The organism is Mycoplana sp. 10N416 (genome assembly GCF_056394765.1).
Genome location: NZ_JBFTIM010000004.1, coordinates 1 through 111,934, shown reverse-complemented (window position 1 = coordinate 111,934; position 111,934 = coordinate 1). Strand labels below are relative to the sequence as shown.

Annotated in this window: 109 protein-coding genes and 1 pseudogene (1 of these 110 cut by a window edge); 62 read left to right on the top strand and 48 right to left on the bottom strand. The window is 63.6% G+C overall.

The annotated features are described in order from the left end of the window. The 4 genes in view from AC1DDS_RS09860 to deoA are tightly spaced (at most 4 nt apart) and all read left to right on the top strand, a layout consistent with a single transcriptional unit that may run on beyond the window. Positions 1-312, top strand: the 3' portion of a protein-coding gene (locus tag AC1DDS_RS09860) for a cytidine deaminase (RefSeq protein ID WP_477478741.1). It extends 81 nt beyond the left edge of the window; only the last 312 of its 393 coding nucleotides appear in the window; its start codon lies off the left edge, out of view; the stop codon is at positions 310-312. Further along, a complete protein-coding gene (locus tag AC1DDS_RS09855) occupies positions 309-1,106 on the top strand; it encodes a purine-nucleoside phosphorylase (RefSeq protein ID WP_477478740.1) in 798 nt (265 codons plus the stop codon). Before AC1DDS_RS09860 ends, AC1DDS_RS09855 begins: the two co-directional genes overlap by 4 nt. Before the next feature lie 4 nt (positions 1,107-1,110). Next, complete coding sequence (gene deoC, locus AC1DDS_RS09850) at positions 1,111-1,884, top strand: deoxyribose-phosphate aldolase (RefSeq protein ID WP_477478739.1); 774 nt, start codon at positions 1,111-1,113, stop codon at positions 1,882-1,884. A 1-nt stretch (position 1,885) separates the two neighbouring features. Beyond that, positions 1,886-3,199: a thymidine phosphorylase gene (gene deoA / locus AC1DDS_RS09845; protein ID WP_477478738.1), complete on the top strand. Its 1,314-nt coding sequence runs from the start codon at positions 1,886-1,888 to the stop codon at positions 3,197-3,199. Here deoA and AC1DDS_RS09840 read toward each other — a convergent pair. From AC1DDS_RS09840 to AC1DDS_RS09810, 7 genes are all read right to left on the bottom strand, one after another. Further along, complete coding sequence (locus tag AC1DDS_RS09840) at positions 3,189-3,713, bottom strand: TIGR02281 family clan AA aspartic protease (protein ID WP_477478737.1); 525 nt, start codon at positions 3,711-3,713, stop codon at positions 3,189-3,191. The genes deoA and AC1DDS_RS09840 overlap by 11 nt on opposite strands. A 123-nt stretch (positions 3,714-3,836) precedes the next feature. Next, a complete protein-coding gene (gene upp / locus AC1DDS_RS09835; protein ID WP_477478736.1) occupies positions 3,837-4,466 on the bottom strand; it encodes a uracil phosphoribosyltransferase in 630 nt (209 codons plus the stop codon). 122 nt (positions 4,467-4,588) lie between these two features. Beyond that, entirely contained in the window at positions 4,589-5,557 is a 969-nt protein-coding gene (locus tag AC1DDS_RS09830; RefSeq protein ID WP_477478735.1) for an adenosine deaminase, read from the bottom strand. Further along, the gene (locus tag AC1DDS_RS09825) at positions 5,554-6,783 is read right to left on the bottom strand and encodes a phosphopentomutase (RefSeq protein ID WP_477478734.1); all 1,230 of its coding nucleotides are present in this window, start codon (positions 6,781-6,783) and stop codon (positions 5,554-5,556) included. The genes AC1DDS_RS09830 and AC1DDS_RS09825 overlap by 4 nt, the downstream gene beginning before the upstream one ends. Positions 6,784-6,883: 100 nt before the next feature. After that, the gene (locus tag AC1DDS_RS09820; RefSeq protein WP_477478733.1) at positions 6,884-7,522 is read right to left on the bottom strand and encodes a TadE/TadG family type IV pilus assembly protein; all 639 of its coding nucleotides are present in this window, start codon (positions 7,520-7,522) and stop codon (positions 6,884-6,886) included. Continuing rightward, on the bottom strand, positions 7,519-8,100 hold the full coding sequence (locus AC1DDS_RS09815; protein WP_477478732.1) for a TadE/TadG family type IV pilus assembly protein: 582 nt from the start codon (positions 8,098-8,100) through the stop codon (positions 7,519-7,521). The genes AC1DDS_RS09820 and AC1DDS_RS09815 overlap by 4 nt, the downstream gene beginning before the upstream one ends. 257 nt (positions 8,101-8,357) lie before the next feature. Next, complete coding sequence (locus AC1DDS_RS09810) at positions 8,358-8,750, bottom strand: pilus assembly protein N-terminal domain-containing protein (protein ID WP_405030148.1); 393 nt, start codon at positions 8,748-8,750, stop codon at positions 8,358-8,360. A 352-nt stretch (positions 8,751-9,102) separates the two neighbouring features. Between AC1DDS_RS09810 and AC1DDS_RS09805 the strand changes: the two genes are divergently transcribed. The 9 genes from AC1DDS_RS09805 (at position 9,103) to AC1DDS_RS09765 (ending at position 18,155) form a co-directional block, all read left to right on the top strand. Then, entirely contained in the window at positions 9,103-9,279 is a 177-nt protein-coding gene (locus AC1DDS_RS09805; protein ID WP_477478731.1) for a Flp family type IVb pilin, read from the top strand. 173 nt (positions 9,280-9,452) lie between these two features. Beyond that, the gene (locus AC1DDS_RS09800; RefSeq protein WP_477478730.1) at positions 9,453-9,965 is read left to right on the top strand and encodes an A24 family peptidase; all 513 of its coding nucleotides are present in this window, start codon (positions 9,453-9,455) and stop codon (positions 9,963-9,965) included. A 246-nt stretch (positions 9,966-10,211) separates the two neighbouring features. Further along, on the top strand, positions 10,212-11,018 hold the full coding sequence (gene cpaB / locus AC1DDS_RS09795; protein ID WP_477478729.1) for a Flp pilus assembly protein CpaB: 807 nt from the start codon (positions 10,212-10,214) through the stop codon (positions 11,016-11,018). Between the two features lie 14 nt (positions 11,019-11,032). After that, entirely contained in the window at positions 11,033-12,583 is a 1,551-nt protein-coding gene (locus AC1DDS_RS09790) for a type II and III secretion system protein family protein (protein ID WP_477478728.1), read from the top strand. 61 nt (positions 12,584-12,644) lie between these two features. Continuing rightward, the gene (locus AC1DDS_RS09785) at positions 12,645-13,295 is read left to right on the top strand and encodes a CpaD family pilus assembly protein (RefSeq protein WP_477479012.1); all 651 of its coding nucleotides are present in this window, start codon (positions 12,645-12,647) and stop codon (positions 13,293-13,295) included. 43 nt (positions 13,296-13,338) lie between these two features. Continuing rightward, complete coding sequence (locus tag AC1DDS_RS09780; RefSeq protein WP_477478727.1) at positions 13,339-14,628, top strand: CpaE/TadZ family protein; 1,290 nt, start codon at positions 13,339-13,341, stop codon at positions 14,626-14,628. Positions 14,629-14,664: 36 nt separating this feature from the next. After that, the gene (locus tag AC1DDS_RS09775; protein WP_477478726.1) at positions 14,665-16,137 is read left to right on the top strand and encodes a CpaF family protein; all 1,473 of its coding nucleotides are present in this window, start codon (positions 14,665-14,667) and stop codon (positions 16,135-16,137) included. Between the two features lie 12 nt (positions 16,138-16,149). Continuing rightward, positions 16,150-17,160, top strand: coding sequence for a type II secretion system F family protein (locus AC1DDS_RS09770; RefSeq protein ID WP_477478725.1), 1,011 nt, complete (start codon positions 16,150-16,152; stop codon positions 17,158-17,160). 14 nt (positions 17,161-17,174) lie between these two features. Further along, positions 17,175-18,155 (top strand): type II secretion system F family protein, encoded by a 981-nt coding sequence (locus tag AC1DDS_RS09765; RefSeq protein ID WP_477478724.1) that lies wholly within the window; start codon positions 17,175-17,177, stop codon positions 18,153-18,155. Between the two features lie 131 nt (positions 18,156-18,286). Here AC1DDS_RS09765 and AC1DDS_RS09760 read toward each other — a convergent pair whose 3' ends face one another. Next, the gene (locus AC1DDS_RS09760; protein ID WP_477478723.1) at positions 18,287-19,108 is read right to left on the bottom strand and encodes a tetratricopeptide repeat protein; all 822 of its coding nucleotides are present in this window, start codon (positions 19,106-19,108) and stop codon (positions 18,287-18,289) included. Positions 19,109-19,238: 130 nt separating this feature from the next. Here AC1DDS_RS09760 and AC1DDS_RS09755 point away from each other — a divergent pair, with 130 nt between their 5' ends. From AC1DDS_RS09755 to AC1DDS_RS09745, 3 genes are all read left to right on the top strand, one after another. Next, on the top strand, positions 19,239-20,630 hold the full coding sequence (locus AC1DDS_RS09755; RefSeq protein WP_477478722.1) for a leucyl aminopeptidase family protein: 1,392 nt from the start codon (positions 19,239-19,241) through the stop codon (positions 20,628-20,630). A gap of 135 nt (positions 20,631-20,765) precedes the next feature. Next, positions 20,766-21,113, top strand: a complete 348-nt coding sequence (locus AC1DDS_RS09750; protein ID WP_477478721.1) for a MarR family transcriptional regulator — start codon at positions 20,766-20,768, stop codon at positions 21,111-21,113. Between the two features lie 7 nt (positions 21,114-21,120). Beyond that, positions 21,121-21,975, top strand: coding sequence for a C40 family peptidase (locus AC1DDS_RS09745; RefSeq protein WP_477478720.1), 855 nt, complete (start codon positions 21,121-21,123; stop codon positions 21,973-21,975). Between the two features lie 12 nt (positions 21,976-21,987). On the opposite strand, the gene AC1DDS_RS09740 is transcribed toward AC1DDS_RS09745, so the two are convergent. The 5 genes from AC1DDS_RS09740 to AC1DDS_RS09720 all read right to left on the bottom strand — a co-directional run bounded on the left by AC1DDS_RS09740 (position 21,988) and on the right by AC1DDS_RS09720 (position 28,855). Next, positions 21,988-22,947 carry a 2-hydroxyacid dehydrogenase gene (locus tag AC1DDS_RS09740; RefSeq protein ID WP_477478719.1) on the bottom strand — a complete coding sequence of 320 codons (960 nt, stop codon included), beginning with the start codon at positions 22,945-22,947 and terminating at the stop codon, positions 21,988-21,990. A gap of 30 nt (positions 22,948-22,977) precedes the next feature. Further along, complete coding sequence (locus AC1DDS_RS09735) at positions 22,978-24,618, bottom strand: ABC transporter ATP-binding protein (RefSeq protein ID WP_477478718.1); 1,641 nt, start codon at positions 24,616-24,618, stop codon at positions 22,978-22,980. A gap of 8 nt (positions 24,619-24,626) precedes the next feature. Then, entirely contained in the window at positions 24,627-25,772 is a 1,146-nt protein-coding gene (locus tag AC1DDS_RS09730; RefSeq protein WP_477478717.1) for an ABC transporter permease, read from the bottom strand. Beyond that, positions 25,772-26,854, bottom strand: a complete 1,083-nt coding sequence (locus tag AC1DDS_RS09725) for a microcin C ABC transporter permease YejB (RefSeq protein WP_310412427.1) — start codon at positions 26,852-26,854, stop codon at positions 25,772-25,774. The genes AC1DDS_RS09730 and AC1DDS_RS09725 overlap by 1 nt, the downstream gene beginning before the upstream one ends. A 150-nt stretch (positions 26,855-27,004) precedes the next feature. Next, positions 27,005-28,855: an extracellular solute-binding protein gene (locus AC1DDS_RS09720; RefSeq protein ID WP_477478716.1), complete on the bottom strand. Its 1,851-nt coding sequence runs from the start codon at positions 28,853-28,855 to the stop codon at positions 27,005-27,007. A gap of 183 nt (positions 28,856-29,038) precedes the next feature. Here AC1DDS_RS09720 and mepA point away from each other — a divergent pair, with 183 nt between their 5' ends. The 5 genes from mepA to AC1DDS_RS09695 all read left to right on the top strand — a co-directional run bounded on the left by mepA (position 29,039) and on the right by AC1DDS_RS09695 (position 34,770). Then, complete coding sequence (mepA, locus tag AC1DDS_RS09715; protein WP_477478715.1) at positions 29,039-30,094, top strand: penicillin-insensitive murein endopeptidase; 1,056 nt, start codon at positions 29,039-29,041, stop codon at positions 30,092-30,094. A gap of 242 nt (positions 30,095-30,336) precedes the next feature. Then, positions 30,337-31,362 (top strand): glucokinase, encoded by a 1,026-nt coding sequence (locus tag AC1DDS_RS09710; RefSeq protein WP_477478714.1) that lies wholly within the window; start codon positions 30,337-30,339, stop codon positions 31,360-31,362. Positions 31,363-31,476: 114 nt separating this feature from the next. Further along, positions 31,477-33,288 (top strand): ABC transporter ATP-binding protein, encoded by a 1,812-nt coding sequence (locus tag AC1DDS_RS09705; RefSeq protein WP_477478713.1) that lies wholly within the window; start codon positions 31,477-31,479, stop codon positions 33,286-33,288. Further along, positions 33,285-34,103: a 4-hydroxy-tetrahydrodipicolinate reductase gene (gene dapB, locus AC1DDS_RS09700; protein ID WP_477478712.1), complete on the top strand. Its 819-nt coding sequence runs from the start codon at positions 33,285-33,287 to the stop codon at positions 34,101-34,103. The genes AC1DDS_RS09705 and dapB overlap by 4 nt, the downstream gene beginning before the upstream one ends. 31 nt (positions 34,104-34,134) lie before the next feature. After that, positions 34,135-34,770, top strand: coding sequence for a 2,3-bisphosphoglycerate-dependent phosphoglycerate mutase (locus AC1DDS_RS09695; protein ID WP_477478711.1), 636 nt, complete (start codon positions 34,135-34,137; stop codon positions 34,768-34,770). 164 nt (positions 34,771-34,934) lie between these two features. On the opposite strand, the gene AC1DDS_RS09690 is transcribed toward AC1DDS_RS09695, so the two are convergent. Further along, positions 34,935-36,122, bottom strand: coding sequence for a glycosyltransferase family 4 protein (locus AC1DDS_RS09690; protein WP_477478710.1), 1,188 nt, complete (start codon positions 36,120-36,122; stop codon positions 34,935-34,937). A 329-nt stretch (positions 36,123-36,451) separates the two neighbouring features. Here AC1DDS_RS09690 and AC1DDS_RS09685 point away from each other — a divergent pair, with 329 nt between their 5' ends. From AC1DDS_RS09685 to AC1DDS_RS09660, 6 genes are read left to right on the top strand one after another with little or no spacing between them, the layout of a single operon-like run. Further along, the gene (locus tag AC1DDS_RS09685; RefSeq protein ID WP_310412453.1) at positions 36,452-36,958 is read left to right on the top strand and encodes an acyltransferase; all 507 of its coding nucleotides are present in this window, start codon (positions 36,452-36,454) and stop codon (positions 36,956-36,958) included. Continuing rightward, complete coding sequence (locus AC1DDS_RS09680) at positions 36,955-37,986, top strand: Gfo/Idh/MocA family protein (RefSeq protein ID WP_477478709.1); 1,032 nt, start codon at positions 36,955-36,957, stop codon at positions 37,984-37,986. The genes AC1DDS_RS09685 and AC1DDS_RS09680 overlap by 4 nt, the downstream gene beginning before the upstream one ends. Further along, positions 37,983-39,089, top strand: a complete 1,107-nt coding sequence (locus AC1DDS_RS09675; protein ID WP_477478708.1) for a DegT/DnrJ/EryC1/StrS family aminotransferase — start codon at positions 37,983-37,985, stop codon at positions 39,087-39,089. The genes AC1DDS_RS09680 and AC1DDS_RS09675 overlap by 4 nt, the downstream gene beginning before the upstream one ends. Then, positions 39,079-39,783 carry an acyltransferase gene (locus AC1DDS_RS09670; protein WP_477478707.1) on the top strand — a complete coding sequence of 235 codons (705 nt, stop codon included), beginning with the start codon at positions 39,079-39,081 and terminating at the stop codon, positions 39,781-39,783. Before AC1DDS_RS09675 ends, AC1DDS_RS09670 begins: the two co-directional genes overlap by 11 nt. 16 nt (positions 39,784-39,799) lie before the next feature. Next, the gene (locus AC1DDS_RS09665) at positions 39,800-40,777 is read left to right on the top strand and encodes an NAD-dependent epimerase/dehydratase family protein (protein ID WP_477478706.1); all 978 of its coding nucleotides are present in this window, start codon (positions 39,800-39,802) and stop codon (positions 40,775-40,777) included. Beyond that, the gene (locus AC1DDS_RS09660) at positions 40,774-41,976 is read left to right on the top strand and encodes a DegT/DnrJ/EryC1/StrS family aminotransferase (protein WP_477478705.1); all 1,203 of its coding nucleotides are present in this window, start codon (positions 40,774-40,776) and stop codon (positions 41,974-41,976) included. Before AC1DDS_RS09665 ends, AC1DDS_RS09660 begins: the two co-directional genes overlap by 4 nt. Positions 41,977-42,091: 115 nt before the next feature. Here AC1DDS_RS09660 and AC1DDS_RS09655 read toward each other — a convergent pair whose 3' ends face one another. The 6 genes from AC1DDS_RS09655 to AC1DDS_RS09630 form a co-directional block, all read right to left on the bottom strand. Next, positions 42,092-43,597, bottom strand: coding sequence for an O-antigen translocase (locus AC1DDS_RS09655; protein WP_477478704.1), 1,506 nt, complete (start codon positions 43,595-43,597; stop codon positions 42,092-42,094). Between the two features lie 19 nt (positions 43,598-43,616). Continuing rightward, positions 43,617-44,522 (bottom strand): dTDP-4-dehydrorhamnose reductase, encoded by a 906-nt coding sequence (gene rfbD / locus AC1DDS_RS09650; protein WP_477478703.1) that lies wholly within the window; start codon positions 44,520-44,522, stop codon positions 43,617-43,619. Next, complete coding sequence (locus AC1DDS_RS09645; RefSeq protein WP_477478702.1) at positions 44,519-44,695, bottom strand: hypothetical protein; 177 nt, start codon at positions 44,693-44,695, stop codon at positions 44,519-44,521. Before AC1DDS_RS09645 ends, rfbD begins: the two co-directional genes overlap by 4 nt. Further along, positions 44,692-45,270 carry a dTDP-4-dehydrorhamnose 3,5-epimerase gene (gene rfbC / locus AC1DDS_RS09640; protein ID WP_477478701.1) on the bottom strand — a complete coding sequence of 193 codons (579 nt, stop codon included), beginning with the start codon at positions 45,268-45,270 and terminating at the stop codon, positions 44,692-44,694. The genes AC1DDS_RS09645 and rfbC overlap by 4 nt, the downstream gene beginning before the upstream one ends. Further along, the gene (gene rfbA, locus AC1DDS_RS09635; RefSeq protein ID WP_310412483.1) at positions 45,267-46,145 is read right to left on the bottom strand and encodes a glucose-1-phosphate thymidylyltransferase RfbA; all 879 of its coding nucleotides are present in this window, start codon (positions 46,143-46,145) and stop codon (positions 45,267-45,269) included. The genes rfbC and rfbA overlap by 4 nt, the downstream gene beginning before the upstream one ends. A gap of 64 nt (positions 46,146-46,209) precedes the next feature. Beyond that, positions 46,210-47,505, bottom strand: coding sequence for a polysaccharide biosynthesis/export family protein (locus tag AC1DDS_RS09630; protein WP_477478700.1), 1,296 nt, complete (start codon positions 47,503-47,505; stop codon positions 46,210-46,212). 475 nt (positions 47,506-47,980) lie between these two features. On the opposite strand from AC1DDS_RS09630, the gene AC1DDS_RS09625 reads away from it, so the two are divergent. Both AC1DDS_RS09625 and ybaK read left to right on the top strand, forming a co-directional pair. Further along, positions 47,981-48,727 carry a response regulator transcription factor gene (locus tag AC1DDS_RS09625; protein WP_477478699.1) on the top strand — a complete coding sequence of 249 codons (747 nt, stop codon included), beginning with the start codon at positions 47,981-47,983 and terminating at the stop codon, positions 48,725-48,727. Between the two features lie 179 nt (positions 48,728-48,906). Continuing rightward, a complete protein-coding gene (ybaK, locus tag AC1DDS_RS09620) occupies positions 48,907-49,380 on the top strand; it encodes a Cys-tRNA(Pro) deacylase (protein ID WP_477478698.1) in 474 nt (157 codons plus the stop codon). Between the two features lie 124 nt (positions 49,381-49,504). Here the strand turns inward: ybaK and AC1DDS_RS09615 are convergent, their stop codons facing one another. Further along, entirely contained in the window at positions 49,505-49,957 is a 453-nt protein-coding gene (locus AC1DDS_RS09615; RefSeq protein ID WP_477478697.1) for a MarR family winged helix-turn-helix transcriptional regulator, read from the bottom strand. A 78-nt stretch (positions 49,958-50,035) separates the two neighbouring features. On the opposite strand from AC1DDS_RS09615, the gene AC1DDS_RS09610 reads away from it, so the two are divergent. The 5 genes from AC1DDS_RS09610 (at position 50,036) to mbfA (ending at position 54,429) form a co-directional block, all read left to right on the top strand. Continuing rightward, positions 50,036-50,473 carry a DoxX family protein gene (locus tag AC1DDS_RS09610; protein ID WP_477478696.1) on the top strand — a complete coding sequence of 146 codons (438 nt, stop codon included), beginning with the start codon at positions 50,036-50,038 and terminating at the stop codon, positions 50,471-50,473. Continuing rightward, positions 50,473-51,180 (top strand): glutathione S-transferase family protein, encoded by a 708-nt coding sequence (locus AC1DDS_RS09605; protein ID WP_477478695.1) that lies wholly within the window; start codon positions 50,473-50,475, stop codon positions 51,178-51,180. The genes AC1DDS_RS09610 and AC1DDS_RS09605 overlap by 1 nt, the downstream gene beginning before the upstream one ends. A 130-nt stretch (positions 51,181-51,310) precedes the next feature. Then, positions 51,311-52,567 (top strand): aminopeptidase, encoded by a 1,257-nt coding sequence (locus AC1DDS_RS09600; RefSeq protein WP_477478694.1) that lies wholly within the window; start codon positions 51,311-51,313, stop codon positions 52,565-52,567. 7 nt (positions 52,568-52,574) lie between these two features. Beyond that, positions 52,575-53,363 (top strand): pyrroline-5-carboxylate reductase family protein, encoded by a 789-nt coding sequence (locus AC1DDS_RS09595; protein ID WP_477478693.1) that lies wholly within the window; start codon positions 52,575-52,577, stop codon positions 53,361-53,363. Between the two features lie 82 nt (positions 53,364-53,445). Continuing rightward, positions 53,446-54,429 (top strand): iron exporter MbfA, encoded by a 984-nt coding sequence (gene mbfA, locus AC1DDS_RS09590; RefSeq protein WP_477478692.1) that lies wholly within the window; start codon positions 53,446-53,448, stop codon positions 54,427-54,429. Between the two features lie 42 nt (positions 54,430-54,471). Here the strand turns inward: mbfA and AC1DDS_RS09585 are convergent, their stop codons facing one another. Continuing rightward, positions 54,472-55,101, bottom strand: coding sequence for a transglutaminase-like cysteine peptidase (locus AC1DDS_RS09585; RefSeq protein WP_477478691.1), 630 nt, complete (start codon positions 55,099-55,101; stop codon positions 54,472-54,474). A 108-nt stretch (positions 55,102-55,209) separates the two neighbouring features. Continuing rightward, on the bottom strand, positions 55,210-56,037 hold the full coding sequence (locus AC1DDS_RS09580; protein WP_477478690.1) for an alpha/beta hydrolase: 828 nt from the start codon (positions 56,035-56,037) through the stop codon (positions 55,210-55,212). Positions 56,038-56,272: 235 nt separating this feature from the next. Here AC1DDS_RS09580 and infC point away from each other — a divergent pair, with 235 nt between their 5' ends. Then, positions 56,273-56,809: a translation initiation factor IF-3 gene (gene infC, locus AC1DDS_RS09575; protein ID WP_310412719.1), complete on the top strand. Its 537-nt coding sequence runs from the start codon at positions 56,273-56,275 to the stop codon at positions 56,807-56,809. A gap of 243 nt (positions 56,810-57,052) precedes the next feature. Here the strand turns inward: infC and AC1DDS_RS09570 are convergent, their stop codons facing one another. Next, entirely contained in the window at positions 57,053-57,583 is a 531-nt protein-coding gene (locus tag AC1DDS_RS09570) for a hypothetical protein (RefSeq protein WP_477478689.1), read from the bottom strand. A gap of 301 nt (positions 57,584-57,884) precedes the next feature. Here AC1DDS_RS09570 and AC1DDS_RS09565 point away from each other — a divergent pair, with 301 nt between their 5' ends. The 7 genes from AC1DDS_RS09565 (at position 57,885) to pheT (ending at position 64,937) form a co-directional block, all read left to right on the top strand. After that, positions 57,885-58,460, top strand: coding sequence for a PepSY domain-containing protein (locus tag AC1DDS_RS09565; protein ID WP_477478688.1), 576 nt, complete (start codon positions 57,885-57,887; stop codon positions 58,458-58,460). Positions 58,461-58,468: 8 nt separating this feature from the next. Further along, positions 58,469-59,134: a response regulator transcription factor gene (locus tag AC1DDS_RS09560; RefSeq protein ID WP_477478687.1), complete on the top strand. Its 666-nt coding sequence runs from the start codon at positions 58,469-58,471 to the stop codon at positions 59,132-59,134. Then, the gene (locus AC1DDS_RS09555) at positions 59,131-60,495 is read left to right on the top strand and encodes a sensor histidine kinase (RefSeq protein ID WP_477478686.1); all 1,365 of its coding nucleotides are present in this window, start codon (positions 59,131-59,133) and stop codon (positions 60,493-60,495) included. The genes AC1DDS_RS09560 and AC1DDS_RS09555 overlap by 4 nt, the downstream gene beginning before the upstream one ends. A gap of 165 nt (positions 60,496-60,660) precedes the next feature. Further along, a complete protein-coding gene (gene rpmI, locus AC1DDS_RS09550; protein WP_108001508.1) occupies positions 60,661-60,864 on the top strand; it encodes a 50S ribosomal protein L35 in 204 nt (67 codons plus the stop codon). 39 nt (positions 60,865-60,903) lie between these two features. Continuing rightward, positions 60,904-61,305, top strand: coding sequence for a 50S ribosomal protein L20 (rplT, locus tag AC1DDS_RS09545; protein ID WP_477478685.1), 402 nt, complete (start codon positions 60,904-60,906; stop codon positions 61,303-61,305). 94 nt (positions 61,306-61,399) lie between these two features. After that, positions 61,400-62,485, top strand: coding sequence for a phenylalanine--tRNA ligase subunit alpha (gene pheS / locus AC1DDS_RS09540; protein WP_477478684.1), 1,086 nt, complete (start codon positions 61,400-61,402; stop codon positions 62,483-62,485). A gap of 25 nt (positions 62,486-62,510) precedes the next feature. Next, complete coding sequence (pheT, locus tag AC1DDS_RS09535; protein WP_477478683.1) at positions 62,511-64,937, top strand: phenylalanine--tRNA ligase subunit beta; 2,427 nt, start codon at positions 62,511-62,513, stop codon at positions 64,935-64,937. 145 nt (positions 64,938-65,082) lie between these two features. Here pheT and AC1DDS_RS09530 read toward each other — a convergent pair whose 3' ends face one another. After that, positions 65,083-66,033 carry an aldo/keto reductase gene (locus AC1DDS_RS09530; RefSeq protein ID WP_477478682.1) on the bottom strand — a complete coding sequence of 317 codons (951 nt, stop codon included), beginning with the start codon at positions 66,031-66,033 and terminating at the stop codon, positions 65,083-65,085. A 156-nt stretch (positions 66,034-66,189) separates the two neighbouring features. Between AC1DDS_RS09530 and AC1DDS_RS09525 the strand changes: the two genes are divergently transcribed. Then, entirely contained in the window at positions 66,190-67,176 is a 987-nt protein-coding gene (locus AC1DDS_RS09525) for a Gfo/Idh/MocA family protein (protein WP_477478681.1), read from the top strand. A gap of 28 nt (positions 67,177-67,204) precedes the next feature. On the opposite strand, the gene AC1DDS_RS09520 is transcribed toward AC1DDS_RS09525, so the two are convergent. The 3 genes from AC1DDS_RS09520 to AC1DDS_RS09510 are packed head-to-tail and all read right to left on the bottom strand — an operon-like array spanning position 67,205 to position 69,313. Beyond that, on the bottom strand, positions 67,205-67,567 hold the full coding sequence (locus tag AC1DDS_RS09520) for a DMT family transporter (protein WP_477478680.1): 363 nt from the start codon (positions 67,565-67,567) through the stop codon (positions 67,205-67,207). Next, positions 67,567-68,286, bottom strand: a complete 720-nt coding sequence (locus AC1DDS_RS09515; RefSeq protein WP_477478679.1) for a class I SAM-dependent methyltransferase — start codon at positions 68,284-68,286, stop codon at positions 67,567-67,569. Before AC1DDS_RS09515 ends, AC1DDS_RS09520 begins: the two co-directional genes overlap by 1 nt. 16 nt (positions 68,287-68,302) lie before the next feature. Next, on the bottom strand, positions 68,303-69,313 hold the full coding sequence (locus tag AC1DDS_RS09510) for a glycosyltransferase (protein WP_477478678.1): 1,011 nt from the start codon (positions 69,311-69,313) through the stop codon (positions 68,303-68,305). A gap of 137 nt (positions 69,314-69,450) precedes the next feature. Here AC1DDS_RS09510 and AC1DDS_RS09505 point away from each other — a divergent pair, with 137 nt between their 5' ends. The 3 genes from AC1DDS_RS09505 to AC1DDS_RS09495 all read left to right on the top strand — a co-directional run bounded on the left by AC1DDS_RS09505 (position 69,451) and on the right by AC1DDS_RS09495 (position 73,568). Further along, on the top strand, positions 69,451-71,292 hold the full coding sequence (locus AC1DDS_RS09505) for a hypothetical protein (protein ID WP_477478677.1): 1,842 nt from the start codon (positions 69,451-69,453) through the stop codon (positions 71,290-71,292). A 69-nt stretch (positions 71,293-71,361) separates the two neighbouring features. Continuing rightward, positions 71,362-72,972, top strand: coding sequence for an exodeoxyribonuclease VII large subunit (gene xseA, locus AC1DDS_RS09500; RefSeq protein ID WP_477478676.1), 1,611 nt, complete (start codon positions 71,362-71,364; stop codon positions 72,970-72,972). After that, complete coding sequence (locus AC1DDS_RS09495; RefSeq protein WP_477478675.1) at positions 72,969-73,568, top strand: NAD(P)H-dependent oxidoreductase; 600 nt, start codon at positions 72,969-72,971, stop codon at positions 73,566-73,568. The genes xseA and AC1DDS_RS09495 overlap by 4 nt, the downstream gene beginning before the upstream one ends. Before the next feature lie 11 nt (positions 73,569-73,579). Here AC1DDS_RS09495 and AC1DDS_RS09490 read toward each other — a convergent pair whose 3' ends face one another. Beyond that, positions 73,580-74,062 carry a MarR family winged helix-turn-helix transcriptional regulator gene (locus AC1DDS_RS09490; protein ID WP_477478674.1) on the bottom strand — a complete coding sequence of 161 codons (483 nt, stop codon included), beginning with the start codon at positions 74,060-74,062 and terminating at the stop codon, positions 73,580-73,582. A gap of 79 nt (positions 74,063-74,141) precedes the next feature. On the opposite strand from AC1DDS_RS09490, the gene AC1DDS_RS09485 reads away from it, so the two are divergent. Together AC1DDS_RS09485 and AC1DDS_RS09480 are read left to right on the top strand one after the other, a co-directional pair. After that, on the top strand, positions 74,142-75,107 hold the full coding sequence (locus AC1DDS_RS09485) for an EamA family transporter (RefSeq protein ID WP_477478673.1): 966 nt from the start codon (positions 74,142-74,144) through the stop codon (positions 75,105-75,107). After that, a complete protein-coding gene (locus tag AC1DDS_RS09480) occupies positions 75,038-75,505 on the top strand; it encodes a group III truncated hemoglobin (RefSeq protein ID WP_477478672.1) in 468 nt (155 codons plus the stop codon). The genes AC1DDS_RS09485 and AC1DDS_RS09480 overlap by 70 nt, the downstream gene beginning before the upstream one ends. A 7-nt stretch (positions 75,506-75,512) precedes the next feature. Here the strand turns inward: AC1DDS_RS09480 and AC1DDS_RS09475 are convergent, their stop codons facing one another. The 3 genes from AC1DDS_RS09475 to AC1DDS_RS09465 form a co-directional block, all read right to left on the bottom strand. Continuing rightward, positions 75,513-76,421: an EamA family transporter gene (locus AC1DDS_RS09475; RefSeq protein WP_477478671.1), complete on the bottom strand. Its 909-nt coding sequence runs from the start codon at positions 76,419-76,421 to the stop codon at positions 75,513-75,515. A gap of 218 nt (positions 76,422-76,639) precedes the next feature. Further along, positions 76,640-77,305: a YiaD family glycine zipper/OmpA-like lipoprotein gene (locus AC1DDS_RS09470; RefSeq protein WP_310412574.1), complete on the bottom strand. Its 666-nt coding sequence runs from the start codon at positions 77,303-77,305 to the stop codon at positions 76,640-76,642. Between the two features lie 137 nt (positions 77,306-77,442). Continuing rightward, on the bottom strand, positions 77,443-78,468 hold the full coding sequence (locus AC1DDS_RS09465) for a histone deacetylase family protein (protein WP_477478670.1): 1,026 nt from the start codon (positions 78,466-78,468) through the stop codon (positions 77,443-77,445). A 533-nt stretch (positions 78,469-79,001) separates the two neighbouring features. On the opposite strand from AC1DDS_RS09465, the gene AC1DDS_RS09460 reads away from it, so the two are divergent. From AC1DDS_RS09460 to AC1DDS_RS09445, 4 genes are read left to right on the top strand one after another with little or no spacing between them, the layout of a single operon-like run. Next, complete coding sequence (locus AC1DDS_RS09460) at positions 79,002-80,600, top strand: peptide ABC transporter substrate-binding protein (RefSeq protein WP_477478669.1); 1,599 nt, start codon at positions 79,002-79,004, stop codon at positions 80,598-80,600. A 57-nt stretch (positions 80,601-80,657) separates the two neighbouring features. Next, positions 80,658-81,581, top strand: a complete 924-nt coding sequence (gene oppB / locus AC1DDS_RS09455; protein WP_477478668.1) for an oligopeptide ABC transporter permease OppB — start codon at positions 80,658-80,660, stop codon at positions 81,579-81,581. Beyond that, complete coding sequence (locus AC1DDS_RS09450) at positions 81,574-82,707, top strand: ABC transporter permease (RefSeq protein WP_477478667.1); 1,134 nt, start codon at positions 81,574-81,576, stop codon at positions 82,705-82,707. The genes oppB and AC1DDS_RS09450 overlap by 8 nt, the downstream gene beginning before the upstream one ends. A gap of 1 nt (position 82,708) precedes the next feature. Next, complete coding sequence (locus AC1DDS_RS09445; RefSeq protein WP_477478666.1) at positions 82,709-84,310, top strand: ABC transporter ATP-binding protein; 1,602 nt, start codon at positions 82,709-82,711, stop codon at positions 84,308-84,310. A 65-nt stretch (positions 84,311-84,375) separates the two neighbouring features. On the opposite strand, the gene AC1DDS_RS09440 is transcribed toward AC1DDS_RS09445, so the two are convergent. Further along, positions 84,376-84,618 (bottom strand): hypothetical protein, encoded by a 243-nt coding sequence (locus AC1DDS_RS09440; protein ID WP_477478665.1) that lies wholly within the window; start codon positions 84,616-84,618, stop codon positions 84,376-84,378. Between the two features lie 206 nt (positions 84,619-84,824). On the opposite strand from AC1DDS_RS09440, the gene AC1DDS_RS09435 reads away from it, so the two are divergent. From AC1DDS_RS09435 to AC1DDS_RS09425, 3 genes are all read left to right on the top strand, one after another. Beyond that, complete coding sequence (locus tag AC1DDS_RS09435; protein ID WP_477478664.1) at positions 84,825-85,505, top strand: HAD-IA family hydrolase; 681 nt, start codon at positions 84,825-84,827, stop codon at positions 85,503-85,505. 22 nt (positions 85,506-85,527) lie between these two features. Further along, positions 85,528-86,337, top strand: coding sequence for an aminoglycoside phosphotransferase family protein (locus AC1DDS_RS09430; RefSeq protein ID WP_477479011.1), 810 nt, complete (start codon positions 85,528-85,530; stop codon positions 86,335-86,337). Between the two features lie 135 nt (positions 86,338-86,472). Then, entirely contained in the window at positions 86,473-87,033 is a 561-nt protein-coding gene (locus AC1DDS_RS09425; protein WP_477478663.1) for an AAA family ATPase, read from the top strand. A gap of 74 nt (positions 87,034-87,107) precedes the next feature. Here the strand turns inward: AC1DDS_RS09425 and dnaJ are convergent, their stop codons facing one another. The 3 genes from dnaJ to AC1DDS_RS09410 form a co-directional block, all read right to left on the bottom strand. Beyond that, positions 87,108-88,250 carry a molecular chaperone DnaJ gene (gene dnaJ, locus AC1DDS_RS09420; RefSeq protein WP_477478662.1) on the bottom strand — a complete coding sequence of 381 codons (1,143 nt, stop codon included), beginning with the start codon at positions 88,248-88,250 and terminating at the stop codon, positions 87,108-87,110. A gap of 242 nt (positions 88,251-88,492) precedes the next feature. Continuing rightward, positions 88,493-90,406, bottom strand: coding sequence for a molecular chaperone DnaK (dnaK, locus tag AC1DDS_RS09415; RefSeq protein ID WP_477478661.1), 1,914 nt, complete (start codon positions 90,404-90,406; stop codon positions 88,493-88,495). Between the two features lie 283 nt (positions 90,407-90,689). Then, a complete protein-coding gene (locus AC1DDS_RS09410) occupies positions 90,690-92,909 on the bottom strand; it encodes a transglycosylase domain-containing protein (RefSeq protein ID WP_477478660.1) in 2,220 nt (739 codons plus the stop codon). Between the two features lie 221 nt (positions 92,910-93,130). Here AC1DDS_RS09410 and AC1DDS_RS09405 point away from each other — a divergent pair, with 221 nt between their 5' ends. Beyond that, on the top strand, positions 93,131-93,346 hold the full coding sequence (locus AC1DDS_RS09405; RefSeq protein WP_477478659.1) for a hypothetical protein: 216 nt from the start codon (positions 93,131-93,133) through the stop codon (positions 93,344-93,346). A 134-nt stretch (positions 93,347-93,480) separates the two neighbouring features. Here the strand turns inward: AC1DDS_RS09405 and AC1DDS_RS09400 are convergent, their stop codons facing one another. Then, positions 93,481-94,254, bottom strand: coding sequence for a helix-turn-helix transcriptional regulator (locus tag AC1DDS_RS09400; protein WP_477478658.1), 774 nt, complete (start codon positions 94,252-94,254; stop codon positions 93,481-93,483). Positions 94,255-94,344: 90 nt separating this feature from the next. Between AC1DDS_RS09400 and AC1DDS_RS09395 the strand changes: the two genes are divergently transcribed. From AC1DDS_RS09395 to AC1DDS_RS09375, 5 genes are all read left to right on the top strand, one after another. Next, a complete protein-coding gene (locus AC1DDS_RS09395) occupies positions 94,345-95,445 on the top strand; it encodes an ABC transporter ATP-binding protein (RefSeq protein WP_477478657.1) in 1,101 nt (366 codons plus the stop codon). A 68-nt stretch (positions 95,446-95,513) separates the two neighbouring features. Further along, a complete protein-coding gene (locus AC1DDS_RS09390; RefSeq protein WP_477478656.1) occupies positions 95,514-96,671 on the top strand; it encodes an ABC transporter substrate-binding protein in 1,158 nt (385 codons plus the stop codon). 9 nt (positions 96,672-96,680) lie between these two features. Continuing rightward, positions 96,681-97,532 (top strand): ABC transporter permease, encoded by an 852-nt coding sequence (locus tag AC1DDS_RS09385; protein ID WP_477478655.1) that lies wholly within the window; start codon positions 96,681-96,683, stop codon positions 97,530-97,532. A 9-nt stretch (positions 97,533-97,541) separates the two neighbouring features. Beyond that, positions 97,542-98,348, top strand: a complete 807-nt coding sequence (locus AC1DDS_RS09380; protein WP_477478654.1) for an ABC transporter permease — start codon at positions 97,542-97,544, stop codon at positions 98,346-98,348. Positions 98,349-98,368: 20 nt separating this feature from the next. Continuing rightward, positions 98,369-99,127 (top strand): SDR family NAD(P)-dependent oxidoreductase, encoded by a 759-nt coding sequence (locus AC1DDS_RS09375; RefSeq protein WP_477478653.1) that lies wholly within the window; start codon positions 98,369-98,371, stop codon positions 99,125-99,127. 215 nt (positions 99,128-99,342) lie between these two features. Here AC1DDS_RS09375 and AC1DDS_RS09370 read toward each other — a convergent pair whose 3' ends face one another. From AC1DDS_RS09370 to AC1DDS_RS09320, 11 genes are all read right to left on the bottom strand, one after another. Further along, complete coding sequence (locus AC1DDS_RS09370; RefSeq protein ID WP_477479010.1) at positions 99,343-99,789, bottom strand: universal stress protein; 447 nt, start codon at positions 99,787-99,789, stop codon at positions 99,343-99,345. A 353-nt stretch (positions 99,790-100,142) separates the two neighbouring features. Beyond that, the gene (locus AC1DDS_RS09365) at positions 100,143-102,137 is read right to left on the bottom strand and encodes an oxidoreductase (protein WP_477478652.1); all 1,995 of its coding nucleotides are present in this window, start codon (positions 102,135-102,137) and stop codon (positions 100,143-100,145) included. 40 nt (positions 102,138-102,177) lie between these two features. Further along, positions 102,178-102,534, bottom strand: a complete 357-nt coding sequence (locus AC1DDS_RS09360) for a cupin domain-containing protein (RefSeq protein ID WP_477478651.1) — start codon at positions 102,532-102,534, stop codon at positions 102,178-102,180. A gap of 28 nt (positions 102,535-102,562) precedes the next feature. After that, the gene (locus AC1DDS_RS09355; protein ID WP_477478650.1) at positions 102,563-103,948 is read right to left on the bottom strand and encodes an NAD(P)/FAD-dependent oxidoreductase; all 1,386 of its coding nucleotides are present in this window, start codon (positions 103,946-103,948) and stop codon (positions 102,563-102,565) included. A 15-nt stretch (positions 103,949-103,963) separates the two neighbouring features. Continuing rightward, on the bottom strand, positions 103,964-105,079 hold the full coding sequence (locus AC1DDS_RS09350) for an ABC transporter ATP-binding protein (protein WP_477478649.1): 1,116 nt from the start codon (positions 105,077-105,079) through the stop codon (positions 103,964-103,966). 2 nt (positions 105,080-105,081) lie between these two features. Further along, positions 105,082-105,867, bottom strand: a complete 786-nt coding sequence (locus AC1DDS_RS09345) for an ABC transporter permease (RefSeq protein ID WP_477478648.1) — start codon at positions 105,865-105,867, stop codon at positions 105,082-105,084. Positions 105,868-105,871: 4 nt separating this feature from the next. Beyond that, a complete protein-coding gene (locus tag AC1DDS_RS09340) occupies positions 105,872-106,774 on the bottom strand; it encodes an ABC transporter permease (protein ID WP_477478647.1) in 903 nt (300 codons plus the stop codon). Between the two features lie 148 nt (positions 106,775-106,922). Further along, a complete protein-coding gene (locus AC1DDS_RS09335) occupies positions 106,923-107,993 on the bottom strand; it encodes an extracellular solute-binding protein (RefSeq protein ID WP_477478646.1) in 1,071 nt (356 codons plus the stop codon). A gap of 47 nt (positions 107,994-108,040) precedes the next feature. Further along, complete coding sequence (locus AC1DDS_RS09330; RefSeq protein ID WP_477478645.1) at positions 108,041-108,658, bottom strand: helix-turn-helix domain-containing protein; 618 nt, start codon at positions 108,656-108,658, stop codon at positions 108,041-108,043. Positions 108,659-108,887: 229 nt separating this feature from the next. Then, complete coding sequence (locus tag AC1DDS_RS09325) at positions 108,888-109,859, bottom strand: NAD-dependent epimerase/dehydratase family protein (protein WP_477479009.1); 972 nt, start codon at positions 109,857-109,859, stop codon at positions 108,888-108,890. Positions 109,860-109,864: 5 nt separating this feature from the next. Further along, positions 109,865-111,217, bottom strand: a complete 1,353-nt coding sequence (locus tag AC1DDS_RS09320; RefSeq protein ID WP_477478644.1) for a nucleotide sugar dehydrogenase — start codon at positions 111,215-111,217, stop codon at positions 109,865-109,867. A 298-nt stretch (positions 111,218-111,515) separates the two neighbouring features. On the opposite strand from AC1DDS_RS09320, the pseudogene AC1DDS_RS09315 reads away from it, so the two are divergent. Next, positions 111,516-111,934: pseudogene (locus AC1DDS_RS09315) on the top strand (hypothetical protein); the annotation flags it as partial.

The window sequence follows — 111,934 nt, the reverse complement described above, 5'->3', positions numbered from 1 at the left end:
GCGATCCGCGCCGAGGACGGCAAGGTCTACACCGGCGCGAACATCGAGAACATCTCGTTTCCGCAGGGCTGGTGCGCCGAGCCGACCGCGATCGGTGCCATGATCATGGCTGGAGCGAAAGCGATCGTGGAAATGGCGGTGATCGCTGAAAAGCTGCCGCTTTGCCCGCCTTGCGGCGGCTGCCGGCAGAAGATCGCCGAGTTCGCGTCGCCCGCGACGCGTATCTATCTGTGCGACGAGACCGGCGTGAAGAAAATGATGACGATGGACGAGCTTCTGCCGCACAGCTTCGCGACGGAGGTGATCGGATGAAAGCTGTCGTCGACCATCTCACCCCGCGGCTCGGCGGCCTTGCGCCGCGCTACGGCATCGTGCTCGGCTCCGGCCTCGGCTCCCTCGTGGAGGCGGTGGAAGGCGCGGTGCGCATCCCCTACTCCGAGCTCCCGAGCTTCCCGGTCAGCTCCGTCTCCGGTCACGCCGGCGAGATGGTGATCGGCCATCTTCGCAGCGTCCCCGTCATCATGCTTTCCGGCCGCGTACACTACTATGAAAAGGGCGACGCGAATGCGATGCGCGGACCGCTCGAAGTGCTGAAGGGTCTCGGCGTCGACTCGCTCATCCTGACGAACTCCGCCGGCTCGCTGCGCGAGGACATGCCGCCCGGCTCGGTGATGCGGATTGCCGACCACATCAATTTTTCCGGCGCCAACCCGCTGATCGGCGTTGAAAGCGACGAGCGCTTCGTCGGCATGACCAACGCCTATGACGCCGGGCTCGCGGCACGGATGGAGGCGGCCGCCAAGAAGACCGGGACGCCGCTGCATCAAGGCGTCTACATGTGGTTCTCGGGACCGAGCTTCGAGACGCCGGCCGAAATCCGCATGGCGCGCACCTTCGGGGCGGACGCGGTGGGCATGTCGACCGTGCCGGAGGTGCTGATCGCCCGCTTCCTCGGCTTGAAGGTCGCAGCGGCCTCCGTCATCACCAACTTCGGGGCGGGCATGACGGGTGCAGAACTGAGCCATCACGAAACCAAGGACATGGCGCCGGTCGGCGGTGGGCGGCTGTCCGCCATCCTTGCGGAGATGATCGCGGATGGAGAGTAGGACAATGACCGAAACAACCCCTCGCCTTGTCGCCGCGAAAGCCCTTTCGCTGCTGGACCTGACCGATCTGACCGACAATTGCGACGCGGCGGCGATCGAGCGCCTGTGCCAGCAGGCGCAAACGCCCTTCGGCAACGCGGCAGCGATCTGCATCTGGCCGCGCTTCGTTCAGCAGGCGCGCGCACTGCTCGGTCAGAACAGCCCGGTCCGGATCGCCACCGTCGTCAATTTCCCCTCCGGTGATCTGCCGGTGAATGAGGTCGTGGCAGAAACGAAGACGGCAATTGCCGATGGCGCCGACGAGATCGATCTGGTCATCCCCTACAGGAAGCTGATCGCGGGCAACGAGCAGGCGGTGCGCGAGATGGTCGCCGCTGTGCGGGCCGTTTGCACGGCCCCCATCCTGCTCAAGGTCATTTTGGAGACCGGCGAGCTCAAGGAGCGCGACCTGATCCGCAACGCCTCGCATCTGGCGATCTCCTCTGGAGCCGACTTCATCAAGACCTCGACCGGCAAGGTCCCGGTCAACGCCACGCTCGAGGCGGCCGACATCATGCTGAACGCCATCCGCGAAAGCGGGCGCAATGTCGGCTTCAAGCCGGCCGGCGGCGTGCGCACCGTCGGCGACGCTGCCCTCTACCTCAACCTCGCCGCGGCGATCCACGGGCCGGACTGGGCGATCCCCTCCACCTTCCGCTTCGGCGCGTCTGGCCTCCTTGGCGACATCCTTGGCACGCTCGAAGGCAGACAGAGCGGCAGCGCGAACGCGACCTACTGAGATGCTCCCGCAGGAGATCATACGCCGCAAGCGCGACGGCGCGGAATTGACGGATGAAGAAATCGCCGGCTTCATCGCCGCGCTGACAGACGACACTGCAAGCGAGGGACAGATCGCAGCCTTCGCCATGGCGGTGTGGTTTCGCGGGATGGACGCACGCGAGACCGTGGCCCTGACCCAGGCTATGCGCGACTCGGGCGACGTCCTCGACTGGCGGGACATCGACCGGCCTGTCGCCGACAAGCATTCGACCGGTGGCGTCGGCGACAATGTCTCGCTGATGCTGGCGCCGATCGCGGCCGCCTGCGGGCTGGCCGTGCCGATGATCTCCGGTCGCGGTCTCGGCCATACGGGTGGCACGCTCGACAAGCTGGAATCGATCCCCGGCTACATGATCAATCCCCCCGACAGCCTGTTTCGCCGAGCGGTGCGGGAGGTCGGTTGCGCCATCATCGGCCAGAGCGCCGATCTGGCGCCCGCGGACCGGCGCCTCTATGCCATTCGCGACGTTACGGCCACGGTCGATTCCGTGCCGTTGATCACCGCCTCGATCCTGTCGAAGAAGCTTGCCGCAGGGCTCCAGTCACTGGTGCTGGACGTCAAACTCGGCAACGGCGCGTTCATGACGGACCGGCCCGACGCCGAGAGGCTTGCCCGGGCGCTGGTGGACGTGGCCAACGGCGCGGGCCTGCGCAGCACTGCCCTCATCACGGACATGAACCAGCCACTCGCCGATGCCGTCGGCAATGTTGTCGAAATCGAGAACTGCCTTGCCTTTCTCAAGGGAGAAAAACCCGGGACGCGGCTCGAAGCCGTGGTTCTGTCCCTTGCGGCCGAGATGCTGGTTGCCGCCGGAATCGACCCGGACGGCACGGCGGCCCATGCAAGAGCGCAGCGCGTGCTGTCGGACGGCAGCGCCGCCGAAGCCTTTTCCCGCATGGTCGACCTCCTTGGTGGCCCGGCCAGCCTGCTCAACGGCGCCAGCTCGATCCTCGCCAAGGCGCCGATCATCCTGCCGGTCACCGTTGACGAGACCGGCTACCTGACGGCGTGCGACACGCGCGGTCTCGGGATCGCGTTGATTGAACTCGGCGGTGGCCGCACGAGACCGGACCAGGAAATCGATCCTCGCGTGGGTTTCGACCGGCTGCGCCCGCTCGGGACATGGATCGACAAGGGCGACGAGATCGGGCGCGTGCATGCCCGCACACTGGATGAGGCGGCTGCCGGCGCCGCGCGTCTGCGCCGCCTCTATACGGTTGGCGAGGTGGCGCCGGGACCGGATTATCCGATCGTCAGCCGGATCAGCGGATGAGCCGCATCTGCGCGCCATCGACCTGGTAGGACGACAACCCCTTCAGGAAGGTCATGCCGACCAGCATCCCCGAGAGCGCCTTGTCCTCCAGCACCATCGCGCCGACATTCGGCACGCTGATGGAACCGATCGCCACACTGTCCAGCCGGACATAGGCTGCGCGCGCCTTGCCGTTCGCCGTGTCGACGGCATAGCGGAAGTCGAGGTTCTTGCGGGGAATGCCGAGTCGTTCGGCGGTCGAGAGATTGATCGCCACCATGCTGGCGCCGGTGTCGACCATGCCCTTTTCTTTGCGGCCGTTGATCGTGAACACACCGGAAAAATGGCCGGTGGCGTCTGCTTCGAGCGTCACGCCGCGACTGCCGGTGTAGCGCGCGGTCGACACCGGCTGGGCCTTTGGTGCATCCACCGCCTTCGTTTCCGGCTTGGCCGGCAGATAGGTGCCGGCAAGGCCGGGCACATAGACGGCGGCAACGGCAATGGCGGCAACCACGAACAGACTGCGGGTGAGCATTGGCATCTCCTTTGGGAAACATCCCGACTAGAGCATGCCCGGGTTGATGGAACGGAAAAACCGTCCTCGCAGTCCCGTTTTGCCACAACGAACCGGCGCCATGGCTAACGGCGGATTAACGCCCTACTTCGTGCCGTACATCCGATCGCCGGCATCACCGAGGCCGGGCATGATGTAGCCCTTTTCGTTCAGGTGACTGTCGATCGAAGCGGTATAGATCTTCACGTCCGGATGCGCCGCCCGGAAGTTCCGGATACCCTCAGGTGCCGCCAGCAGGCAGAGGAAGCGGATGTTGGTGGCGCCGCGCTCCTTCAATTTCTCGATCGCCGCGATCGCCGAGTTGCCGGTCGCCAGCATCGGATCGACGACGATGACCAGGCGCTCGCCCAGGAGATCCGGCGCCTTGAAGAAGTACTCGACGGCCTCGAGCGTCTCATGGTCGCGGTAGACACCGATATGCGAGACGCGGGCCGAGGGAACGAGTTCGAGCATACCCTCGAGCAGGCCGTTGCCGGCACGAAGGATCGAGGCGAACACGAGTTTCTTTCCCTCAAGGATCGGCGCGTCGATGGCCTGCAGCGGGGTCTCGATGCGTTCGGTCGTCAGTTCCAGATCGCGCGTCACCTCGTAGCAGAGCAGCGTCGAAATCTCACGGAGGAGCCGGCGGAAGCTGCCGGTCGAGGTCTCCTTCTTGCGCATGATGGTCAGCTTGTGCTGCACGAGCGGGTGATCGATGACTGTGACGCCGTCCATGGACAAACCTTCCCTGGTTCTGTGTTGATCGCCCCTTTTTCCACGATAACGCCCTCGCCCGCAAGGGACGGGCGCAGTCTACGACGGCTCATCCCCGATCGAGAGAAACGCCGTCGGCGGCGTCAGAGGCGCTCAAGGAGCGCTGCCCGCGTCGCCTCGTCGACGAAGGCGGCGTCGATGGCGGTCCGGGTCATTTCATCAATCTCCGCCCCGGTGAATCGCATGGCCTCGCTGGCAACGGCGTATTCGCGCTGGAGCGAGGTCTGGAAGAATGGCGGGTCGTCCGAGTTGAGCGTGACTTTGACGCCGGCGACATGAAGCCGGCGAAGCGGATGGGTGGCAAAATCCGGGAACACGCCGAGCGCGACGTTTGACCCCGGGCAGACTTCGAGCACGACACCTTCGTCCGCCAGCCGATCCACGAGTGCCGGATCCTCGATGGCCCGCACACCATGGCCGATGCGGCTGGGACGGACATGGTCGAGAGCGTCGCGCACGCTAAAAGCGCCGCACAGCTCGCCGGCGTGTATGGTGATTCCGAGACCGGCATCTCGCGCGATGTCGAAGGCGCGGGCGTAGTCGACAACTCGCCCGACGCGCTCCTCACCCGCCATGTTGAAACCGGTGACGAGCGGATCGCGGCAATTCGCGGCATAGCGCGCCGCCCATTCGACCTGCTCCGGCCCCTTGTGCCTGAGGCCGATGACGACCATTCGGCACTCGATCCCGGTGCGAATCTTCGCTGCCTCGATGCCTCGGCTGATGCCGGCAATGTATCCGTCAGCGCCCAGCCCGACCGCCTCGCCATGGTCGGGAGAGACGAAGATCTCGCTGTAGACGGTGCCCGCCGCAGCGAGTGAGCCGAGATAGGTCTCGGTCAGCAATGCGTAGTCCGACTCGGTGCGAAACAGGCTTGCGACCGCATCATAGGCGGCAAGAAAGCTCGTGAAGTCATGCCAGACATAGGCGCCGTCGCGCAGAAAATCGCGGGTGTCGACCCCGTACTTGCTGGCCTGTGCCTGCGCCAGCAACGGTGGCGCGGCCCCTTCGAGATGACAGTGCAGTTCTACCTTCTTCAGGTGCCCGATCACAAAAAGCTCTTTCCGTAAGGGCCGGGTGTGAGACCCAGGTGCTTTGCAATGGTTTGTCCGATGTCGGCAAAGGTCGTGCGGGTTTCCATCAGGCGGGACCGGATGCCCGGACCGAAGGTCAGGATCGGCACCCGCTCGCGCGTGTGATCGGTGCCGCGCCAGGTCGGATCACAGCCGTGATCGGCGGTGAGAACGAGGAGGTCGCCGGGACGCATCTTGCGATCGACCTCCGGCAGGAGCCGGTCGAACGCCTCAAGCGCCGCAGCATACCCGGCCACGTCGCGGCGATGGCCGTAGAGCATGTCGAAGTCGACGAAATTGGCGAAGACGAGGTCGCCGTCCTTTGCCTCGTCCATGGCCCGCAGCGTCGCCTCGAAAAGCGCCCGGTTGCCGTCCGCCTTCGACAGTCGGCCGATCCCCTTATGCGCGAAGATGTCGCCGATCTTGCCGATGGCGTGAACGGTGCGCCCTGCCTCGGTCAGGCGATCCAGCAGCGTCGGTTCCGGCGGCGGCACCGAATAATCGCGCCGGTTGCCGGTCCGCGTGAAAGTCGCCGGCGTCTCGCCGACAAAGGGACGCGCGATCACCCGGCCGATCCTGCCGCCGGGCCATTCGTCGAGAATGATCCGCACGGTCTGGCAGAAGGACAGGAGCCGGTCTAGGCCGAAATGGGCCTCGTGTGCTGCCACCTGGAAGACGGAATCGGTGGAAGTGTAGCAGATGGGCTTGCCGGTTCGGATGTGCTCTTCGCCGCACCGGGCGATGATCTCGGTTCCGGATGCATGGCAGTTGCCCAGAATGCCCGGAACCTTGCCGAGTTCGCAGATGGCGGTGACCAGCTCGGGGGAAAAGGCGTCGCCTTCGGAGGGAAAGTAGCCCCAATCGAACATGACCGGGGTCCCGGCTATCTCCCAGTGGCCCGACGGCGTGTCCTTGCCGCGCGAGACCTCGGTCGCGGCCCCGTGGTGACCGAACACGCGCTCGGGTACGTCCATGCCGGCCGGAAAGCGCCCGGTCGCGGCACGCGCGACGTGCAGCAGGCCGAGAGTCGACATATTCGGAAGCTTCAGCGGACCGTGCCGCAGGCCGGCCCGATCGGCAGCGCCGGCGGCGCAGAACTCGGCGATATGTCCGAGTGTATCGGCGCCGTCATCACCGAAGGCGGCGGCGTCCGGCGCCCCGCCGATGCCGAAGGAATCGAGTACGAATAGAAACGCTCTGGCCATCCGCCACCTGCCGAAATCGGAACAGTGCACCCGCCACCCCGGGCCGGAGCAGCGAACAGCCGTCGAAATGACACAGAAGACGCCGTTCGCTCAAGAAAAATCAGTTCTTCACGCAACCGGGCCACTGTTTGACGGCATTCGCGGCCATCGTACAGGAAATCGTGTCGCCTTTGCGAACGCGGCTGAGGCTGGTGCGGCGGAATGTCGGGGGTTCCAGACGCCAGGCGATCTCGCGGAGAAAGAGCAGGTATTTGTATTTCATCGACACTTGGGTCTGGACGTAAAACGACCTGCTCATTCTCATGTCTGCCGCCAGCGCAAACGGATCGCCCTTGGCGGGTGTGCTCCCGGTGGCGGCATTCTGCCAATACCAGGCGACCGTGGCGGTGCCAGCGTCGTCCACCTGAACCCCGGTGACCTTGATCTCGAAATTCTCGCTTGTGAAGGGGGCAATCACGTTGAGGGCTATGTCCGTCGCCGCTCCCTGCATGTCCTTCTCCACCGAAACGGTTTCGCCCTGGGTCAGAAAGTCGGAAATCGTTGCCGAGGCCCGGCCGACCTTGTTCAGGAACGACATGGCAACGGAGGTTTCATAGGCGCCGATATAGGCGACGAGCAGCAGGGGGACGAGGATCGCGAACTCGACCGCGCCCACTCCCTCACGCGCCGACTTGAGCCGTCGCAACGTTGCGATCATGTCGGCAAGGAAATGCGTCCGCCCGTTGCCACGTACCGTCATTTGTAGTCCTCGTTCCTGAACACAGCCGTTGCGACCAATAGTTGCTGGTTGATCGAAGACCGCTGCGCTTCCGGCCTGTGAAAGGTTACCAGCCGCAGGTAATCAACAATGACGGGCCAGGTGTAATAGGAACGCACGATGTTGATCGATGACTTCCCACCAGGTGTGAAGTTGTTAGGGAGAGAGCTTGGAATGGTCGTCGGCTCATTGAACGAAGTGACGCTGCGCACGTCGATGTGCAGGCGTGACGCTATCATTGCCTCCTCGGGCGTGCAGGAAAGGAGGACGACCAGTTCGTCGCAAAACAGCGCGCGAAACTGCTCCTTCGTCTTGTCTGTCGGGCGTCCCGTGTTGAAGGTGATCTCGCCCATGCGGATTTTGCGCGCCATCGCGTCGTTGGCGTTGAGCAGGACCTGCTCGGCAACATAGGCGACACAGGTTTCGATGATCGCAAACACCACGCCAAGGAATATGGGCGCCAGAATCGCGAACTCCAATGCAGTGGCACCCCGGCGATCGCCGAGGAAGCGCCTGAAGGACCCGGATTTCCTGCTTGCCCGCTTGCCGATTGTCAGCATGGTTGCGACACACCCTACGCCCGCATCGCCGGTCCATCATCGATGGACACCGGGATGCTTCGATCCACGCATCGCCGTGCCGTCGACCTCATGGCGCCACGGCAGAACAGCTTCGGCAATTTAAGTCATCGATTGTTTATTTTTCGTAAGCGAAGCCGAGGCCTTTAGCGGGCTCGCTTTCGCGCACGGACGACGCATTGCAGAGAGCCGCAATTTTTCAGCCGTTCGGCGATGCTGGGCTGCCGGCAGGGACCGCGTCAGGGAGACGGACTGGCAATGCGCTGCGCGTGTTGCTCGCAAATCGGAGTACAGGAGAGTACCGAACGCTCCGTCTGGCGGAACACCCGGACCGTGTTGCCCTCATCGATCGAAACGAGGATGCGCTCGTCGACGATCGCGTTGCCGTCGGCATCGAGAAGGACGAGATTGGTTGTCCCAAAATTGCGGCCCGTCAGAACAATCGTCTTGGCATCGGCCACGGTCGCGTCGGCGACATCGGCGTTGCCGACGATGACCTTGCTGACCGGGCGGTCGAGCTTGAGCACGCGCGCGTGGTCCATATAGACCCGTAGCATGTCAGTGTCCTCGGCACGGGCGGCGCCGATGGCAAGACATGCCTGTGAAAGCAAAATGCCGATGACCAGGCGCATGGCCCTGGAGGTGGCAAGTGTCCTGGCGGTTTCCATCCCGAATACCTTATAGCTGTCGCTCGCGTAAGCATCGCCGCGAATGGTGAACGAAGCCTTAACCGCGCAGCATTTCCCACCCGGCAATAGAAGGGCAAATGTGGTGCGCCATCCCATCCCCTGCAGCTGGCTCCGGCGAGCAAGACTCCTTCAGGGCTTTGTTTACCACGATATCTGGCAATCAGCATTAACGCTCCAGTAACCGCCTTCCTTAAGCAGGTGGCAATGCGGCGCCTGTAGGTTGCAGTCATCCGAACAACGGCAAACAGTTGTCGGACGTGCTGAACCCAACACTTGTGGAGTTAGGAGAGTTCCCATGACCAAGATTTTCGCTCGCTTCCTGAAGGACGAATCCGGCGCGACCGCCATCGAATATGGCCTGATCGCAGCCCTCATCTCCGTCGCCCTGATCTTCGGCGCCAACGCTCTCGGTGACGCGCTGAACAATCAGTTCAACTTCCTCGCGACCACGATGACCGAGTCGCAGAGCTAAGCGACGGCGCCCGCCCTGGGGCGGCCCGACGCGACAGTCGCATAATCAAAAAGGACCGCCTTCCTGGGAGGCGGTCCTTTTTCCCTGAGCCAAGAGCGATCAGCACCGATGGCTTACTTTGGAAAACCTTAACGCTCACGCGCTAGAGTTGGCCGCAAAGGGGAGCATGTCATATGACCGAAGCAGCCATCTTTGTCGTCTTTCCGCTGTGCCTGGCGATCGCTGCCTTCTCTGACTTCTTTACCATGACCATCCCGAATCGCGTCTCCGCGATCGTGCTGGCCAGTTTCATCGTCGTGGCACCACTTGCAGGCTTGGCCATGCCGCAGATTGGATTCCATCTGCTCGCCGGCCTGATCGTGTTCGCCTCTTGCTTCGCGCTCTTCGCCATCGGCGTTATGGGCGGCGGCGATGCAAAGCTTCTTACGGCGAGCGCCGTATGGTTCGGCCTGACGCCGTCGCTCGTGGCGTACCTCGTCTATGTTTCGTTTTTCGGTGGTATTCTCACGCTCGCAATCCTGTCACTTCGTGGCCACGCCAGCGCAATCATGGCTTCCGGCCTGCCCCTGCCGAACCATCTCCTGACGGCCAAAAAGGTACCCTACGGCATTGCAATCGGCATTGCGGCCTTTTTCGCCTATCCGTCTTCGCCACTCATGCAAGCCGCACTGGCCAACTTCCATTGAGACGCCGGCGTACCGCGGCACGACAGCAGTTCGTCCAGCCATATCGGCTCAGGTACCTGGCGTCAGTTGCGTGGGCGTAGTCCGGGATTTCCTCCCTCAGAAATTGCATTAGCAATGCGCATTCCCCTAACAGGCGTTTGCCAGAGACGATCTGTTAACCAAACTCCTAAGCAACTCATTAACCATAAATACACCAATTGATGGTCAAGGTGACGTTACGCATCTCCGCACGTCCAGGGGCCAACCATGAAACCGGCGCGAATCATCATACTGGCAGTGGCCGTCCTTTCGGCCGGCGGCGCGGGCTATCTCGCGCTGCAGCTCGCCCGCGGCAAGTCCGTGGTTCAAAGCGAGCCGGTGGTCGAGCGCGAACCAACCGTCAACGTCCTGGTCGCAACCCAAAGCCTTCCGGTCGGCTCGCGGCTGAACGCCGATTCGTTCGGCTGGAGCGCCTGGCCGCAAACCGGCGTCGCCGAGGGCTTCATTACCGACCAGAACCGGCCCGATGCGGTGGAGAAACTCGAGGGCGCGGTCGTGCGCATGCCGATCTTCAAGGGCGAACCGATCCGGCAGGAGAAGGTTGCCGATTCGAGCAGCAAGATCATGTCGTCGCTGCTTCCTGCCGGCAAGCGCGCCGTCTCGACCGAGATCTCCGTTGCAACCGGTGCTGGCGGCTTCATCCTGCCGAACGACCGGGTCGACGTCATCATGGTCCGTCCGGGCGACGCCGAGATGAAGATTACCGAGACCATCCTCAGCAATGTGCGGGTGCTGGCGATCGACCAGCAGATCGAAGAGAAAGACGACGGCTCAAAGACCGTCGTCGGCACGACGGCGACGCTCGAGCTGACGCCCGACCAGGCCAAGGTGATCACGGTCGCCCAGCAGATGGCCGAACGGCTGCAACTGGCGCTGCGAAGCGTCGCCGATGCGCAGGAGCAGGACACCGAGGCCGCTGACTATCTTTTGAGCGGCGGCGACGGCGCGCCGATCATCCAGGTCATCAAATCCGGCGAGATCGTCAAATCGAACTCGCCCGGTGCCAACCAATGAAGCAGGAGCGCAACGTGCGTGGATTCGGAAAGAGATTTCGAGCTTCTGTCGCCGGCGGGATGACCTTCTGCCTCGCCTTCTCCGGCATGCCCGGAGCGGTGGTGACGGGTGGCAGCGCGGTTGATCTGGCGCAGGCGGCTTCGACCTCGCTCGTTCGCATCACCAATGCCGGTCCGGGCGCGCGCAAATCGCTGAAGCTCGGGCTCAACAAGGCAATCGTCGTCGACCTGCCAACCGACGCCCATGACATCCTGGTCGCCGATCCGATGAAGGCCGACGCCGTCACCCGGACCTCTCGCCGCATCTATATCTTCGGCAAGGAGGTCGGCCAGACGAACGTTTTCATCTTCGGCCCGAACGGCGAAGAGATCGTCAGCCTCGAGCTTGCCGTCGAACGCGACATCGCCGGACTGCAGGAGCACCTGCGCCGGTTCATTCCCGACTCCGACATCTCCGTCGAGATCATCTCCGATAACATCGTTCTCACCGGGACCGTGCGCACGCCTCAGGATGCGCTGCAGGCCGCTCGTCTGGCGGACATCTTCCTGACAGGCGGTGAAGCGACGACGCGAACCGTAACCGCACAGGGCAACAACGGCGACGCGGCGATCTTCGGCGAAGACCGGCAACGCTCGCAGGTCGTCAACATGCTCAAGATCGACGGCGAAGACCAAGTCACGCTCAAGATCACGGTCGCCGAAGTCAGCCGCCAGGTCCTGAAGCAATTGGGCTTCAACGGCTCCGTCCTGGGCAATGACGGCGGTATCTCCTTCCGCAACCCCACCAATCTCGGCGGTTCGGTCGACTGGGCCACCAATGCGGCGCTTTCGGGAACGGTCGGTGGGACAGCGATTGCCAGCTATCTCAACGCCATGGAACAGGCGGGCGTCATGCGCACACTCGCAGAACCGAGCCTTACGGCCATTTCCGGCGAGGCGGCGAACTTCTATGTCGGCGGCGAGTTCCGCCTGCTCAGCGAGCAGGGAATCAAGACCAACGAAGAGACCAGGGAGACCGAAGTCAGCCGCGACTACGACACCGTGGAATACGGCATACGGCTGAACTTCAAGCCGGTCGTGCTCTCCGCCGGCCGCATCAGCCTGCGGGTCGATACCGAAGTTTCCGAGCCGACCTTCGAGGGCTCGGCTTCGCTGATCGGCCAGAAGGGCATTCCCGGGGCGACCGCGCTCAGCATCCGCCGCCGCCAGGCTTCCACCAGCGTTGAACTGCCCTCCGGCGGCTCGATCGTGATCGCCGGCCTCGTCAAGGACGACATCCGCCAGGCGATGTCGGGCTTCCCGGGTCTCTCCAAGATTCCGATCTTCGGCACCCTCTTCCGCTCCAAGGACTTCGTCCGCAACGAGACCGAAATGGTGATCATCGCCACCCCCTACCTCGTTCGCCCGGTCGCGCGCAGCGTCCTGAACCGACCGGACGACAACTTCAACCCGACGAACGACGCCGCGAGCTTCTTCCTCGGCCGGGTCAACCAGATCTACGGCCGCAAGGAGGCTGGGGTGCCGGTCGGAAACTATGCCGGCGCCGTCGGCTTCATCTACAAGTGATCGGGGAACGGACATGACCGCACGCATTCGCTTCAAGGGTCCGCTCGAAAGGCTCCGCCCAATGCCGCTCAACCGCGCCGTTCCGGCAGTACTCGTTCTTTCGGCCGCGCTGCTTGCAAGCTGCGCCAACCGCGACGTTACGGCGACCGCTTCGATCCCCGACGACTATCGCACCCGGCACCCGATCGTGCTGACGGAAGCCGAACACACCCTGGATGTTCCCGTCGCATCGGGCGATCGGTCTCTGACACTCTCCATGCGCGACAACGTCCGCGGCTTCGCCCAGAACTATGCGTCGAAGTCGAACGGGACAGTACAGATCATGGTGCCGCAAGGATCGTTGAACGCCGGCGCCGCAGCCGCTCTGCGCAAGGAAATCCGCGCGACCCTCGTCGCGGAGGGCGTACCCAGCAAGCGGATCATCCAGACCAGCTATGGGGCCGCCGGCCAGGGCGACGCCGCCCCGATCCGACTTGCCTTCGTCTCGACCACGGCCAAGACGAACCCCTGCGGCCAATGGCCAGAAGATCTGACGCTGAACACCATGGAAAACCGGCAGTACTACAATTTCGGCTGCGCGACCCAGGCAAATCTCGCCGCACAGATTGCCAATCCGATGGATCTCGTCGGACCGCGCGGCATGACGCCGATCGACGCAGAGCGCCGCGCAACTGCGATCCAGGATTACCGCGAGGACGGCACGAGATTCTAACGGACGCCAGAGCGGACTGACGGTCAAGGATGGGACTTGAGAGATGACGAGTATCGAATACGGCATTGAGGCGCACGAACCCGCCGACGTCTTCCTCGAGGACGGCGGGCACACCGGCCAACTCGATCATCTGCGGCCGCTGCCACGCATTTCGATCCATGCGTTCTGCGAGAGCGAGGGCATGCTGCAGACAATGGAGCGCTGCGCAAGCGACCGCCGCATGGCCAAGGTAAGCCTGCGCATCAACAGCGGCAGTATCCCGGCGGCCGCCAACATGTTCGCCTCCGCCCCGACGCCGAACCTCATTGTCATCGAAACGTCGACCGAACCGTCCGCGCTGATGGCTGAGCTCGCGCCGCTGGCCGAAGTTTGCGATCCGAGCACGAAGGTTGTGATCGTCGGCCATCACAACGATATTGCGCTCTACCGCGAGCTGATCCGCAACGGCGTCTCCGAGTATCTGGTCGCGCCGGTATCCATGGCCGATGTCCTCAACGCCGTCACCTCGATCTTCATCGATCCCGAAGCCGAGCCGCTCGGCCGCACGGTCGCCTTTATCGGCGCCAAGGGCGGGGTCGGCTCCTCGACGATTGCGCACAATTGCGCCTGGGGCATCTCCAGCCTGTTCTCGACGGAGGTGGTGCTGGCCGACCTGGACCTGCCCTTTGGCACGGCCAACATCAATTTCGACCAGGATCCGGCGCAGGGGATGGCCGAGGCCGTCTACACGCCCGAGCGGCTGGACGAGGTCTTCCTCGATCGATTGCTGTCGAAGTGCTCCGAGCACCTGTCCCTGCTTGCGGCACCTTCGATGCTCGACCGCGCCTACGATCTCGAACGCGGTTCGTTCCAGCCGATGATCGAGGTTCTCCAGCGAAGCGCCCCGGTCAACGTGCTGGACGTGCCACATGCATGGTCGGAGTGGACCCGCACGCTTCTGGGCGAGGTCGACGAGGTGATCGTGACCGCCGTGCCAGACCTCGCAAACCTGCGCAACGCCAAGAACATGTTCGATGCTTTGAAGAAGCTGCGGCCGAATGATCGCCCCCCTCACCTGGTTCTCAACCAGGTGGGCTTGCCGAAACGACCTGAGATCGCCCCCAACGAGTTCTGCGATCCGCTCGAGGTCCAGCCGATCGCGATCATCCCCTTCGATGCCCAGCTGTTTGGCACGGCCGCCAACAGTGGCCGCATGATCGCCGAAATGGACAAGAAGTCGCCGGCGGCGGAAACCTTCTCGCAGATTGCGCACATCGTGACGGGTCGGGCGACGGTGAAGAAGCCCAAAAAGGGCGGGCTCGGCAAAGTGCTGGGCATGCTTGGCCGCAAATGACACCCTGCCAGGGCTTTGAGAACTGGATGAAGCAGTATGTTCGGTAGACGCGGAAACGAAGGCTTTGGAAAGAGTGGTGGCCCAAGCGGCCATCCGCCGCAGGCCGCGCCGGCGCCTGCCCCTGTCGAGCGCACGCCCGCTATCGCCGTGGCCGAACCCGTTCGCGAAACGACGCCCCCGCCGGCGCCGCACCAGCCCTCACCGATCGGCCGCAAGCGCTCACCGCGCACGGAAGACTATTACGACACCAAATCGCAGGTCTTCTCCGCCCTGATCGATACGATCGACCTGTCGCAACTCGCCAAGCTCGACACGGAGAGTGCGCGCGAGGAAATTCGCGACATCGTCAACGACATCATCACGATCAAGAACTTTGCGATGTCGATTTCCGAGCAGGAGGAACTGCTCGACGACATCTGCAACGACGTTCTCGGCTACGGCCCGCTGGAGCCGCTGCTGGCGCGCGACGACATCGCCGACATCATGGTCAACGGCGCCGGCAAGACCTACATCGAGGTCGGCGGCAAGGTGGAGGAATCGGAAATCCGCTTCCGCGACAATGCCCAGCTGCTGTCGATCTGCCAGCGCATTGTCAGCCAGGTCGGCCGCCGCGTCGACGAGTCGAGCCCGATCTGCGACGCCCGCCTGCCCGACGGCTCGCGCGTGAACGTCATCGCCCCTCCGCTTGCCATCGACGGCACCGCACTCACCATCCGCAAGTTCAAGAAGGACAAGCTGACACTCGACCAGCTGGTGCGCTTCGGCTCGATCACGCCCGAAGGGTCAACGATCCTGCAGATCATCGGCCGCGTGCGCTGCAATCTCGTCATCTCCGGCGGTACCGGCTCGGGGAAGACGACGCTGCTCAACTGCATGACGCGTTACATCGATACCGACGAGCGTGTCATCACCTGCGAAGACTCCGCCGAACTGCAATTGCAGCAGCCGCACGTGGTTCGCCTCGAAACCCGCCCGCCGAACATCGAGGGCGAGGGCGAGATCACCATGCGCGACCTCATCAAGAACTGCCTGCGCATGCGGCCCGAACGCATCATCGTCGGCGAAGTTCGTGGTCCCGAGGTGTTCGACCTGCTGCAGGCCATGAACACCGGTCACGACGGATCGATGGGCACGATCCACGCCAACTCCCCCCGCGAATGCCTGAGCCGCATGGAATCGATGATCGCCATGGGCGGCTTTACGTTGCCGGCCAAGACCGTCCGCGAGATCATTGCCGGCTCGATCGATGTCATCATCCAGGCGTCACGCCTGCGCGATGGTTCACGTCGCATCACCCACATCACCGAAGTGGTCGGCATGGAAGGCGACGTGATCGTCACCCAGGACCTGATGCGCTTCGAGATCGAGGGAGAGGACGCTAACGGCCGCATCATCGGCCGTCATGTCGGAACCGGTATCGGCAAACCGCATTTCTGGGACCGCGCGCGCTATTTCAACGAGGAACGGCGTCTGGCGGCAACGCTCGACATGATGGAAAAACCGGAATAGCCGAGGCTTGAGATGTTCGGACTGGATATCATCGTCGTCGCGATCATCGCCCTGGCCGCCCTGGCGGCCGGCGCCCTCGGATACGGCGTGCTCTTTTCGCGCATCGAGACCGAAAAGAAATCCGAAAACCGCGTCAACCGGGTGAAGGCGGCCGAAACCGACCAGAACAAGGTCAAGGCCGCGCGCGAGCGCATGCAGGAGATGACGAAGCGCCGCAAATCGGTGCAGGATTCGCTGAAGGAACTCGAAAAGAAGCAGCAGGAACGACACAAGAAGACCTCGCCCAATCTCAAGGCCAAACTTTCTCAGGCGGGGCTCTCCGTGACACCGATGCGGTTCACGGTCATGGGCGTGGCCTTCGGCTTCTTCATGATGGTCGCGTCGATCATTGCCGGGGCGCCGCTCCTCATCGCCGCCGGCGTCTTTGTCATCGCCGGTCTCGGCTTTCCGCGCTGGGCGTTGAGCTTCATGGTGAAGCGACGCATGAACAGGTTCCTCGAGGAGTTTCCCAATTCGCTGGACGTCATGGTGCGTTCTATCAAGTCGGGCTTGCCGCTCACCGATGCCCTGCGCCTGATCGCAGCGGAGGGTCAGGAGCCGGTCAAGTCGGAGTTCCGTCGCGTCATCGAATCACAGCAGATGGGACTGAGCGTGCCGGAAGCCTGCGCACGCATGTTCAATTACATCCCGCTGCAAGAGGTCAACTTTTTCTCCATCGTCATCGCCATCCAGAGCCAGGCTGGCGGCAATCTCTCGGAAGCCCTCAGCAATCTTTCCCGTGTCCTGCGCGAGCGGCGCAAGATGAAAGCCAAGATCAGCGCCATGTCGATGGAGGCGAAGGCGTCCGCCGCAATCATCGGCGCGCTGCCCCTGATCGTCATGCTGCTCGTCTACCTCTCGTCGCCCGACTACATGATAGTCCTCTTCACCGATCCGCGCGGCCACCTCATTCTCGGCGCCTCGGCGGTCTGGATGTCGATCGGTGTCATGGTGATGCGCAACATGATCAACTTCGATATCTGAGAGGGAACGGCGCAATGTCGGAACTGGTCAGCACGCTTACAAACCCCGATATTCTGTTGCCCGCTTTCGTCGCGATCGCAGTGCTGGCGACCTTCTACACGCTCGCAGCCCCCTATTTCGAGGGTGGCGATCTCAATAAGCGGATGAAGACGGTCGCGCTTGAGCGGGACCAGATCCGGGCGCGCGAGCGCGCGCGGCTGAACGCCGAATTGCAGGGAAAGGGCTCGCTGCGGGCCCGGAACAACACTTCCGTGCGCCAGATCGTCGACAAACTGAACCTGCGCGAAGCACTGGTGGACGCCGGCACGATGAACAAGCTGCGTCAGGCGGGCTATCGATCGCAGAACGCGCTCAACATCTTCCTCTTCGCGCGTTTCGTCCTGCCGTTCGTGTTCTTCGCCGTCGGTGCCTTCTACATCTTCTATCTCGGCTATCTTGGCGACAAGCCGATGTCGATCCGCATCCTGGCCTCCATCGGCATCGCCTATCTCGGTTTCTACGCGCCGAACATCTACATTTCGAACCGTGTTTCCAAACGGCAGCTTTCGATCCGGCGCGCCTGGCCCGACGCGCTGGACTTGCTGTTGATCTGCGTCGAGTCGGGAATTTCGATGGAGGTGGCGCTGCGCCGCGTGGCCGATGAAATGGCTGTCGCCTCGGCCGAGCTGGCAGAAGAGCTGGTGCTGACGACGGCGGAGCTTTCCTTCCTGCAGGATCGCCGGGTGGCCTATGAAAACCTGGGTACCCGTACCGGTCTCGACATCGTCAAGGCGGTCATGCAGGCGCTGATCCAGGCCGAGCGCTACGGCACGCCGATCGCCCAGGCGTTGCGGGTGCTGGCGCAGGAAAGCCGGGATACGCGCATGAACGAGGCCGAGAAGAAGGCCGCCGCCCTGCCGCCCAAGCTGACGGTGCCGATGATTCTCTTTTTCCTGCCGGTGCTGATCGCCGTGATCCTCGGCCCCGCCGGCATCCAGGTGGCGGACTCGTTCTGATCTCGCCGCCGTCTACGGCCGACATTTTTCGGTTTATTGGGAAAGCGGTGGTGCGGCGGCGAACTCGCGCAAAGCATCCGCCGCCCTGACAAGCGTCGGCATTCGCAGGGTGTTCGCTCACGGAGCAGACGTCAGTTCGTGTTGCCCTGGTCGTCCTTCGAGAGCTGTTTCCAGGCATTCTGCTGCGAGAGCATGCCCCGCAGATAGGCGACGTTCGCTTCGGCCTGTTCGGCGCTGAGCTCCTGCCGGGCGATCTGTTCCGCCTCGGCAAAGCGGCCCTGCAGGCCGATGGTGAGGGCAAGGTTCTGCCTGACGCTCGATTCGGCGCCCGGCTGCTGCGCAGCCGAACGCAGATAGGTCTCGGCGGTGCGCAGATCGCGCGCGAGTACGTAGGACATGCCGAGATTGGAGAGGACGGACGGCTCGTTCGGCTGCAGGTCAAGTGCCTCGCGGTAGCGGGTACGGGCGTCGGACGAGCGACCCAGCTGATCGAGGATCGCGCCTTCCGCCGATTTCAGCCGCCAGTCCGGACGGTCGGGGGTCTGCGCCCGCTGAATGGTGCCCAGTGCTTGCTCGAGCCGGCCCGCCGCAGCTTGCGACTTCCCGTAGGCGGCAAGGACTTCGCGATCGGTCGGATGGAAGATCGCCACCTGCTGCATCACGGCAAGCGCCTGATCGTTGCGGCCGGTCATGCGAAGCAGGTTTGCGTAATTCAGACCCGCCTGCCGATCCTTCGGGTTTTTCTCGTAGGCCTTTCCGACGCTTTCCGCTGCGCGGCTGAGCTCGGTCGCGTTCATATCGGTGACGGGTTTCGATAGCTTGGGAATGGATCCCGTCTTCAGGTCATCACGCCCGCCGCCGGCGCAGCCTGCAAGCGTCGCCGTCAGAAGTGCAGTCGCGGCCAGCAGAAGCAATTTTCGGCAAGACGAATTTGCGTGCGCGGAGCAGAGCATGAATTTTCCCCAGTGCATCACTTGCGACGAATGAGGGACTCACGCCGCAATCCTCACGCCAGCAATAATCTGTTAACCCTAACAGACCGTTAATTCGCTGATTCCCGGACAGCACCGCAAAGGCTCTGCAATGGCCCCCTACCAGTTCATCGATCGCCCCTCCCCGTTCAACACGCGTGGCGGCAAGACGCTTCCGATCTTCGCGATCACCCCTGCCCATATCGAAACGGGCACGATCGAACCGATCGCGCTGGACTGGGCCAGGAAAGCGGGTTTCAAGGCGGAGCCTGGGTCGCTGCTGCTGATCCCGACGGATGACGGTCACCTCGGTGGGGCCCTGTTCGGCCTCGGCAAATCACCGTCCGACACGCCATTCCTCACCGGCAAACTTGCGCGCACGCTGCCCGCGGGAGACTGGCACATCGAAACCGCGCCGCTGACGGCAAACCGCCTCTCGCTCGGCTACGGGCTCGGCAGCTACCGCTTCGAACGCTACCGGACGGCGACGAATGACGCGCCCACGCTTCTCATTCCGGCAGACGCGGATGCCGCCGACATCAAGCGCCAGCTCGCCGGCGTCTTCCTCGCCCGCGACCTGATCAACATGCCGACCAACGACATGGGGCCGGACGCGCTGGAAGACGCTTTCCGGGCGCTCGGCGCGCACTACAAGGCGAAGGTCTCGGTGATCCGTGGCGACGACCTCCTGAAAGAAAATTTTCCCCTGATCCACACGGTCGGCCGCGCTGCCGCCGAGGCACCGCGCCTGCTGGAAATGCGCTGGGGCAAGAAGGGCCATCGCAAGGTGACGCTGGTCGGCAAGGGCGTGTGCTTCGACACCGGCGGTCTCGACATCAAGCCGTCCGCCTCGATGCTGCTGATGAAGAAGGACATGGGCGGGGCAGCCAACGTCATGGGGCTGGCGCTGATGATCATGGACGCCAAGCTCAAGATCGACCTTCGTGTCCTGGTGCCGGTCGTGGAGAACTCGATTTCCTCCAACGCCTTCCGGCCCGGCGACATCTACCGCAGCCGCAAGGGCCTGACGGTGCAGATCGACAACACCGACGCCGAGGGCCGGCTGATTCTCGCCGATGCGCTGGCCTTGGCCGATGAGGACGAACCCGATCTTCTGATCGACATGGCGACGCTGACAGGTGCCGCGCGCGTCGCGCTCGGCCCGGATCTTCCGCCGTTCTTCACCGACGACGAGGACCTGGCGGACGACCTGCGCGAGGCAAGCCTGTCCGTCGACGACCCGCTGTGGCGCATGCCGCTCTACATGGGCTACGACAAGGACATCTCGGCCCGCATCGCCGACCTGACCAACGCGCCGGCAGGCGGCATGGCCGGGTCGATCACGGCCGCCCTGTTCCTGAAGCGCTTCGTCACGCGGACGAAGGGCTGGGCGCATTTCGACATCTATGGCTGGGCGCCGGCCGAACGGCCGCATTCGCCGGTCGGCGGCGAAGCGCAAGGGATACGGGCGCTCTACCAGCACATGAAGTCGGTAGCCAGCTAATCAATGGGCCGAAGGTCGCGCGGAAAACCGGTGTCTGGCCACGCGGCCAATACCGTGTCGTGACACACTTTCCATCCCCGCATCGATACGATAGCGTAACGAAACTGCCCTATCTTGATCTTGTCGGAGATTGTCGTGCTGGAACTGACGGCCTCGCAGGCGCTCGGCCTCTGGCACAGCGTGTCGCTGCAACAGGTACGAGTTGACGGAAGGGACCTGAGCCTGCGCCAGCTTGCGATCCTGCTAGAGATCTATCTCGTACCGCCGCCCCATACGGTGCGCGGACTTGCCGCCAGGCTCGGCGTGACGAAACCGGTGATCACGCGGGCGCTCGACACGATGGGCGACCTCGGGCTGGTGACCAGGGAGCGCGACGAGCGCGACCGCCGTAATGTTGTCATCAAGCGCACCATCAATGGCGCGCTCTATCTGGAAAAGCTCGGCGACCTGATCATCGGTCAGGGTCGGGCGCTGACACCGTGAGACCGCCATGAATGCTTTGCCCGACCGCCGCCTGAACGCCTATCGCCCCGATCTCGCCGAGGATGCGCTGCGCGAAACCGTCGACGCCCCTCGCTATACCGCCGGCACGCCGGCACGGGTCTCCGCTTCCGTTATCGGCCTTCGTCCGCGGCCGGACCTGACGGCCGGCATCGATACGGAGCTCTTGTTTGGAGAAACCGTGAACGTCCTCGATCGCGCTGAGGGCTGGGCCTGGATCAAGGCAGACTTCGACGGCTATGTCGGCTACCTGCCGGAAGCGGCTCTTTCGGAGAACGGCAAGGCTGCAACCCACGTCGTCGCCGTTCCGCGCACCTTTGCCTATACCGGCGCGGATCTGCGGACGCCGCCGGCCTTTCCCCTGTCGCTCGGCAGCCGGATATCGGTCGTCGGGGAAAGCGAAACCCGGGGCACGCGCTATTTCACGCTGGAGGGCGGCCAGTCGGTCGTTGCGAACCATTGCGCCCCAGCCGGCCAGCCGATTGCGGATGACTACGTGTCTGTCGCCCTGCGATTCCTGGAAACGCCCTATCTCTGGGGCGGCCGCAGCGGTTTCGGCATCGACTGTTCCGGTCTCGTCCAGCTCGCCATGATGATGACCGGCCAAAAGACCCCCCGCGATTCGGACATGCAGGCGAACGGCCTCGGCACCGCCATCGACCGCAGCGCACTGCGGCGTGGCGATCTGGTGTTCTGGAAGGGCCACGTTGCGATCATGGAAGATCCGGAAACGATCGTCCACGCCAACGGCCACACGATGAGCGTCGCCCGGGAAGGCCTTGAGGCCGCGATCGAGCGGATCGGCTGGCTCTATGAGCAGCCGACCGGTTATCGCCGGCCCTGAGGCCGGGCCGGGTCAGTAGCCGGCGGAGCGATCGACGACATGCTGCAGCGGCTTGCCGCTTTCCAGACGCGATATCTGCTGCTCGACATGGGCAAACAGCGCCTTGACGTCAGAGGCCGCGGCGGCGTGCGGAGTGACAAACACCTTTTCGTGCGTCCAAAGCCGGCTTTCGAGCGGCAGCGGCTCCTGCTCGAAGACGTCGAGCGAAGCGCCCGCGAGTGTGCCATTGTCGAGCGCTGCAAGAATATCCGTCTCGACCTGGCTGCCGCCACGACCGGCGTTGACCAAAATCGGCCCGCCGAGGGCCCCCTCGCGGCGCAGCTTGGCGAAGAGGCCGGCGTTGAAGAAGCCACGCGTGTCCGCCGTCAATGGCAGAAGACCAACAAGGATATCCGTCCGTGCAAGGAAGGTGTCCAGCCCGGCGGCATCGAAGGTTTCGATGCCCTCGATTTCCTTCTTGCGGCGCGACCAGCCGATGACGTCGAAACCCATGGTGCGCAGCTTCGCCGCGGCATCGGATCCGAGTACGCCGAGCCCCATGATCCCGACCGTGACCTCTTTCGCCTCGGGCTGGGCGAGTTCGCGCCAGATGCGCTTGGCGTTCAGCGCCTCGTAGGCCTTGAACTGGCGCAGATGCAGCAGGCACTGCAGTACGACCCACTCGCTCATGCGCGTCGTCAGCGTCGGGTCGACGAAGCGCACGACAGGCACCTCCGGCAGGCCCGGCAAGGTCATGACATGGTCCACCCCGGCGCCGCCCGAGAAGACCGCCTTGAGATCGTTTGCCCGTGAAAACAGGTCGGCGCCAGGCTTCCAGACCACCGCATAATCGATGCCCGACAGGTCGCGGGCCTTGTTCGCCGGATGGGCGAGATCGATCACATCCCGGTCGGCGAAGGCTCCCTTCAGCGCGGTGGCAACCTCTTGGCGATCGAACTTTAAATCGATGATGACGGGGCTGTTCTTCTGCACGTTCAAACCTGCTGTGTTTCGGGGAATCGGCTATTGGCGGATAACATCTGATTTTACCGCCGCCAGGTCAAAGGCGGCGGCCATCAGGGCTTTGGTATAGGGCATCTCCGGTGCTGCGATGATCCGTGCCGCCGGCCCCTTCTCGACCACCTTACCTGCCCGCATGACGATGATGTCGTTGGCAAGCGCGCGCACGACCTTCAGGTCGTGGCTGATGAAAAGATAGGCGAGGTTGTGCTTGGCCTGCAGGTCTCGCAGGAGATCGACGACCTGCGCCTGGACGCTCATGTCGAGCGCCGAGGTCGGCTCATCCAGCATGACGAACTGCGGTTTCAGCACCATGGCGCGGGCAATGGCGATGCGCTGGCGCTGGCCGCCGGAAAACTCGTGCGGATAGCGCCAGCGGGTGGCGGGATCGAGTCCCGTTTCCTCCAGCGCCGACGCAACCCGGCGGTCGCGCTCGTCGGCCGACAGTTTCGGCTCGTGGATCTCCAGCCCCTCCGCAACGATATCGGCCACCGACATACGCGGCGACAGCGAGCCATAGGGGTCCTGAAAAACGATCTGCATGCGGTTCCTGAGCGGCCGCATTTCCTTGAAGGTGTAGCTGGCTATGTCCTTGCCGACGAAGGCGATCCTGCCCTTCGACGCGATCATGCGGGTCAGCGCCAGGCCGAGCGTCGTCTTGCCGGACCCCGATTCACCGACGACGCCGAGCGTGTGGCCCGCCTTGAGCGTCAGGTCGATGCCGTCGACCGCCTTCACATGGTCCACGACCTTGCGCATGAAGCCGGCCTTGATCGGAAACCAGACCTTGATGTCGTCCGCCGCCATGATCACCGGCTTGGTCTCGTCCGGCGGCAGTGGCGCGCCCCGCGGCTCGGAGGCCAGCAGGTGACGGGTGTAGTCGTGCTGCGGATTGGTGAAGATTGCCTCGACCGGCCCGGCCTCGACGATCTTTCCGCCCGTCATCACGCAGACGCGGTCGGCGAACTTTCGCACGATACCGAGGTCGTGGGTGATGAACAGCATCGACATGCCGTGCTCGTCCTTGAGCTTCTTCAGGAGCTCGAGGATCTGCGCCTGGACCGTGACATCCAGCGCCGTCGTCGGCTCGTCGGCGATCAGAAGCTCCGGCCGGTTCGCCAAAGCCATGGCGATCATGACGCGCTGGCGCTGGCCGCCGGAAAGCTCGTGCGGATAGGCAGACAGCCGCTTCTCAGGCTCGCGGATGCCGACCTGGTTCAGGAGTTCGAGCGTGCGGGTCCGCGCCTGCGCTCCTTTCATGTCCTGGTGCAGCTCGAGAATTTCCCCGATCTGCCGCTCGATCGAATGGAGCGGATTGAGCGACGTCATCGGCTCCTGGAAGATCATCGTGATGTCGTTGCCGCGAACCTCGCGCAGCACCGGATCCGGCGCGTTCATCAGATCGCGCCCCTTGAAGATCACCGTCCCGGACGGGTGGCTCGCCGCCGGATAGGGCAGGAGTTTCAGGATCGAGTTCGCCGTCACCGACTTTCCCGAGCCGGATTCGCCGACGAGCGCGACCACCTCGCCGCGCCCGATCTCGAAAGAGACGCGATCGACGGCAACCGACGTCTTGCCGCCCTGGTGGAAGGCGACTGACAGGTCCTTCACGCTGAGGATCGGATCGTGGTTCTCTTCGGTCATGGCGGCGCTCAACGGAAGGTCTTCCTCGGGTCGAAGGCGTCGCGCGTCGCTTCACCGACAAAGATCAGGAGCGACAGCATCAGCGACATGACGGCGAAGGCGGTCAGCCCCAGCCAGGGCGCCTGCAGGTTCTGCTTACCCTGTGCGATCAGTTCGCCCAGCGAGGGAGACCCGGGTGGCATCCCGAAGCCGAGGAAATCGAGCGAGGTCAGCGTGGTGATCGAACCGGACAGGATGAAGGGCAGGAAGGTCAGCGTCGCCACCATCGCGTTCGGCAGCAGATGCCGCACCATGATCGTGCCGTTGCCGACGCCGAGCGCCCGCGCCGCGTTGACGTATTCGAAGTTGCGCGCCCTGAGAAACTCCGCGCGGACGACGCCGACGAAGCCGACCCAGGAAAACAGCAGCATGATCGACAGAAGAATCCAGAAACCCGGCGGCAGGATCGCCGAGATGATCAAGAGAATGTAAAGCACCGGCATCGACGACCAGATCTCGATGAAGCGCTGCATCAGAAGATCGGTCCAGCCGCCGAAATAGCCCTGCACCGCGCCGGCCGAGACGCCGACGATCGCCGAGGCAATCGTCAACGCGAGACCGAAAAGGACTGAGATGCGGAAGCCGTAGATTGTGCGCGCCAGCACGTCGCGCGCCTGGTCATCGGTGCCGAGCCAGTTCAGGTTGCCGACGATACAGCCGGGATCGTCCTGACCCATCGGGTAGCCGGAGCAGCGCTCCTCCTTGCTCATCAGCCAGAAGGGTTTCGTCGGGGCCGAATGGGGGATGTTGGAGTTGGTGCTGCGATAGGAATAGCGGATCGGCGGCCAGATCATCCAGCCGTTCGCCTCGATCTCGTCGCGGATGAAGTCCGACTTGTAGTCCGTCTCGGCCAGGAACCCGCCGAACTTTTCCTCCGGATAGTTCACCAGAACGGGAAAGAGGATTTCGCCCTTGTAGGAGGCGACGACCGGCCGGTCGTTGGCGATGAACTCGGCGGAGAGACTGAGGACGAACAGGACGAGAAAGATCCAGAGCGACCAGTAGCCGCGCCGGTTGGCCTTGAAGTTCTCCCAGCGCCGGCGGTTGGTCGGCGACAGCAACCCTTTCGGCGGCGCACTGGTGGGCATCGAACGGGCATCGGGCAGGACGGCCATCAGACGTCCCTCCGCTCGAAGTCGATGCGCGGATCGACCCAGGTATAGATCAGGTCGGACAGCAGGCTGACGAACAGGCCCATCAGCGAAAAGATGTAGAGGGTCGCAAAGACGATCGGGTAATCGCGGCGGACGACGGCGTCGTAGCCGAGACGGCCGAGGCCATCGAGCGAGAAGATGTACTCGATCAGCAGCGAGCCGGTGAAGAAGGCCGAGATGAAGGCGCCGGGAAAGCCGGCGATGATGATCAGCATCGCGTTGCGGAAGACATGGCCGTAGAGCACCTGGCGCTCCGTCAGCCCTTTCGCGCGGGCGGTGACGACGTACTGCTTCTTAATCTCGTCGATGAAGGAGTTCTTCGTCAAAAGCGTCGTCGTGGCGAAGGCCGAAAGCAGCAGCGTGATAATCGGCAGCGTCATGTGCCACAGGTAGTCGAGCGGCTTCTGCCACCACGGCAACTGCCAGAAATCGTCCGAGACGATGCCGCGCAAGGGGAACCAGTCGAAGAACGAGCCGCCGGCGAAGACGACGATCAGGAGAATGCCGAACAGGAAGCTCGGCACCGCGTAGCCGACGACGATGACGCCCGAGGTCCAGACGTCGAACGTCGAGCCGTCGGAAACCGCCTTCCTGATGCCGAGCGGGATCGAGATCGCGTAGGACAGGATCAGGATCCAGATGCCGAGCGAGATCGAGACAGGCATCTTCTCCTTGATCAGGTCTACGACGGAGGTGTTGCGGAAGAAGCTCTCGCCGAAGTCGAAGCGCAGGTAGTTGCCCATCATCGTCAGGAAACGCTCGAGCGGCGGCTTGTCGAAGCCGAATTGCTTTTCCAGCTTGGCGATGAACTCGGGGTCGAGGCCGCGCGCGCCGCGGTAGCCGGAAGACGCGTCCTGCGAAAAATCCTGCAGCATATCACCGGAACCGGACAGCCGATCGCCGCCGCTCTGGCTGGTGAGATCGGAGATCACCTGCTCGACCGGTCCGCCGGGCGCGAACTGCACGACGATGAAAGAGATTGCCATGATGCCGACGATGGTCGGGATCATCAAAAGCAGCCGGCGAAGGATATAGGCACCCATCAGCCGGGCCTCCGCTTTAACGCGGGCGCCATGCCGCCGTCTGTCGCCCTGTCAGCTCTCAATCCGCCAGTTCCCGATGCATTTGTACCGCCGTGGCGGTGATTCGTGTTTCCCGCAATTTGGAGCGCGGCTCCGTTCCAAAGCAAGCTCTCATTCCGGCTTCACCTCGGTCGACCACCAGACGTCGGGAAATCCGAGGCCATAGGTCGGCAGTTCGGCGGGGTGGGTGATCCGGTCCCAGTAGGCGATCGGCGCCGCCATGCGGTAGTACATCGGCACCACATAGTGATGGGCGAGCAGCACCCGGTCCATCGCCCGCGTCGCCGCCACGAGTTCTTCCCGGTCCTTGGCGAAGATGACGCGGTCGATCAGCGCGTCGATCGCCGGATCGGCGATACCCGCATAGTTCCGCGAGCCCTCCCGCGAAACCGACGAGGAGCCCCAATAGTCGCCCTGTTCGTTGCCCGGATGCAGCGTCTGCCCCCAAACGTACCAGGTCATGTCGTAGTCGAAGGAGCGCAGGCGGTTCGTGTATTGCGCGGGATCGACGGTGCGCACGCGCGCATCGATGCCGATCCGCTTGAGATTGTTCGTATAGGGGACGGCAACGCGTTCCAGCGTCGGGCTCGACAACAGGATCTCGAAGGAAAGCGGCTCGCCCGTATCCGCCTTGACCATCCGATTGCCCTTCAGCACGTAGCCCGCATCCTTCATCAGCGCGACCGCCTTGCGCAGGTTCTCGCGCGCCTTGCCGGGGTCGCCGCCGACCGGATTTTCATAGGGCTCGGTGAAGACACTCGGCGGCACCTTGTCCTTCAATTCGTTGAGGATCTCCAGCTCCTTGCCTTCCGGCAGGCCCGAGGAGGCAAGCTCGGTTCCGAAGAAATAGCTGTTGACCCGCTTGTACTGGCCATAAAAGACCGTCTTGTTCAGTTCCTCGAAATCGAAGGCATAGTTCAGCGCCTCGCGAACGCGTTCGTCCTGGAACATCTCCTTGCGCATGTTCGGCACCATGGCCTGCATGATACCGGTGGCGCGATAGGGATTGGGGATCTCCTCGCGCTTCACGCGACCGTCCTTGACGGCGGGAAAATCGTAGCCGGTCGCCCAGCGGCTCGCCTGGTTCTCGAACCAGTAATCGACATTTCCGGCGCGGAACGCTTCGAACTCGACGTTGCGGTCGCCGAAGAAGGAATATTCGATCCGGCCGAAGTTATTCTGGCCGACATTGACGTTCAAGTCCTTGGCCCAATAGTCGTCGCGCAGCTCGTAGCGGATTGCGGATCCCGGCGAGAAGGAGGCGATCTTGTAGGGACCGGAACCCATCACCGGTTCGAGCGTCGTCTTGGAGATGTCACGCTGCTTGCCGGAGGCGTCCTTGCCCTCCCACCAGTGCTTGGGAACAACCTGAAACTGGCCGAGGATCTGCGGCAGCTCGCTGTTGTTCTTTTCGTCGAAGTGGAACGTGACGTCGCGCTCGCCCGTCTTTTCGGCCGACGTGACGTGCTTGTAGTAGTTGGTGAAGAGCGGACTGTGTTCGATGACCTTCTCGAAGGAGAAGATCACGTCTTCTGGGGTCACCGGCTGGCCGTCGGCCCATTTCGCCTCGGGGCGCAGGCGGAAGGTCGCAGACGAAATGTCGTCCGGGTAGGATACGCCTTCGGCAAGCAGGCCGTAGGAGGTGGTTACCTCGTCTTCGGAGGACTTCATCAGCGTGTCGAAGACGAGGCCGATGCCGACAGCGGTCTCACCCTTGGCCAGCAGCGGATTGAACGTATCGAAGGTGCCGTCGTTCGAGAGCTTGAGCGTCCCGCCCTTCGGCGCCTTCGGGTTGATGTAGTCGAAATGGGCAAAGTCGGGCTGGTATTTCAGCTCGCCGACGGTCGAAATCCCATGGCGCCATTGCGGGACGGCATCCTCGGCCCGTGCAGGGGCAACAAGGGAGGCGGCCGCTGCCGCAACGATCAAGCCTGAGTAAAACCAGCGTGGTCCGAACTGCATGCCAAGCCCCTTCTTGTCTGTTGCCTATGCCCCTTGCCGGAAAGATTAGTCAAATTCCGGGCACGCCGCCATCAAAGCGGCAATTTTTTGCGGCCCCCTGCCACAGTCAAAAATCCATTCACGCGAAAGCGCGCTGTGCTACTTCGCAAAGAACTATAGTCTCGACCGATTCTGGGCCATCAAATGTCTGCCATGCTCAAGCCGCTTCTTTATCGTGCAGGTCTCGCAGTCGTCCTGCTTTCGGCGATTGCCGCGCCGCTCCATGCCGAGGATCGGCCGGCCAAGGAACTGTTCGGGGCCAAGCGCCTCCCGGCCAAGATGGAAACGGCCTCCTACGGGTCCTACGCCAAGGGCTGCATTGCCGGCGCCGTGGCGATCCCGACGGATGGACCGGGCTGGCAGGCGATGCGGCTGTCGCGCAACCGGCGCTGGGGCCATCCCCAGATGATCGCGCTTCTTGAACGGTTCTCGCAGGACGCCCAGAAACTCGGCTGGCCGGGACTGCTGCTGGGCGACATCTCGCAGCCGCGCGGCGGGCCGATGTTGTCGGGCCATGCCTCGCATCAGATCGGCCTCGATGCCGACATCTGGTTCACGCCAATGCCCGATCGGCGGCTTTCGGCGCAGGAGCGCGACGAACTGCCCTTCACCTCCATGCTCGACAAGAGCAAGTTCCTGACAGTCGATTCGCGCCGCTGGACCTCCACGCACGCCCGGCTCGTCATGAAGGCGGCAAGCTATCCGCAGGTCGAGCGCGTCTTCGTCAATCCGGCAATCAAGAAGAAGCTGTGCGATACTTGGCAGGGAGACCGCTCGCTGCTCGGCAAGGTGCGACCGGTCTACGGCCATGACGAGCACTTCCACATTCGCATCAAGTGCCCTGCAGGTGCTGCCGGCTGCAAGCCACAGGCAGCGGTGCCGGCCGGCGACGGCTGCGACAAGTCGCTCGCCTGGTGGTTCACCGACGAACCCTGGGCCAAGCCGAAACCGAAAAAGGACGAGAAGCCGGTCAAGCCGCGCGTCACGACTTTGTCCGACCTCCCGAAGGCATGTGCCGTCGTTCTTGCCGGAGCGGCGCCCGCGTCGGAGCAGGAGGTTACCTATGGCGGCGGATCTGCACTGGCCTTCAGCGGGCAAGAAGCGCCCGACAACAGCATTGCCGCCGTGATCGCCGCCGACGCGGCGGCCGAGCCGGCCGGTCTCATCCCCGTGCCCCTGCCGCGGCCATCACTGCAGTAGCGGCAGGCCCGCGTGGCCTCGACGCGGCTTCTTACGAACCCAGCGGTCCCGTAGGGTTCAAATCGATTTAAACGTCGGAACCCGCCAGCGATGCGACTTGCAATCGTTTATGACATACCGATGGTATTGAAGCGTGCTACAGCCGAGTTGCTGGTTTCGACCGGCATCTGACAATGGCGGCGCAAGCTTGCTGATCGAAAACAATTGCGAGACGAACAACCGGCAGGGAGGCGCAAGACCCAATGGCAAAGGCGAACGATGGCGAGATCGCCCTCCCCTTTCCGATCCTGATCGGCGACATCGGCGGCACCAATGCGCGTTTCGCGCTGCTGATCGACGCCTTTGCCGCGCCGCGGGAGTTCCCGGTGATCCAGACCGCGCAGTTCGACACGATCGACGACGCCCTGCAGCGCTGCATCCTGGATACGACCTCGATTCAGCCGCGCTCGGCGATCCTTGCGCTTGCCGGGCCGATCCAGGGCGACGAGGTGCCGCTGACAAATTGCGACTGGGTCGTCCGCCCGCGCGACATGATCGCCAATCTGGGCTTCGAGGATGTGCTGCTTGTCAATGATTTCGAGGCACAGGCCCTGGCGGTCGCCTCGCTTTCGGACAGTGACCGAGAACAGATCGGCGGCGGACAGGAATACTACGCCGCCTCCCGCGCCGTCCTCGGACCCGGGACGGGCCTTGGCGTCGCCGGTCTCATCCACGCCCAGCGCTCGTGGATTCCCGTTCCCGGCGAGGGCGGGCACGTCGACATGGGGCCACGGACCGAGCGCGACTACCAGATCTGGCCCTTCCTCGAGCCGATCGAAGGTCGCGTTTCCGCCGAACAGCTTTTGTGCGGTCGCGGGATCATGAACATCTACCATGCGGTCAGCGCGGCCGATGGGCGCGAGACGCCGCTCGAGACACCAGCTGCCGTCACCTCGGCGGCCCTTGCGGGAAGCGACGAAGCGGCGGTCGAGACCGTTTCGCTCTTTTCCACCTATCTCGGACGTGTCGCGGGAGACATGGCGATGATCTTCATGGCCAGGGGCGGCGTCTATCTCGCCGGCGGCATCTCGCAAAAAATCCTGCCGGCGCTGCACCGTCCGGAATTTCGCGCCGCCTTCGAGGACAAGGCCCCCCACAACGAATTGCTCCGCTCGATTCCGACCTATGTCGTCACGCACCCGATGGCTGCGCTTGCCGGCCTTGCGGCGTTCGCCCGCATGCCCGATCGCTTCGGCGTCGCCACCGAAGGGCGGCGCTGGCAAAAATAGACCGGCCGCTTCCAACTCAGAGCAGACTCGCCAAACGGGCCGGGACACACTATAGAGCGCGCCAAGGCCCTTGTGTCGGAAGGCACCGGGTAGAGCTGCAGGAAAGTTGGTTTATTGAGCGACAAGAGCCGCACCGATCGTCACCTCAGTGCCGAAACGATCACGAGCGTCCTCAAGCGCGTTATCGCCGAAAACGGGCGAGACCATATTCGCGGCTATCTGCTCGCGATCTTTTGTCTCGCCGTCGTCGCCGGATCGACCGCATTCACGGCCTGGATCATGGAGGCGGTCGTCAACGAGGCGTTCGCCAACCGGCGCGCGGATCTCGTCGCCTGGATTTGCGGCGCCATCCTGCTTGCCTTCATCCTGCGTGGCTTCGCCACCTACGGGCAGGCCGTGGCGCTTTCCAAGATCGGCAACAGCATCGTCGCGCGCTACCAGCGCAGGCTCTATTCGCACCTGATGACGTTGAGCGTCGACTTCTTCAGCGAAGCCCGCTCCGCGCGCCTTGCCGCGCAGATCAACCAGAACATCAACGGCATTCGCGACGTTCTGAACATGACCGTGACGTCGATCGCCCGCGACTTCCTGACCCTCATCGCGCTGATCGGGGTGATGATTTCGAAGGACGCGCTTCTGACGGGGATCGTCTTCCTTGTCGCGCCGCCGCTTCTGTTGGGCCTGCGCTACATTTCCAAGCGGTTGAAGTTCGCGACGCGCGAATCGGTCCTGATCAACAGTCACGTCCTCGGCGCCATACAGGAAACGATTCAGGGCATCACCATCGTCAAGGCCTTCACGATGGAGGAGCAGCTGCGGGCAAAGGTCGAGAAGATCATCGACCAGGCGGAAAAGCGGTCCAACCGGATTGCCAGACTTTCCGAGCGCACGGCTCCGATGACGGAAACCTTTGCCGGCGTCGCCATTGCCAGCGTCCTCGGCTACTCCGCCTATCAGGCCATCTACGGCGGCGTCCTGCCTGGGGCCCTTTTCGCCTTCATCGCCGCGCTTCTGATGGCCTACGACCCCGCGCGCCGCCTTGCCCGCCTGCAGATTTCCCTGGAGCGTGCCGTCGTCAATGCGCGCATGATCTACGAAATTCTTGATATCGAGCCGCACCAGCGCGACCGCCCGGGCGCCGAACCGCTGCAGGTGGGCAAGGCGCAGATCGAGTTCAGGGAGGTGTCGTTCTCCTATGCCAGCAGCAAGCCTATCCTGAAGGAAGTCAGCTTTGTTGCGGAAGGCGGCAAGACTACCGCCCTCGTCGGGCCTTCCGGCGCCGGAAAGTCGACAGTGATCAACCTCATTCCGCGCTTCTACGATCCGGCGCAAGGACAGGTCCTGATCGACGGGCAGGATGTTGCCCAAATCGAGAAACAATCGCTGCGAAACAACGTCGCCTATGTCTCGCAGCAGCCGTACCTTTTTGAAGGCACGATAAGGGACAACATCCGTTACGGCCGCGCAGACGCGACCGATGCCGAAATCGAGGAGGCGGCGCGGCTCGCCTATGCCCACGATTTCATCCTCGAGCAGCCGCAAGGCTACGAGACCCCCGTGGGTGAAAATGGGGCCACCCTCTCGGGGGGGCAGCGTCAACGGCTTTCGATCGCCCGTGCACTGGTGCGCAACGCGCCCATCCTGCTTCTGGACGAGGCGACCTCGGCACTCGACACGGAGTCGGAAAAGGCCGTGCAGAAGGCGCTCGAGCATGCCATGAGCGGGCGCACCGTCGTCGTCATCGCTCATCGCCTGTCGACGATCGTCAACGCCGACAAGATCGTCGTCATGTCGGACGGGAGGGTCGTCGAGGAAGGCTCGCATGACGTGCTTGCCGCCCGTACCGACGGTCTCTACGCTCGGCTCCACAATCTGCAGGCACCGGGCGCCTCTCTCCAGGAAGTCGAAAGGAAAGCGGGCGAATGACGGCAAGGGACATGAAGCTGGTGGTGGTCGGGGCTGGCGGCCGCATGGGCCAGACGCTCATCCGGACCATCCACGCGATGGGCGGAGCGACACTCTTTGCAGCGGTCGAGCGCCCCGGCTCACCCTTCGTCGGCAAGGACGCGGGTGAACTGGCCGGCCTTGGCCCGATCGGCGTCACCGTGACGGACAAGCCGCTTGAGGCCTTCGTGGAGGCGGAGGGCGTGCTCGACTTCACTGCGCCCGCCGCGACCATCGAGTTTGCCGGTCTTGCGGCGCAGGCCCGGATCGTCCACGTGATCGGCACCACGGGGTGCTCGACGGAGGACGACGCGAAGATCACCGCTGCGGCGCGCCACGCCCGCATCGTCAAGTCCGGCAACATGAGCCTCGGCGTCAATCTGCTCGGCGTTCTCACCGAACAGGCCGCACGCGCCCTGGACGCTGGCGACTGGGACATCGAGATCGTCGAGATGCACCACCGCCACAAGGTCGATGCCCCTTCCGGGACCGCGCTTCTGCTTGGCGAAGCCGCCGCCCGCGGCCGCGGGATCGCGCTGGCCGAGAATGCGGTGCGCGTTCGGGACGGCCACACCGGCCCGCGCGTCGCCGGCACGATCGGCTTTGCCACCCTGCGCGGCGGTTCGGTCGTCGGCGATCATTCGGTGATGCTGGCCGGCGAGGGTGAACTGGTGACGCTGTCGCACAGCGCCGCCGATCGGTCCATCTTTGCTCGCGGTGCGGTGAAGGCCGCACTCTGGGCGCGCGACAAGAAGCCCGGCCATTATTCCATGCTCGACGTGCTCGGGCTTAACTGACATCCAAACGTCCTCGAGGAGCGAAGACCTTATGAGCGGAACCCTTGTCCTTGTTCGCCACGGCCAGAGCGAATGGAACCTGAAAAACCTCTTCACCGGCTGGCGCGATCCGGACCTGACCCCGCTCGGCGTCGAGGAGGCCAATGCCGGTGGCAAGGCGCTCGCCGACTACGGCATCAAGTTCGACATCGCCTTCACCTCCGACCTCATCCGGGCGCAGCGGACCTGCCAGATGGTTCTCGACAATGTCGGCCAGCCGGATCTTGAGACGATCCGCGACCAGGCCCTGAACGAGCGCGACTACGGCGATCTTTCCGGCCTGAACAAGGACGACGCGCGCGCCAAGTGGGGCGAGGAACAGGTGCATGTCTGGCGCCGCTCCTATGACGTTCCGCCGCCGGGCGGCGAAAGCCTGCGCGACACCGGCGCGCGTGTCTGGCCCTACTATCTGACGGATATCCTGCCGCGGGTGCTGCGGGGGAAGAAAGTGCTGGTCGCGGCCCACGGCAACTCGCTGCGCGCCCTCGTCATGGTTCTCGACCGGCTGACCAAGGAGCAGGTGCTGAACCTCAACCTCGCGACCGGCGTTCCGATGGTCTACAAGCTGAATGCGGACTCCACCGTCGCCTCCAAGGAAGTGCTGGGCGACATGTCCGGCGCGCATTGAGCGCCCCCAATCCTACCTGAAGCGGGCCGTTGCGTAGCCACTTGCACCGCTGAGAAACCCGTCGATTTTTCGGCGGGTTTTGGTTTGTGAGGCGGGCCGGACGGCGGCCGGGATTGTCTTGTGGGTACTTCACCTTCGCCTTGCAGCGCCTGCCGAGCCACGGGTCAGTGCTGTTGTGATCGATGCCTTCGCGTCAGCCGCCCCGCGACCGCAAGCGAGGCTGTTCGGACGGCGTCGTGAACGGCATGACGAAAGCGTACCGGAGACGTTGCTGCCGTCTCCAGGAGCTCGTTCAATTTTTGCCCGATCGTGTCGATGGAGTAGTGCCGTTCGACATACTGGCGGGCAAAATCGCCAAGCGACCGCCTTTCCTGCGATGAGTCCAGCAGACGCTTCAACGCGGCGATGAGATGATCGTTTTTGGGATTTCCATCGCCAAGGCCATACATGCCGTTGAAGGTGAAGAACCCTTCCGTTTCCGGCGCGAAGAGATCTGAAAAGCCGTGCTCGCCGACCACGATCACAGGCTTGGAGAAGGCCATGCCGCGCATCGCCGATCCGCCCATTCCAACGACAATATCCGCGGCCGCATAGCCGGGGCGAGGATCCAGCAAGGCCCCCGAGAAGAGAATGGCGTCGCGTCCAAGCTCTGCATTCACCGCCCTGGCGTACTCTTCCAAATCGTTCCTGGCGGTGCCGTCACCGACGATCGCAAATCGCAGGCGCGTGTCCGATCCAAGCTCCCGCACCGCGTCCATCGTTCTTCGGATGCTTTCCGACTTCATCCAGTCCGTCAGTCGGCTTACCGTGACCACCAGAACATCCTGCTCGGCGATGCCGAATTGCTTGCGGAACGCGGTCGGATCGATCACGTCGGGCGCGTTGAATTTCACATCGACCGGCGGAACGATCAGTTCCGCGCGTCGAAAGCCCGCAGCGCGCGCCTGACTGACGAGATCGGGGGTTCCGAAGGTGGTTAGCGCCCTCTTCGGCAACAGGCTTGGCACCACCATCGACATGCAGGTCACCACGACGGGGACCTTGCGGTACAGCTGTATCCCAAGGAAGGCGTCCAGCCATTGCGGCCAGTCCCAGACATGGACGACGTCCGGTCGCTCCAAGCGTATGATCTCGTCGATGACCCGCATGCGCGCCACCGACGGATGCGACCTCGTGTCGGGTATGGGGCGGAAGGTTATGCCGGCATTGTCGAGCAGATCCTGCATTGGGCCGGCGCTTGCGAAATAGGTGACCTGATGGCCGCAGGCGTCGCGCAGATATGCACTGAGCTCGATCGCATTGACCTGGGTGCCGCCGACCTCGAGACGATGTCCGAAAATCAGAACCTTCATGCCGTTCGTTCCTGTTGGAGCTGGTCGCGGGCGCTGGCGAAATGCCGGCCGCGTTGAGATCGCATAGGCTGACCGAGCGGCTCCCGCGCGTCCACTAGGACAAAGTGGTTAGACAAATCAGGCCGATGGCACGTGGCTATTTCGGCGATACCCCTTTCGGACACGGCCGTACGTCGTTTTTTTTCTTTACGGATTTGGCGAAAAGAACTCTCCTGAATCGTAAAGAAGATCGGGTGCGGAACCGGCAAACAAGACAGTTCGGACACGATCAATACCGCGAAATTTCTTTCGAGATCCGGGGCAATTGGGATAGTGGGGTCCTGCGCGACATGATTGCAACTAGCGTTACGCTGGGAGAGGGCGTCGTCATACATCACCCTGAGTTGGTGAACCTCTATGGCTGCACGATCGGCGCCGGTTCGCGCGTCGGGACATTCGTGGAAATCCAGAAGAATGTCGTGGTCGGCCGAAACTGCAAGATCTCCAGCCATTCCTTTATTTGCGAGGGGGTGACGCTTGAGGACGGGGTCTTCATCGGCCACGGCGTCATGTTTACCAACGACCTCTATCCGCGGGCGGTCAACCCCGATGGAAGCTTGCAGTCCGAGCAAGACTGGCAGGTGATCCCGACACTCATCAGATGCGGCGCCTCGATCGGCAGCAACGCCACGATCCGGGCGGGGGTAACGATCGGCGCGGGGGCGCAAGTCGGCGCCGGCGCCGTCGTGACCAAGGATGTGCCCGACTATGCGATTGTTGCGGGCGTCCCGGCAAGGGAGATCGGCCGCGCCAAGGACGCACCGCTCGAGCTCCCTTCCTCCAGGAGAACGGTATGATCGGAATTGCTGTGATCGGCTATGGGTACTGGGGGCCGAATCTGGTTCGCAACATTGCGGATATCCCCGATGCTCGCCTCGTCTATGTGTGCGACCTGCAAAAGGACCGGCTTGCCCCCGTACAGGCTCGCTATCCGACAGTGGCGGTCACCGACGATATCGACGAGGTTCTGCGCGACCCCCGCGTGGACGCGGTCGCGATCGCCACGCCGGTTTCGAGCCACTTCAAGCTTGCCATGAAGGCGCTGATGGCCGGCCGGCACGTTTTTGTCGAAAAGCCAATGGCCGCGACGTCCGAGGAGGCGCGTCGCCTCGTCGACGAGGCCCACCGCCGCGGCCTCAAGCTTGCCGTCGACCACACCTTTGTGCACACCGGTGCGGTCCGCAAGATGCGTGAGATCGTCGAGGACGGTCTCGGCGACATGTATTACTACGATTCCGTCCGGGTGAACCTCGGTTTGTTCCAGCACGACGTCAGCGTGGTCTGGGACCTGGCCGTGCACGATCTGTCCATCATGGACTATGTGCTGCGGGAAAAGCCGATCGCCGTTTCGGCGACCGGCATGAGCCATGTCATCGGCGAGCCGGAAAACATCGCCTATCTCAACCTGTTTTTTGAAAGCAAGCTGATCGCGCATGTCCACGTCAATTGGCTCGCACCGGTCAAGGTGCGCCGGACGCTGATCGGCGGCAGCAGCAAGATGATCGTCTATGACGACCTGGAGCCGAGCGAAAAGATCAAGGTCTACGACAAGGGCATCACGCTGAACGGCGGGTCCGGCAATGGCGATGTGTATCAGATGCTGGTCGGCTATCGCACCGGTGATATGTATGCGCCCCAACTGGACATGACCGAAGCGCTCGGCCGCGAGCTGCGCCAGTTCGTTTCGTGCATCGAGGGCGATGCCCAGCCGACCACGGACGGGCTTGCGGGCTTGCGCGTCGTTCGCATCCTGGAAGCCGCGACCCAATCCCTCGCGCAACGCGGGCGCGTCGTGGAACTCGAGCCGGCAAGGATGATCGCATGATCCCTTTCCTGGACCTGAAAGCGCAATATGCCTCGATCAAGCAGGAAATCGACCGTGCGGTCCTCGACGTACTCGCCTCGGGACAATACGTGCTGGGCGACGAGGTGGCGCGCTTTGAACGCGAATTCGCCGACTATTGCGAGACACGGCACGCGATCGCGGTGAACACTGGAACGAGTGCCCTGCACCTGGCGCTGCTTGCCGCCGGCATCGGACCCGGCGACGAGGTCATAACCGTGCCCCTCACGTTCGTCGCAACCGTGTCGGCGATCTGTTACACCGGCGCAAAGCCGGTGTTCGTGGACGTCGAACCTGTCACTTTGACGATGGATCCGTCCAGCGTCGAGGCCGCGATCACGCCGCAAACCAAGGCCATCATACCGGTTCATCTCTATGGCCAGATGGCCGAGATGGATCCGATCAATGCCATTGCCGAGCGCCACGGCTTGGCGGTGATCGAGGACGCGTGCCAGGCGCATGGAGCCGAGTACAAGGGGCGCCGCGCGGGCAGTCTCGGCGTATCGGGTTGCTTCAGCTTCTATCCGGGCAAGAACCTCGGTGCGTGTGGCGAGGGCGGCATGGTGGTCACCAGCAACGACGAACATGCCAAAACCATGCGCATGCTCCGCGACTGGGGCCAGGAGCAACGCTATCATCACCTGCTGAAGGGGTTCAACTACCGCATGGATGGCATCCAGGGCGCCATCCTGCGCGTCAAGTTGAGGCATCTGGAGGCCTGGACAGAGGCGCGCCGGGACCATGCCGCTCGCTATTCGTCGATGCTTGCCGGCTCGACCACCGTCCGCCCGCAAGTCGAGCGGGCCGACCGGCGTCATGTCTATCACATCTACGCCGTTAGGTGCCGGGATCGCGCGGCCGTGCAGCGTTCACTTCAGGCCGATGGCATCCAGTTCGGCCTGCACTATCCGATACCGGCACATCTGCAGAAGGCGCATGCGGACCTTGGTCATCGGGTCGGCGATTTCCCGGTATCCGAGGCGGCGGCGCACGAAATGCTGTCACTTCCCATGTTTCCCGAAATGTCGGCGAAGGAGATTGCGCGCGTCGTCTCCGCAGTGGAGCAGGATGCCTATGTCGGTTGATCTCAAATCCCTCCCGAGGCTCGTACAGGCAATGCACGGCAAGCGCGACTGGATCAACGATCCGCCCTACGAACATCAACTGGCCGAAGAGTTGAAGGGGATTTACGGACCGGCCGGCCTGATAGAACTCTACGGGCGATTTTCGGCAGGAACGGGCTTCGTCGACAGCCTGATGCGCAAGGTGATCTGGCGGGCGCTCGCCCGCCGGTGCGGCACCGACCTGCGCGTCGGCAGCGGCGCCGTTTTCAAACACCCCGAGACCTTTGAGATCGGTCACGGCGTCCATATCGACACCCAGACCTATCTGCAGGGGCGCCATGATGGAACCTGCATCATCGGCAACAAGGTCTGGATTGGCCCGCAGGCCTATCTCGATGCCAGGGATCTCATTCTCGAGGACTATGTCGGATGGGGCCCGGGCGCCAAGATTGTGGGTTCCACCCACACCGGCATTCCGCACGACCTGCCCATTATTGCGACCGATCTGGAAATCCGGCCGGTGCGCGTCTGCGAATGGGCGGATATCGGGGCGAATGCGACAATTCTTCCGGGTGTGCGGATCGGCAAGGGCGCAATCGTCGGGGCCGGAGCGGTGGTCGTTACCGACGTCGAGCCCTTCTCGGTCGTGGCGGGCGTGCCGGCGAGGTTCCTGCGCTGGAGGAAGGATTCGGACTCGACGGCAGCAACACCGTGAATCTTGGGAGCAGGCCATGAAAGACAAAAGGATTCTGATCACCGGCGGCGCCGGTCTGATCGGCTCTCACATCGCCGATCTCGTCGCCATGGAGCGGCCGCGGGAAATCCTGATCCTCGACAATTTTGTTCGCGGCCGCCGTGAAAACCTGGCGCAGGCGGCATCTATGCTCCCGCTGACGATCGTCGACGGCGACATTCGCGACCGCGCGCTGCTGGCGGAACTGTTCGCAGGCGTCGATGTCGTCTTTCATCAGGCCGCCATCCGGATTACCCAATGTGCGGAAGATCCGAGGCTCGCCTTCGACGTGCTGGCGGCCGGCACTTTCGATGTGCTCGAGGCGGCGGTCAAGGCCGGTGTATCGAAGGTGGTCGCGGCCTCGTCGGCGTCCGTCCTCGGCCTTGCCGAGAGCTTTCCGACGACGGAAGCCCACCACCCCTACAACAACCGCACCATCTACGGGGCGGCCAAGACCTTCAACGAGGGGCTGCTGCGCAGTTTCGCCGAGATGTACGGCTTGCGCTACGTCGCATTGCGCTACTTCAATGTCTACGGCCCGCGAATGGATGCCTATGGCGTCTATACGGAGGTGATGATTCGCTGGATGGAAAGGATCGCGGCCGGTCTGCCGCCGGTCATCCACGGCGATGGGCTGCAGACGATGGATTTCGTGCATGTCCGTGACATTGCCCGCGCCAACGTCCTGGCGGCAAAGTCCGATGTGACGGACGAAGTGTTCAATGTGGCCAGCGGCAGCGAGACCAGCCTGCGCGACCTGGCGCGGATGCTGTCCCGTGTCATGGGGGGAACTTGCGAACCGCAATTCCAGCCGGCGCGAAAGGTCAACGCGGTGACGCGAAGGCTCGCCGACACCAGCACAGCGGAACGTCGCCTGGGCTTCAGGACGCAGGTGCCGCTGGAAGAAGGTTTGCGCGAGCTGGTCGCTTGGTGGCGGCAGGAAAAGGCTCTGGCGGACGGAGGGGAAGCGGCATGATCCCGACAGGCGTGCAGATTCCGGTCGCCAGACCGCTTCTCGATGAGCAGGAGACGGAGGCGGTCCGACGGGTCGTGCTGTCTGGATGGTTGACACAAGGGCCGGAGGTCGAGGCGTTTGAATCAGAGTTCGCCGCTTTCGTTGGCGCCCAGCATGCCTGTGCCGTTTCCAATTGCACGACGGCGCTTCATCTGGCGTTGCGGGCCGCTGGCGTCGGTGCGGGCGACGAGGTCATCACCGTCAGCCACTCCTTCATCGCCACGGCCAACGCCATCCGCTACTGCGACGCGCTGCCGGTCTTCGTCGACATCGAAGCGGGCGGCTTCAATATCGACCCGACCCTGATCGAGGACGCCATCACGCCCCGCACCAAAGCGATCCTGTGCGTGCACCAGATGGGTATGCCCTGCGACCTCGCCAGCATCGTTGCCATCGGCAAGCGGTTCTCGATCCCGGTCGTGGAGGATGCAGCCTGTGCCTCGGGCAGCGAAATCCTGTGGGACGGCCAATGGGAGAGGATCGGCAAGCCGCGCGCCGATATCGCCTGTTTCTCGTTCCATCCGCGCAAGCTTCTCACCACCGGCGATGGCGGCATGCTGACCACCTGCGACGCGGAACTTGACGCAAAGTTTCGCCTCTGGCGGCAGCATGGAATGAGCGTCCCCGACACCGTCCGGCACGGCTCGAAACAAGTGATCTTCGAGAGCTATCCCGAGCTCGGCTACAATTATCGCATGACGGACCTTCAGGCCGCGATCGGACGCATACAGTTGCGCCGTCTGCCGGGCTTCATTTCGGAACGACGGCGGCTGGCCGACCTGTACCAGCAAGGAATCGGCCAGATTACCGGCTTGGAAGCGCCCGTGGAGCCATCGTGGGCGCGAACCAACTGGCAGAGCTATTGTGTGCGCTTGCCGCAATGGCTCGGCCAACGGGATGCGATGCAGTTTCTACTCGACCGCGGCATCTCCACCCGGCGCGGCGTGATGACAATCCACCGCGAGGGCGCCTATGCGGGCGATCATACCCATCGCGTCGCGGGATCCTTGGCGCGCAGCGTGGCAGCGCAGGAGAACTCGATCATCCTGCCGCTGTACGCGCAGATGACGGACGCCGACGTGATCATGGTTCTTGATGCGCTGCAGGACGCGATCGATACCCTTGGCCTACGGTCGCTGCAGGCCAGCCAGTCGCGTTAGAGCCACAATCCCACCTGTTGCCGGCAGCTATCACAGCGTCCCAGACTGGGCGGACTGAGTCCATCCCTGTCGCCCCCTGACGCACCTCCCTGTTGAAGCGGTTCCGCGGGCCTGATCACGGCGATCGTGAGAAGGCGCGGAGCGGCAAGGGCAGAGCGCTTGCCGGCAGAAGACTGAACAGGCACCTCAGCGAGTAGCAGCCGCTCAAGAGGGTTGCCAGGGCGCCGAGCGTCATCGCCTGCCACGAGGGCAGGATCTGCGTCGCCAGAAACACGAATCCTGCCGAGGCGAGGAAGATGACGCCTAGCCTGAAGTTGGCGGAGGACCAGCGAAAATCCGTCAGCCACCGGGCGACGACATAGACGAGGCCGGTGTGCCAGACATACAGGCCGAGGAATGCCATCCCGGCGCCCATCGGCCCGACATGCGCAACCAGCAGCCAGGCCAGCCCGACGTGAACCACCGTTGCGGCAATCTCGGCCCAGAAAAAGACGGCGCGCGTGCCCTTTGCCAGCATGATGAACCCCATGGGCCACGAAACGATCCGCAGCATCATGCCGAGGCAGATCCACCGCAGGATCGCGGCGGCGGGATGGAACTCGGGGGAATAGAACAGCCACATGGCCAGCGGCGCGAGCGTCAACGTGGCGATGACGCCAGGGCCGGCCAGCAGAAGGCTGATCTGTGTCTGTTCGTTGACCAGGCGGTTGCAGGCGACGTGGTCGGAAGCGATCGCTGTCAGGCGCGGATAGAAGTCCGCGCCCATCGCCTGCAGGATGAAGCCAGCATAGAGCCCGCCCAATGCCCAGGCCGCCTGATAGAGGCCCGCGGCAGCAACGCCGTCGTTGTGCAGCACGATCAGGCGAATGGTGTAAGAGGCGCCGAACATCAACAGGCTGCTCGTCATGAAAACGAAGCCGAGCTTCATGAGCGAGGCGATTTCCTCGCCAAGACTGCGTGTCGACATGGCCGGCCGGCCGACCTGCAGGCGTCTGCTGAACCACCACGATATGAAGAGCATCGCGAAGGCCGAGACGACGATCGAGGGCGCGATGCCATCGGACCCGAACAAATAGACGAGCGCTATCGTGGTGACCGTGGCGCAAAATCCCGACAGCACGTTGATCCACGCAAGGTTGGCAATGTCCCGCATTCCCTGCACCAGCGCGAGCTGTCCGCCGGCGATCAACTGGAAAAAGATGGCGAGCGAGAGCAACGTCACCCCGACCGTATGCTGGACATCGCCGAATGTCAGGTGTGCGACCGGGCGTGCGAAAGCGGCAAGCAGCAGGGCGCCGATCACCCCGAGCGCGATCGACGTTCGACGAAGGGCGGTGGCGGTGCGGGCGATCCGGCCGGCGTCGCCGGTGCCGGCTGCTTCGGCGATCTGGCGAACGCCGCTGGCCTGAACCCCGACCCCGGCAAGCGCCTGGGTCAGGTCGACGATCGACGTGTAGAGCCCCATCTGTCCGACCCCCGCCGGTCCGAGCAGGACGGCCATCGCCTTGTTGCGGACGATGGAAAAACCGACATTGACCGCCGACGAGCCGCCGATCATCGCCATCGATCGGAGGATCTGGAAGTAGGACTGCCCTTCCGCCGGGGTTTCCTGTGATGCCATGGTCGCTCGGGCGTCTCGATCAGACGCCCGTCCCTTGAGACTGGTTGCGGTAATCGACCTCCAGAAGGCGCCGCACCACTTCTTCGGTGCTCACCTGCCAGGGCGGTGCGCGCCAGCCAAATGTCCGCTCGAACTTGTCGCAGCAGAGGCGCGAATTCAGTGGCCGTCGGGCTTTGGTTCGGTACTCGGCCGTTGCAATGTCCTTGACTTCGGCGCTGGGGCCGCCGTGAGCGGCGCTGGCTTGAAAGACATGGCGGGCAAAACCGGCCCAATTTGTCTCGCCCTCCCCGGTTACATGATAGATGCCGTAGCGGTCTCGGGCGCGATGGGTGGCGACAAGCAGGATGGCGGCTGCGAGGTCGAGCGCGCTTGTTGGATTACCCCACTGGTCGGCAACAACCGCGATCGCGCGACGCTCGGCGGCAAGTCTCAGCATCGTCCTGACGAAGTTGCTGCCAAAGGGACTGTAGACCCAGCTGGTCCGCAGGATGATGTGCCGAGGGTTGGCACTTGCCACCGCATGCTCGCCCCTGAGCTTGGTATAGCCGTAGACCGTCTTTGGTTCGGCTTCGTCGCCCTCCAGGTAGGCGTGGGACGCTTCCCCGGAAAAGACGTAATCGGTGGAGACATGGATGACGGGCACCCGCAACGTCGCTGCGGCCTCGGCGACGCAAGCCGCCCCGACGACGTTGACCTGATAGGCCTGATCCCGTTCGTCCTCGGCCCGATCGACCGCCGTGTACGCAGCAGCCGAGACAACGATGTCGGGTTTCTCGGCGAAGATGGCACGGCGGATCGACGAGGGATCCGACAGATCGAAGCCGGGACGTCCAACGCGGACCAGGGTGATGTCGGGCAAGCCGGCGGCGACCTCGACCAGGCTCGTCGCCAATTGACCGTGCGTACCCGTCACAAGGATCTTCATTGACCGACAGCCAGTCTGCCCGAGCGATCGCCGTCGCAGGCGTTCTTGCGGATTCGCCGGTTCGACAGGCTGCAGCCGGCATCGATGCGCGCGAAGTTCATCGTCCGGCTTCCAATCGGCGCCTTCGTGGCCGACTCGTGCTCGATGAAGTCTGTGGCGGGCGGAAAGCTCATGCCTCCGGCTCCTGCGATTCGTCGAAAGGTTCCGCCCGCGCCAGCGGCGGGGCGCTGCGGTCCTTTTCGGAAAGCTGAACCTGGGCGGCGGGAAGCGGCCACTCGATGCCGATATCCTCATCGTCGAAGCGGATCGTCTGCTCGTGGGACGGCGAATACGGGTTCGTGACCTTGTAGATCACCTCGGTTTCCGGCTCGAGGGTGAGGTAGCCGTGCGCGAACCCCTTCGGCATGAGAAGCTGGTTCCAGTCGGCCGCAGAGATACGGATGCCGCACCACTTGCCGAAGGTCGCAGAGCCCTTGCGGACATCGACGGCGACGTCGAAGATTGCGCCGCGAACCACCCGGATCAGCTTGTCCTGGGCATAGGGCGCCAACTGATAGTGCAGACCACGCAAGATGCCGCGCGCGAGGGAATAGGAATGATTGTCCTGGATGAACTGCAGGCCGATGCCCTTCTCTGAGAATTCCCGCGCATTCCAGGTTTCGGAAAAGAAGCCGCGGTCGTCACCGAATTTTCGCGGCCGGATTTCCAGCAGACCATCCAGTGCCAGCGGCCTGACTTCGAGGCTCATCCGACGCGCTCCTCAACCAGGCGAAGCAGGTAGTTGGCATAGGCGGTCTTGCCCAGCAGCCCGGCGCGCTGTCGAACTTCTTCCGGCCCGAGCCAGCCATTATCGAGTGCGATTTCCTCCGGGCAGGCGATCTGGACGCCCTGACGCCGTTCGACGGTGCGCACGAAGGACGACGCGTCCTGCAGGCTGTCGTAGGTGCCCGTGTCCAGCCAGGCATAGCCGCGCCCGAGCATGCACACATTCAAGTCGCCGCGGGCAAGATAGATGTTGTTGACCGTGGTGATCTCCAGTTCGCCGCGCGAGGACGGCTCGACCGAGCGGGCGATGTCGACGACATCGTTGTCGTAGAAATACAGTCCCGTCACCGCCCAGTTCGACTTCGGAACCGCTGGCTTCTCCTCGATGGCGATCGCTCTGCCGGTCGCCTTGTCGAAGCTGACGACGCCATAGCGCTCCGGATCGTCGACATGATAGGCGAAGACCGAGGCACCGCTATTGCGTCCCGCCGCCTGCCGGCAAATGTCCGGCAAGCCATGGCCAAAAAAGATGTTGTCGCCGAGGATCATCGCGACATTGTCCCGCCCGATGAACTGACGCCCGATAATGAAGGCCTCGGCCAGCCCATTCGGGTGCGGTTGCTTGGCATAGGACACGTTCAGCCCGAAATCGGAGCCGTCGCCGAGCAGCGCCTGGAAGCAGGGAAGGTCGCGCGGGGTCGAGATGATCAGGATGTCCCGAATGCCGGTGAGCATCAGGACGCTCAGCGGGTAGTAGATCATCGGCTTGTCGTAGATGGGCAGGATCTGCTTCGACACGGCGATGGTAAGAGGATAGAGGCGCGTGCCGCTCCCCCCCGCCAGTATGATTCCCTTCATCGCTGCCATCCCTCTCGTGGGTTTCGTCCGGCGGGTATCCAAGCTCGATCCGACTTCAGCCGTGTCATTGGCTGGCCTGCTCGTCGTGTGTTCCGTCCGCCGTCGAGCTGGTCTCTTCGGCGGCTTTCGCGACCGGGCGGAACACGCGAACGACGTCACCCGGCTGCAGTTCGGTCGTCTCGGACGCAGTAAATTCATCGATCTTGCCGTCGACGCGCCGGGACACCGTGTAGGTGGGTTCCGCTGCGGCAGTGGAGGCAAGGTCGGGCGGGTCGGTGCCAAGCAGCAGTTTCTGCCTGGTGTCACGCCGCAGCTGCAATTGTTTCAGGATCCCCTTTTCCGTCTGCAGCTGGGCGGCAACATCGGCGTTGCGGTTATCGGCGAGACCTTCAAGATTGCGCGTCGCCTCGGCAATGCTCTGGCGCGCCCTCATGATGGCGGTGACCATGTCGAGCCTCGATCCCTGATAGCTTCGCAGCGTCCGTTCGAGATCCGTCTGCCGTGACGGCAGGAGAACGCCTTTTTCGACCATGGGCTTTATCGTCGTGAGTTCCTTCCGGACGGAATCGATGTCCTCGTCATTGCCGGTGATCTTCTTTTCCAGCGTATCGATCTCTTGGGCCATTAGTTCGCGCAATTCCGAGTAAGAACGGGACTGGCGTTCGACAACGGCAGCACGCGTCGCAAAGATCTGCTTCTCCTGATTGAGGGTGGCGGCGACCAATGCGGTGTTGTTGTCCGGCGGCAGGTCGAAATGAAAGTCCTTCGCGTTGGCCATCTCGGCCTCGAGCCGCGCCAGCTTGATCGTGCTGCGCAGGATCGAATCGTCGAGCTCCCGCAACTCACCGCCAAGCTCAGCCTTGCCGCGGGAGCCGATCAGCCCGTCCGTCGGCCGGTACTCGCCGCCGGCCATTGCCAGCGCCTGGAGAACGGACAACCCCGGACGAAACTTGTACTCCCCAGGTGCCGCCGCATTGCCCACCACATAGATGGGAGGATATTCGACGATCGTCACCGACGCTTCCGGCCTCTCGACCAAGCCGATTTTGGCCTGAAGCTTGGTGGCGATTTCGGCTGCGAGCCCGGCTTCATCGAAGTCGCCAATCTGCACGACGCCAAGGACGGGCAATGATATCGTGCCCTCCCCGGAGACCTGAAACTCGCCGCCGAGGGCATCCCAGCTCTCGTAGACACCTTTGGTTGGCATCCACTGAACGATGCTCAGCTTGATTTTCGTCTGCGGGACAATCTTGGCTGCGAGGGCTGCAGGTGGCGCGCCGATGCCGGCCAGGGCAAGGGCCGTCAGAACCACGAGCCCCGCCCGCAGCGGTTTACAGCAATGCCAGAACGTGGCGAGCATATAATCTCTCCAACCTGTAAAGTCGGGAAGGCATGACAGCGGCGACACCGCTCGCCGTGCCGCAAGCCTGCAAGGTTCAGTGTGCAAATTATTGAAATATTGAGAAGGGGAAGGATCCCGCTATCGCTTCATCAATTTTGGTGAAGGTGGTATGGCAGACCTAACCGGATCGGCATTCCGGCGCTTCCGACGGTTCCTGTCGGACCGATGGTCGGTGCCGGCGTAGCTGGAGCGGATGCAAAATCCGTTTCGGCTCCCTAGTTGGGGGGTAGATGCGGCCCGAGCCTAGTTCGTTTGGATGAGCGCACTTGACACGCCCTTTCCATAGATATTGCCCTTCGACCCAAGACTCCCCCTTTGGTGCCGTCGCGGTCATTTCCGACGTGCGGTAAGGTTTTCGCGGGGTGGTGCATGAGTGCGCACGCTCCGCCGGCAGCGACAATTGCCGGCCGTTCCAGTCGCGCGGGTGAAGGATATGGTGCTTTTGGACGGAAACGATTACGCCGAGGCAGGGGTTGGCGCGGCTGGCGTTAGGGGCGGGCCTGAGCCCCGGCGGGTCATGCTGATCCTGACAAACACGGGAAGTGTGTCGAAGCGTCTCATCGATGCCGTCGAACGGGAATTTCCGTGGGTGGTCGTCGAGCAGCTGGAGCATGTCGGCGCCGCGTGCCGGACTTTCCCCCACCCCGTTGCCCTGATCCTAGTCGACGCCGCGATGATGCGGGAGGCCGAAGCGGCATCGGCGATACTGATGCGGGTCCACCCACACGCGCTCACCGCGGTCATCGAGCCCTATGACAGGCCCCCGGCAACCTCGCTTGCCGCTGTCGTCGACTCCCCGCTCATCCGCAGTGTCTTGCCGATGGACCTGCGGCTCGATGTCTGGCTGTCGATCATACGGCTGATGTTGTATGGCGGCGAATACCTGCCGCCGGAGTCGATCTTTCAGACGCGCGCCGGCGACACCAGCTTGCCTCCCCTCGCCCACGACGGTTCGCAGCTGGCGCAACGGCGGACCGACAGGGCAGAACTGACCGCCCGGGAGCTGCAGATCCTGGAAATGGTCTCGCGCGGCCTGCAAAACAAGCTGATTGCCGCAGAATTCGGCCTCTCCGAGCACACGGTCAAAATTCATCTGCACAACATCATTCGCAAGCTGGGCGTCCACAACAGGACGGAGGCGGCCGCTCGATACCGCAGCACGCAGCATGGCGGCACGTGACTGACTTAGGTCTCCAGCCGTTCCAGATCGCAGCGACTGCGTCCTCTTTCCATCAGGCCCGAACACTGGCGCCATCTTTGCCGCGTGATGCCGGCTGGATCAGTTGCGTGTGGCAATTGACAGTCTCGGGATGCTCATGCGACCGATGGACCCTCAGCAATCAGCCCGACGGCCCGAAGATGTCCAAGACGACGCGCGCGACCCAGGCACTGGCCAAGGCCGGTGTATCGTTCACCGTCCACGCCTATGACTACGATCCATTGGCCGAGAAGGTGGGTCTGCAGGCTGCAGCGGCCCTTGGGGAGACGCCGGACCGCGTGCTGAAGACCTTGATGGCGGAAGTCGACGGCAGAGCTGTCTGCGTGATCGTACCCTCCAACTGCGAGGTCAGCATGAAGAAGCTGGCCGCGGCCTTCGGCGGCAAGTCGGCACGCATGATGAAGCCGGCCGACGCGGAGCGGCTGACCGGCTATCACGTCGGCGGGATCAGTCCCTTCGGGCAGCGCAAAACCGTCCCGACCGCGATCGAGAAGCAGGCATTGGCGCATGCGAGCGTCTACATCAACGGCGGCCAGCGTGGCCTGCAGGTGCGGCTCTCCCCTATGGATGCGCGCGCTGCGCTGAAGGCGATCGCAGCGGAAGTGGTGGTCTAAAGCGCGCCGCGATCTTCCAGATCCGCGTGCAACGCTTCAGGTCCTTGTTCTTTTGCATGTCTTTGTTTCGAAACCGGCTCCGCCTTCCGGCACAGGCTATAGGCGGACGCCGAAGTTCGGTTTTTTACAGCAGCCGAAAAAGGAGCGCTGCCAGTGTGGCCGCCTCAGCCTTGTCGAGCTTTTCACCGATGTGCGTTTGTATGGATCGGCCGTAGACGCTCCACATGTCGGCGCGGACAGCGCGACCCTTTTCGGTGATCACCACCCAGCGGCCACGGCCATCCTGATCGAAGGTCTCCCGCCTGACCAACCCCTCCTTTTCAAGCCGATCAATCAGCCGGGAGAGATTGTACTGCGCAAGCAGTGTGCGTTCCTCGATCTCGTAGGGGCGCAGCCGTCCGTCAGTGGCGCGATCCAGCTCCCAGAGAACGTCGTACCACCCCAGCGGCGGCTGGCCTGCGATGCGCAGGTCGCTCTCCATGGCCGCGACCAGGCTTCGCTGCGCGCGCATCAGTTCGATCCAGGCACGGGTGATTTCGGCGGAGGGTGTGGGGGGCAGGCTTGTTCTCTGGGACATAAATGCAATTACATCTATCTTGACGCCATGCGCAAGTGGAGTTATATGCACTTGCATCTATAAATGCGGAGATACGATATGCAACAGCACATACTGACAGGCTACGGCACGGCGCTGCTGCGCATGAGCCTCGGCGCCATGTACCTGGCCCACAGCATCTTGCTGAAACTGCTCACCTACGGTCTCGATGGCACGGCGGGCTATTTCTCCTCGATCGGCCTACCGGCGTGGCTGGCCTATCTCACGTTCGCGGCGGAAGCTGCCGGCGGCGTCATGCTGGTGCTCGGCATCCACACGCGAGCGGTAGCGCTCTCGCTGGTGCCGGCGCTGGCCGGGGCGATCATCTGGGCCCATGGCGCCAACGGCTGGGTTTTCACCGCGCCGGGCGGCGGTTGGGAGTATCCGCTCTTCCTGATCGCTGCGTCGATCGCCCAAGCCCTGCTCGGCGACGGCGCCTTCGCCCTGCGGCCCTCCCCCGCACCCCTGCACACTGACCGGCTTCAAGGGAGCATATGATGACTGACAGCACATTCACCCTCATCAGCCATCATTTGTGCCCGTATGTTCAGCGCGCCGCGATTGCGTTGATGGAAAAGGGCGCCAAGTTCGAGCGTGTCAGTATCGATCTGTCGGCCAAGCCCGACTGGTTTCTCGACCTGTCCCCACTCGGCAAGGTTCCGCTCTTGCGGATCGACGGCGCCAGCGGGAGCCGGGTGCTCTTTGAGAGCGCGGCGATCTGCGAATTTATCGATGAGGCGTTGCCAGGGCCGCGGCTGCATCCAGCCGATCCTTTCGTTCGGGCGCGTCACCGCGGTTGGATGGAATTCGGCTCGTCCATTCTTGCTGATATCTGGGTGCTGGAGACCACCACGGACGCACAGGCCTTTGCGACGAAGCGGCAAACCCTCGCCACGAAATTTGCCCAGATCGAAGCGGAGCTGCAGGACGGCCCCTTTTTCGCCGGGCAGCATTTCAGCATCGTCGACGCCGTTTTCGCGCCGATCTTCCGGTACTTTGATGTCTTCGATGCAATCATCGACCATGGCATTTTCGAAGGGCTGGCGCGCGTCGTTGCGTGGCGGGGCGGCCTCGCTGCGCGTGCAAGCGTCAAGACTGCGGTCGCCGCCGACTATCCTGAAAGGCTCATGGCCTTCTTGCGCAAACATGACGCGATCTTGCTTGCCGCGCCAGGCAACCGGCCGATGGCGCAATCGGTGCGGTGACATCCGCCCGTCGCGTCGCCTCACCGCCGTCCTGTAAATGGTGCGTCGGAGCATCTTCATCGCCGACCTTCTGTTTTGCACAATTCCGTCCTAAAAGAGGGCAACGAAACCGAAAACAGCAGGAAAACCGATGAACGCACCGCTTCGCAACGCAATCACCCCGGTCGACCCCATCAAGCTGGAAAAGCTCGCTGAGGTGGCTGTCAAGGTCGGCCTCCAGCTGCAAAAGGGGCAAGACCTGGTGATCACCGCGCCGATTGCGGCGCTGCCGCTCGTGCGTCTCATCGCCAAGCACGCCTACATGTCGGGCGCCGGCCTCGTCAGCACCTTCTACGCCGACGAGGAAGCGACGCTTGCCCGTTATCGCCACGCGCCGGATGAAAGCTTCGACCGGGCGACGGGCTGGCTCTACGAGGGCATGGCGAAGGCCTACGCCAATGGCGCCGCACGCCTTGCGATCGCCGGCGACAATCCGATGCTTTTGTCCGAACAAGATCCCGCCAAGGTGGCGCGCGCCAACAAGGCCAACTCTCTCGCCTACAAGCCAGCGCTTGAGAAGATCGCCAATTTCGATATCAACTGGAACATTGTCTCCTATCCGAGCCCGTCCTGGGCGATGCAGGTGTTTCCGGGCGTTCCGGAGGAGGTAGCGGTCGAAAAACTCGCCAATGCAATCTTCGCCGCGTCACGGGTCGATATCGAAGACCCCATCGGCGCCTGGGAGGCGCACAACGCCAACCTGCACAGCCGCTCGGCCTGGCTGAACGGCGAACGCTTTGCAGCCCTTCACTTCCGGGGGCCCGGCACCGACCTGACGGTGGGCCTTGCAGACGGTCACGAATGGCACGGCGGCGCATCGGTCGCCAAGAACGGCATCACCTGCAACCCGAACATTCCCACCGAGGAAGTGTTCACGACGCCACATGCGCTGCGGGTGGAGGGCCATGTCTCCAGCACCAAGCCGCTTTCGCACCAGGGCACGCTGATCGACGACATCCGCGTCCGCTTCGAGGGTGGCCGCATCGTCGAGGCACACGCCTCGAAGGGCGAGGCGGTCCTCACCAAGGTGCTCGACACCGACGAAGGGGCGCGCCGCCTCGGCGAAGTGGCGCTGGTACCGCATTCCTCACCGATCTCGGCGAGTGGGCTTCTGTTCTACAACACGCTTTTCGATGAAAACGCCGCCTGCCACATCGCGCTGGGGCAATGCTATTCCAAGTGCTTCGTCGGCGGGGCGGACCTGTCCCAGCAACAGATCCAGGCACAGGGCGGCAACTCGAGCCTGATCCACATCGATTGGATGATCGGCTCGGGACAGATCGACATCGACGGCATCAGGGCCGACGGCGGCCGCACGCCGGTGATGCGCGCCGGCGAATGGGCCTGAGCCGCCCATGGAGACGATCGGCGTCATTGGCGGCGGGGGCTGGCTGGCGGGGGCGCTGCTGCGGCCCGCGCTTGCCGACGGCATTATCCGTCCGGAGCGCCTGATCCTCTCCTCCCGCTCGGGTGACATGTTCGGCTTCGACGCCTGGCCGCGCATCCGCATGACGACCGACAATGTCGAGCTTGTGGCGGCCTCCGACGTCGTCATGCTTTGCGTTCGGCCGAACGATCTTGCCGAGCTTTCGCTCGACCTTTCCGGCAAGCTCCTCATTTCCGTCGTCGCCGGCGTCACCGCGGAGGCGCTGGCGCGCAGCTTCGGTGCTAGGCGGATCGTACGCGCGATGCCGAATGCCTGCGCCGAGCAGCGGCTTTCCTTCACGCCCTGGTTTGCTACCGACAGCGTGTCAGACGACGAGGCGTATTTCGTGTTCCGCTTCTTTTCTGCGTCCGGACGGGCGCAGGGGATCACCGAGGAGGCGCAACTCGATTATTTCACCGCGTTGACCGGTTCGGGCCCCGCCTTCCCAGCGCTTTTTGCCGATGCGATGATCCGCCATGCGATCGGCGCCGGCATCGAGCCGGACACGGCGGTTGCCGCCGTGCGCCAGCTCTTTATGGGCGCCGGCGTCCTGATGGCCCAATCGGAGACAACGCCCGCCGAGCTTGTGGACGTGTTTCTGGAGTACCAGGGAACGACAGCCGCCGGCCTTGCCGCGATGATCGAGGCCGACGTGGGCTCGACGATCTTCAAAGGGCTTTCGGCGGCGCGGCGGCGTGCCGCGAAGGGTATGGCGTAGTCCAAAAAAAGCGGCAACGCCGGGTTGACCGACCTAGTTCCGAGTCCTAAATTTAGAATTATTCTAAAGAATAGGCCTCGCAATGATCTCTCGGCTTTTCCGCCCGACCAAACGGACCCTCGAATCCCTCAGCGAACAGGAAATCCTGGCCCTGGCCATATCGGCGGAGGAGGATGACGGTCGCATCTACCTTGCTTATGCGAATGGGCTACGGGACACCTTTCCGCACACAGCCAGCATGCTGGACGCCATGGCCAAGGAGGAGAGCGAGCACCGGCGCCGGCTGATCGACATGCACGTGAAGCGTTTCGGCGACAATATCCCCCTGGTCCGGCGCGAGTACATCAGAGACTTCCCAAAGCGCAAACCCGACTGGCTGGTCGCGCGAATGCCGGTGGAGACGGTTCGCGCCAACGTCAGGGCGATGGAAGAGGCGGCGCACCGCTTCTATCTCGAAGCGGCAGCGCGCGCGACGGATGCGTCGACCCGCAAGCTGCTGGGGGATCTCGCGCTGGCGGAGAAGGGGCACGAAGGCAAGGCGCGCCTTTTTGAGGAGAGCGAGGAAGGCAAGGCCGCATTCTCCGAGGAGGCGCATGCCGAGCGCCGTCAGTTCATCCTGACCTACGTGCAGCCGGGGCTGGCCGGCCTGATGGATGGTTCGGTCTCGACGCTCGCGCCGATCTTCGCGGCCGCCTTCGCCACGCAGGACACCTGGCAGACCTTTTTGGTGGGGCTCTCGGCCTCCGTTGGCGCCGGCATCTCGATGGGGTTCACCGAAGCGGCCCATGACGACGGCAAGATCTCCGGGCGGGGCTCGCCGGTCAAGCGCGGGTTTGCCTCCGGCATCATGACGGCGATCGGTGGCCTCGGCCACGCATTGCCCTACCTGATTCCGCATTTCGGCCTCGCGACGGGCATCGCCATCGCGATCGTTTTCGTTGAACTCTGGACGATCGCCTTCATCCAGAACCGCTATATGGACACGCCCTTCTGGCGGGCCGCAACCCAGGTCGTCCTCGGCGGCAGCCTTGTCTTTGCCTGCGGCGTTCTGATCGGCAATGCGTAGGGAGGAGCGAAAGCCAGTCCTCCTTGCGGACCGGCACGAGGCTTACTTGCCGACCGACGACACCATGACCGCGTCGCCGTTCTCGATCGAGACCCAGCGGCCCGGATGGAACGAGGCCTGACGCTTCAGATAGCGGTAAGGCGTCTCGGTCCAGTGCCTGACGTCATTCTCAAGATTGTCGAGAATGAAATCGCCCTCCGTCGTGCGTACGGTCAAGACCGCGTGTCCTTCGCCGTCCGGCTTGCGAACAACGGTGATGAGGAGGTCGGCGGCCGCGAAGCCCTTCTCGATCAGCTTGCGGCGTTTCAGCAGCACGAAATCCTCGCAGTCGCCTGCCACGTCGGGGTAGGCCCAGTGCTCGTCGGTGCCGAACAGCTCCTTGTCGGTCATCGGGGTAATGTCACGGTTGACCGCTGCGTTGATCTCTCGAACGATCGTCCAGCCGAAGGCAGTTACTTTCGCCGCACCCGGATCACGTTGGCCGGCGGTGCACTCCGAACGGTTCGACTGGCAGAACTCGTAATGGCCGATCGGCTGGGAGGTGACGGCGCCGGTGCGCATCGACAGGGCGGAATTCGCGGTGGCGGCGGGGGCAGTCAGCGCGGCAGAAGACGATACGAACAAGGCCGTAAACGCCACAAAAATTGCCTTAGCACCAATCATACGCGCCATGGGTGTCCCCTCGATAGTTAACGAAACGTTAAATTTTCGAGGGGAGGGAAGTCAATCACGATAATTGGCAATGCGACAACATGGTTAAAATGCGCGCACCGGCGCCGGTTATGACGGCTCCAGGATATGGGATACCGCCTCCCGCAGCTTTTCGATGTCCTCGGGGCGCGACAATCGATGATCGCCGTCGCGGATCAGGGTCAACACGGCGTCATCGCAGGAAAGGTGCTCCATCAACCGGACCGCATGCGTGTAGGGAACGTCGGGATCCTCCATGCCCTGCAGCACGTGGATCGGACATCCCGCATCGATGACGCCATCGAGCACCCTGTTGCGGCGACCGTCCTCGATTAGCTTGAGGGTGTAGATGTTCGGATCCGGCCCATAGGGCGTCGGCTCCTCGAAGAAGCCGCGCTCCGCCAATGAGGCGCGTTCGGCCTCCGTCAGGTTCGGCTCGATCAGTTCGGAGGTGAAATCCGGCGCGGGGGCGACCAGGACCATGCCAGCGACGTCGTCTTCCCGACCGCGCTGTCGCAACTCCTGCGCCACGCGAAGCGCCAGCCATCCCCCCATCGACGAGCCGACAATGACAAGGCGCTGGCTGCCAAGCCTGGTGCGCGCGTGATCGACAACGGCGAGCGCCTCCTCCAGCCAGCGCGATATCGTGCCGTCCACGAATGCGCCGCCGGACGCGCCGTGGCCGGAATAGTCGAGGCGGATGCAGGCCGTGCCGCGTTCCTCGGCGAAGCGCGCCAGTTCCACGGCCTTGGTGCCGGTCATGTCCGAGCGATACCCGCCGAGCCAGAGAAGATGGGGCAACGTGTTCCCGTCTCTTTGCGGCAAAAGGACCATGGCGATGTCACGACTTTCCGTGCCGTCGCCGACCGTCAGCCTCTCGATCGCCCCAAACGACCCGTTGCTCTCATTCTGTTGCATGCGATGCTCCCGACTTGCGCGGCCGGCGCACGGCGGCCGCCTCGACACTCTGAACGGCCCGATCTACACGATTTTTTGCAAAGCGGGACAGGGGTGATTTTTTCCGCACGGCGTGCTATTGACATCGCCTCGGTGATCTACACATTGCCGCGATCGCTGGTGCGCGACGCGTCGGTGAAGATCGCCTTCCGGAAAATGCAATCTCTATCCGAAACTATTCGAGGAGAATACGACCATTCGCAGACCCTTCAAAACGGACGCACCGGTCAAGGACGGCCCGCGTTCCAACCGAGAAATCCGGATCCCCCGGGTTCAGCTCATTGATGCCGAAGGCACGAACCACGGCATCGTTCCCACCGATCAGGCCCTTCGCATGGCGGAAGACGCCGGCCTCGATCTCGTGGAGATTTCCCCCAACAACGACCCGCCGGTGTGCAAGATCCTTGATCTCGGCAGGCTGAAGTACGCCAACCAGAAGAAGGCGGCGGAAGCGCGCAAGAAGCAGAAGGTCGTCGAGGTCAAGGAAATCAAGATGCGCCCGAACATCGACACGCATGACTATGACGTGAAGATGAAGGCGATGAACCGCTTCTTCGAAGAAGGCGACAAGGTCAAGGTGACGCTGAAGTTCCGTGGCCGTGAAATGGCGCACCAGGAACTCGGCATGAAGCTCCTGCAGCAGGTCAAGGAAGACACCCTGGCTATTGCCAAGGTCGAGGCCGAGCCCAAGCTGGAAGGCCGCCAGATGATGATGGTGCTCGCTCCGAAGTGAGCACTGCCTCCCGCATGTCAGCGACGAAGCCGCCTAAAAGGCGGCTTTCTTCGTTGCGGCCAAAAACTCCCCTTCGATCCTGACAGAATGCTGACAGACGTTCTCAGCGGCCTCTCAGCTTGCTTGTGGCAGGCTCCTGTCATCAATCAGTGATGGAGAGGGCTCATGCATTCAACGCTTCGCAAGGCTTTGTTGGTATCCACGGTCGCGACATGCGGCATCATCGGCGGGCCGGTCGGCGCGTCAATCTTCGCACTCGCTCCGCACCATCCGCTTTCCGCGGCCGCGCTTGCCGATGATGATAATGATGGCGGAGATCGTGGGGATGACAACCACGGCGGTCGCGATGATGGTGACCGCAATGGCGGTGACCGCGATGACGGTGATCGCGATGACGGTGACCGTGATGATGGTGACCGCGATGACGACCACGGCGGCGGGCACGATCGCAGCGGGCACGACCGAAACGATGACAATGATGATCGCGGCGGCGACCGGCAGGATGACGACGACGATGACAACAAGGACCACAACGCGGGCAAGGTCGACAAAGATCATGGTCGGGGTCGCAACCACGCTGAAGACGGCCGCAACAGCGGCAAGCACAACGGCAACGACGATCGCCACCGGTATGAGACCCAACTCAAGGTATCGAACCACAGCCTGAAGGGTCTCCTCAACGGCTCCCTGATCGCCGTCGACAACCTCGGCCGCACCCTGGAGGTGGAGGTCGAGTTCGAGCACGGCAAGCGGATCGTCAAGGTCGAGCCGCATGGTTCCGACATTCGCCGTACACCCGGACCGATCGAAAGCGTGTCCATACGCCCCGCGAACTGATGGACGCCGATACCGGCGCGGACAACGCCCCGCTCCACGCCGGTCAGCGAGGAGGCCAGTCTCACGGTCAAGAAGGATGTCCCCTCGCACTCGCCTCCTGCATCCGTTGATGCAGGGGGCGATCCGCTGTCAAAAAGACTGCCTGACGAACCGTTCGCAAGGGCGCGACCTTGACGTGGCGCCACAATTGCGGGGTATTGGCATGCCGCTGCGGATGTGGCGGGCAAGTGGGTGATCTATGTCTACGACGCGCCGCGAACTCATGGCTCTATTATGCTGGTCACTGGCGCTGTCGCTTGCGTCGGGACGCAATATCGGCGCGTTGGCCCGCGACGGCGGAGATCGCTCGGGTGGCGGCGGCGATCGTGGGGGCGACGATAAGGGCAGCGATGACAAGGGCAGCGATGACAAGGGCGGCGACGACCAGGGTGACGACGACGACAGGGGCGGCGATGACCATAGTGGTCATGGCCGGGGTGGCGATGACCGGGATGATCGCAAAAAGGACGACCGCAACAACGACAAGCAGGGACACGATGATGGATCGCGGGGCAATTCGTCACTCAAGGGCTCGGGTAAGCGCACCGATCAGGAGCGTGCCCGTGCCGCGGTCCAGGCGGGGCGTGTGCTCCCCTTGAAAGATATCCTTCGGCTTGTCGACGAGAGGCGTTACGGCACCGTGATCGCGGTTGACCTGAAACAATATGGCGGGCGCGATGTATACCGCCTGAAAACACGGGACGGCTCGGGAATAATCCGCAACTACCGGATCGATGCCCGCACTGGCAAGCTCATCAACTTTTTCGGATTCTGAGGCCGGACATGCGCATTCTGGTAGCCGAGGACGACCGAAACATCGCCGCGCACGTCGCGGCGAAGCTCGAAGCGGAGGGATACGGCGTCGACACGCTTGCGCATGGCCCCGAGATCTGGGAACGCGGAGAGAGCGGAGCGTATTCGGCGATCATACTCGACCTCGGCTTGCCCGGCATGGACGGCCTGTCCATCTTGAAGCGCTGGCGCCAGGCGGGTGTCGCGACACCGGTCCTGGTGCTGACCGCCCGCGGCTCGTGGATGGAACGCGTCGACGGCTTCGACGCCGGCGCCGACGACTACCTGCCGAAGCCGTTCCGCACCGAGGAACTTCTCGCGCGGCTGAGGGCGCTTCTGCGCCGTGCCGCACCCAGCCTGCACCCGGTCAAGGCCGCTGGTCGCTTCACTCTCGACGAGGCGAGCCGGCGTGTCAGTTTTGATGGCCTGCCGTTGGACCTCAGCCCGCTGGAATACCGCATGATTGCCTATCTCATCGAACGCCGCGGTCAGGTGATCTCGCAGCTCGAGTTGGCGAGCCACGTCCAGGGACGTGATGATGATTCGGCCAAGAATGCCGTCGAGGCGATGATCGCGCGATTGCGGCGCAAAACCGAGAGCGGCGCGATCGAGACACGGCGCGGCTTCGGCTATTGCTTGCCGGACGACCATCGATGAGGTCGCTGCGACTGACTCTGGCAACGGGAGCGGTCGTCGCGATCGGCCTGGTCTTGCTGGTGCTGTGGCTGCTGCTCAGCCAGCTGTTCACCGACTACGTCGTGGGGCGCTACCGCAGCGAGATGACGGCGATCGTCGATACGGTCGCAGCTCAGCTTACGCTGGAAAACGGCAGGATCGCGCTCGTAAGCGAGCCACCCGACCCGCGCTTTGCCCTGCCAGCAGGCGGGCGCTACTGGCAGGTCTCTCCCGTCAGGGGCGATGCCATACGCTCGCGCTCACTCTGGGACACGATCATCCCGATAGACGCGGCGCAAGTCGATCGCTACGCGAATTTCGAGATCGCCGAAGGACCCGACGGGGCGCCGATGCTGGTGCATAGCCAGATCCTCACCCTGGGCGACGGGCCTTCCGCGGTGCAGTTCATGGCCCAGGCCGCCTTTCCGAGAAAGGAACTGGACGACGCCGTAGCCGCCTTTCACGGGAGCCTGCGGCAAATGCTGTTGGCCACCGCCAGCGTGCTCGCCGCGGGCGCGCTGTTGCAGGGCGCGATCGGCCTGATGCCGCTGAGGCGGCTGCGGGAGCGGGCTGCGCTGGTGCGGTCGGGCCGGGAGCGCAATTTCGGCACGGAAGGCCCCAGCGAAGTGCAACCGCTCGTCGGCGAAATCAACTTGCTGCTAGCCGAGCGGGAAACGGCCATCGAGCGCGCCCGTGCCCGTGCCAGTGATCTTGCTCACGGGTTGAAGACGCCGCTGACGGTGCTCTCAAGCCTCGCCGAACATCTGCCCGGCGAGGATCGCGCGCTGGCCCTGCAACAGGTTGAACTGATCAGGCAGCGGGCTGACCGACAGCTGCAGGCGGCCCGCATGGGCGTCGAACAGATGGCAACCACATCGGTGATGAGCCTCGGAGGAAAGCTCGTCAACGTATTGCGGCCGGTGACCGGCGAGCGTGGCATTGCCTGGGACGTCGATATCGATCCGGACCTGGCAATCGACGTCGATGCGGCGGATCTCGCCGAATGCCTCGGCAACCTGCTCGACAATGCTGCAAAATGGGCTCGCTCGCGCATTCGGCTCTCAGCGCAGGCGGAAGGCAGGACCATCATGGTGGCGATCGAGGATGACGGCCCCGGCATTGCGGACAGCGACCGTCCCCTGCTCCTGAAACGTGGCACCCAGTTCCTGCCGCAGGTCGATGGACCGACTGTCGGGACCGGGCTCGGGCTGGCGATCAGCGCCGACATTGCCAAGGCCTATGGTGCCGACCTGAGACTGGATCGATCACCGCTTGGGGGACTGAGGGCGGCGATCGCCTTTCCCGCAGCCGGCACGCCGAAGCCGAGCCCTATCCCGGTCTGAAGCCGCCGCTTCCTGCCGCTCGCCCGATTCCCCGGTTGCACTTTTCGAGCAGTTCGGTTACAAGCCCCCGTCCGAACGGTCCGGCAGGGCATGCCGTGGCCGTTCTTTACGCTGGAGATGCGCCTCGTCAGCCGTCTCAAATTCAAAGAAGAATGGAGTAGCAAAATGCCCAAGATGAAGACGAAATCGTCTGCCAAGAAGCGGTTCAAGATCACCGCGACGGGCAAGGTCGTAGCGGCTGCCGCCGGCAAGCGCCATGGCATGATCAAGCGTACCAACAAGTTCATTCGCGACGCGCGCGGCACGATGGTGCTGGCCGAAGCCGATGGCAAGAAGGTCATCAAGAACTACCTGCCGAACGGTCTCTGAGACTTTCAGGCATATTGGATACGTTAAGGAGATCATGACATGCGCGTAAAAAGAGGCACTGTCGGCCACGCCAAGCACAAGAAGGTCCTGAAGGCCGCCAAGGGCTTTTACGGCCGCCGCAAGAACACCATCCGCGCCGCCAAGGCCGCGGTTGACCGCTCCAAGCAGTACGCCTACCGCGACCGCAAGGTGAACAAGCGCAACTTCCGCGCTCTCTGGATCCAGCGCATCAACGCTGCCGTCCGCGAATTCGGCCTGACCTACGGCCGCTTCATCGACGGCCTGAACAAGGCCGGCATCGAAGTCGACCGCAAGGTGCTGTCCGACATGGCGATCCATGAGCCGGCAGCCTTCGGCGCCCTCGTCGCAGCTTCGAAGAAGGCACTTGAGTACCTCAAGGACGCCGGCACGACGAACGAGTTTGAAAGCGCGGTTCGTTAAGACCAGCGCTTCCCAAGCCTTTGTACATAGAAGTTGGGAAACCCGCGCTGGCAGGGCTGGCGCGGGTTTTTCTTTGAGCCAATGGATTTGAACGATGTCCGATCTCGATTCCCTGAAACACACCCTGTTGGCGGATGTCGCGGCCGCCGGCGATGAAACGGCCATCGAAGCCGTGCGCGTGGCGGCCCTCGGCAAGAAGGGCTCCGTCTCCGAACTCCTGAAGACGCTCGGCACGATGACGCCGGAAGAGCGCCAGACGCGGGGTGCGGCGATCAACGCGCTGAAGAACGAGTTGACGGACGCGATCGTCGCCCGCAAGAGCGAACTGCGCGACGCGGCGATCACCGCAAGGCTCGCAGCCGAGACCGTCGACGTCAGCCTTCCGGTCCGCTCCTCGCCGGCCGAGCGCGGCCGCATCCATCCGATCAGCCAGATCATCGACGAGATCACCGCGATCTTCGCCGACATGGGCTTCTCCATCGCCGAAGGCCCGGACATCGAGACCGACTACTATAACTTCACCGCGCTGAACTTCCCTGAAGGCCACCCGGCGCGCGAGATGCACGACACCTTCTTCTTCCCGCCGGATGACAACGGCGAGCGCAAGGTGCTGCGCACGCACACCTCGCCCGTGCAGATCCGCACGATGGAGGCGCAAAGCCCGCCGATCCGCATCATCATTCCCGGCAAGACCTACCGGCAGGATTCGGACGCAACGCACTCGCCGATGTTCCACCAGGTCGAAGGCCTCGTCATAGACAGAAAAGCGAACGTCGCCAACATGCGCTGGGTGCTGGAAGAGTTCTGCAAGGCCTTCTTCGAGGTCGACGGCGTCACGATGCGGTTCCGCCCGTCCTTCTTCCCCTTCACCGAGCCCTCCTTCGAGGTCGACATCCAGTGCGACCGTTCCTCCGGCCCGATCGTCAAATTCGGCGAGGGCACCGACTGGATGGAAATCCTCGGCTGCGGCATGGTGCATCCGAACGTATTGCGCGCCGGCGGCCTCGACCCGGACGAGTATCAGGGCTTTGCCTGGGGCATGGGCCTCGACCGCATCGCCATGCTCAAATACGGCATGCCGGACCTGCGTGACTTCTTCAACGCCGATGTCCGCTGGATGAACCACTACGGCTTCCGCCCCCTCGACATGCCGACGCTGTTCGGCGGTTTGAGTGCGTAAGCGGTGCGCGTAAGGATCTAGAACGATGAAATTCACACTCTCCTGGCTGAAAGAGCATCTGGAAACGGACGCCACGCTCGAACAGATCTGCGAACGCCTGACGTCGATCGGGCTGGAAGTCGAAGAAGTCGACGACAAGGCTTCGTTCAAGCCCTTCGTCATCGCCAAGGTGGTTTCCGCCGAGCAGCACCCGAACGCCGACAAGCTGCGCGTGCTGATGGTCGATGCCGGCTCGGGTTCGCCCGTGCAGGTGGTCTGCGGCGCTCCGAATGCCCGCGCCGGCCTCGTCGGCGCCTTCGCCGCCCCCGGCACCTATGTGCCCGGCATCGACGTGACGCTCTCCGTCGGCAACATCCGTGGCGTCGAGAGCCGTGGCATGATGTGCTCGGAAAAAGAGCTCGAGATGTCGGACAATCACGACGGCATCATCGATCTTCCCGCGGATGCACCGATCGGCACGAGCTTTGCAGCTTACGCCGGCATCGACGATCCGGTCATCGAGATCAACCTGACGCCGAACCGCCCGGACTGCACCAGCGTCTTCGGCATCGCCCGCGACCTGGCAGCTTCCGGCCTCGGCACCCTGAAAACACGCGCCGCCCCCTCCTTCCGGACGGAAGGCGAGACGCCGGTGAAGGTGGCGCTCGAGCTTGGCGAGGACACGCATCTCTGCCCCGGCTTCGCGCTGCGCCTCGTGCGCGGGGTGAAGAACGGCCCGAGCCCGCGCTGGATGCAGCAGCGGCTGCTGGCGATCGGCCTGCGTCCGATCAACGCGCTCGTCGACATCACCAACTACATGACCTTCGACCAGGGCCGGCCGATGCACGTCTTCGACGCCGCCAAGGTCAAGGGCAACCTGACGGTCCGTCGCGCCAAGGAAGGCGAGACGGTGCTGGCGCTCGACCAGCGCGAATACACGCTGTCTCCCGCTAACGTGGTGATTGCCGATGCCGAGGGCGTCGAGTCGATCGGCGGCGTGATGGGCGGCGAGCACTCGGGCTGCGACGAGAACACGACGGACGTGCTGATCGAATCGGCACTCTGGGATCCGATGAACATCGCCAAGACCGGCCGCACGCTCGGCATCATCACCGACGCACGCTACCGCTTCGAGCGTGGCGTCGACCCCGAATACATGGTTCCGGGCCTGGAGCGCACCACTGAGCTGGTCATCGAGCTGTGCGGCGGCATCGCGGCCAAGGCAGACGTGGTCGGCTACAAGGGCTACGAGCCGAAGGTCGTCGATTTCCCGGTCTCCGAGGTCAAGCGGCTGACGGGTCTGGAAATCTCTTCGGAGGAGAGCCGCGATATCCTGGGCAAGCTCGGCTTCGGCGTCTCCGGCACCGGCGAACGGCTGTCGGTCTCCGTTCCCTCCTGGCGGCCCGATGTTGACGGCAAGGCGGACCTCGTCGAAGAGGTCATGCGCATCCACGGCGTTGACAACATCCATGCCGCGCCGCTTGAAAGCCACAACAGCGTCAACGCCAAGATCCTCACCACGCTGCAGATCCGCTCGCGCCTGGCGAAGCGCGCGCTTGCCTCGCGCGGCATGATGGAGGCCGTCACCTGGTCGTTCATCCCCAAGGCGCAGGCCGAGCTCTTTGGCGGCGGCGCGCCGGAACTGGCACTGTCGAACCCGATCGCCTCCGACATGTCGGACATGCGGCCGTCGCTGCTGCCGGGTCTCTTGACGGCCGCGCAGCGCAATGCCGACAAGGGCTATGGCGACGTGGCGATCTTCGAGGTCTCCGGCACCTATGAGAACGACCGGCCGGAAGGCCAGCGCCGCGTTGCCGGCGGCGTTCGCCGCGGCACCGCCTCGCTGGCCGGTGCCGGCCGGCTTTGGTCGAACGCGGCAAAGGGCGGCGGCAAGCCGGTCGACGTATTCGACGCCAAGGCCGATGCGCTTGCGGTGATCGAGGCCTGTGGGCTGCCGATGGGCAATGTCCAGATCGAACCGGGCGGCCCCGCCTGGTATCACCCCGGCCGCTCCGGCACCATCAAGATGGGCCCGAAGATCGTGCTCGGCTATTTCGGCGAGTTCCATCCGAAGACACTGGCTGCCCTCGACGTCTCCGGCGCGCTTTGCGGCTTCGAGATCTTCGTCGATGCGATGCCGGAGCCGAAGAAAAAGGCGACCCGCACCAAGCCGGCGCTCGAGCTGTCGCCCTTCCAGGCGGTCAAGCGCGACTTCGCCTTCGTGGTCGACAAGACGGTCGAGGCGGGCGCGGTGCAGCGCGCGGCGCTCGGCGCCGACCGGAAGCTGGTGACCGCCGTCAACGTCTTCGACGTGTTCGAGGGTGCTTCGCTTGGCGAGGGCAAGAAGTCGCTCGCGATCGAGGTCGTCATCCAGCCGACCGACAAGACCCTGACCGACGAGGATTTTGACGCACTGACGGCGAAGATCGTCGCCAACGTCGCCAAGGCGACCGGTGGTGTATTGCGCGCCTGAGAGGCGCGGATGCCACCTTGATGAAATCGAAACGGGGATTGGTGTGCCAATCCCCGTTTCCATTTGTAGGCCAGCCAGACGGGGCGCCTCGGTGAAATTTCAGGCCGCGCGGCCCGTCAGACGGCGCGGATCTTTAAAACGGCGATCAGGCGCCGGCGGCGTCGAGCGCGGCCATCTGGTCGGTGGAGAGCTGAAGGTTGGCCGACTTCACCAGACTGTCCAACTGGTCAAGGCTTGTCGCGCTGGCGATCGGCGCGGTCACGGCCGGCTTCGCCATCAGCCAGGCCAGTGCGATCTCGGCGGGCTTGGCGCCCGTTTCAGCGCCGACCTTGTCGAGCGCGGCGAGGAGGCGCAGGCCCTTGTCGTCCAGATAGCGGGCGACCCCTCCACCCCGTGCCTTGCCTTTCGTGTCGGCAAGCGAGCGGTACTTTCCACTCAGGAAACCGCTCGCGAGGCTATAATAGGTAATGACGCCGACGTGCTCACGCTGGCACAGATCGGCCAAGGGGCCTTCGAAGCCTGTCCGGTCATACAGGTTATATTCCGGCTGCAGCGCTGCGTAGCGGGGCAGCCCCGCCCGATCGGCGGCATCGAAGGAGGCCTGCAATTGTCCGGCGTCGAGGTTGGAGGCGCCGAAGGCCCGTACCTTGCCGGCCTTGACCAGCGCCGCATGCGCCTCGAGCGTCTCCTCGTACGGGGTGCGCTCATCCGGCCAGTGCGAGAGATAGAGATCGATATGGTCGGTCTGGAGCCGTTTCAGCGACGCCTCGACCTCCTGCAGGATCCATTTTTTCGACAGGTCGCGATGCCCCTGCCCCATGTCGGAACCGACCTTGGTGATCAGCACGACACTATCGCGGGCGCGCCCCGACCGCTTCAGCCAGTTGCCGATGATCGCCTCCGATTCGCCGCCCTTGTTGCCGGGTGCCCAGGCGGAATAGACATCGGCGGTGTCGATGGCGTTGAAGCCAGCACCCGTGAAGGCGTCGAGCAATGAAAATGACGTCTTCTCATCCGCTGTCCACCCGAAGACGTTGCCGCCAAAGACAAGAGGCGCGATATCGAGGCCCGTGCGGCCAAGGGGACGTTTCTGCATGAGAATTCTCCGAGATCGATGAGTAGAATGGCGGTGTGAACATAGGATGGCACCGGTTCGATTGCACGCGCGGATTGGCGAATTGTTGCCGCGACCGCACTTGCCGGGTCCGCGCCCCGGGATTAGCTTGCTCCCGGATTTTGAGGAGGATCTGCCATGCTGCGTTTCGGTATCCTGTCCACGGCCAAGATCGGCCGCGAACTCGTCGTGCCCGCGATCCAGGACGCGGAAAACTGCGTCGTGACCGCGATCGCCAGCCGCGACCTTTCCAAGGCCCGCGCGATGGCGGACCGTTTCTCGGTGCCGCACGCCTTCGGCTCCTACGATGAGATGCTCGCCTCCGACCTCATCGATGCGGTCTACATTCCGCTGCCCACCGCCCAACACGTCGAATGGACGATCAAGGCGGCCGATGCCGGCAAGCACGTTCTCTGCGAGAAGCCGATCGCGTTGAAGGCAGCGGAGATCGACACGCTGATCGACGCGCGCGATCGCAACAAGGTGCTGGTGTCGGAAGCCTACATGGTCACCTACAGCCCGGTCTGGCGCAAGGTGCGCGAGCTGTTGAAGGACGGCGCCATCGGGCGGCTGCGCCACGTTCAAGGGGCGTTCACCTATTTCAACCGCGACCCCGCCAATATGCGCAACATTCCCGAACTCGGCGGCGGTGGATTGCCGGATATCGGCGTCTATCCGACGATCACGACCCGCTTTGTCACGGGCAAGGAGCCGCTGCGCGTGCAGGCGACGACGGAGCGCGATCCCCAGTTCGACACCGACATCTACTCGAGCGTGCGGGCCGATTTCGGCGCCTTCGAGTTGAGCTTCTACATCTCCACCCAGCTCGCGGCACGCCAGGTGATGGTGTTTCACGGCGACCAGGGCTTCATCGAGGTCAAGTCGCCCTTCAACGCCGACCGCTATGGTGCCGAGGAGATCGAACTGACCAACCAGAACCATTCGCAGTCGCAAGTGATCCGCTATCAGGACGCCCGCCAGTACAGGCTCGAGGTCGAGGCGTTTTCACGGGCAGCGATGGGCGAGGCGGAAGAAGTCATCACGCTCGAGAGTTCGGTGGCGAACCAGAAGTTCATCGACGCGATCTACCGTGCCAGCGAGAAGAACGGCTGGGAAGACGTCTGAAGCCCTTTGGACTATCTGCGGTTGATCCTTATGTGTTGATGACAATCATCCCGCCGATGATCAGGAGCGCGCCGACAAAATAGCGAAGGCTCAGCGCCTCGCCCAGAAAGATGCTGGCAAGAAGCGGGACGAAGCAGAATGTCAGCGCCATGAACGAATAGCCGATCGTCAACGGCACCGACTTGAGGACGAAAATCCAGATGACCGTGCCGATGCCATAGATGGCAAGGGCGGTGATCATCAACGGATTGAACAGCAACTGAAAAAGGCCGCGCAAGCCGAATTCCCCGGCAGTCGCGCTCGTCAGCTTGAAGAGTACCTGGCCCGTCGCGATCAGAAGGGGCGTGCCGAGCAGGCCGATCCAAAGAGCGGAATTAGAGTTTTCCGGCATCACGCCGCTTGCTCCAGCTCGCCCTGCAGCCGTTCCTCGCAATAGAAAATGTCACGCCCGATGTCGACGCAGACGTAGTCCTGCGGCACCGGATGGACGGCGCGCAGGAAGGAATGCGTGTAGGGAAAGAAGTTGAAGTGCGGATTGAAGCTGTATCGGTACTCGCGTTCGCGGGGAACGACGATGATCAGGCGCCTGCGGGCGATGCGGCGCAGCTCGGCAATCGCCCTTCGATAATCGAGGACGTGCTCGATCACGTGGGTGCAGACGACCGTATCGAATTCGCCGTCGGCAAACGGTAGCGCCTCGATCATGGCAGCGACATATTCCACGCCGTCGAGCCTGGCGGCATCGTCGACGACAAAGTCGACGCCTGTCAGACGCGTGAGACCGGGATTAGCAGCGCGAATGTGGCTGAGAAGCGCGCCGGTGCCGCAACCGACATCACAGACGCTCGTTCCGTCGATCGATGCGACGATGCGCGCAATGCAAGCGGCGGAATTGTCGGTGCCGGCATGGACGCGCGGATGATGCCGATAGAGATCCTCGTATTCGCCGGCGGTCAGGAAGGGCGCGCGCTCGCGAAAGCGTGCAAGCTTTACGATATGCTCGCCCCAGACCAGCCTTGCAGCGGTACGAAACAAGGCGGAATCGCGCAGGATCGGCGGCAGCAGGTCTTCGATGACGAACCGAATCCGATTGGTCGTTTCCCTATTCATGCGTCTCCTTTCGCGGTCAGGCCGCGACGTCTGGCTGTTCCGGCTTGTCGCCGCTGACCAGTTGCCCGTGAGTGTGTTCGACAAGCATCCATGCGTTGGCGGGCAACGTCATGTAGTGCATGCGCAACTGCTCGCTGCGCGCCCGCGCGAGCGAATCGAGGATCAAGCCGGCCGCAAAGACCAGGAACGAGACCATCATCAGCGCCATGGAGAGGACCCATGTCGGCAGGCGCGTGACGAGACCGGTCTCGAAATATTCCGTCAGGACCGGTGTCATGAAGCAGAGACTTGCCAGCATGACCGCGCCGCTGATGGCGCCGAAGAAGGTGAACGGCCTGGTCTCCTTCATCAGCATGGCGAACATCCAGAGGATCTTGCTTCCGTCGCGAAAGGTGGAGAGCTTGGAATGCGACCCCTCGGGGCGGCGACCGTAATCAAGCTCGATCTCGCAGACCGGCAGCTTCAGGCGCGAGACGTGCACAGACATCTCCGTCTCGATTTCGAAGCCGCCGGAAAGCGCCGGGAAGCTCTTGGCGAAACGGCGGGAGAAGACGCGGTAGCCGGAGAAGATATCGGTGAAGTCCGTGCCGAAGAGCTTGCGATAGAGGATGTTGAAGATCCGGTTGCCGAACGCATGGCCCTGCCGGCCGGCATCGGCATGCACGCCGCGACGCGTGCCGACCACCATGTCGGCCCGCTCCGACAACAGCGTGTCGATCAGTTGCTGCGCGTCTTGCGGCGCGTAGGTTCCGTCGCCGTCGGCCATGACATAGATGTCGGCGTCGATATCCGAGAACATCCGCCGCACGACGTTGCCCTTGCCCTGGCGTCGTTCGCGCACGACCGTGGCGCCGGCAAGAAGGGCGCGCAACGCGGTGCCGTCGGTCGAATTGTTGTCGTAGACATAGATTCGCGCGCCGGGCAGCGACGCCTTGAACCCGGTCACGACGGCACCGATCGTCTGTGCTTCGTTGTAGCAGGGCAGGAGGACGGCCACGTCCAACGCCGCTGGCGTATCTTGCGTCATGTGGATACCGTGCCCCCGCCCGAGATGAGCCATGCGGGCGGCCTGCAGGCGCGCCAGACCCCGCGCGCTTTACTATTTCTTGAGAAGGTTAAGGCTAGGTTTCGCGGACGAAAAATGTCAGCGACGTGGGATGCCCGATGACGAACTTGCAGGCAGCTACAGTCGAGGGTGTTGCCGCCACCGAAGAGACCGCGAAGTTGCCGCTTCGGGCGATGGCGTTCTACGTGCTCGCGGCGATGATCCTTGTATTGGCCACAACGCTGCCCTTTGCGACCGACTATGTCGGGCCCGACAATGACGACGCCATGCGGCTGGTCCAGGTGCGCGATCTGCTTGCCGGCCAGGGCTGGTTCGACATGACGCAGTATCGCCTCGGTCTCGCCGGCGGCACGCTCATGCATTGGTCGCGTCTGATCGATTTGCCGATCGCCAACCTGATCGAAGGCTTCGGCCTGTTTCTGTCGCCGGAAAGGGCCGAAGCGGCGGCGCTGACGGTTTGGCCGCTGTTGATGATCGCACCGGTTCTGTTCGGAATCGGCTTGGCGGGTTTTCGCCTCGGCGGCCAGGCGACCATGCACGCCGCACTCGTTCTGGCGTCGATGTTTGTCCTGTCCGTCGGGCGTTTCCAGCCCGGTTCGATCGATCATCACAATGTCCAGCTTGCGCTGCTGGCAATGATAGCAGCGATGCTGGTAGACCCGCGGCACAGCGCACGAAGCTATGCAATCGCCGGCCTTCTCTGCGCACTGGCGATCGCCATTGGCGCCGAGACAACGCCGTTGGTCGCGGTTGTCTGCCTCATCGTCGCCCTGCGCTGGGCCTGGCATGGTGAAATCTATCGTCGGGCCGCAGCCGCGTTCGGCATGTCCTTTGCGGCGACGGCGACCATCACTTTCTTTGCCACGGTGCCGCCGGCGCTCTATCGGCAGGTCACTTGCGATAACCTGTCCTACGGCTATTACGCGCTGGCGACCTACGGGGGCGCCGCGCTCTTCCTGGTTGCCTCGGCCGCGAGCAGATGGAACGGCAGGGCGCGGCTGGCGGCCCTGGCGATGGCAGGAAGCGTACTGGCCGGGGCAGCGGTCCTGATCGCGCCAAACTGCCTGCGCAGTCCGCTCGCCGACCTCGATCCGATGCTGGTCACCTTCTGGCTCTCGTCGGTGACCGAGGCCCAATCCATTTTCGGCCAATGGCGATACGATCCCGCGCCATTGGCTGCGTTCTATCTGCCGGGGCTGATCGCCATTGTCGTTTGCCTGGGTCGGCTCCTGCGACGCGACAGGGTGGAGGCGCATCTGAGTTTCCTGGCGCTGCTGGTGGCGGCCTTTGCCATCTCGCTGGTCCAGGTCAGGGGCAACGTCTTTACCAATCTTTTCGCCATGCCGCCGCTCGCGCTGGCGATTGCCGACCTGCGGCGCCGGGCGAACGCCGACACGAAGAACCTGCGACTTGGTCTTGGCTTTGCGGCGCTCACTCTTGCCTCGCTGTCATCGGTTTGGGCGATCGCGGGCTTTTTGCTGACGATGGCCACAGGCCAAGGCGCCGCCGCAACCACGGCATCCGCGACTGCGCAACCGGATCTCGCCTGTGAAAGCCGCGCGTCGATGCGCGTGCTGGCCGCGGAGCCGACCAGCGTGGTCGCGGCGGCGTCCGATCTCGGTGCCGAGATTCTCCGCTTCACCCGGCATCGCGCTCTTTCGGCGCCCTACCATCGCAACCAGGGTGGTATGCTGACCGAATTGCACATCGGCCTGTCCGCGCCCAAGCAGGCCGAAGCCTTTCTGCGCGGGGCGGGCGTGACACTGCTGGCCTTCTGCCCTTCCAATGGACAGGTTCGCAGCCTTGCCCGGGCCGAGCCGAAGGGTCTCTATGCGCGCCTCAGCGCCGGCGATGTTCCTCCCTATCTCCAGCAGGTGCAAAACGGCGATTCGCAGTTGCAGATCTATCGCGTCATACCCGAGGCCGCCGAACCGAACTGACTGGAAACGGGGCGGGTGAAACCGCGTCTTTCCTCTGGCAACGAGGCGCCGGGGCGGTAAGATCGGGCCATGAGCATGTTTCCGGACCGTGATTCGCCCACCAATCTTGCCGAATACTCGGTTTCCGAGCTTTCCGGGTCGATCAAGCGTACGGTCGAACAGGCTTTCGACCAAGTCCGGGTGCGCGGCGAGATCTCCGGCTACCGCGGGCCGCATTCATCCGGGCATGCCTATTTCTCCCTGAAGGACGATCGGGCGCGGATCGACGCAGTCATCTGGAAGGGCAGCTTTTCAAAGCTGCGATTTCGCCCCGAAGAGGGGATGGAGGTGATCGCGACCGGCAAGGTCACCACCTTCCCGGGCTCGTCGAAATATCAGATCGTCATCGAGACGCTCGAACCAGCCGGTGCCGGGGCGCTCATGGCGCTGCTCGAAGAACGGCGGCGCAAGCTTGCGGCGGAGGGCCTGTTCGATGCGGGGCGCAAGCGGCCCCTGCCCTTCCTGCCGCATGTCATCGGCGTGGTCACCTCGCCGACAGGGGCCGTCATCCGCGATATTCTTCATCGCCTCGCCGACCGCTTTCCGGTTCACGTGCTCGTCTGGCCCGTCAAGGTGCAGGGTGACGGCTCGGGCGAGGAGGTTGCGGCGGCGATCCGCGGTTTCAATGCATTCGAGGCCGGTGGTGCGATCCCCCGCCCGGACGTGCTGATCGTGGCGCGCGGCGGCGGAAGCCTGGAGGATCTCTGGAGCTTCAATGACGAGGCCGTCGTCCGTGCGGCTGCAGCCTCGCGCATCCCGCTGATCTCGGCGGTCGGCCATGAAACGGACTGGACGCTGATCGACCACGCCGCCGATCGGCGCGCGCCGACCCCGACGGGTGCGGCCGAAATAGCCGTGCCGGTGAAAGCCGATCTCGAAGCCGCCGTTGCCGCTCTGGCTGCGCGCTTGAAGGGCGCAGCCACTCGCCAGATGGACGCGCGCCGCCAAGGCCTGCGCGCGCTGGCCCGGGCGCTGCCGTCGCTGGATCAACTGCTGGCTCTGCCGCGCCGCCGTTTCGATGAGGCAGCGGCGGGGCTCGGCCGGGGCCTGCATATGAACACGGTCAACAAGCGCCGCGCCTTCGAACGTGCGGGGGCCCATCTCAGGCCGGAATTGCTGTCCGGCCGTATTGCCGAACGGCGCCAGCGGCTGACCGATGCGCTGCGGCGGGCCGAACGCGTGGTCGAGCGTCGCGTCGATCAGAGCCGGGCCCGGCTTGCCGCGTTCGATGCGGCACTGCGGGCAACACCCGCCCGCATCCGCGTGCGCAGCGAGCACGCGCGCGATCGCCTGAGCGGCCTTGCGCTGCGTGCAGACGCGGCGCTGGCCGGCGACATTGCGCGCCGCAAGGCCCTGGTCTCGGCCCAGGATCGCGTCCTGCAGTCGCTGTCCTACAAGAACGTCCTTAGCCGCGGCTATGCGCTGGTGCGCGACGAGGCCGGGCATGCTGTCAAGCAGGCGGCCGAACTCGGCCCGGGTGCGGCAATCACCATCACCTTCGCCGACGGCACGGTGGATGCGGTCGCCGGCGCGCAGGAGCCGGCTGGCGGCCTGCCGCCCGTCGAGCCTGCCCCGTCGAAGCGGAAGACGGCAAAACCGCCCGCCGACCCCGCCGCACCCAAGCAGGGGTCGCTGTTTTGAGCCGAAGGCGGTTTCTCCTCGTTCTTGCCCATCCCCTGGAGGACAGCTATGCCGCCGGCGTCGCAACAGCGGTTCGCACGACACTCGAGACCCTTGGGCATGAGGTCGACCTGCTGGATCTCTATCGCGAGGACTTCGATCCGCGGCTGAGCGACAGCGAGCGATCGGGCTACTTCGCCGAGGGCTACGATCCGGGTTCCGCCGCCCCTTTCGTCGAACGGCTGATGGCTGCCGACGGTCTCGTGCTGGTCTTCCCGCAATGGTGGTTCAATTTCCCGGCGATCCTGAAGGGGTTCTTCGACCGCGTGTTCGTCCCCGGTGTCGCCTTCGACAACGATCCGAAGGGTGGGCGCATCATTCCGCGCCTCGCCAACATCAAGCTGTTCTGGGCCTTTACCACCACCGGCTCGCCGTGGTGGGTCGCGCGCCTCTACATGGGTGACCCAGTCCGCCGACTGCTGAAAAGAGGGATTGCCGCCTTCTGCGCGAAAGGGGTCGATTTCCGCATGGTCACGCTGCACGACATGGACCGCGCCGACGCCGCCAGAAGGGATGCACACATCGAACGGGTGAAGGCGCTCGTTACCCGGCTGTAGGTGTCGCACCTCTATTCGAATGTGGCGAGAAGCTTTCGAAGCAGAGCATCCAGTTCGCGCTGTTCTGCCGGGCTCAGTGCCGCGGCAAGGCGGTGCTGGTTTTCGACGTGGGCCGTCACGGCCTCGTCGACCAGCGCCAATCCTGTTGATGTCAGACTGATCAGCACGCTACGGCCGTCTTGCGGGTTTTGCACGCGCTCGACCAGGCCGGCCTTCTCCAACTGGTCGATGCGGTTTGTCATCGTGCCCGAGGTCACCATCGCCGTTGCAAGGAGGTCGCCGGGTGACAGCCGATAGGGTGCGCCGGAACGTCTCAACGTTGCCAGAACGTCGAAACTGGCACCGGAAAGACCATGCTCGGCAAGCACTCGCTCGATTTCACGCGACAGGTGCGCGCGAACGCGACCGAAGCGGCCAAGCACCCCCATCGGGCCGACGTCGAGGTCTGGCCGTTCGCGGTTCCATTGGGCGAGAATTCTGTCGACGTGATCCATGCCTTCCAGCTATCGCGGAAATTATCTTGACGTCAAGACAAAACGCATTATCTTGACGTCAAGATAAAGGAGTGACTCGATGGCCCGCATCCGCGATGTGATTCTGACGGCGATGGCACCGGCGATCTGGGGCAGCACCTATATCGTCACGACCGAGCTCCTTCCGGCCGGCTATCCGATGACGGTGTCGCTGCTGCGCGCCCTGCCGGCAGGCCTGCTTCTCCTGCTCATTGTCCGCCAGTTGCCGCAGGGTATCTGGTGGCTGCGCACGTTCCTGCTGGGTGCGCTCAATTTTTCCTTCTTCTGGGCCATGCTGTTCGTCTCCGCCTATCGCCTGCCGGGCGGGGTCGCGGCCACGGTCGGCGCCATACAGCCGTTGATCGTCATCGCACTGTCGCGGTTCGTCATGGGCACGCCCATTCGTGCCCTTTCGGTCGCAGCCGGCATTGCCGGCATTTGCGGCGTCGCCCTCCTCGTCCTCACCCCCAGCGCCAGCCTCGACCCGATCGGGGTCGTTGCCGGACTCGCCGGCGCCGTTTCAATGGCGTTCGGCACGGTGTTGTCGCGGCATTGGGAGCCGCCGGTCTCCCCGCTTGCCTTCACCGCGTGGCAGTTGACGGCCGGCGGCATCCTCCTGATCCCGGTCGCGCTCTTGCTCGAGCCGCCGCTTCCGCCGCTGACCGGCGAAAACCTCCTTGGCTTCATCTACCTCGGCGCCATCGGTGCGGCCTTCACCTATCTCCTCTGGTTCCGCGGCCTGTCACGGCTCGGGCCGTCCGCCATTGCGCCGCTTGGCTTTCTCAGCCCGCTCATGGCGGTCTTCCTTGGCTGGAGCGTTCTGAACCAGAGCCTGACCGCCTTGCAGATCGCCGGCATGGTCGTGGTGCTGGCAAGCGTCTGGCTGAGCCAACTGGCGCAGATGCCGCGGCGATCTGCGCCATTGCAGCGTCTGGGCGATCCTCCTATTTTGCGTGAATGGACCAAGCCCACAACGACCGCCGCTCCCACTTCGAAAAGATCCGGATCCGCGCCGCGGACGAGATGAACCGGATCGGCGTGACCGCCGCATTCATCCCAGTGCTCGTCGATACCTTCTATGGCCGAGTGCGCGCCCATCCGGACCTCGGGCCCGTGTTCGATGCGCGCCTTTCCGGCCGGTGGCCGGAGCACATGGAGCGAATGAAACGCTTCTGGTCTGCCGTTGCCTTCAAGGATGGCGGCTATGACGGCAAGCCGGTGATGGCGCACCAGGGAGTCGCCAACATCAATCCGCCGCTGTTTCAGGTCTGGCTCGGCCTCTTTTCCGCAACGCTGGACGACATCGCGCCGTCACAGGAGGCAAAAGCCTGGTTCATGACAACGGCGGAACGGATCGCGCGCAGCCTGGTGCTGTCCCTGTTCTACAATCCGGCCAATGACGACCCGACTCTAAACAGAGCGTGAGACTCGTCTAGGTCTCCGGTTTCACACTGATCGTGACACCGGCACTTGCCGCCACGACAAGCGCGGTCCCGAGCATCTGCAGCGGTGCCATCGGCTGGCCGAGGATGAGGAACCCGGAAATTGCGCCGAAGGCGGGTTCCAGACTCATGAGGATGCCGAACGCCGTGGTCGGCATGCGCCTGAGCGCGATCATTTCCAGTGCGTAGGGAAACAGCGGCACGAGGATCGCCAGGCCCAGCATCGTCGACAACACGGTCGGCGACATCATGTTCGGCACCTGCAGCATCCCGACGGGAGCGCAAACGATGGCAGCGACCAGCAAGGACACCGCCAGTCCCTCCAGCCCCTGGAAAAGCCTTCCGGACTTCTTCATCAGGACGATGTAGCAGCCCCAGCCAACGCCCGAACCGGAAGCGAGCAAAAGCCCCATGGTATCGATGGTCCAGCTCTCGCCGTTGTGGCAGAGAAGCACGACGCCACCGAGCGCTGCGACCGGCAAGGCCAGCCGCCAGCCAATGAGCCCAAAGCTTGCAACTGCCAGCGGTCCGAGAAATTCGATTGCGACCGTAAGACCAAGCGGAATGCGCGCGATCGCGGCGTAGAAGCAGACCGTCATCGCCGCCATGGTGATGCCGAGCAGGATCGCGCTTTTCCATTGCGCCCGACTGTAGGAACGGACCGGCGGGCGCAGCACCGCCATCAGGATCAGCGCGGCGAACAGAAGACGCAGGAAGCTCGTGGCGAACGGGCCGTAGGCGGCAATCATGTCGGCCGAAAGCGCCGAACCGATCTGTACGCTCGACATCGAAAGCACGCAGAACACAACACCACCTAACAAGGCGTCGCGATCTGACGACAAGCCGTGCGCGGCGTTGCCGATATCTCCCGGACTGTTCGTCGCTACCCTCTGATCCATCTCGGCTCCTCCGCGCCGGCACTTCTACCGGAGGGACCGCTGCGCTTCAAATTGATAGTAGTGAGCTCAATCCTCAATGAAACTGATGGATCGAACGCGCCTACGACCGACGCGTGAGGGAAAGGCACGCGTCGGTCAGGCGGCGGAGCGCGTTTCCGCAATTGGCTTGAGTCACGCGAGGGGCGCACGTGTCCATGCGCTCCTCGGGATTGGGGTCATCAACCCTGGCGCAGCGGCGAGATCGCGATTTCGACGCGGCGGTTCTGGGCGCGGCCGGATTCGGACGCGTTCGAGGCAACCGGCCGTTCCTTGCCATAGCCCATGGCCGAGATGCGGCGCTGGTCGACGCCACGCGAGCCGAGATAGTTTGCAACGGAATAGGCGCGCCGCTCCGAGAGCCCCTGATTGTACCCGGCCGAACCGGTCGAATCGGTGTGCCCGTCGACGTCGATCAGCGACTTGTCGAACTTGCGCAGAACGATCGCGACCGAATCGAGCGTCGGGTAGAAGCCCGGCACGATCTGGTCCTGGTCGGTGGCAAAGGTGATGTTCGACGGCATGTTGAGGATGATGCGGTCGCCGGCGCGGGTGACCGACACGCCGGTGCCCTGCAACTGCGCGCGAAGCTCGGCTTCCTGGTTGTCCATGTAATTGCCGATCGCACCGCCGGCCAGCGCGCCGACGCCGGCGCCGATCAGGGCGGCATTGCGCCGCTGCACCGGGTTGTTGCCGACCAGAAGACCGGTCGCAGCACCGAGGCCCGCGCCGATCAGCGCGCCACCGGCGGTGTTGGAAACCTTCTGTTCCCCGGTATAGGGATCGGTCGTGGTGCAGGCGGAGAGATAGATAGCGGCGAGTGAAACGATTGCAATCTTCTTGTACATGAAAACCTGATTCCCGAGCGTTTGACTTGATTCTGCTTCAAACTTGCGATTGCGGCAGGAACATGAAAAGGTCGCGGACTATCCCCATCTTCCGCCGCTCCCGGCCGGGAGCGGCTCGCGAAAAGATAAGTTAGGCGTCAGCCCGCCACACCCTTCAGCACGTTTGCGACGTTCAGCCCGATCTCCGGAACGCCGTAGCCGCCTTCCATCACCACGTGCAGCGGCACGCCGCTTGCGGCGATCGACCGGCCCATCGTGATGTAGTTCGGCGAAGTGAGCTTGAAGAAGGAGATGGGATCCTGCTCGAACGTATCGACGCCGAGCGAGACGACGATGGCTTCCGCCCCGAAGGCGGCGATGCGCTTCAGCGAATCTTCGAGCGCCGCCCCCCAGACGCTGTAGGGGGTGCCCCGGCCCATCGGATAGTTCTGCGTCGTGCCGGCGCCGTCGCCCTTGCCGGTTTCCTCCGCATAGCCGAGGAAGTGCGGGAAGGCTTCCGCCGGGTCGCCATGCAGCGAAGCAAAGAAGACGTCGCCGCGCTCATAGAAGATGTCCTGCGTGCCGTTGCCGTGATGGAAATCGACGTCGAGGATCGCAACTTTCTTCGCACCCTTGTCAAGGAGGCGCTGGGCGGCAACGGCGGCATTGTTGATGAAGCAGTAGCCACCGAACATGTCGATGCCGGCGTGGTGTCCCGGCGGGCGGCAGAGCGAAAAGGCAGCCTTGTGGCCGGCGGCTATGAGATCGGCGCCATCGATCGCCGAGGACATCGAGGAGAGTGCAGCTTCCCAGGTGCCGGGCGAGATCGCCGTTTCGGCTGCGTTGCAGTAGTAGCCGATCTGGCCCTCGATGTCGGTGGGGATGCGCGGCGAGGTGCGGCGCACCGGGAAGGAAGTGGCGATTGCCTCGCCCTTGTAGCCGGCCGCCTTCCAGCGATCCCAGGCGGTTTCGAGGAATTTCAGGTAGCCGGCGTCATGGACCTTGAGCACCGTCTCGAGCCCATGCCGGGCCGGAGCGACGACGTCGCTAAACCCGGCCTCCTTTACCGCTGCGAGGATCCATTCCGCGCGGAACGGTGCCTCGAACGGCGGCACGAGCTCGCCACCGTAGAGTTCCGTCTTGGCGTTCCTAAGTTTGTGATCCTCGGAAAAAATGACGCGCATTCCCAATATGCTCCCCTGCGTTGGTTGTGCGGACGTTAGCCTCGAAGCGACGCTTCTGGCAAGGCGCGTCATATCCTGTGCGCTCTGACGCGACACGCCGGCGGCCATGAGCGCCGCGTACTGTGGGCTATCCGCCCCTTTTGCACGGCTGCATTGGATCACCTGCAGTCGCAAGGCAAAACTACCACAGGTAGCACACGCAGGGTAGCACCGCCGGTGCGCCTATGCCGGCACCCAACGGAAGTTGCGCAGCAAATACCGCGGTCACCGCTGCTGTTAGTTTCACATATTACGTGAACGGCAACCGATCATTCCGAATCTTGCGCCACCGACCTCGGCGCCGAATGAGCCGTTGATCGGGCCTTTCGCGATGGCTTGAATCGGTGGGTGCGCGTGGTGCAATCATGACGTTCAACCCGGGCCGATCGAAGCAAAGAATCGGCGATATACGCCGCAAATCCCCTTGCTTTCCCCAAATAACTGGAATTCACTCCACTTTATCGATGCAAAACATCTGGGGAAGGAAATAAAACATGGCATCACGTCTCCTCAACCTACGCGCCGCACTTGTGCTTGGTGCTGTCCTGCTCGGTAGCAGCCCGGCACTCGCCGAGGCAGTCCTGCACCGCGGCAATGCCGGTGAGCCGCAGACGCTCGACCAGGCGCATACCTCGATCAATATCGAGGAATTCATCCTGAAGGATCTCTATGAGGGTCTGACGATCTATGATGCAGCCGGCAAGATCATCCCGGGTGCGGCCGAGACCTGGGACCTGTCCGACGATGGCCTGACCTACACGTTCAAGCTGCGGGCGGATGCCAAGTGGTCCGATGGTTCGCCGGTCACCGCCGAAGACTTCGTCTTCTCCTACCAGCGCGTCGAAGACCCGAAGACGGCCGCCGGCTATGCCAACATCCTCTACCCGATCAAGAATGCCGAAAAGGTCAACAAGGGCGAGATGAAGCCCGAAGAGCTCGGCATCAAGGCTATTGACGACAAGACCGTCGAAATCACGCTCGAGCGTCCGACGCCCTTCTTCCTGGAACTGTTGGCACACCAGACCGCGCTCCCGGTCTCGAAGGCCAGCGTCGAGAAGAACGGCACCGACTTCGTCAAACCGGGCGTGATGGTGTCGAACGGCGCGTTCAAGCTGGTCAGCCATGTCCCGAACGACAATCTCGTCGTCGAGAAGAACCCGAGCTACTGGGATGCCGCCAACGTCAAGCTGGACAAGGTCGTGTTCTATCCGATCGACGATCAGGCCGCATCGGTTCGCCGTTTCGAGGCGAAGGAGATGGACCTCGTCTACAACTTCTCCGCCGACCAGATCGACCGCCTGCGCGGCGCCTATGGCGACCAGGTTCATGTCGCCCCGGCACTGGCGACCTACTACTACGTCTTCGATACCCGCCAGGAGCCCTACAGCGACGTGCGTGTCCGCCGCGCGCTGTCCATGGCCGTCGACCGTGATTTCCTGGCGAAGGAGATCTATTCGGGCGCCCAGATCCCGGCCTATTCGATGGTCCCCCCGGGCATCGACACCTATGGCGATCCGTCCAAGGCCGACTTTGCCGACATGTCCCAGCTTGATCGCGAGGACAAGGCGATCGAACTGATGAAGGAAGCGGGATATGGCGACGGCGGCAAGCCGCTGAAGATCGAGATCCGCTACAACACCAACCCGAACCACGAGCGCGTGGCGACCGCGGTCGCCGACATGTGGAAGAACACCTTCAAGGCCGACGTCTCGCTGGTGAACCTCGACGTGTCCTCGCACTACGCCTACCTGCAGGAGGGTGGCAAGTTCAACGTCGCGCGCGCCGGCTGGTCGGCCGACTATGCCGACGCCGAGAACTTCCTGGCGCTCAACCTGAGCGCCAACAAGACCTTCAACTACGGTCACTACGAGAACCCGGAATATGACGCGCTGATGAAGAAGTCCTATGACGAGCGCGATCCGGTTGCCCGTTCCAAGGACATGCACGAAGCCGAGGCCATGCTGATGAAGGACCAGCCGGTCGCCCCGTTCATGACGTCGGCGGATCTCTGGCTGGTCTCCGGCCGTGTCAAGGGCTGGAGCGACAATGCCGCCAACCAGCATCTGAGCCGGTTCCTGAGCATTTCCGAATAACGAGAAGAGACGGCGCGCGGGAGCCCTCCCAGCGCGCCGTCTCGCAGGAGCACGGGCATGATGTCCTTCGTATTGCGCCGCCTGGCGAGCGCGGTGCCGACGCTCTTTATCGTCGTCACCATTTCCTTCTTCCTGATGCGGTTTGCCCCCGGCGGACCCTTCAATCTCGAGCGTCCGCTACCTCCGACGACCATGGAGAACCTGATGCGGACCTACCAGCTCGACCAGCCGCTCTGGCGTCAGTACGCCACCTATCTCGGCAATGCGGTCAAGGGCGATTTCGGTCCCAGCTATGTCTACAAGGACAACACCGTTGCCGAGCTCATCGGCAAGGGCCTGCCCTATTCGATGGAACTCGGCTTCTATGCACTGCTGCTTGCGCTGATCGGCGGCGTCCTGATGGGCACGGTCGCAGCGTTGCGGCAAAACAGTGCGCTTGATTTCTCCATCATGTCACTCGCGACGGTTGGGACGACGGTGCCGAACTTCGTCGTCGGTCCGGTTCTGACGCTGATTTTCGCGATCGTGCTGTCGTGGCTTCCGGCCGGCGGCTGGGGAGACGGCTCGTTGCGCTTCCTGGTCCTGCCGATGATTGCGCTGGCACTGCCGCAGCTTGCGGTGTTCGCGCGCCTGACCCGCGGCTCGATGATCGAGGCGCTGCATGCAGACCACATCCGCACGGCCAAGGCCTATGGCCTGCCATCGCGCGTCGTCGTCGTGACACACGCCATGCGCGGGGCGCTGCTGCCGGTCGTGTCCTACCTTGCGCCCTGTGCCGCAGCGCTGCTCACCGGCTCGGCGGTGGTCGAGACGATCTTCACCATTCCCGGAGTCGGCCGCTACTTCGTGCTCGGCGCAATCAACCGCGACTATACGCTGGTGATGGGCACGGTGATCCTCGTCGCCATCTTCGTCATCGTCTTCAACCTGCTGGTCGACATCCTCTACGGCCTTCTCGATCCGAGGGTTCGCCATGACTGACATTGCCGCAAGCCCGACGCACGCGACGTCGAAAACCGTCAGCCGGAGCCTGTTCCAGCTCGCCCTCATCCGCTTCCGCCGCAACAAGGCGGCAATGGCCGGCTGCTTGACGCTGCTGCTGATCGCCCTGTTCTCCTTCCTGGGGCCACTTTTCGTGCCCCACGCCTACGACCAGGTGTTCCCCTCCTATGTCTCGGTTCCCCCGAGCCTGCAGCCCCGCCCCGACACCTCGACATTGCAGGAAGCGATCGAAGGCGTCGCCTCACGCGCCCGCGTAAAGCTCGACAGCTTTGCCGTGGAGGGACAGACGTTCACGGCGACCATCAGCGCCGACGACCCGATCGATCCCCGCGCGACCCGCTATTTCGACCGGGCGAACGAGTTCCGCGACACGAAGGTCGAGACGACGGAAAATGAAGGGCGCACGCTGAAACTGACCGGGCAGGTCAACCGGGACTATTTCCCGTTCGGCACCGACCCGAATGGTCGCGACCAGCTCGTCCGCGTCATGCTCGGCGGCCAGATATCCATCGCCGTCGGGCTGCTGGCGAGCCTCGTCTCGCTCGGCATCGGCGTGACCTACGGAGCCACGTCGGGCTATATCGGCGGGCGCGTCGACAACATCATGATGCGCCTGGTCGAGATACTCTACTCGCTGCCCTTCGTCTTCCTCGTCGTGGTGCTGGTGGTCTTCTTCGGCCGCAGCTTCATCTTGATCTTCCTGGTGATCGGCGCGGTCGAGTGGCTGGACATGGCCCGCATTGTGCGCGGCCAGACGCTGGCGCTGAAGCGACGTGAGTTCGTCGGCGCGGCGCAAGCGCTGGGTCTGACCGACTGGCAGATCATCCGCCGCCACATCATTCCGAACACGATCGGTCCGGTGATCGTGTTCGTCACCGTGGTGGTGCCGAAGGTGATCTTGCTGGAGAGCTTCCTCTCCTTCCTCGGCCTCGGCGTCCAGGCGCCGCTGACGAGCTGGGGTGCCCTGATCTCGGAAGGCGCCAACAACATCCAGTCGGCGCCCTGGCTGCTGGTCTTCCCATCGATCTTCTTCGTCGCGACGCTGTTCTCGCTGAACTTCGTCGGTGACGGCCTGCGCGACGCGCTCGACCCGAAGGACCGCTGAGATGGCAGACACAAACGAAACGATCCTCGCGATCCGCGGCCTGAAGGTCGACTTCACCACGCCCGATGGCACGGTCAACGCGGTCAAGGGCATCGACCTGGATGTCCGCGCCGGCCAGACGCTCGCCGTCGTCGGCGAATCCGGTTCGGGCAAGAGCCAGACCATGATGGGCATCATGGGCCTGCTCGCCAACAACGGTTCTGTCGATGGCTCGGCCAAGTATCGCGGCCGGGAACTGATCGGCCTGCCGCCGGCGGAGCTGAACAAGGTCCGCGGCGCCAAGGTCACCATGATCTTCCAGGAGCCGATGACGTCGCTCGATCCGCTCTACACGATCGGGCGGCAGATCGCCGAACCCATGGTCCACCATCGCGGCGTCAGCTACAGGGATGCCCGCAAGCGGGTGCTGGAGCTTCTCGAACTGGTCGGCATCCCCGAGGCGGGCCGGCGGATCAACAGCTATCCGCACGAACTCTCCGGCGGCCAGCGCCAGCGCGTCATGATCGCCATGGCGCTCGCGAACGAGCCCGACATCCTGATTGCCGACGAGCCGACGACGGCGCTCGACGTCACCATCCAGGCACAGATCCTTTCGCTGTTGCGCATGCTGCAGGAGCGCTTCGGCATGGCGATCGTGCTGATCACCCATGATCTCGGCATCGTCCGGCATTTCGCCGAGCGGGTCGCGGTGATGCGGCGCGGCGAGGTCGTGGAACAGGGCGAGACGGCGACGATCTTCGAGCGGCCAACGTCCGACTACACGAAGATGCTGCTGGCCGCCGAGCCGCACGGCCGCAAGCCGCCGCCCGCAGACACGGCGCCAATCGTCCTGGAGGGACGCGACGTCACCGTGGACTACAAGATCGGCGGCGGCCTCTTCTCCGGCCGCTCCTCCCTGTTCCGAGCCGTTGATCGCGTTACGGTGAGACTGCGGGAAGGACAGACGATCGGCATCGTCGGTGAATCGGGTTCCGGCAAGTCGACGCTCGGGCGTGCGCTGCTGCGGCTCATTCCGGGCGCAGGTTACTATCGTTTCGGTTCGACGGATATCTCCGGCTTCGACCGCGCACGGATGCGGCCGTTGCGGCGGGAAATGCAGCTCGTCTTCCAGGACCCTTACGGCTCCCTTTCCCCGCGCCAGACGGTGGGCGAGATCATCACCGAGGGGCTGTTCGTCCATGAACCAAGCCTCAGCAAGGCGGAGCGTGACCGGCGGGCGGTCGCAGCCCTCACCGAGGTGGGCCTCGATCCGGACGCGCGCAACCGCTACCCGCACGAATTCTCCGGAGGCCAGCGCCAGCGCATCGCGATCGCCCGGGCGATGATCCTCAAGCCTCATCTCGTCATCCTCGACGAGCCCACCTCCGCGCTCGATCGCTCGGTCCAGGGCCAGGTAATCGACCTGCTGCGGTCATTGCAGGACAACCACAAACTCTCCTACATCTTCATCAGCCACGATCTTTCGGTGGTGAAGGCGATGTCGGACTATGTGATCGTCATGAAGGACGGCCGCATCGTCGAGGAAGGCGATACGGGCGCGATCTTCGAGGCGCCGCGCGACACCTACACCAAGTCGTTGATCGGGGCAGCCTTCAACATCTAAGACTGGGTCATAGCGACGGTGCGGGCAGAGCCTAGCCGGTCGCTACGGTCCGAGCCCGTTTGTCGCTATCGATGATTGAGGCTAGGCTCGGGATAGGAATACGGCTGCGGCTTTTCCGGTTCGTCGACCTGAAACAACTTGAAGCTGAAGGTGGAGCCCGACTGCATTGCCTTGGTCATGCTCGTTTTTCCGTGGACGATCGTCGGCAGCTCGTAGGTCTGGTCTTTGTCGTCGTCGGCAGAATCGGCATGAGCGACGCCTGCCATCAGAAGGCTTGTCAGCATGAAGGTCGCCAATGCGTATTTCATGTCATCCCCCGCCCGTTCGGAAGAGTGCCGCGCCTCATCAGCAAAGATAGTGTGCCAGCTTCACCAGCGCCATAGCCCGCACGTTGACGGACTGTCGTTCGCTGCAATGTCACGTTTGGAGGTCGGTATGGTTGCCAGCGACCCGATGGGGAGCTAAGCGAAGCAGGCGAGCGCCGCCCCCGGCGCCATATTTCGAGATCGAGAACGTGGACACGCTTTTTTCTCCAGTCTTCGGCAAGACCTTTTCTGCCTTCCTGTTCGACATGGATGGCACCCTCCTCGACTCGACGGCTTCGACGGAGCGCGTTTGGGGCAATTGGGCCCGCCGCCATGGGCTGGATGTCGAGGCCTTCCTGCCGACGATGCACGGCAAGCGCGGTGTCGATACGATCCGCGCGCTGGATCTGCCCGGCGTCGATCCGATCGCCGAGGCGCTCGAGATCGAGAAGGGCGAGATTGCCGATGTGGCCGGCGTCGTCGCCATTTCCGGCGCCGTGGCGTTCCTGTCCACTTTGCCCGCGGATCGATGGGCGATCGTGACCTCGGCTCCGATTGCCCTGGCGCACCGCCGCCTTGCGGCCGCCGGCATCCCGATCCCCAAGGTCATGGTCACGGCCGACGACGTCAGGAACGGCAAGCCTTCGCCGGAGGGCTACCTGCTCGCTGCGGCCCGCCTAGGCGTCGAAGCGGGCCAATGTCTGGTGTTCGAGGACGTCGAGGCAGGCGTTCGGGCCGGCGAGAGCGCCGGCGCAATTGTGGTGGTCGTGAGAGCAACGCACGCTCATGGTCCGACCACGCCGCATGTCTCGATTGAGAGCTACGACGACCTTCGCGTGAGTTCGGATATTGATGGCATGCTGTCGCTGCGGCACATCGCTGCCGCCTGAGGAGTTGCCGACAATCGACCCCATTCTCAAACCCTTCGTGGAACGCTGGGCGTTGACGCCGGACGGTGAGCGGCTGGTCACGCCGAGCAGCCACCTGTTGCCGGTTCGGTGGCAGGGCCATCCGGCGATGCTGAAGGTGGCGACAGAGACAGAGGAGCGGTACGGTGGGCGGCTCATGGTCTGGTGGGATGGGGAAGGCGCTGCGCGGGTCCACGCACATGATGGCGGTGGCCTGCTGTTGGAGCGCGCCGAAGGCACGCGGTCACTTTCCGCCTACGCCCGCAACGGGCGCGACGACGAGGCAACGCGTATCCTCTGCTCTTCCGTCGCCAAGCTGCACGCGCCGCGCGACAAGCCGTTGCCGGAGTTGATCCCATTGTCGCGCTGGTTCGAGGCACTCGAGCCGGGTGCGGCGGCATATGGCGGCATCCTGCACCGCTCCGCCGAAGTCGCCAGGACACTCCTTGGCGACCAGCGCGACGTCGTGGTGCTGCACGGGGATGTCCATCATGACAATTTCCTGGATTTCGGGGATCGGGGCTGGCTCGCAATCGATCCAAAGCGGTTGAATGGCGAGCGTTCTTTCGACTACGCCAACATTTTCTGCAATCCGGACCTTGCGGATCCCGCGATCGCTGTGGCCACTCGTCCTGAGCGGTTCGAACGTCGCCTCGAAATCGTATGCGCTGAGGCGGGCCTCGAGCGACGCCGGCTGCTGCAATGGATCCTCGCTTGGTCCGGTCTTTCAGCGGTCTGGTATCTGGATGACGCTATGGCGGCCGATATCGACCTTCGCATCGCTGAACTCGCTGCCGCTCATCTCGATCGCTGACGTTTGCGCTTGACGGCAGTCAGCGCTTGTGATGGGTTCGGGACAGCGGTCGAGCCTGCTCCCGTCATTCTCCCTACATTTCAAATTCGCCGGCGGCGCAGACGCGGTCGGTCGCTGTAATCACCAGGATTGGTCATGCACGAAGAAAACGGTTGTCCCGGCGCCGAGCGCCTCATACTGCTATCCGGATGCTCGGGCGGCGGGAAGTCGACGCTGCTCGGCGCCCTGAAACGGCGCGGCTTTACCGTCTTCGAGGAGCCGGGGCGGCAGATCGTCAGGGAACAGCATCGCATCGATGGCCCGGGACTTCCTTGGCGCGACACCTCGCTCTTTGCCGAACTCTGCGTCTCTCGCGCCATGCATCAGATCGGAGCGGCATCCCGTAGCGAAGGTACGGTGTTCTTCGATCGCGGCGTCGTCGATGCGGTCGCCTTCTTCGAATACCTGGGACAGGCTGTCCCAGCCCATATCGAACGGGCGGCCTGGCACTGCCGGTACCACTCATCCGTCTTCCTGACGCCGCCCTGGCAGGAAATCTTTGTGGGCGATTCAGAGCGCAAGCACTCGTTTGAGGAAGCTGTCTTGCAATACGAGGCTTCGCTTTCGACCTTCGCAAGGCTCGGATACACGACGATCGAATTGCCAAAAGCCGACGTGGAACGCCGTGTTTCGTTCATTCTGTCACGGCTCGCATAGCCGCCGCGCGTCTGGCTGGGCATGAAAATGCCCGGGTCGCCCCGGGCATCGATGATCTGTCTGATGCGCTGTTTTCAGCCCTCGAAGAATTCCTTCATCCGGGCGAAGAACCCGGTCGATTCCGGATTGTTCTCCTTCGAGGAGATCTCCTCGAACTCCTTGAGCAATTCGCGCTGCCGCTTCGTCAGCTTCTGCGGTGTCTCGATCTGGATCTGGATATAGAGGTCGCCGACCTGGGTCGAGCGCAGCACCGGCATGCCCTTGCCCTTGAGGCGGAACTGCCGGCCATTCTGCGTTCCCTCGGGCACACTGACGCGGGACTTCGTGCCGTCGAGCGTCGAAACGTCGAAGGTTCCGCCAAGCGCCGCCGCCGTCATCGAAATCGGCACGCTGCAGTGCAGGTCGGCGCCGTCGCGCTGAAAGATCTCATGGGGTTTGACCGACAGGAATATGTAGAGGTCGCCGGCAGGCCCGCCCCGCAGGCCAGCCTCTCCTTCACCCGCCAGGCGGATGCGCGTACCGTCCTCGATGCCGGACGGGATGTTGACGGAGAGCGAGCGCTCCTCGGTCACGCGACCATGGCCATGACACTTCGTGCAGGGATCGGGGATGATCGTGCCGCGCCCCTGGCAGGTCGGACAGGTCCGCTCGATCGAGAAGAAACCCTGGGCTGCGCGCACGCGACCGGCACCCTGGCAGGTGCCGCAGGTCTGAGGCTTCGAGCCCGGCTTGGCGCCGGAACCGGAGCAGACGTCGCAACTGATCGACGTCGGCACGCGGATCTGCGCGGTCTTGCCGGCAAATGCCTCTTCCAGCGAGATTTCCATGTTGTAGCGCAGGTCGGCACCGCGCTCGCGGCCGCCCGATGAACGCCGCTGCCGGCCGCCGCCCATCATCTCGCCGAAGATGTCCTCGAAGATATCGGAGAACCCGCCTGCGCCAAAACCACCGGCACCGAAGCCACCGCCCCCCATGCCGCCCATGCCGCCGTGCTCGAAGGCGGCGTGGCCGTAGCGGTCGTAAGCGGCCCGCTTCTGCGGGTCCTTCAGGATCTCGTAGGCTTCGTTGACTTCCTTGAACTTCACCTCGGCTGCGGCGTCGCCGGGATTCTTGTCGGGATGATATCTCATCGCCATCTTGCGGAAGGCGCTCTTCAGCTCCTTCTCGTCGGCGCCCTTGGACACACCCAGCGTTTCGTAGAAGTCAATCTTAGCCATATCACTGCCGCGCCCGTCTCATGGACGGTGTCTCGTTCGTTGAAAGGGGAATGCCAGCCGTGCCCTGGTGTATCCGGCATCATGGTGCCAATGCAAGGCGGCGAAAGAAATGCAAGCAGAAGACACCATGACATCGTCACCGCAGTGAACGCGAAGCATCATGGCCCTGTCCTTCGTTTGTCTTCCGCCTCTGTTCTACCGGAAAGACCGGCCGCGCAGTGCGCGGCCGGGAGCTTGTGCTGTTAGGAGGCCGACCGCTTGCGATCGTCGTCGTCCTTGACTTCCTCGTAGTCGGCGTCGACGACGTTGTCGCCTGCCTCGCCCGAGGACGCGCCGGCTTCTGCCTGCTGGGACTCATAGATCGCCTGACCGAGCTTCATGGAGACTTCCATCAGCGTGTTGGTCTTGGCCTTGATGTCCTCGGCGTCCGGCTCGGAAGCCTCGATCGCGGTCTTCAGAGCCGCGATTGCATCCTCGATCGCCTTGCGGTCATCGGCAGAGACCTTGTCGCCATACTCCGAGACCGACTTCTCGGTGGAGTGGACGAGGCTTTCGGCCTGGTTCCTGGCTTCGACCGTCTCGCGCCGCTTCTTGTCCGTCTCGGCGTTGGCTTCGGCGTCCTTGACCATTTTCTCGATGTCGGCATCGGACAGACCGCCGGACGCCTGGATGCGGATCTGGTGCTCCTTGCCGGTGCCCTTGTCCTTGGCCGAAACCTGCACGATGCCGTTGGCGTCGATGTCGAAAGTGACTTCGATCTGCGGCATGCCGCGCGGTGCCGGCGGAATGCCGACGAGGTCGAACTGGCCGAGCAGCTTGTTGTCCGCAGCCATTTCGCGCTCGCCCTGGCTGACGCGGATCGTCACCGCCGACTGGTTGTCTTCGGCGGTCGAGAAGGTCTGGCTCTTCTTCGTCGGGATCGTCGTGTTGCGCTCGATCAGACGGGTGAAGACGCCGCCAAGGGTCTCGATACCGAGCGACAGCGGGGTCACGTCGAGAAGCAGTACGTCCTTGACGTCGCCCTGCAGGACGCCGGCCTGGATGGCAGCGCCCATGGCGACCACTTCATCCGGGTTGACGCCCTTGTGCGGCTCCTTGCCGAACAGCTGCTTGACGGTCTCCTGCACCTTCGGCATGCGGCTCATCCCGCCGACGAGAACGACTTCGTCGATCTCGGCCGCCGAGACGCCGGCATCCTTCAGCGCCGCCTTGCAGGGCGCGACCGTGCGCTGGATCAGGTCGTCGACCAGTGCCTCGAACTTGGCGCGGGTCAGCTTCATCGTCAGGTGCTTCGGACCGGAGGCGTCGGCCGTGATGAACGGCAGGTTGATCTCGGTCTGCTGCGACGAGGAGAGCTCGATCTTCGCCTTTTCCGCAGCTTCCTTGAGGCGCTGCAGGGCGAGCTTGTCGTTCTTCAGGTCGATGCCCTGGTCCTTCTTGAACTCGCCGGCCAGGTATTCGACCAGACGCATGTCGAAGTCTTCACCGCCGAGGAAGGTGTCGCCGTTGGTGGACTTCACCTCGAACACGCCGTCACCGATTTCAAGAACGGAGATATCGAAGGTGCCGCCGCCAAGGTCGTAGACGGCGATGGTCTTGCCGTCCTTCTTGTCGAGACCGTAGGCAAGGGCGGCCGCGGTCGGCTCGTTGATGATGCGCAGCACTTCAAGGCCGGCGATCTTGCCGGCGTCCTTGGTGGCCTGACGCTGGGCATCGTTGAAATAGGCGGGAACGGTGATGACGGCCTTCTCGACCTTTTCGCCGAGATAGGATTCAGCCGTTTCCTTCATCTTCTGCAGGATCATGGCGGAGATCTGCGACGGGGAATAATCCGTCCCGTGCGCTTCGACCCAGGCATCGCCATTGGAAGCCTTGACGATCTTGTAGGGCACCATGCCCTTGTCCTTCTGCGTCGTCGGATCGTCGAAGGTGCGGCCAATCAGGCGCTTGATCGCAAAGAGCGTATTTTCCGGGTTCGTCACGGCCTGGCGCTTGGCCGGCTGACCGACGAGGCGTTCGTCGTCCTCCGTAAAGGCAACCATGGAGGGCGTGGTGCGCGCGCCTTCGGCGTTTTCGATGACTTTCGCGTCCTTGCCGTCCATGACGGAGACGCAGGAGTTTGTCGTTCCGAGGTCGATACCGATTACTTTAGCCATGTCATTCTCTCCTTGAAGCGAACCGCCGGAACCCAATCAGGCATTCGTTTGGCAGTCCCTAGTGGGATGGTATTGCAGGAATTCGCGACGAAGGCCGCGCGTCTTCCGGCTATATAAGGATCAGCCTAGGTGACTGCAAGGCGTCAATCATGCCGAAAAAGACCGCAATCAGAAGGCTGGGGCGTCCGCAAATTGCCGCCAATCGACTGATTGTGGGAGAGCGGCGCACGTCCGTCAAGGCCGCCCGCTCCAACTGACCCAGTTGACCGTGCGGTCGGGACCGTCAGCCGCCGATCAGGACATCGAGAAGCGTGGAACGCCGCTTCACCGGTGGTGTCTGGCCGACCTCGGCCGGCGGAACCGGAAGGTCGCTGGTGCCGATCCCGTCCGGCGTCGGAGCCGGGCTATCAATGCCGGCATCCCGCGTACTCGTGCCCAGCGCACGCGCCACCATTTCCGCCAGCGTGTCCGGCTCGTCCTCGGTCGGCGCCGGCTGTACGACCGGAAGATCGCCGCCGGTCGTGCCGAACAGCGGCGAGGGTGACAGGCCCTCGTGCGCCGCTGTCATGAATCGGCTCCAGGCCTTGGCCGGCAGGCCGCCGCCCGTGACCTTCTTCATCGACTTGCCGTCGTCGTTGCCGAACCAGACGCCCGTCGTAAGATTGCTGGTGTAGCCGACGAAAAGCGCGTCGCGGAAGGATTGGGTGGTGCCAGACTTGCCGGCTGCCTGCCAACCCGGCAGCTTCGCATTCTTGCCGGTGCCTTCGGTGATCACCCGCATCATCATGCCGTTCATCATGGCGACGATCTCCGGCTCGAGGACGCGCGGTGGATTGTCGTAGGTGTTCTCGTAGAGCACCTTTCCATCCACGGTCGAAATGCGGCGGATGATGTGCGGCGTGGCCTTGTAGCCGCCGTTCATGAAGGGGGCATAGGCGGACGTGAGCTCGACGAGCGAGACCTCCGAGGTGCCCAGCGCGATCGAGGCATTCGCCTGCATTTCGGATTCGATGCCGAGCCGGTGCGCCAGCTTGACCACCTGGTCCGGCCCCACTTCCATTACTAGCTGCGCTGCAATCGTGTTCAGCGAATTTGTGAGTGCTGAGCTGAGGGTAACCTGTCCACGATACTTCTGGTCGTAGTTTTCCGGCGTCCATTTACCAATCTTGACCGGCGCGTCGTTGCGCACCGAAAGCGGTGAACGGCCTGCTTCGAGCGCCGCCGCATAGACGAATGGCTTGAAGGCCGACCCCGGCTGACGCTTCGCCTTGGACGCGCGGTCGAACTGGCTGGTGGCATAGTCTTTCCCCCCGACGAGCGCGCGGATTGCGCCGGTGCCGTCGATCGAGACGAGTGCCGCTTGCGAGGCATTGAGCTTTTCGCCCTCGGTCTCGATGAGGGCCGTGATCGCTTCGTCCGCCTTCTTCTCGAGGTCGAGATCGATCGTCGTGTCGACGACGAGATCCTCCGTGATGTCGCCGACCAGTTTCGGCACCTGATCCATGACGAGGTCGGCGGCATAATGTTCGGCCCCCGACCAGTAGCTCTTCGCCCGCGTCGGCGTCTGCGACATGGCGGTGGTAATTTCCCGCTCGGTGACGAAGCCGGCCTCGCGCATCGCGCCGAGCACGACCTGGGCCCGCTCCTCGGCGGCTTCGGGATCGCGCGCCGGCGAAAGGCGCGAGGGTGCCTTCAAGAGCCCGGCAAGCATGGCCGCCTCGCCGAGGTTCACGTCGCGCGCGGACTTGTTGAAGTAGCGCCGCGAGGCCGCCTCGACGCCATAGGCATTGGAGCCGAAGAAGACCCGATTGAGATACATCGCAAGGATCTCATCCTTCGAGTACTTGTGCTCGAGCCAGAAGGCGAGCAGCACTTCCTGCACCTTGCGCTCCATCGTGCGCTCGGGCGAAAGGAACAGGTTCTTCGCCAGCTGTTGCGTCAGCGTCGACCCGCCCTGCACCATGCGTCCGCTCACGACGTTCGTCACCATCGCGCGGGCCAGTCCGAGGGGGTCGATGCCGAAGTGGGAATAGAACCGCCGGTCTTCGATCGCGATCACCGCCTGCGGGATGTAAGGCGACATCTGCTCGAGCGACAGCGCCTCGCCGCCGGTGGTGCCGCGGTTGGCGATCGGGCTGCCGTCGCGCGCCACGATCTTGACGTTGGGCGGGCGCACCGGGATCGACCAGCTCTTCGCGCTGGGCATCTGGGCGCCGTAATAGAGGACCATTGCACCGATACCCATGCCGCCCCAGATGCCGAGAACGATGCACCAATAGGTTAGAAAGCGGACCGCCTCGAGGAGCCCTCCGCCGCGCGGCGCGCGTCTGGTGGACGGCTTCTTGCGGGCAGCGGGTTTGGATTTTCGCTTTGCCGGCTTCGCGCTGCGTCTTGCGGCGCGCGTCACGCGATCGTCCTCGTCGATGCGCAAATCATCGTCGTCATAGTCGTCCTCGTCCTCGAAGGAGGGCTCGATCCTTTTTGATTTGCGCTGGCCTGCCATGCCGGGAGAAGACACCTTTCGTGATCTTGGGTCCGATGGACTGTAATTGCGGCGATTTAAGGGGTGGTTAAGGACGGCTTAACGTGGAGGTTGCAGGCTTCCCGTGGGTCTTTCCAATAGCGCCGTCTGATCCAACGTGGATGCTGCCGGACGCGCAATCGTGATTTCCACTTTCACGGGGGGATGGTTATTCTGACCGCGCAGCAAACAGGGAGACGGCTATGAAGCACATCCTTCTATTTGCATTCGCCCTTGGCTTGTCGGCGCCGGTGGCACAGGCCGACTGCGCCTATCACCAGACCAGCGCCAAGGCTGAAGTCGTTGACCAAACAACGACAGCGAGCCTGTCGAAAGATCCTCAGATATCGTCTGAAAAGCTGGTGCTCTTGAAGAAGCAACAGCAAGCCACTGAAAAAGACAACAGTACGGCTGAATGACGATCACGAAAGCAAGCCCGCAAACGTCATCCGGACGGCTTGCGGGCGCTTGGCTGGCATCGGGGCTGTTGTGGCTGCGCCGCCGGACTTACCAAAACCTGGTGGCGACCGAGGGGGTGCTCACGCGGCAGGCGTCAATGCGTTACGCCGGCCATGAAGCGGGCGAACAGTTCGCGCTGCGAGGAAATGCCGAGCTTGGCGTAGATGTTGCGGCGGTGGATGCGCACGGTCCCGGTCGATACCTTCAGCACCTGGCCCGTCGCCTCGGCCGAATAGCCCTTGAGGATGAAGCCGACGATCTCGCGTTCGCGCGGGGTCAGGCGGTCGAGCCCCTCTCCGGTGAGTCCGGGGCGGCCGATCGTCTGCGCCGTGAACTCCTTTGCAAGATCGCTCCACTGCCGGCGCATCAGCGCCGTGACCACCGGCGCGACCGCAGCAAGACGCTGGAATTCGGCGCGGCTGAACACCTTCTCCTGGCGCATCAGCGACAGCACCACGTGGCATTCGCCGGGCATTTCCGCGAAATAGCCGATCTCCTCGGCAATTTCGGTGCGCTGGTAGTAGGTGCGGAAATACTCACCCTGATAGAAGCGGTCCGGCGCCAGCGTCTTCAGCCGGTAGAGGCCGGGCGGCACGGGGCGCACCGCGCTCTGGCAGAACGGATCGAGGAGATAGGGGCCCTCCTGATAGTCGGTGACGAACACCCGGCGCCGATGCTCCGGAAAAGTATCAAAGATATCAATCGGTTTGCTCTCGCCGGAATAGCCGAAGATCACTGTGAAGGAAAACGGCACGACCGCCTGGAGCCAGGCCGTGAGCGCCGGGCAGAAGCCCGGCTGGCCGATCAGATCGATGACGACGCCCAATTCTGCAGCGTGAAGCGGGCTCTGCCGTGAAACTGGTCTCATGACGCCGTCTATGCCTTTTGTGATATATACAGTGCTGAAAGAGTTTTCTACCTTTTCCTGCAATTTAAGCAATAGCAACCGAAGTCGAGCATGGTGAATCAGACAATTGCCGAGCTCCGGAACGTGACAAAGCGTTTCGGTGCGGTAACCGCTGCGGAAGGCCTGAACCTGGCGATCTTCCAGGGCGAGTTCCTCTCCTTCCTCGGCCCTTCCGGCTGCGGAAAGACCACGGCACTGCGCATGCTCGCGGGCTTCGAGCAGGCGAGCGAGGGCGATGTCCTGATCGACGGCAAGGTCGTCAACGGCGTCCCGCCCTATCAGCGCCCGGTCAACATGGTGTTCCAGCAATATGCGCTGTTCCCGCATATGGACGTGGCGCGCAACGTCGCCTACGGGCTGAACCAGCGCCGACCGCGCCTTGCCAAGGCTGATATCGCCGCCAAGGTGGGGCGGGCGCTGGACATGGTGCGCCTGTCGGGCTTCACCGACCGGCGCATTTGGGAAATGTCGGGCGGCCAGCAGCAGCGTGTGGCGCTGGCGCGGGCCATCGTCAACGAGCCGAAGATCCTGCTTCTCGACGAGCCGATGGCAGCGCTCGACAAGAAGCTGCGGCACGACATGCAGATCGAGCTGAAATCCCTGCAGCGCGAGCTGGGCATCACCTTCGTCCTCGTCACCCACGACCAGGAAGAGGCGCTGTCGATGTCGGATCGCGTCTGCATCATGCACCAGGGCCGGATCGCCCAGATCGGCACGCCGGAAGAGCTCTACGACCAGCCGCAGAACCGCTATGTCGCCGATTTCATTGGCCGGTCGAACTTCATTGCAGCGCATGCCGTCGGCCGTGACGGCGAGCGGCTGCTTGCCGAGGGCCCGGGCGGCCTGCGCTTCGTCGCCCGCACCAGCGCAGTGGCGGCGGGGAACGGCGAGCGGGCGGTGACACTGTCGCTGCGCCCGGAGGAGATCCGCGTCGCGCCGGACGGCGTCGCGGCCGAGGGGCACGAGATGCGGGTGATGCACCGCATCTTCCTCGGCGAGCACGTCGAATACCATTTGCGTTCTGCCGCACTCGATCACCTAGTCGCGGTCGTGCCGCGCTCGACCGACATCGCCGAGGGCACCCCCGGCGTCGGCGTGACGGTTCGCGTGTCGTGGCGCGATGGCGCCGCGCTCGCGCTGGCGGAAGACTGATTTCGTGCGGCCAGGCGCCTTCAGCGCCCGGCACCCGTTTGACTACGTCGACAACTGGGAGGATATCGATGACTGACAATAGCGGGCATATCTCGGCAAAGGAATTCCTCGAGCGGCTGGAAAGCTACCGCAAGGGTTCGATTTCGCGGCGCCATTTCCTCGGGGTCACCGGCCTCGGGCTTGCCACTTCGGTTTTGGCCGGCGCCATGCCCGGCTTGGCGTCCAGCGCCCGTGCGCAGGGCAATATCGGCGACCGCGTAGTGATCGCCACCTGGCCCAACTATCACGACCCCGCCGATTTCGAGGCCTTCAAGGCCGCCACCGGCTGCGCCGTGGATATGAACGTCTTCGGGTCGAACGAAGAGATGCTGGCCAAGCTCCAGGCGGGCGGCACCGGCTGGGACATTGTAGTAGCGACCAATTACACGATCTCCACCTATATGGGCGAGAAGATCATCGAGGAAATCGACCTGTCGCGGCTGCCGAACTACGACAAGACGGCCACCGACCCTCGCTTTGCCGGGCCGGGCATCATCGACGGCAAGACCTACGCCATCCCGCGCAATGTCGGCACCACCGGCTTCTGCCTCAACACCGCCGATTTTTCCGGAACCCGGCCCACCACCTGGAAGGAGTTCTGGGATCTGACGAAGGGCGAGCTCTCGGGCCGCTCCATCGTGCACGACTACCAGCTCACCGCTATCGGCAATGCGCTGAAATACTTCGGCTATTCCTTCAACTGGGTCGATCCGAAGGAGCTCGAGGAAGCCGAGAAGCTGCTGATTGAATCCAAGCCGCATCTCTTCGCGATCACCTCGGACTACCAGCCGCCGATGCGCTCGGGCGATGCCACCATGTCGATGTGCTGGACGGGGGATGCGACGCAGCTTCACCGCGACATGCCGGAGATCGTCTATGTCCTCGGCAAGGAAGGCGGCGAGATCTGGTCGGACTTCTTCACCATTCCCGCCTCGGCGCCGCACAAGGATGCCGCCTATGCGCTGATCGACTTCCTGCTCGAGCCGAACATGGCGGCAAAGGAAGCCCAGTTCCACGGCTATGCCACGGGCGACAGCCGCGTGGATGCGCTGCTGCCAGCCGAAATGCGGGAAAGCGAGATCCTTTATCCGGCGGCGGAGCTTCTCAATGCGCTGGAATTCGGTGCGGCGGTCACCATGACCAACCCGCAGCGTGCCGAAATCCTCGCCCGCTTCAAGTCGGCGTAAGGAGGCGACGTGCGACCATCCCTGCGCACCACCCTGTTCCTGGCTCCGGCCACGGCCTGGCTCCTGGCCATGCTGGTGTTGCCGCTTGTGGTGGTCGTCGTCTTCAGCTTCGGTGAAAGAGGGGCCGCGGGCGGTTACGTCCCGGCCTTCACCTTCGATAACTACGCCAATCTCGGCGCCCGCTGGGCGGCGTTCAGGAATACGCTGACGCTCGCCCCGCTGGGCACGGTACTGTGTCTGCTGATCGCCTATCCGCTCGCCTATTTCCTGGCGCAGAAGGCCCATCCGCGCTGGCGCACGGCGCTTCTGATCCTGGTGATCGTGCCGTTCTGGACCTCGATCCTGATCCGCTCCTATGCCTGGATCCAGATTCTCGGCGGCAATGGCCTGCCGCGGCTCATTGGCGAGCTCGGCTTCGACCGACCGCGCTTCATCAACACGCCTTTCGCGGTCATGGTCGGCATCGTCTACGGCTATCTGCCACTGATGGTGTTTCCGATCTATGTGGCGCTGGAAAAGCTCGACCGGCGCCTGCTGGAAGCCTCGAGCGACCTCGGCAGCCCACCCTGGCGCACCTTTCTCCAGGTCACGTTGCCCCTGTCGCTCGCCGGTGTGGCGACCGGCTCCATGCTGGTCTTCATCCTGCTGATGGGCGAATTCCTCATCCCGCAGCTTCTCGGCGGCGGCAAGGTCTTTTTCGTCGGCAATGCACTGGTCGACCTGTTCCTGCAGTCGCGCAACTGGCCCTTCGGGGCGGCGATGGCGGCAACACTGGTGCTGGTGATGCTGGTCACGGTGACGCTCTATCTGCGCAGCCTGCGCCGGCTTTCGGGCGGGCGTGACGACGTGGCATTGATGTAAGGAACGCCGATGCGCCTCTATGCTCTCGCGGTCTATCTGTTCCTCTACATCCCGATCGGGGTGATCGCGCTCTTCTCCTTCAATGCCGGGCGCCACGCCGCACAGTTCAGCGGCTTTTCGCTGCAGTGGTACGGCAAGACGCTCGCCAATCCCTTCGTCGTCAACGCCGTCAAGACGAGCTTCACCGTTGCCGTCACCTCGGCGCTGCTCGCCACCCTGTTCGGCACGCTGGCGGCCGTCGCCCTACAGGGCGTGCGCGGCCGGCTGCGCCTTCTCTACGATGCGCTGGTCTATGTGTCGGTGATGGTGCCGGGGATCGTCATCGGCATTGCGACGCTGATTGCGCTGGTGACGGTGTTCGACACACTCAATCCGATGCTTGCCACGCTGTTTGGCCCGGAAAATCCGATCCAGCTCGGCCTCGGCAAGGGCTCGCTGATCGCCGCACACGGTCTCTTCACAATGGCGCTGGTCATCATCATCGTCCGCGCCCGGCTGCAGGGCATGGATCGGTCGCTGCTCGAAGCCTCCGCCGATCTCGGCGCGCCGCCGATGCGCAGCTTCGTTCAGATCACCCTGCCGCAGATCGCGCCGGCTGTGCTGGCCGGCTTCCTTCTGGCCTTCACCTTCAGCTTCGATGATTTCATCATCGCCTTCTTCGTCGCGGGATCCGAAACAACCTTGCCGATCTACGTGTTTTCCTCGATCCGGCGCGGGGTGACGCCGGAAATCAATGTCATCGGCACACTCGTTCTGGCTGCCTCGTTGCTCAGCCTGATTACCGCGCAGGTGGTCATGCGTCGGCGCAGCCACTGAGACCCCAGGAGTTTTCAAGAATGGAATTGAAAGATCGTGTCGCGCTGGTGACGGCGGGAGGTTCGGGCATCGGCCGCGCCGGGGCGCTCGCGATGGCGCGCGAGGGCGCCCATGTGATCGTGACCGACCTCGCCGCCGATCGGGCCGCGGCGGTGGCCGCCGAGATCTCCGCGGCCGGCGGACGGGCCGAGGGCTTCGGCCTCGACGTCCTTGACGATGCCGCGCTGGAAGGGGCGATCCTTGCCGCTGCCAAGCGGCACGGCCGGCTCGACGTGCTGCATTCCCATGCCGGCGTCCAGGTGCCGGGCCGGCTGGACCAGGTCGATGCCGGCCAGATGGATCTTTCGTGGCGGCTCAACGTCCGGGCGCATTTCATCGCCGCCAAGGCCGCAATGCAGGTGATGGCACCGCGTCGGCAAGGTTCGATCATCGTCACCTCATCGAATTCCGGCGTGCAGTACGATCGGGAGATGATAGCCTATTGCACTACGAAGCATGCGGTCATCGCCATGGTGCGCCAGATCGCGGTCGATTTTGCCGGCCACAATGTACGCTGCAATGCGCTCTGCCCGGGCTTCGTCGACACGGTTTTCAATGCCGGCTTTGAAGTCCAGATGGGTGGACGCGCGGCGCTCGAAGACTATGTCCGCGATGCCATACCCATGGGACGGTTCGGTTCGGCCGAGGAGATCGGCGAGGCGATCCTCTACCTCGCCTCGGACAAATCCGCCTTCATGACCGGTCACGCGCTGGTGATCGACGGCGCGGAGAGCCTCTAGCTCCGGCCAGGATTGCGTCGCTCCTCTTCGAGTTTCCGCCCCTGCCCTTTCGGCCGGCGCTATGCTGTGCGACTGTCGAATCCGATCCAAGGCCGGGTTCGCGCCTCTTATACACGTCGCGCCACATGGCACCGCGCCGAGAAGGCTGAAAACTGGCAATCGGCGGATGTTCGCCATCGATCGCGCGCTCTTGGCATGCTGATGCTGGAAATCGTCTACCGGATGACCAGGACGGGAATCGTCGTATCCACCAGCACTTCGGATGTCTGACTTCCGAGCAAGATCTTCTGCACACCGCGCCGGCCGTGCGACGACATCACTATGAGATCACACCCTCTGAGCTTGGCGAACCTGACGATGGCTTCGGCGGGAGAAGTATCGATTTCATGCGTCAAGTCTACTGTGACGCCGTGCTCGGAGGCGCGATCTTCGATGAAGGCAAATCGCTCCTTCATGATAGCGTCGATCTGCCGGTCATAGCGGGTGACGGGATCTTCGATGCCGCCCAGGAGAGCTGCGCTTGCCATCTCCGGGCGCAGGGGTTCTGACACGGTCAGAACCGTGACCTTCGCGTTGAGCGCTTTGGCAAGCGAGAGACCATGTTCAAGGCCCTTGCGAGCAAGGTCGGAGCCATCGGTAGCGATCAGAATGTGTTTGTACATTTTCCCTCCCCCGGTAGAAATTCGCATGCCATTCTGCACGACACTCCTCCGAAGACAAGCGCGTTCAAGGCGTTGTGGCGTATCGACGGCCTAACTGTTCGAAGATGACTGGAGCGCATAGAACGCTCACCGCTCGCTAAAAAACCACCGCTATCCGCCGCAGGTCGTCGACCATGCGATCCGGTCCGGAATGTTGCGGCTCGCCAGATAACGAGCCGCCAGTCGCGGCTTAACTGCTCCAGCTTTTTGGCGAACCGCCACGATGCCCAGCACCAGCCTGTCGAGCGAGATGTTATCGGTGGGCAAGTGCCGACCCACCCGTCGACGGGCGTTGCGCTACGGTACGCTCCCGGTCAAAGAAGGGAGGCGACCTTCAGGCCCTCGTAAACCGCCTCCTCTGCCGTACGGGGGGCCAGGCTGTCGCCGATAACATGCACCTCGGCAACCAGATCCCGGAGCATGTCGCCCAGTTCGTCGACCGGTTCGTGGCCGAGACAAAGCACCAGCGTCTCCACGTCCTCGAAGAGGATCGGCTGCTCGCTCGCCGTATGTTGCATGTAGACCGTGCCGCCGTCGCAGCCATAGAGGCGGGCATAGGGCGTGACGCGGACACCGATGCGATGGAGCTCGGCCGCGATGTTGTCGCGAACATAGAGCGGCAGGAGTTCGGCGGCGTGCGTTCCGTTGACGGCGAGATCGACGCTGCAACCCTCATTGGTCAGCAACTCGGCGATGCCGGGGCCGATCCAGTCGCAACGCCAGTCGGCGACGACGACACGGCCGCCGGTCTTCACCTCCTTGCGCAGCACCTGCCAGGCATCGACCACCTGGATGCTGTCGTCGAGCGGAAGGTCGGTACGATAGGGTCGCGCGCCGGTGGCGATGATGACCGCATCAGGCCGTTCCGCCTCCACCAGCGCCCGGTCGACCCGCATCCCCCGGTGTATGCGGACATTGGCAAGCTCGACCTCGTGGGCGAGGTTGGTGACGATACCTCCGAACTCGGCGCGCCGCGGAAGCTGCTGCGCGAGAAGCGCTTGTCCGCCGAGCTGGCTGGCCGCCTCATAGAGCGTAACCTTGTGGCCGCGCGCCGCGGCGATTGCCGCCGCCTTCAAGCCCGCCGGTCCGCCGCCGACGACCATGACGGTTTTCGGCCTGGCCGCCGGTGTGATCGTGCCGAATTTCAGTTCGCGGCCCGTCTCCGGATGCTGAATGCAGGAGATCGGCACGCCGCGGTGGAAATGACCGATACAGGCCTGGTTGCAGGCGATGCAGGCGCGGATGTCGTCCGTCCGGCCTTCCAGCGCCTTGCCCGGCATGTCCGGGTCGCAGATCATTGCCCGCGTCATGCCGCAGACGTCGGCGGCGCCGCTGGCGATCACCGCTTCGGCCTCCTGCGGCTGGTTGATGCGCCCGGCGACGAAGACCGGGATGCGCAGCGTCTGGCGCAAGCGCGCCGCATCGCCGGAAAGATAGGCGGCGCGGTAGGCCATGGGCGGCACGATATGAACGGCGCCGCCGAGCGAGGCCGAAGTCCCGGCGGTGATGCTCACATAGTCCAGCAACGGCTCCAGCCGGCGACAGATTTCCTGCGCCTCGTCGTCGGCCAGGCCCTGTTCGTCGCGCTCGCTGCTGCTGATGCGCATACCGATGACGAAATCCTCAGAGGTCGCCGCGCGCATCGCCGCGAGCGCTTCCATGGCAAAGCGTAGCCGATTTTCCAGCGGGCCGCCGTAGTCATCGGTGCGGCGGTTGACGCGCGGATTGAAGAATTGCGCCGGCAGGTAGCCGTGGCTTGCCACAAACTCAACGCCATCGACACCGGCGGCATGCATTCGCCGCGTTGCTGCGGCATAGCCGGCGACAATCTCATCGATCATTGGCTTGTCGAGCTGGCGCGGCATCACGCGAAAGCGCTCGTTCGGCGACACGGATGGAGCATAGGCGACCGTCAGCAGGCCGTCGCCGCCCTCCATGATCTCGCGGCCGGGGTGAAAGAGCTGCGAGAACAGGACGCATCCCTCGGCGTGACAGACTTCAGCAAGACGGCGGTATCCGTCGATGCAGTCGTCCTCGGTCGCCATCAGCATGTGGGAGGTGTAGCGCGCCGTCTCATGCACGCCCGCCACCTGGCTGACGATCAGCCCGACGCCGCCCCTGGCCCGGGCGGCGTGGTAGGCAAGGAGCGCGTCGTTAACGAGCCCATCGGTCGGCAACGTCGTATCGTGGCCGGTGGACATGATCCGGTTCTTCAGTTCCACCCCGCGGATTTTCAGCGGCTGGAACAGGTGCGGAAAGGCAGACGACGCACGCGCCGTCGCATTGCCGGACGATACGTCGTCTGTCATTGGTGGACCTCCGGTTATGGTGCTTCGATGCCGGGCGTCGTCAGACGCCAGCGATCATCGTGTAGATCTTGCGAGTCTGCTCGTGGATCGTCCATTCGCCGCGCCAGCCGAGCGGCAGGACGAACATTTCGCCGGCGCCGATGTCGCGGCTGGTGCCGTCGCCATTGTGCAGCGTCACCCGGCCGGTGAGGATGTGGCAGATCTCGGATTGCTGGCTGCGATCGGCCGTGAAGCGGCCGGGCGTGCATTCCCAGACGCCGGTTTCCATCTTGCCGTCTGGGCTCGTCCACAAGGCGACGGCTGCCTCCCGCGGATCGCCGGCAATGGCGGTCGGCTTCGGCGCGGCGGCGCCGAGGTTCAAGCCGAGGAGGTCGCCGAAATTCTCAAAACTGATCATTGGAATATCCTGTCATTCAAGGTTTGGCTCAGTGGCCGGTAATGCTGTCGGCGAGTGCCGCGAGCTTCGAGGTCTGGGGCAGGCCGGCGAACTCGCGTTCGTCGGCGATGCGATAGAGCTGGTACATGGAGTGCACGCCGAGCCAGCGGAACGGTTCCGGCTCCCACTTGCGCACCGTGCGGTTGACCCAGGGCAGGCCGGCCAGCTCCGTGTTGCGGTTGAGGACTAGGTCGGCGAGCGTGCGGCCAGCCAGGTTGGAACTGGAGACGCCGAGGCCGACATAGCCGCCGGCCCAGCCGATGCCGGTGGCGCGGTCGAAGCCGGCGGTCGTGCACCAGTCGCGCGGCACGCCGAGCACGCCGCACCAGGCGTGATCGATCTTCAGCGTCTTCGTCTGCGGCAGGAGACGGGTCAGGATGGCATGCAGTGCGTCGATGGTCGCCTGCTGGGTCTGGCCATTGACGTCGGTCTTCGAGCCGAAGCGATAGGGGACGCCGCGCCCGCCCATGGTGATGCGGCCCTCGCGGGTGCGCTGGGCATAGCAATAGGCGTGCGCCGCATCGCCCAGCAATTCATGACCTTCCCAGCCGATCTCCTTCCATAGGGAATCCGGCACCGGCTCGGTGACGATCTGGGCGCTGTTGAGCGGCAGCCATGTCCGCTCATGGCCGGGCAGGCCGGCGGAAAAACCCTCCGTGGCGCGGATGATCACAGGCGCACGCACCGTGCCGCGATCGGTGACGACGCGGCCCTTTTCGAAGCTCGTGACCGACGTGCCCTCGAAGATAGAGACGCCGAGGCTCTCGACCACCTTGGCGAGGCCGCGCACCAGCTTGGCCGGCTGCACGCGCGCCATGTCGCGGATCACGAAGGCGCCCTGGACGTTGGCAATGCGGATGCGCTTCGCCGCCGCTTCGGCCGAGAGCAACTCGATCCGTTCATCCGGCATCTGCCACTCGCGATAGAACCTGTACTCCGCGCGAGTGCGTTCGAGCTGCGGCGCGTTGGTGGCAACGGTGATGTTGTCGGCGCGCAGGACATCGGCATCGATGCCTTCGGCCTCGGTGACGCGGATCACCTCGTCCACCGTGCCGGCCATGGCGCGCTGCATGTCGATGACCGCGCCGCGGCTGGAGGTTTTCAAGTATTTTTCCCGCGACCAGCCGAAGCCGCCGGACAGCCAGCCGCCATTGCGACCGGAGGCCCCGAAGCCGGCAAACTCGCGCTCAACTACGACGATGTTGAGGGAAGGATCGGCCTTTTTCAGGTAATAGGCCGTCCACAGGCCGGTGTATCCTGCGCCGATGATGCAGACATCGGCGTCGCGGTCGCCGGGCAGGGCTGGGCGCTTTTGCGGAATGCCGCCGATATCGGCATACCAGAAGGAAATATTGCCGTTGGTCTTGACGTCCATGGGAGTGCTTTCGGTTCAGGTCAGCGTCACGTCGGCGCTGGCGTCGTCGGGAAGTAGGATGAGATCGGCGGGGGTGAAGGCGACGTCCACGGCATCGCCGATGGCGAAATCGGCAGCACCGAGGGGGCTGCGCGCGACGGCGATCGTGCCGTCCTTCAGCCGCACCTCGTATTTCGAGCCGGAGCCGAGATAGATCGCCTCCGTGACCGTGCCGGAAAGGCGATTTTCGCCGGTGACAACATCGGCGCCGGGGCGTTTCAGCGCCACGCGCTCGGGCCGCAGCAGGATGACCGGCCGGGCATCGCCGGCAAGGCGGCCATGGGCGGTAACCTTCTGGTCGCCAATCGTCATCAGCGTCTCGTTGCCGGGAACCTCTGCCACCCCGCGCAGCACCGTGGACTCGCCGATGAAGCGGCCGACGAACAGCGTCGCCGGATTGTCGTAGAGTTCGCGGCCGGTGCCGATCTGTTCGATGCGGCCGCCGTTGAAGACGGCGATCCGGTCGGACAATACCAGCGCCTCTTCCTGGTCGTGAGTGACGTAGACGAAGGTGGTGCCGAGTTCGCGGTGGATGCGCTTGATTTCAAGCTGCAGCCATTCGCGCAGCTTCTTGTCGAGCGCTCCGAGCGGCTCGTCCATCAACAGCAGCGGCGGATCGAAGACGAGCGCGCGGGCGAGTGCGACGCGCTGCTGCTGGCCGCCCGACAGCTCATTCGGGTAGCGATGGGCGAAGTCGGCCATCTTCACCATGTCCAGCGCCCGCTTGACGCGGCGCTCGCGGTCCTCGCCGCTGATGCCGCGCAGCGTCAGCGGATAGGCGACGTTCTTGCCGACCGTCATGTGCGGGAACAGCGCGTAGTGCTGGAAGACGACGCCGATGTTGCGCTTGTGCGAGGGCAGGCCGGTAACGCTCTTGCCGCCGATTTCGAGCGCGCCGGAGCTGATGTCGGTGAACCCGGCGATCAGGTTCAGCGTCGTCGTCTTGCCGGAGCCGGAGGGGCCGAGCAGCGTCATGAACTCGCCGGGACGGATGTGCAGATCGATGTCCTTGAGGGCGGTGAAGGCGCCATAGCGCTTCGAGGCCTTGCGGATCTCGATCGCGGCACCGGCGGAACGGTGAGGTGCATTCATGGTCATGTCCTTCCGCGGCGCATGCCGAAGAGCAGGCCGGCAATGATGATGAGCGACGTCGCCAGGAACAGCAGCGTGCCGACAGCGGCAACCGTCGGGTCGGCGTCGCGGGTGATCGACGAGTAGATCTGCACCGGCAAGGTTTTCAGGTAGGGGCTGGTGATGAACAGCGCGACGATGATCTCGTCGAACGAGGTGATGAAGGCGAAGAGCGCGCCGGAGAGGACGCCCGGCAGGATGAGCGGCAGGGTCACGGTGCGGAACACCGTCAGCCGGCCGGCGCCGAGGCTGCCGGCGGCCGTTTCCAGCCGGCGGTCGAACACCTCGAGGCTCGCCTGCACCGCGATCAGCACGAAGGGGATCGCGAGCATCGTATGCGCCAGCACGAAGCCGGCAACCGTGCCGACCAGGTGCGTATCGAGATAGACCGCATAGATGCCGATCGCCAGCACCACGCCGGGCACGACCATCGGCGTGATCAACAGGGCACGGAGCAGGCCGCCGGTGCGGGCCGCGGCCCGGCTGACCCCGAAGGCGGCGAGCGTGCCGACCACGGTCGCCACCACCGCGACGATGAGGGCGATCATCAGCGAGTTGGTGAAACTTGTCGTCCAATCGGGATTTCTGAAGAAGTTGTCGTACCACTGCCAGGAGAAGCCGACCGGCGGGAAAGCCAGCGACTTGTTACCATTGAACGACATCGGGATCACCACCAGCGTCGGCGCCAGCAGCAGCACGGCGACGAGCAGGCAGAAGAGGCCGAGGAGAACGCGTTGGAAAGAGGGCATCGCTTCAGGCCTCCCTACGCGTGGCGGCGTGCTTCTGGCGCATCAGCGGGGCGGCGATGGCGAGAAGCACGAAGGTTGCGACGAGAAGGACCACGCCCATGGCGCCGCCGCGTCCCCAGTTCAGGAGGCTGAGCACCTGGTTCTGAACCAGCGTCGACAGCATGGTGCTGCGTGGGCCGCCGAGCAGAGCCGGCGTGATGTAGAAGCCGAGCGACAGGATGAAGACGATGATCGCGCCGGCATAGACGCCGGGCAGCGACAGCGGCACGTAGATCTGCAGGAAGGCGCGCCACGGCTTGGCGCCGAGGCTTCGGGCGGCCTGCAACAGGCGGGTGTCGATGCCCTTCATCACCGAATAGATCGGCAGGATCATGAAGGGCAGCAACACCTGCGTCATGCCGATGATGACGCCGGGCATCGTGCGGATCAGCTTGACCGGCGGCAGGCCGATGCCGCGCAGGAACGAGTTGATGACGCCGGAATCCTGCAACAGGATGACCCAGGCGAGCGTGCGGACGACGCCACTCAGCCAGAAGGGCACCAGCACGCAGAGGATGAGCACCAGCCGCAGGTTCTTGCCGACGATGGTCATGGCATAGGCGTAAGGGTAGGCGCAGATGAGGGAGACGAGCGTCACCCAGGCGGCGACCACGAAGGTGCGTTGCAGCACGGTCCGGTTCACGGCCGACTGGAAGAACCAGACGTAGTTGTCGATGCCGGGCGCCGGATCGGTGAAGCTGCGGAACACGACGATCGCCAGCGGATAGGCGAGGGCTGCGAGGAGCACCAGCACCGCCGGCGCCGCAAGCCACGCCGCGCCACGGGGGCGGAATCTCGAGAGGAAGTCGGGCCGATCGGAACCGGCGGCAGGGCCGGTCGGCAAGGCCTGGTCGGACGTGGCGGTCAAGGTCGTCTCCCGTGTTTCGGGCGGGCGGTCGCATCCGGGTTGCCCCCTCCCCAGCCCCCTCCCGCAAGGGGAGAGGATTAAGAGCGCTCCACCCGCCCTTGATGAGGCGGGTGGGGTTGCCGGATGCGGCTGTCCTGATGGGTCAGGCTCAGTTGCCGGAGAGAAGGGCGGACCACTTCTCGGCGGCGAGGTCGAAGTTCTTCACCCAGAACGGAATGTTCTGCTGATACCCCTGGGCAATGCGCTCGGGCGTGCTGGTGAGGAACGCCGTGGTGACCTCGTCAACCTTCGGCTTGGCGTCCATGTTGATCGGGGTATAGGAAGTCTTTTCGGTCAGGATCTCCTGCGAGCGTGCGCCGAGATAGGCATTGAGCAGCGCATAGGCGGCATCCGTATCCTTGACGCCGACCGGAATGGTCATCTGGTCCATGACGACCAGCCAGTCCTGCCAGACCGGGGTATAGTCGGCGCCGTTCTTCACGGCGGTCATGGCGCGGCCGGTCCACATCATGATCATGTCGGCTTCGCCGGATTCGGCAAGCTGCTGGGATTCCGCGCCGGTCTTCCAGTAGATCGTGTCGGGGCCGAGATCGCGCAGCTTCTGGATGCCTTTTTCGATGTCGTCGGCCGTCATCGCCTTCGGGTCACCGCCGGTCGTCTTGAAGGCCTGCTCGATCAGGCCGCCGGTCGGATCGCCGGCGCCGTCGATGGCGCGGATGCCCGGGAATTTTTCGGTGTCGAAGAAGTCCTGCCAGTTCTTCGGCGGATTGTCCTTGTAGGTCTCGTTCTTGTACATCAGGACGACGCCGTAGTTCATCGCCGGCACCGAGCATTCGCCGACCTGGCCGGGCGGAATCTTCGAGACGTCGAGCTTGGAGAAGTCAAGCTTCTGGAACAGCGTGCCGCAATGGACGTAGGGCGGCAGGTCGGCGGTATCGACGACGTCCCAGGTGACGTTGCCGGCATCGACCTGCGCCTTCAGCTTGGCGATTTCCGTCGGGCCGTCATTGAGCAGCGTCACGCCGGATTTCTCGACGAACTCCTGCAGCGCGGCCGCCTGGCCGTCCTGATAGATGCCGCCATAGGAGACGAAGGTCAGCGTCTTGCCCTTGAGCGAGCCTTCCTTCACCTCGCCGGCGACCGGCTTGTCCTGTGCGAACGCCGGCAACGCCAGGGCGCACGTCATCGTCAGGGCCAAAGCCCTCGCAAATGTTCTCATCTGTTTGATACTCCCAGTAGCGCTCGCTTGCGTTGTTCCTGCTGCGGCTACGAGCCGGGCCGTGGCAGGTATTGGTCGAGGTCGTCCGCGACGCTGGTGGGCGGCGCGATCATCCACAGGACTTCGGCCGGTTCCGTGCCGATATTCACGGTCTTGTGCGGAACCGAGCTTGGATATTCGATGCTGTCGCCCGCCGACAGCAGGTGGCGTTCGTCGCCGAGGGTCAGCTCGACCTCGCCCCGGATCACCAAGAACAGCTCGTGCGAATCCCCATGGCTGTAAGGCTTCTCGCCCGTCGAGCCACCGGGATCGAACTCGCCGATATAGACTTCGAGGTCGCGGATCGGGCGCCGCGTCAGCATCATCTTGCGATAGCCCTCGGCCGGCGGCAGTTCCGGACGCTCGTTCTTGCGCAGAACACGGCCGACGGGCGGGGCCGCGTCGTCGAAAAGGTCGGTGAGGCTTATGCCGAGCGAACCGGCGATACGCATCAGCGTGCTGATGTTGACGCCGCTCAGGCCGCGTTCGAGCTGGCTGAGAAAGCTCGCGGTCGTCCCCGTCACCTCGCCCAGCGTGCGCAGCGACATGCGGCGGGCCGTGCGGAAAGCCTTGACTTTCTCGCCGATTGCACCCTGCTTCGCCGTTGCAGCTACAATGTCGTCCATGCTCGCTCACTCCCACTTAACACCATATTAAGTGGCGCATAGATTAGCAACGGCAGATTCACGGATTCCGTATTTTTTGTTTTTGGGCTGAAAAATGGCCGCCGTCCGGAGCATGGAAGCCGCGCTTGAGCCGGACGGGTTCAAGGACGATCCGGCCGAGCGCCTGCGTCACCCGCCGTCGGTCGTCAGCAGGCAAGCCGGGGCCGGCGCGCAGGCGCCGGCTTTGCCGCTATCGCGACAAGTACCAGGGGTTTTCCCGCGCCCATTTGACTGTCAGGGCAATTCCGTCGCTGACGTTCGTCGTTGCCCGCCAACCGAGGCGATCGTGCGCCTTGCTCACGTCCGGGACGCGGCGCTCGATGTCCTCGTAGACGGCACCGTATTTCTGCTCGCTCCGGACGGCGATGGGCGTCACCCCCGTGGCGCTGTGCTCGACGCATAGCTTGACAACATCGCCGATTGCCACTTCCGTGGGATTGCCCAGGTTGAAGATTTCGCCGACCGCGCGGGGATTCGTGGCGGCGCGCACGACACCGTCGATCACGTCGCCGACATAGGTGAAGCAGCGGGTCTGCTGGCCGCCGTCGTAGAGTTCCGGCGCCTCATTCCGCAGCGCCCGATAGATGGATTGGGACACCACATAGATCGGATTTTGCCGCGGGCCGTAGACGTTGAAGAAGCGGACGATCGACATCGGCATGCCGCTCTTGCGGTAGACGCCAAACAGCATGTGCTCGATCAGCGCCTTGCTCGTCGAATAACTCCAGCGGTCGACGCTGGTCGCCCCCAGCACACGGTCGTCGGATTCCTTCCATGGAACGGCGGGATTGCGGCCATAGACTTCGCTGGTGCTGGTAAAGAGAATCCGGACGTTGTGCTTTTCACACAGGCCGATGAAGTTCCGGGTGCCGATGATGGCGATATCGATGAGGCTGAGCGGATCCTCCATATAGTGCCGCACGCCGACCACGGAGGCGAGATGGTAGAGGGTGCTCGCTTCGGGGCGGAAATAGCGCTCGATCGTCGCTTTGTCGCGAATATCCCCGTGCGTGTAGTAAAAATTCGGGTTGCCGCGCGCCTCGCGAAGATTGTTCGCCCGCTCCAACGGGACGATGTCGAGGCCGTGGACGATGTGACCGTCCCGCAGCAGGCGGTCAATCAGGTGGCTGCCAATCATGCCGGCAGCGCCGGTTACCATCACGCTGTTCAACGTCCAACTCCCTTGTAAGCAAGGCCAAGGTTCTGAAGCTCGGCGATTTCCGACCGATCGAAGTACCGGCGGCCATCGAAGACGAGTGCGCCCGGGGCGGCGAGCTTCGCAATGTGCGCAGGCGACAGGGACCTGAACTCGTCATGCGCGACCAGGAAGATAACGCCGTCGGCGTTGCGCAGCGTGTCGTCGATGGACGGATTGAGCTCCACGCCCCAGCCATCGGCATCCTCCTTGAGAACCATCGGATCGTGGACCCGGACGGTCCCGAATCCCTCGGAGCGCAAGGCATCCAGCAGTGGCTTCACCGGCGTCAGGCGAACATCGCCCGAGTTGGTCTTGAACGCGAGGCCGAGGACGGCCAGTTGCAGATTGGACAGCACGCGGTCGTGGCGGCGCGCCCATTGCGCAATCTGCAAGGCACAATAGGCCGGCATGCCCGCATTGATCGTGCGCGAGGTCTTCGGCGTCAGCAGGTCGGCGCCATGGCGCGCGCCAAGGCTGTGCACGAACCATGGATCCTTGGTCAGGCAGTAGCCACCGACGCCGTTCGATGGCGTCAGGATGTTGACGTAGTGCTGGCCCTTTTTCAGGCTGTTGGCGCCGGCAATCACTTCGAGCACGTCCAGGTCATAGGGCAGCGCGTCGCAGAGCTTGGCAAGGTCGTGCGCGAGCGCGATATTGAGGTCGATCCAGAGGTTGTCGGCCAATTTGACCATCTCGGCGGCTTCTGGCGAACTGACGACGATGACGTCGACGCCAAGCGTTTGCTGCCAGAAAGCCTCGGCCACGGCGCTGCTTTGGGGGTCGAGACCACCGACGACGATGGGAAGGCTTTTCAGTTCCCGTATTGCCGAGCCCTCGGCGAGCCGTTCCGGGCTGAAAGCGACGTGAACGTCGGCAAACCGTTTCAAGCGCTCGGCCACGACCGTCCGGGTTACTCCCGGTGGGACCGTGCTCTTGACCATCACCAGTTGCCCTTCGTGCACATATGGAGCAATGGCATCGGTTGCCGAACGGATGTGGCTGATGTCGGGGGAGAAGTCTTCAGTCAGCGGGGTTCCGACAGTGACCAGAATGACGTCGGCGTCGGCGACCCGTGAAAAATCGCTGCTGAACCGCAAACGCCCGGCCGCCTTCTGCTCGCGCAGCAGGTCGGCCAGGCCGGGTTCCTTGATGGGACAGTCACCGCGCTCGAAGGCTGCGATCAGCCGTTCGTTGACGTCGATGGCGTCCACGCGGCATCCTTTGGATGCGAGGACGAAGGCGATGGTCGAGCCGATGAAGCCAGTTCCGACGACAGCTACTTTCCACATGAGAACCCTGCAGGACACGGAAATCTCACCCATCCTCGCATCCGCCTCACCGCTCGATAATTCAGCATGTCGGATGTTAGTGTAGGCAATCTGGCGTAAGTCGCTCACAATGGCATTCAGCGCGACATCGCCAAGCCCACATACGGACGGCGTTGCTTCCTCCCAAAGTCTGGCACCAAGCGGTCGCCAAGGGGAAGATGACCGATCCCGAAGACATTAAACTAGGGGCTGGGCCGTTCTCAGGATCGGCCTGCTGCCGGCGAGGCGGCAAAGTGCGTGGATCAGACCGCGCAACCATCAATGCAAGCGCTGTTGCACAATGGAGCAAAAGATGAGCGCCGATCTGTTGCGGAGTGTGTTTGCGATCGTGTGGCTGTCAGCCGCGCCGGCCGCCGCTGCCGCTGCCGCCTCGACGGTCACCGGCTTCCCGGATGCGTCGAACGCCGGCATTGCCGCCGGCTCGAACATGACCAAGTTCACCGGCACCTACCGGGTCACCCAGGACAACGCGGTGATCAGCAACCTGGAAGTCTACGGCGCCATCATCATCGACGCCAAGAACGTGACCTTGAAGAACGTCAAGCTGACCTCCGACACGCCGTGGCACGCGCTGCGCGTCATGGACGGCGCCACCGGCTTCACCCTGCAGGACAGCGAGGTCGACGGCCAGGGCCGGACCGTCAACGCCATCTACGGCAACGGCACGTTCCTGCGCAACAACCTGCATGACGTCGACAACGGCATCAACGT

Bases quoted from the DNA above. Each gene is read 5' to 3' on its own strand.
- AC1DDS_RS09510 (WP_477478678.1), bottom strand. From the start codon at position 69,313: ATGACGCAAGATACGCCAGCGGCGTTGGACGTGGCCGTCCTCCTGCCC.
- AC1DDS_RS09825 (WP_477478734.1), bottom strand. From the start codon at position 6,783: ATGGCCAGAGCGTTTCTATTCGTACTCGATTCCTTCGGCATCGGCGGG.
- dnaJ (WP_477478662.1), bottom strand. From the start codon at position 88,250: ATGGCTAAGATTGACTTCTACGAAACGCTGGGTGTGTCCAAGGGCGCC.
- rfbA (WP_310412483.1), bottom strand. From the start codon at position 46,145: ATGAAGGGAATCATACTGGCGGGGGGGAGCGGCACGCGCCTCTATCCT.
- AC1DDS_RS09595 (WP_477478693.1), top strand. From the start codon at position 52,575: ATGGAGACGATCGGCGTCATTGGCGGCGGGGGCTGGCTGGCGGGGGCG.
- AC1DDS_RS09465 (WP_477478670.1), bottom strand. From the start codon at position 78,468: ATGCGCGTCATTTTTTCCGAGGATCACAAACTTAGGAACGCCAAGACG.
- AC1DDS_RS09725 (WP_310412427.1), bottom strand. From the start codon at position 26,854: ATGGGTGCCTATATCCTTCGCCGGCTGCTTTTGATGATCCCGACCATC.
- AC1DDS_RS09505 (WP_477478677.1), top strand. From the start codon at position 69,451: ATGACGAACTTGCAGGCAGCTACAGTCGAGGGTGTTGCCGCCACCGAA.
- AC1DDS_RS09585 (WP_477478691.1), bottom strand. From the start codon at position 55,101: ATGGCGCGTATGATTGGTGCTAAGGCAATTTTTGTGGCGTTTACGGCC.
- AC1DDS_RS09580 (WP_477478690.1), bottom strand. From the start codon at position 56,037: ATGCAACAGAATGAGAGCAACGGGTCGTTTGGGGCGATCGAGAGGCTG.
- AC1DDS_RS09470 (WP_310412574.1), bottom strand. From the start codon at position 77,305: ATGTACAAGAAGATTGCAATCGTTTCACTCGCCGCTATCTATCTCTCC.
- AC1DDS_RS09690 (WP_477478710.1), bottom strand. From the start codon at position 36,122: ATGAAGGTTCTGATTTTCGGACATCGTCTCGAGGTCGGCGGCACCCAG.
- AC1DDS_RS09695 (WP_477478711.1), top strand. From the start codon at position 34,135: ATGAGCGGAACCCTTGTCCTTGTTCGCCACGGCCAGAGCGAATGGAAC.
- rfbC (WP_477478701.1), bottom strand. From the start codon at position 45,270: ATGAGCCTCGAAGTCAGGCCGCTGGCACTGGATGGTCTGCTGGAAATC.
- ybaK (WP_477478698.1), top strand. From the start codon at position 48,907: ATGTCCAAGACGACGCGCGCGACCCAGGCACTGGCCAAGGCCGGTGTA.
- AC1DDS_RS09745 (WP_477478720.1), top strand. From the start codon at position 21,121: ATGAATGCTTTGCCCGACCGCCGCCTGAACGCCTATCGCCCCGATCTC.
- pheT (WP_477478683.1), top strand. From the start codon at position 62,511: ATGAAATTCACACTCTCCTGGCTGAAAGAGCATCTGGAAACGGACGCC.
- upp (WP_477478736.1), bottom strand. From the start codon at position 4,466: ATGGACGGCGTCACAGTCATCGATCACCCGCTCGTGCAGCACAAGCTG.
- AC1DDS_RS09410 (WP_477478660.1), bottom strand. From the start codon at position 92,909: ATGGCAGGCCAGCGCAAATCAAAAAGGATCGAGCCCTCCTTCGAGGAC.
- cpaB (WP_477478729.1), top strand. From the start codon at position 10,212: ATGAAACCGGCGCGAATCATCATACTGGCAGTGGCCGTCCTTTCGGCC.
- AC1DDS_RS09655 (WP_477478704.1), bottom strand. From the start codon at position 43,597: ATGGCATCACAGGAAACCCCGGCGGAAGGGCAGTCCTACTTCCAGATC.
- AC1DDS_RS09780 (WP_477478727.1), top strand. From the start codon at position 13,339: ATGACGAGTATCGAATACGGCATTGAGGCGCACGAACCCGCCGACGTC.
- AC1DDS_RS09720 (WP_477478716.1), bottom strand. From the start codon at position 28,855: ATGCAGTTCGGACCACGCTGGTTTTACTCAGGCTTGATCGTTGCGGCA.
- AC1DDS_RS09855 (WP_477478740.1), top strand. From the start codon at position 309: ATGAAAGCTGTCGTCGACCATCTCACCCCGCGGCTCGGCGGCCTTGCG.
- AC1DDS_RS09520 (WP_477478680.1), bottom strand. From the start codon at position 67,567: ATGCCGGAAAACTCTAATTCCGCTCTTTGGATCGGCCTGCTCGGCACG.
- xseA (WP_477478676.1), top strand. From the start codon at position 71,362: ATGAGCATGTTTCCGGACCGTGATTCGCCCACCAATCTTGCCGAATAC.
- AC1DDS_RS09610 (WP_477478696.1), top strand. From the start codon at position 50,036: ATGCAACAGCACATACTGACAGGCTACGGCACGGCGCTGCTGCGCATG.
- AC1DDS_RS09710 (WP_477478714.1), top strand. From the start codon at position 30,337: ATGGCAAAGGCGAACGATGGCGAGATCGCCCTCCCCTTTCCGATCCTG.
- deoC (WP_477478739.1), top strand. From the start codon at position 1,111: ATGACCGAAACAACCCCTCGCCTTGTCGCCGCGAAAGCCCTTTCGCTG.
- dapB (WP_477478712.1), top strand. From the start codon at position 33,285: ATGACGGCAAGGGACATGAAGCTGGTGGTGGTCGGGGCTGGCGGCCGC.
- AC1DDS_RS09730 (WP_477478717.1), bottom strand. From the start codon at position 25,772: ATGGCCGTCCTGCCCGATGCCCGTTCGATGCCCACCAGTGCGCCGCCG.
- AC1DDS_RS09355 (WP_477478650.1), bottom strand. From the start codon at position 103,948: ATGGACGTCAAGACCAACGGCAATATTTCCTTCTGGTATGCCGATATC.
- AC1DDS_RS09335 (WP_477478646.1), bottom strand. From the start codon at position 107,993: ATGAGAACATTTGCGAGGGCTTTGGCCCTGACGATGACGTGCGCCCTG.
- AC1DDS_RS09675 (WP_477478708.1), top strand. From the start codon at position 37,983: ATGATCCCTTTCCTGGACCTGAAAGCGCAATATGCCTCGATCAAGCAG.
- AC1DDS_RS09460 (WP_477478669.1), top strand. From the start codon at position 79,002: ATGGCATCACGTCTCCTCAACCTACGCGCCGCACTTGTGCTTGGTGCT.
- AC1DDS_RS09765 (WP_477478724.1), top strand. From the start codon at position 17,175: ATGTCGGAACTGGTCAGCACGCTTACAAACCCCGATATTCTGTTGCCC.
- AC1DDS_RS09670 (WP_477478707.1), top strand. From the start codon at position 39,079: ATGTCGGTTGATCTCAAATCCCTCCCGAGGCTCGTACAGGCAATGCAC.
- AC1DDS_RS09330 (WP_477478645.1), bottom strand. From the start codon at position 108,658: ATGGACGACATTGTAGCTGCAACGGCGAAGCAGGGTGCAATCGGCGAG.
- AC1DDS_RS09390 (WP_477478656.1), top strand. From the start codon at position 95,514: ATGACTGACAATAGCGGGCATATCTCGGCAAAGGAATTCCTCGAGCGG.
- AC1DDS_RS09680 (WP_477478709.1), top strand. From the start codon at position 36,955: ATGATCGGAATTGCTGTGATCGGCTATGGGTACTGGGGGCCGAATCTG.
- AC1DDS_RS09370 (WP_477479010.1), bottom strand. From the start codon at position 99,789: ATGTACAAACACATTCTGATCGCTACCGATGGCTCCGACCTTGCTCGC.
- AC1DDS_RS09425 (WP_477478663.1), top strand. From the start codon at position 86,473: ATGCACGAAGAAAACGGTTGTCCCGGCGCCGAGCGCCTCATACTGCTA.
- AC1DDS_RS09345 (WP_477478648.1), bottom strand. From the start codon at position 105,867: ATGCCCTCTTTCCAACGCGTTCTCCTCGGCCTCTTCTGCCTGCTCGTC.
- AC1DDS_RS09450 (WP_477478667.1), top strand. From the start codon at position 81,574: ATGACTGACATTGCCGCAAGCCCGACGCACGCGACGTCGAAAACCGTC.
- AC1DDS_RS09490 (WP_477478674.1), bottom strand. From the start codon at position 74,062: ATGGATCACGTCGACAGAATTCTCGCCCAATGGAACCGCGAACGGCCA.
- AC1DDS_RS09320 (WP_477478644.1), bottom strand. From the start codon at position 111,217: ATGGGTGAGATTTCCGTGTCCTGCAGGGTTCTCATGTGGAAAGTAGCT.
- deoA (WP_477478738.1), top strand. From the start codon at position 1,886: ATGCTCCCGCAGGAGATCATACGCCGCAAGCGCGACGGCGCGGAATTG.
- AC1DDS_RS09755 (WP_477478722.1), top strand. From the start codon at position 19,239: ATGGCCCCCTACCAGTTCATCGATCGCCCCTCCCCGTTCAACACGCGT.
- mepA (WP_477478715.1), top strand. From the start codon at position 29,039: ATGTCTGCCATGCTCAAGCCGCTTCTTTATCGTGCAGGTCTCGCAGTC.
- AC1DDS_RS09735 (WP_477478718.1), bottom strand. From the start codon at position 24,618: ATGACCGAAGAGAACCACGATCCGATCCTCAGCGTGAAGGACCTGTCA.
- AC1DDS_RS09515 (WP_477478679.1), bottom strand. From the start codon at position 68,286: ATGAATAGGGAAACGACCAATCGGATTCGGTTCGTCATCGAAGACCTG.
- AC1DDS_RS09375 (WP_477478653.1), top strand. From the start codon at position 98,369: ATGGAATTGAAAGATCGTGTCGCGCTGGTGACGGCGGGAGGTTCGGGC.
- AC1DDS_RS09600 (WP_477478694.1), top strand. From the start codon at position 51,311: ATGAACGCACCGCTTCGCAACGCAATCACCCCGGTCGACCCCATCAAG.
- AC1DDS_RS09625 (WP_477478699.1), top strand. From the start codon at position 47,981: ATGGTGCTTTTGGACGGAAACGATTACGCCGAGGCAGGGGTTGGCGCG.
- AC1DDS_RS09785 (WP_477479012.1), top strand. From the start codon at position 12,645: ATGCCGCTCAACCGCGCCGTTCCGGCAGTACTCGTTCTTTCGGCCGCG.
- AC1DDS_RS09810 (WP_405030148.1), bottom strand. From the start codon at position 8,750: ATGCGCCTGGTCATCGGCATTTTGCTTTCACAGGCATGTCTTGCCATC.
- AC1DDS_RS09405 (WP_477478659.1), top strand. From the start codon at position 93,131: ATGAAGCACATCCTTCTATTTGCATTCGCCCTTGGCTTGTCGGCGCCG.
- AC1DDS_RS09570 (WP_477478689.1), bottom strand. From the start codon at position 57,583: ATGCGGCTCGACCTTGACGATCCGCTTGCCGTGCTCGAACTCGACCTC.
- rplT (WP_477478685.1), top strand. From the start codon at position 60,904: ATGCGCGTAAAAAGAGGCACTGTCGGCCACGCCAAGCACAAGAAGGTC.
- AC1DDS_RS09770 (WP_477478725.1), top strand. From the start codon at position 16,150: ATGTTCGGACTGGATATCATCGTCGTCGCGATCATCGCCCTGGCCGCC.
- AC1DDS_RS09365 (WP_477478652.1), bottom strand. From the start codon at position 102,137: ATGACAGACGACGTATCGTCCGGCAATGCGACGGCGCGTGCGTCGTCT.
- AC1DDS_RS09530 (WP_477478682.1), bottom strand. From the start codon at position 66,033: ATGCAGAAACGTCCCCTTGGCCGCACGGGCCTCGATATCGCGCCTCTT.
- AC1DDS_RS09480 (WP_477478672.1), top strand. From the start codon at position 75,038: ATGGACCAAGCCCACAACGACCGCCGCTCCCACTTCGAAAAGATCCGG.
- AC1DDS_RS09360 (WP_477478651.1), bottom strand. From the start codon at position 102,534: ATGATCAGTTTTGAGAATTTCGGCGACCTCCTCGGCTTGAACCTCGGC.
- AC1DDS_RS09815 (WP_477478732.1), bottom strand. From the start codon at position 8,100: ATGCTGACAATCGGCAAGCGGGCAAGCAGGAAATCCGGGTCCTTCAGG.
- AC1DDS_RS09445 (WP_477478666.1), top strand. From the start codon at position 82,709: ATGGCAGACACAAACGAAACGATCCTCGCGATCCGCGGCCTGAAGGTC.
- rfbD (WP_477478703.1), bottom strand. From the start codon at position 44,522: ATGAAGATCCTTGTGACGGGTACGCACGGTCAATTGGCGACGAGCCTG.
- AC1DDS_RS09565 (WP_477478688.1), top strand. From the start codon at position 57,885: ATGTCTACGACGCGCCGCGAACTCATGGCTCTATTATGCTGGTCACTG.
- AC1DDS_RS09665 (WP_477478706.1), top strand. From the start codon at position 39,800: ATGAAAGACAAAAGGATTCTGATCACCGGCGGCGCCGGTCTGATCGGC.
- AC1DDS_RS09645 (WP_477478702.1), bottom strand. From the start codon at position 44,695: ATGAGCTTTCCGCCCGCCACAGACTTCATCGAGCACGAGTCGGCCACG.
- AC1DDS_RS09525 (WP_477478681.1), top strand. From the start codon at position 66,190: ATGCTGCGTTTCGGTATCCTGTCCACGGCCAAGATCGGCCGCGAACTC.
- AC1DDS_RS09400 (WP_477478658.1), bottom strand. From the start codon at position 94,254: ATGAGACCAGTTTCACGGCAGAGCCCGCTTCACGCTGCAGAATTGGGC.
- mbfA (WP_477478692.1), top strand. From the start codon at position 53,446: ATGATCTCTCGGCTTTTCCGCCCGACCAAACGGACCCTCGAATCCCTC.
- oppB (WP_477478668.1), top strand. From the start codon at position 80,658: ATGATGTCCTTCGTATTGCGCCGCCTGGCGAGCGCGGTGCCGACGCTC.
- AC1DDS_RS09820 (WP_477478733.1), bottom strand. From the start codon at position 7,522: ATGACGGTACGTGGCAACGGGCGGACGCATTTCCTTGCCGACATGATC.
- AC1DDS_RS09560 (WP_477478687.1), top strand. From the start codon at position 58,469: ATGCGCATTCTGGTAGCCGAGGACGACCGAAACATCGCCGCGCACGTC.
- AC1DDS_RS09350 (WP_477478649.1), bottom strand. From the start codon at position 105,079: ATGAATGCACCTCACCGTTCCGCCGGTGCCGCGATCGAGATCCGCAAG.
- AC1DDS_RS09615 (WP_477478697.1), bottom strand. From the start codon at position 49,957: ATGTCCCAGAGAACAAGCCTGCCCCCCACACCCTCCGCCGAAATCACC.
- AC1DDS_RS09800 (WP_477478730.1), top strand. From the start codon at position 9,453: ATGACCGAAGCAGCCATCTTTGTCGTCTTTCCGCTGTGCCTGGCGATC.
- AC1DDS_RS09685 (WP_310412453.1), top strand. From the start codon at position 36,452: ATGATTGCAACTAGCGTTACGCTGGGAGAGGGCGTCGTCATACATCAC.
- rpmI (WP_108001508.1), top strand. From the start codon at position 60,661: ATGCCCAAGATGAAGACGAAATCGTCTGCCAAGAAGCGGTTCAAGATC.
- AC1DDS_RS09605 (WP_477478695.1), top strand. From the start codon at position 50,473: ATGACTGACAGCACATTCACCCTCATCAGCCATCATTTGTGCCCGTAT.
- AC1DDS_RS09440 (WP_477478665.1), bottom strand. From the start codon at position 84,618: ATGAAATACGCATTGGCGACCTTCATGCTGACAAGCCTTCTGATGGCA.
- AC1DDS_RS09475 (WP_477478671.1), bottom strand. From the start codon at position 76,421: ATGGATCAGAGGGTAGCGACGAACAGTCCGGGAGATATCGGCAACGCC.
- AC1DDS_RS09485 (WP_477478673.1), top strand. From the start codon at position 74,142: ATGGCCCGCATCCGCGATGTGATTCTGACGGCGATGGCACCGGCGATC.
- AC1DDS_RS09840 (WP_477478737.1), bottom strand. From the start codon at position 3,713: ATGCTCACCCGCAGTCTGTTCGTGGTTGCCGCCATTGCCGTTGCCGCC.
- AC1DDS_RS09555 (WP_477478686.1), top strand. From the start codon at position 59,131: ATGAGGTCGCTGCGACTGACTCTGGCAACGGGAGCGGTCGTCGCGATC.
- AC1DDS_RS09395 (WP_477478657.1), top strand. From the start codon at position 94,345: ATGGTGAATCAGACAATTGCCGAGCTCCGGAACGTGACAAAGCGTTTC.
- AC1DDS_RS09380 (WP_477478654.1), top strand. From the start codon at position 97,542: ATGCGCCTCTATGCTCTCGCGGTCTATCTGTTCCTCTACATCCCGATC.
- AC1DDS_RS09775 (WP_477478726.1), top strand. From the start codon at position 14,665: ATGTTCGGTAGACGCGGAAACGAAGGCTTTGGAAAGAGTGGTGGCCCA.
- pheS (WP_477478684.1), top strand. From the start codon at position 61,400: ATGTCCGATCTCGATTCCCTGAAACACACCCTGTTGGCGGATGTCGCG.
- AC1DDS_RS09630 (WP_477478700.1), bottom strand. From the start codon at position 47,505: ATGCTCGCCACGTTCTGGCATTGCTGTAAACCGCTGCGGGCGGGGCTC.
- AC1DDS_RS09805 (WP_477478731.1), top strand. From the start codon at position 9,103: ATGACCAAGATTTTCGCTCGCTTCCTGAAGGACGAATCCGGCGCGACC.
- AC1DDS_RS09760 (WP_477478723.1), bottom strand. From the start codon at position 19,108: ATGCTCTGCTCCGCGCACGCAAATTCGTCTTGCCGAAAATTGCTTCTG.
- dnaK (WP_477478661.1), bottom strand. From the start codon at position 90,406: ATGGCTAAAGTAATCGGTATCGACCTCGGAACGACAAACTCCTGCGTC.
- AC1DDS_RS09660 (WP_477478705.1), top strand. From the start codon at position 40,774: ATGATCCCGACAGGCGTGCAGATTCCGGTCGCCAGACCGCTTCTCGAT.